This is a genomic window from Mesorhizobium sp. M0621 (genome assembly GCF_040320745.1).
Lineage (GTDB): Bacteria > Pseudomonadota > Alphaproteobacteria > Rhizobiales > Rhizobiaceae > Mesorhizobium.
Window position 1 is genome coordinate 1 of sequence record NZ_JAMYQF010000006.1, and the last position, 110,764, is coordinate 110,764.

Sequence of the window (110,764 nt, forward strand, 5' to 3'; positions counted from 1 at the left end):
CATATTAGGGGGGGGGCAGTCCATCAACCGTCCCCCCCCACTCCGTCGCGCTACGCTCGACACCTCTCCCCCGATCGACGGGGGAGAGGAAAGGCGCGAACTTATACAGGCTGGCTCCCTTCCTCTCCCTCCGGAGGGGGGAGAGGTGGCGCCGCGAAGCGGCGACGGAGTGGGGGAAGCCCTTCACGAAACGCGCAGCCGCCGAAACCCGGCCAAAACTTGGCGAGCGAGAAAACTCAGACAAGAAATCATGATCCCGAACCGCAGGACCGCGTTAGCGAAAAGTAGCGACCGGTCGCGGACAAACCGTTCCGTTTGTTCGGAGATCGTGCTCGGACAAGAAATCAGGCAATGACCAAGAAACCGGAAAAACCAGGATCCGCCAGCATTCGCGTGCTGAAGACGCGGATCAAGAAGAAGAGCGGCCTGAAGGAATCGTCGCGCCGCTGGCTGCAGCGCCACATCAACGATCCCTATGTCCAGCGCTCCAAGGCTGACGGCTATCGCTCTCGCGCGGCCTACAAGCTGATCGAGATCGACGACAAGCATCATCTCCTGAAACCCGGCATGAAGGTGATCGATCTCGGTGCTGCCCCCGGCGGCTGGTGCCAGGTCGCGGCCGCGCGCACGAAATCGACGGCCGACAAGCCGCATGTCATCGGCATCGATTATCTGGAAATGGACGCCGTTCCCGGCGCACCGGTGCTGTTGATGGATTTCCTCGATCCGCTGGCGCCGCAAAGGCTGGCCGAGGCGCTCGGAGGCGACCCTGATATCGTGCTGTCCGACATGGCAGCACCCACCACTGGCCACAAGCGGACCGACCACATCCGCACCATGCATCTGTGCGAGGTGGCGGCCGATTTCGCGCTGTCGGTGCTGAAGCCGGGCGGGCATTTCCTCGCCAAGACCTTCCAGGGCGGCGCCGAAAACGAGCTGCTCTCCATGCTCAAGAAGAACTTCCGCTCGGTGCATCATGTGAAGCCGCCGGCGTCGCGCGATGAATCGGTGGAGCTTTATCTCTTGGCCAAGGACTTCAAGGGGCGAGAGCCGCCGTCGGGCGGATCGGAACGTCCAGAGGGCGAGCCCGAAACCTAAGCCGCGTCAGTTGCCCGGCGGGCTCACCGTTCCCAGCGTCTTGGGCGTCGTCAGCCGGCCATGGCCGGAGACGGCGTTGCCGGCATCGGGCGCCAGCCGCATGAACGACAGGGACGCGGCGGCGGAGATCGCCGCGACGACGAAAAACGCGGTGTGGAAATCCGCCAGCGTCAGCGACCGGTCGTGCAGGCTCGTCGATACTTCCAGGATGCCGCCGGCCACCGCCACGCCAAGCGCGATAGACAGCTGCTGGAAGACGGCCGCAATCGGCGTCGCCTTGCTGGTGTCTTCAGCCGAAACCTCGGCATAGGCGAGCGCATTGACGCCGGTGAAGAACATTGAGCGGATGAAGCCGCCGACGAGCAGCATGGCCAGCATCAGCAGATAGGGTGTGTCGGGTGTGAACAGGCCGTTGATGGCAATCGACGCCGCGGCGACCAGCGAACCGATAACCAGCACGCGGCGGAAACCAGCGACGCGGAAGATCAGCGCGGTGACGAATTTCATGCCGATGGCGCCGATCGCCGAGACGAAGGTGATCATGCCGGACTGGAACGGCGTCAGCCCAAAGCCGATCTGGAACATCAGCGGCAGCAGGAACGGCACCGCACCAATGCCGATGCGAAACAGTCCGCCGCCAAGCACCGAGGAACGGAACACCTGGTTGCGGAAAAGTTCGAGCGCCAGCAGCGGGTTTTTGGCGTGGCGCGCATGCAGCAGATAGAGCGCGCCCGACACGAGGCCAACCGCTACGGTGATGACACCGACGATTGGCGGCAGATAGGGCAAGCTGACCACGGACAGGCCGAACACCACGCCGGATGCCGCCAGCCCGCTCAGCACGAAGCCGATGAAATCAAGTGGCGGGGTCTGCGCGGGTTCGGTCTCCGGCAGGAAACGCGTCGCCAGCCAGATGCCGGCCACGCCGATCGGCACATTGATCAGGAAAATCCAGTGCCAGGTGAAGTAGGTGGTGATGAAGCCGCCGACGGGCGGCCCGACCAGCGGCCCGACCAGTGCCGGAACGGTCAGCCAGGACATTGCCGCGACGAGCTCGCTCTTGGGTGTCGCGCGCACCAGCACCAGCCGCCCAACCGGCGTCATCATGGCGCCTCCGATGCCTTGCAGGAAGCGCGACACCACGAAAGCCGGCAAAGAACCGGAAAGGGCGCAGGCGATCGAGCCGATAATGAAGACCGCGATCGCGGCACGAAAGACAGTCTTGGCGCCAAAGCGGTCGGCCATCCAGCCACTGATCGGAATGAAGATCGCCAGCGAAACCAGATAGGCGGTCAGCGCCAGCTTCAGCGCGATCGGGCTGGTGTGGATGTCGATTGCGATCGCCGGCAGCGATGTGGCGATGACGGTCGAATCCATGTTTTCCATGAAAAGGGCGACCGCCAGTATGAGCGGGATGGTGCGGTTCACAAAACGCGTCCGACTTGATGCTTTTATGGTTGACCGGAGGCAAGCCAATATGCGGAGCGGTTATCATGGGCTGGCTCGGATGTCGTGTTAATTTGCTGTCACTTTTGTGCGACTGCGGGGAGACTGGCAGTTTGCTCGGGCTGCCGCCGTGCCTAAAATCGGAACAGCCGAGACGGCCAAGGTCCTCTCGCGGTGTCTACAGGCGCTGGCCAAGCAGCGAGGAATAGCTTGCGAATGGCGGTGCGCTGCGCTATTGTAGTGGATATAACTACTATATGGATTTTGCCATGGAAGAAGCCGTTTCGGCAGCTGATGCCAACCGCAGATTTTCTCTCATCCTGCGCGGTGTTCGCGAAGGACAAAGCTATATTGTGACTAGTCATGGGCGACCCGTCGCGCGGATAGTGCCCGCGGATCGACAGCAGGGTGTGGCTTCCCGCTCGCGCGCAGCGTTGTTGTCGCGCCTCGAACGCCAGCCTGTTACGGATGTCGGGCGCTGGACCCGGGACGAGCTCTACGAGGACGAGCGGTGAAGGTCGCGCTTGATACCAATGTCCTTGCCTATGCGGAAGGAGTCAACGGTGCCGAGAAGCGCGATATTGTTCTCGAACTGCTGCGCAACCTACCGCAAGAGGCTGCCGTTATTCCTGTTCAGGTTCTTGGTGAGCTGTATAACGTTCTCGTCCGCAAGGCCGGAAGAGCGCCTGTGGAAGCCCGGGATGCCCTTTTGGGCTGGCGCGACGCGTTTCCAGTTGCCGCGACCGTTCAAGATGTAATGATGATGGCGGCTGATCTGGCGACGGACCACCACTTCAGCATTTGGGACGCGGTCATTCTGTCCACAGCTTCGCAAACCGGTTGTCGGATGCTCCTTTCGGAAGACCTGCAAGACGGCTTCACATGGGGTGGGGTAACTGTCGTCAGCCCTTTCGCATCGCCGCGTCACGCATTGCTCAATGCTCTCTTGGGGGGGTCTTCGGGATAGAACGCGATACACCGAGACGAGCGGCTTTTCATCGGCGCCGGGACGTGGTACCAGCCAGCGCCAATCCTGAAAGGGAAGAAACGAGTCGGCGCTGTCCATTCCGGTCCAGCGCTTTTTTGTATTCCGAGGACTGGCCATGGCAAAAATCATCGAAACGTCCACCGGCGCATTGGCGCTGACCTTTGACGACGTGCTGCTGCAGCCCGGTCATTCCGAGGTCATGCCCGGCGAAACCGACGTCCGCACCCGCATCGCCGGCGACATCGACCTCAATGTACCGATCCTGTCGGCGGCTATGGACACCGTCACCGAGGCGCGGCTTGCCATCGCCATGGCCCAGGCCGGCGGCATTGGCGTTATCCACCGCAATTTCTCGCCGGCCGAACAGGCCGAGCAGGTGCGTCAGGTCAAGAAATTCGAATCCGGCATGGTGGTCAATCCCGTCACCATCGGCCCCGACGCGACGCTCGCCGACGCGCTGGGCCTGATGCGCAGCTATTCGATCTCGGGCATTCCGGTGGTCGAGAATGGCGGTACCGGTGGACACAAGGTCGGGCGGCTGATCGGCATCCTGACCAATCGCGACGTGCGCTTCGCGTCCGATCCGGCGCAGAAGGTCCATGAACTGATGACCCGTGACAACCTGATCACGGTCAAGGAGAACGTCGACCAGGACGAGGCCAAGCGGCTTCTCCATCAGCACAGGATCGAAAAGCTGGTCGTCGTCGACAGGCAGGGCAACTGCGTCGGGCTGATCACCGTCAAGGACATCGAGAAGTCGCAGCTCAACCCGCACGCCACCAAGGACGTGCAGGGCCGCTTGCGCGCCGCCGCCGCCACCAGCGTTGGCGATGACGGTTTCGAACGCGCCGAGCGCCTCATCGATGCCGGCGTCGACCTTCTGGTGATCGACACCGCGCATGGTCACTCGCAGCGCGTGCTGGACGCCGTGACGCGCGCCAAGAAGCTCTCCAACTCGGTTCGCATCCTGGCCGGCAACGTCGCCACCGCCGCGGGCACGCAGGCGCTGATCGACGCCGGTGCCGACGCCGTCAAGGTCGGTATCGGTCCCGGTTCCATCTGCACCACCCGCATCGTGGCCGGCGTCGGCGTGCCGCAGCTTTCGGCGATCATGTCGGCGGTCGAAACGGCGTACAAATCCGGCGTCTCGGTGATCGCCGACGGCGGCATCAAATATTCCGGCGATCTCGCCAAGGCGCTTGCCGCCGGCGCAAGTGCCGCAATGATCGGCTCGCTGCTGGCTGGAACCGACGAAAGCCCGGGCGAGGTCTATCTGCACCAGGGCCGCTCTTTCAAAGCGTATCGCGGCATGGGCTCGGTCGGCGCGATGGCCCGTGGCTCCGCCGATCGCTACTTCCAGGCCGAGGTGCGCGACACGCTGAAACTGGTCCCGGAAGGCATCGAAGGGCAGGTTCCCTACAAAGGACCTGTGTCCGGCGTGCTGCACCAGCTTGCGGGCGGCTTGAAAGCCGCTATGGGTTATGTTGGTGGCCGCGACCTTGCCGATTTCCGCGAGCGCGCCACTTTTGTGCGCATATCCAATGCCGGACTTCGTGAAAGCCACGCCCATGACGTCACGATTACCCGCGAAAGCCCGAATTATCCCGGCGGAGCCTGACCAGTACGGGATCGGGCGGAACCTGACCGCAACGATCCTGCGGCTGTCACGCCATGCCGCGGCCTTGTGTTTCCTGTCGGCGGCGCTATTCATCGCCATGACGGCGATGGAATTCTTCTATTTCCGCCAGTTGAGTGGCGGCTTGCCGTCACTCGACATGCGCGTTTTTGGCTTCACGCCCGACGAAGGCATGGCCTGGCTGACGGCGCTCGGTCGGCGCGGCGGCGAGATCATTCTCGTCTGGCACTATCTGACCTTCGATCTCCTGTTCCCGGCGCTGCTGTCGGTGACGCTGGTGAGCCTGATCCTGGCGACGGGCCGGCGATTGAAGAACTTCCGCGTGCTGCCGAGCCAACTACAATCGATCTTCGCGCTGGTCCTGGTGCTGCCCTACACACTTGCCGACTACGCCCAGAACATCGCGGTGGCGCGGCTTCTTTCGGATTTCCTGTCGGCCAACCCGGACTCGCTGTCCTTGGCCTCGGCGCTGACCGTCACCAAATTCGCGCTTTTCGCCGTCCCGGTGATCGTCATTGCCGCCTTCTGGCTGGCAGGCCAGAAACGCCAGGCTTGATGCCGCGCGGAAAGCCCAACCGGGCAGGGGCACTTCCATGAGCCAGACAACGATCTTCTGGCCTGTTCTGGCCCACGTGCTGCTGATCTACATCGTCTACGCCGCCCTGGGTCGTCGCAGATACGGCGCAATCAGGTCAGGCGAAGCCAAGGCCGGTCAGTTCAAGGTGCGCTCGACCGAACCAGCGTCCAGCGTCACCGTTGCCGCCAATCTCACCAACCAGTTCGAATTGCCGGTACTGTTTTATGTACTGTGCCTGACACTGCACCTGACCAACGGCGTCAACTACCTGACCCTGGCACTGATGTGGATTTTTGTCGCGTCGCGCTATTTCCATGCCTGGATTCACCTGACCAGCAACCATCTGCTGCTGCGCAGCCGCTCTTTCTTCGTCGGCGCGGTGATTCTTTTGCTCGGATGGATCTGGTTCGCGCTGCATCTGCTCGGAGCGGTGTGAGCAGAGCAGTTCTCCCTTCTCCCCTTGTTGTGGGAAAGGGAAGTCCGCTCGCCTAGAGGTCGAACACCGCAATCTTGCGCTTGTCGAACTTGATGCCGATCTCGCCGCGCACCAGCTTGAGCGCTGCCTCGCCGAACACGGCGCGCCGCCAGCCCTGCAGGGCCTGTACGTCGGCATCCTCGCCCTCGGCCGCGATACGGTCGATGTCGTCGCTGGAGGCCAGCACCTTCGAGGCGACGCCTTCCTTTTCGGCGACGATCCGCAGCAGCACCTTCAACAGCTCCGCCGCCGCGTTGGAGCCCTCGGGCGGCTGGAAACTCTTTGGCAGTTTCGGCATCTGATCCTTGGGCAAGGCAAGCGCGGTGTTGACCGCGCCAAGCAGCGCCGTTGCCGTCGACGAGCGTTCCCAGCCCTTCGGTGTCGTGCGCAGCTTGCCAAGGGCTGCCGCGTCGCGCGGCGCCTGCTGCGCCACCTCGTAGATCGCGTCGTCCTTGAGCACACGGCCGCGCGGCACGTCGCGTTCGCGCGCCTCGCGCTCGCGCCACGCCGCCACGCTCTGCACGATCGCAAGTTCCTGCGGCTTGCGCAGCCGCATCTTCAGCCGCTTCCAGGCGTCCTCGGGATGCGGGTCATAGGTCTCGCGCGAGGTCAGGACCTCCATCTCCTCGTTGAGCCAATGAGCACGGTTTTCCCGTATCAGCTCGGCGCTGAGGTGCTGATAGACCTCGATCAGATGGGTGACGTCGGCCAGCGCGTAGTCGAGCTGCTTGTCGGAAAGCGGCCGGTGGCGCCAATCGGTGAAGCGCGATGACTTGTCGAGCCGCGCCCCGGTGATGCGCTGCACGAGCTGATCGTAGGAAACGCTGTCGCCGAAACCGCAGACCATCGCCGCCACTTGGGTGTCGAACACCGGGTGCGGAACCAGATCGCCGAGATGGACGATGATTTCTATGTCCTGCCGCGCGGCGTGGAAGACCTTAACCACCGCCTCATTGGCCATCAGCTTGAAGAACGGCCTCAGGTCGATGTCTGGCGACAGCGGATCGATCAGCGCCGTCACGCCGGGTGCGGCCATTTGGATCAGGCACAGGATCGGCCAAAAGGTCGTTTCCCGGATGAATTCGGTGTCGACGGTGACGAACGCCGACTTTTCGAAAGCGGCGAGAACGGTCTCGAGTTCTTTCTGGGTGGTGATGACGTGCATCAAATCGCTTTTGGCAGGAGTAAGGTCTTCCTAGATTTCAGCCGGCGGGGCTTTCGTCAAGCTTTGGCACCATCGTCATGATTCCTCCGGCCCGTCGGAATCGCTGTTTCTTCTGGTCAGCCGTGCGAAAACCGTCGACGTGCGCAACAGCGCGGTGAAGCGGCTGCGCCTGCCTGCCGGCACGCCGGACCGGGCCTGCATCCGGTAGAGGATGACCGCGATGAAGATCGCATAGACCACCGCGCTGAATACAAACAGGGCGCCCGGTCCGAAATATTGCATCGCCGTCGAGGCGGCGAACGGGCCGCCAATGGCGCCGAAGGAGTAGAATAGCATCAAGGCCGCGTTGATCAGCACGAACTCGCCGGTATCGGCGCGGTCGTTGGAGTGCGCCGCCGACAGCGAATAGAGCGGCATGGCGAAACAGCCGAAGATGAAGACGAGGACGAAGTTGAGCGCCGGATTGCTGCCGGCGATGAACACCAGCGCCAGTGCTGAAAACATCGCGCAGCAGGTCGTCATCAACAGCACCCGGCGCCGGTCCCAGCGGTCGGAGAGGTAACCAAGCGGATACTGGATGATGGCGCCGCCGAAGATGCCGACGCTGACGAAGGTGACGACATCGGCGACCGACATGCCGATCTGCTCGGCATAAACCGGCGACAACGTGCGAAAGGCGCTGTTGGTGACGCCGACGGCGATGCAGCCGAAGCAGCCCAGCGGCGAAATCCGCCAGACGCGCGCCAGGTCGAGCTTGACCTCTTCGGGTGGTGTCGGGTTGGAGCGGTCGCCCAGCGAGACCGGCACCAGCGACAAGGTGATCATCATCGACATGATGGCGAAGATGGCGAAACCGCCGGCGCCGAAGATCGGGATCAGGAACTGGGCGCCGGTCACCGAACCAATATCAACCATCCGGTAGATCGCCAGCACGCGCGCACGGTCGCGATTGCCGACGCCGGAATTCAGCCAGCTTTCGACGGTCGTGAACAGCCCGGCGAAACAGAAACCGCCGGCAAAGCGCACCGCGCACCACACCACCGGATCGATGACCAGCACCAGGAGCAAGGTGCCGACCGAGGCGATCGCCGCCAGCGCCGAAAACGCCCTGATATGGCCAACCGCCTTCATGATGCGGGTGATGGCCAGGCAACCGAGCAGGAAGCCGGCGAAATAGAAAGTGCCCATCAGGCCGATGTAGGAAGCCGAAAACCCTTCCTCCGCGCCGCGCAGCGCGATCAGCGTGCTTTGCAGCCCGTTGCCGCCAAGCAGGATGCCGGCGGCGAGAAGGAGCGGGATCAGCGGGCGGATGGAGGACATTAAGAGGCAATCACGTGTCAGTGATCCCTTCTTGAACCATCGCTTCCACCAACGCCAGCGGCAATCCTGGTGGCATAGTTCGAATTCGGCCTAGGCCGGGAACGGGTAGGCCGTTCAATCCGTGCTGGAATTCTGCAGCTTCAGCGACGCCGCATGTGCAACGAACGCTTCAACACTCTCCTTTGAATAGCCAAGGAGAGCACCCTCCAGTCTCGCCAGATCATTCGATGTGAAGACGTCAAAGGCTTCTCCGCTGCGACACATGCGAGCGATCAGCAGGCTGAGCTTGCCGCGCCATTCCTCTGTCGGCAGGCAGTAGCAGCGTTCTTCCACGGACGTTTTGGGATCAACCTGGGAGAACTTCAGAATTCGGCCTTCGTCGACAAACGGCTTGAAATGCGCGTCCCCAACATCTTCTGTGTCCATACCCGGTTCTGCCGCGAACAAGGCCATTGGCTTGTCGCTCCGAAGCATCAATTCCAACTCGCGGCCATTATGTGGCCCGATGCCCTTTGGGAGAGTGCGTTTCGGCATAAAGCATCTCCAAATCGTTTGATGACTGCATCGTCGCAAGAAACACTTCTGGCGGCAATGCATGAAGGCCGGCAGAGACTTGAACCCTGAAGGTCGAACCAAGAGGCAACCAAAGCCGCTTGCCTTGACAAAGGCGGCCTCTCATGCGCTTTTCGCGCAAATTTTCCGGCCGGGCTGTAATGCTTCGGCCCGCAACCCAGCACCCCGGACTTTACCAATGACAATGCACCGTTACCGCAGCCATACCTGTGCCCAGTTGAGGAAGAGCGACGTCGGCTCGACCGTTCGCCTGTCGGGCTGGGTGCATCGCGTGCGCGATCATGGCGGCCTGCTCTTCATCGACCTGCGCGACAATTATGGCCTGACCCAGATCGTCGCCGATCCGGATTCGCCGGCCTTCAAGGTCGCCGAGACCTTGCGCGGCGAGTGGGTCATCCGCGTCGACGGCGAGGTCAAGGCGCGCTTGCCCGAGACCGCGAACGCCAATTTGCCGACCGGTGAGATCGAGATTTTCGCCCGCGAGATCGAAGTGCTGTCGGCGGCCAAGGAATTGCCGCTGCCGGTGTTCGGCGAGCCTGACTATCCCGAGGATATCCGGCTGAAATACCGTTTCCTCGACCTGCGCCGCGAGACGCTGCACAAGAACATCATCGCGCGGACAAAAATCATCGCCGAAATGCGCAGGCGCATGGGCGAGGTTGGTTTCACCGAATTCTCGACGCCGATCCTGACCGCCTCGTCGCCGGAAGGCGCGCGCGACTTCCTGGTGCCGTCGCGCATCCATCCCGGCACCTTCTACGCGCTGCCGCAGGCGCCGCAGCAGTACAAGCAGCTGATCATGGTGTCGGGCTTCGACCGCTATTTCCAGATCGCGCCCTGCTTCCGCGACGAGGATCCGCGCGCCGACCGTCTGCCCGGCGAATTCTACCAGCTCGACCTCGAAATGAGCTTCGTCGAGCAGGACGACGTGCTGTCGACCATGGAACCGGTCATGCGCGGGGTCTTCGAGACCTTCGCCAATGGCAAGCCGGTGACGCAGAACTTCCAGCGCATTCCCTACGACGTCGCCATGCGCAAATACGGCACCGACAAGCCAGACCTGCGCAACCCGATCGAAATGCAGACCGTCTCCGACCATTTTCGCGACTCCGGCTTCAAGGTGTTCGCCAACATCCTGGCCAACGATGCGAGGGCCGAGGTGTGGGGCATTCCGGCGAAGACCGGCGGCAGCCGCGCCTTCTGCGACCGCATGAATTCCTGGGCGCAAGGCGAGGGCCAGCCGGGGCTGGGCTACATCTTCTGGCGCAAGGAGGGCGACAAGCTCGAAGGCGCCGGCCCGCTCGCCAAGAACATCGGCGAGGAGCGCACCGAGGCGATCCGCCTTCAGCTCGGCCTTGCCGATGGCGACGCTGCCTTCTTCGTTGCCGGCGATCCGAACAAGTTTGTTTCCTTTGCAGGTGCGGCGCGCACCCGCGCCGGCGAGGAGCTGAACCTTGTCGACCGCGAACGCTTCGAACTGTGCTGGATCGTCGATTTCCCGTTCTTCGAATGGAACGAGGAAGAGAAGAAGATCGACTTCGCCCACAACCCGTTCTCGATGCCGCAAGGTGGCATCGATGCGCTGAATGGCGAGGACCTGCTCGGCATCAAGGCGTTCCAGTACGACATGGTCTGCAATGGCTTTGAGATCGCTTCCGGCGGTATCCGCAACCATCTGCCCGAAACCATGGTCAAGGCGTTCGAGACGGTCGGGCTCGATCGCGCCACGGTCGAGGAGCGCTTTGGCGGCCTCTACCGCGCCTTCCAGTACGGCGCGCCGCCGCATGGCGGCATGGCTGCCGGTATCGACCGTGTCGTCATGCTGCTTGTCGGGGCGAAGAACCTGCGCGAGGTGACCATGTTCCCGATGAACCAGCAGGCCTATGATTTGTTGATGAGCGCGCCTTCGGAAGCGAGCCCGCAGCAGCTTCGCGAACTGTCGCTGCGCGTTGCTGCGCCGAAGAAGGACGCCTGATCGCGCTTCGGGCGATACTTTAAAAAACCGCCCGAACCGATTCTTTCGATTCGCTAATCCCCATAAAAAACCCGGCATCGCAGCCGGGTTTTTCGCATCTTGAGGTCGCTTCGATCAGTCTTCGTTGGCCTTGACGGTGACGCCGAGCGTCTTCGGCAGGTCGAGCGGATTGGACATGGCGCCCGCCATGATCAGCGCGAACGGCACCGATGCCGGCGGTTCGGCCGAGATCTCGAGGCTCTTCGGATCGTCGAGATATTTGCCGACCGCGGCTGTGACCTGCGCCGTCAGTTCCGGGTTGTTGAGCTGCGCCATGCCGAACGGCACGATCGCCTTGGCCTGGTTGGCAATGTCCTTGCCGGACATGCCTTGCTGCTTGCCGACATAGTCCAGCACCTTGTTGGTCAGCGAATCGTCGTCGAAACGGATCGAGGCGCCGTTGAACGAAAGCTGCTGCAACAGGCCGAGCATCGCCATGCCTTGCGCCGAATTGTCGGCGCCTTCAGGTTGTGCCGCCATTTTCTTCTGCATTTCCTGCAGCGACTTGACGAAATCCATCGTATAGCCGCCGAGATCGAAGGTCATTCCGAACGTGCCGGCATTCTCTACGGAGATGTCGTATTTCGACAGTTCCATCTTGCCGTCCGTGGGCTGCCAGGTGCCGGCCATCTCGAGATTGCCCGCGATGTTCTGGTAGCCGAGTGCGTTGATCACTTCCTTGGACTTGGGATCGTCGACCAGCGTCAGGTCGGCGTTGAACTTTTCCGTGGTGGCGGTGAATTCCATCGCCTTGCCGTCCGCCGGCGGCGTGATCTCGATGGCAAGCCCGTCCATCGAAAAGGCGGTCTTGTCGGCGACCTTGACGGTCATGTTCGAGAGTTCGGCAGACTTGTACATCATCAGCGAGCCCAAGGGGCTGGTCGCGCCGTCGGCCGGAACGGACATGTCGTGGATGACGAACGGGCTGAGATCGAGGGTGACGCCGTCCTTGCTGTGCTGGAAGGCAGCGGTCGACACGGTGGCGATGTCATAGCCGCCATTGGCCTCGGTGACGCCTTCGAGTTTGACGTCGCCGATGGGGAGCGCTTCCTTTTCCGCCGCCGGTTTGACGGCAACGCCCTGCAGCACCATGCTGGTGTTGTCACCGGTCACGCCGGTCCAGGTGATGTCGACGCCCTGGGCGGAAAGTGCCGCCTTCAGCCGGTCGGCAACCGCCGCATCCTGGGCGAGGGCCGCGTTCAGCGGCAGTGTGAGCAAAAAGGTCGAAAAGGCAAATTTCTGGAGAGTTGAGCGTTTGATTGTCATCGCAGATCCCTGAGAGTGTTCTGAAATTGTTTTTTCAATTCTTTGCGCCATCACCATTCAGTGAGGAACTGGACCGGAAAAAGGCGTATCCCGGCACAATGGTCGAAAATCACGGCGAAAGGCAAACCCGATGCCACCGTCTACGTGCGAACCGGCTAATTTATCATGAAGAGCCGGTGGGCGATATCATCGCGCTTGGCCTTAGAACCCGCATGTAACAGGCTGATGTTGGTCGATATCCCTTGGCGTACGGTTTCGTGTTGCAGAAGGGCCGGCATAGCCGTCTGCCTCTTGCCGCGAATCACCCGCTCGGCTAGTCCCAGCCCATGGGAAAAAGGCTTTTGCCGCCTGAAAATGGCGGTGGCGATCATATCGAGCCGGTCGATCTGAAGAAGGCGCTGGAAGAGCGCTATCTTGCCTATGCGCTGTCGACCATCATGCACCGGGCGCTGCCCGACGTGCGCGACGGACTGAAGCCGGTCCATCGCCGTATCATGCACGCGATGCGCCTGCTGCGCCTCAACCCCGATCAGGGCTTTGCCAAATGCGCCCGCATCGTCGGCGAGGTGATGGGCAAGTTCCACCCGCATGGCGACCAGTCGATCTATGACGCGCTGGTGCGGTTGGCGCAGGATTTTTCGATGCGCTACCCCCTGGTCGACGGGCAGGGCAATTTCGGCAACATCGACGGTGATAACGCCGCCGCCATGCGATACACCGAAGCGCGCATGACCGATGTGGCGACCGAACTGTTGTCCGGCATCACCGAGGACGCCGTCGACTTTCGGCCGACATACAATGAAGAAGACGAAGAGCCGGTGGTTTTGCCCGGCGCCTTCCCGAACCTGCTGGCCAATGGCTCGTCCGGCATCGCGGTCGGCATGGCGACATCGATCCCGCCCCACAATGCGGCCGAGCTTTGCGACGCGGCACTTCACCTGATCGAGCATCGCGATGCGCCGGTGGCGAAGCTGATGGATTTCGTCCAGGGCCCGGATTTCCCGACCGGCGGCATCATCGTCGACAGCCGCGCCTCGATCCTCGAAGCCTATGAAACCGGCAGGGGCGGCTTTCGCGTCCGCTCGAAATGGATCCAGGAGGACCAGGGCAGGGGCACCTGGAGTATCGTCGTCACCGAAATCCCTTACGGCGTGCAGAAGGCGCGGCTGATCGAAAAGATCGCCGAGCTGCTGATGGCGCGCAAGCTGCCGCTGCTCGAGGATATCAGGGACGAAAGCGCGGAAGACATTCGCGTCGTGCTGGTGCCGAAGAGCCGTTCGGTCGACCCCGGCATCCTGATGGAATCGCTGTTCAAGCTCACCGAACTCGAAAGCCGCTTCCCGCTCAACATGAATGTGCTGTCGCGCGGTAAGGTGCCCAATGTGCTGTCGCTGAAGGGCGTGCTGCAGGAATGGCTCGAGCATCGCCGCGACGTTTTGGTCCGCCGCTCGAAACACCGCCTCGGCGAGATCGAAAGACGGCTGGAGATACTCGCCGGCTACCTGATCGCCTACCTCAACATCGACGAGGTGATCAGGATCATCCGCGAGGAGGATGAGCCAAAGCAGGTCATGATGGCCCGTTGGTCGCTCACCGACACCCAGGCCGAAGCCATCCTCAATATGCGGCTGCGCGCTCTGCGCAAGCTGGAAGAATTCGAGATCCGCAAGGAATTCGACGGGTTGAGCGCCGAGAAGAAGCAGATCGAGGCACTGCTTGCTTCAAACGAGAAGCAGTGGGCGACGATCAAGTGGGAAGTCACCAACATCCGCGACAAGTTCGGCCCGGAGACCGAGCTCGGCAAACGCCGCACCCAGTTCGCCGATGCGCCCGAGCATGATCTGACCGACATTGCGCACGCCATGATCGAGCGCGAACCGGTCACTGTGGTCGTCTCGGAAAAGGGCTGGCTGCGGGCGATGAAGGGGCATCTGGCCGATCTCTCGACGCTGACCTTCAAGGAGGGCGACAGCCTCAAGCTCGCCTTCCATGCCCAGACCACCGACAAGGTGCTGGTCTTCACCACCGGCGGCAAATTCTACACCATCGGCGCCGACCGGCTGCCCGGCGGCCGCGGCCATGGCGAGCCGATCCGCATCATTGTCGACATGGACAATGATCAGGACATCGTCACCGCCTTCGTTCACGACCCGAAACGCAAGCTGCTGTTGGCCTCGCATGACGCCAATGGTTTTATCGTGCCCGAGGAGGAAGTCGTCGCCAACACTCGCAAGGGCAAGCAGGTGATGAACGTCAAGGCGCCGGACGAGGCCCAGCGCTGCATCCCGGTCACGGGTGATCATCTCGCCATCGTCGGCGAGAACCGCAAGATGTTGGTGTTCGCGCTCTCCGAGATTCCGGAGATGGGCCGCGGCAAGGGCGTACGCCTGCAGAAATACAAGGACGGCGGCCTTCTCGATCTCAAGCCGTTCACGCTGGAGAGCGGCCTCTCCTGGCAGGATTCAGCCGACCGCACCTTCACACGGTCGCGCGAGGAACTGGCCGAATGGATCGGCGCGCGTGCGTCAGCTGGACGGATGGTGCCGAAGGGATTCCCGAGGACGGGGAAATTTGGATGACGCTGCTAATCTCCCCCCTCGAGGGGGAGATGGCCGGCAGGCCAGAGGGGGTCGCCGCGCATGAAGCGCCAGCCTCCTCTTCTGTTCACAATTGGGCCGGCGTCAGGTCGTCCCGACCCCCTCTGTCGCCTTTGGCGACATCTCCCCCTCGAGGGGGGAGATACCCAACCATTTGGACTATCGTCACGATTGCTGCACTATGTCAGTGCATAAGCGGGAAGGGTGTTTGGAAGAGGCAGGCGATTGAAGGAATCAAAGATCCAGAAACCGGAACGACAGCAGCGCTTGTTCGGCCTGTCGACGCCGCTGCGGGCCGCCGTCATTCCGCCGTTGTCGGCGGCGCGCTGGCTGCTGGTGCTGATCGTCGCCGCCGGCGTCTATTTCTTCCACGGCTTCCTGTTTCCTGTGCTGGCGGCGCTCGTCATCGCCTTCGCCAGCTGGCCGCTCTACCGCCGCCTGCTTGTCGCGGTCGGCGGCAACCGCACCATCGCCGCGACCTTTGCCATCCTCTTCATCCTCGCCTTCCTGGTGATACCGATCGCCTTCGCCGGCACCTATGCGATCAACGAGGTCCGCGAGTGGGTCGCGTGGGCGATCGAGACCAACCGGCATGGCGCGGTCACGCCGCACTGGATCGCCACCATGCCTGTCGTGGGCGAGTGGCTGAACGAGCAGTGGACGACCAATTTCGGCCATCCCGGCGGCATTGGTGAACTGATCCAACTGGTCAGCGGCGCCAACATCGGCAGCATCTATCGCGGCGTGCTGGCCGCCGGAGGCAGCGCCTTCGGCCTGCTGTTGACGCTGCTGTTCATGATGATCGCGCTGTTCTTCGCCTATCGCGACGGCGAACACTTTGCCGCCCAGGTCGACCGTCTCGGCGAGCGCATCCTGCCGACCAGGTGGGAGCGGATTTCGCGCGTCGTGCCGGCGACGATCTCTTCGACCGTGACCGGCATGACCGTCATCGCCATCGGCGAAGGCCTGGTGCTGGGCATTGCCTACTGGCTGGCCGGCGTGCCGTCGCCGGTAACGCTCGGCGCCCTAACCGGCGTTATGGCGCTGATCCCCGGCGGCGCGCCGCTGTCTTTCACGCTGGTCTCGATTTATCTCGCCGCCAGCGGATCGCCGATGGCCGGTCTGGCGCTGTTCCTGTGGGGCGCGGTCGAGCTGTTCATCGTCGACAAGACATTGCGCCCAAAGCTGGTCGGCGGGCCGATAAAACTGCCCTTCCTGCCGACGTTTTTCGGCCTGATCGGCGGCGTCAAGACCATGGGGTTTCTCGGCCTGTTTATCGGCCCGGTGCTGATGGCCCTGCTGGTCGCGATCTGGCGCGAATGGCTGCGGGAGGTGGAACTGGCCGACGAAATAGCTCCGGGCTCGCCGGCCGAAATCGAAGCTGGCCCACAGATCGAGGCGCTGCCGGAACCTGACTTGGCCAAGAAGAAGGCCAGCGCCTGATCTCGAAAGCCGGCTTGCGCTACACCGGATGATGCACCGCAAGGTCGCTACGGCGCTTGCGTCCCTCGTGCAACTGCCACAGGGAATGGGCGATCAGCGTCACGATCAGGATCCCGCCGCCGATCAAGCTGTTGCGCGTCGGCGTTTCGTCGAAGATCATCCACACCCAGACCGGCGCCAGCACCGTTTCGAGCAGGTAGAACATCGCCACTTCAGGCCCTGATATGTATTTCGGCCCGTTGGCGAGGCAGAAGAACGCTATCGGCATGATGACGGCGCCATTGAGGATGATCCACCATGGCGCGTTCACATGGAAGCCTTCGCCTGTCACCATGAAGGCTGCCAGCCCAAGCGGCAGAAGGACGCCGACGAGCGAGGTGAATCCCATGTCCTTGCCGCTGCCGCGCGAGATGGTGATGGCCACGGCGATGAAGAAGGCCGAGCACAGCGCCATGAAATCGCCGAACAACTTTCCGGTGCCAACGGAACCACCGACGATGATCAGCACGCCGAGGATCATGATCAGCATTGCGGCTATCGTCACTAGCCGCGGCCTCTCCCGCAGGAATATCCAGGACAGCAACCCCGCGAACACGGTGTTGAAGGCCAGAATGAATACCAGATCGGCGGTCGAGGTGTGATAGACAGCGGTGACGAAGGTGATCCCGGTCAGCCCATAGCAGGTCGCCACGATCAGGCCGGACCAGCCGGGGATGAGTGGCGGGGCGTTCCGGCTCAGAGCGCGCCAGACCGACCAGATGACCATCGCCGCGACGAATGTGGTGCCGGTGCGCAGCAGCATGATCGTCCAAGCGCCACCGTCGGCGAGGCGGATCAGAGGTATGTCGACAGTCAGCGTCAGCCCGCCAATGGCGGTTATCAAAAGACCCTTCTGGTGATCATGGTGAGAGAACATGGAGGAACTTTCGCAATGAAGAGCAGGCTGGCGGCCGGCCGGCGCAATGGCGCACCCTCTCCAGCCGACCGGCTGAAAGACCAGCATCTCCTGCCTTGAAACAGTTTAAGAGCGGATCGTGGAAAACTCAGCGTAAAACCGCTTCGTTGGTGTAGCGCTCCCAGCCTTTTGGGCCGAGATGCTCCTGCGGCATGAAGCGCATCTTATAATTCATCTTGCGCGAGCCGTTGACCCAGTAGCCGAGGTAGACATGGGGCAGGCCCATCGCCCTGGCGCGGGCGATGTGATCGAGGATCATGAACGTGCCGAGCGAGCGCTCCTCGAAATCGGGATTGAAGTAGGAATAGACCATCGACAGGCCATCGGCCATCTTGTCGGTGAGCGCCACCGCGATCAGCTCGCCCTGGCCCTTGCCGGTGATGAAGGTGTCGGGCCCGCGCCGCCGATACTCGATCACCTTGGTGTCGACATGGGTATCCTCGACCATCATGGCATAGTCGAGCACGGTCATGTCGGACATGCCGCCACGGCGGTGGCGGGCATCGAGGTAGCTGCGGAATAGGGAATATTGCTCGGTCGAGGGCTCTGCGTTGTGCATGTAGCCAACGAGATCGGAATTGTGGTGCAGCACGCGTTTCATGTTGCGGCTGGCGACAAATTCCTGGGCGAGGATGCGTACCGAAACACAGGCACGGCAGGTTTCGCATGCCGGCCTGTAGGCGATGTTCTGCGAGCGCCGGAAGCCGCCTTGCGTCAAGAGGTCGTTCATCTCCGCGGCCTTGTCGCCGACCAGATGCGTGAACACCTTGCGCTCGAACTGGCCGTCGAGATAGGGGCACGGCGATGGCGCGGTCAGGAAGAATTGCGGCGACTGGGTCGGATGCTGCGTCATCGAGCCTTGGAAACACTCCTTCGAATCGCTCTACCTTTGGCGCGGACGGCGAAAAATTCAACAGGATTGTGAGGACGTGGTCGACTCGAGGCCTTCACATTTGCGCTTGATCGATTGCGACTGCTCTTCGGAGGCCGTTTCAGCGGTCGGTGCGGCTGACGACCGTGCCGAGCAAAAGATCGTGCAAGGTGCGCTTGCGGTCGGAAAACAGCGTCACCAGCAGCACCAGCGGCGACAGGATGACGTTGCCGGCCCAGAACAGCACCGAATGGACGACGGCGGTAAGGCCGTCGATCGGCCTGCCGTCGAGCCGGTCGAGCCGGATGCCCATCATCTTCATGCCCGTGGTGGCCTGGTCGGTGCTGCCAAGCGTGTTCCAGATGTAGAGGATGGCGACGGCCGGGACCAGGACGCCGAACAGCATCCAGCCAAGGCCGAGGGTCAAAAGGCCGAGGAAAAACACCAGGATGGCAAACGGAATGGTGAGCAGCGCGACGAAGACATAGTCGATCACGAAGGCCAGGATGCGCCGCGTGCGCACGCCGTCATAGGCCCTGACATCGTCGAGCCTGCTGGTGATGATTTCGCCGTCGAGAACGCGGGCGTTCATGTCATTTCCTCATAACAGGGGCCCGGCATAGGGTGCGGGCAACTCATCAGTGAAATGGTGAGAGCTTGTGGCGGAATCAAGATCGGGCTTTTCGCGACGCGCAAGCTCGAACGATGTGGGACGCGATCTGAGTCGGTTGAATTTGCGGCGCGAATGGCATTAGCTTGCTGCGGCGCAACAAAGCGCTCACGGGCGGGGACGGGGCAATATGGATTACGACATGCTGGTCATCGGCAGCGGCCCCTCCGGCCGCCGTGCCGCGGTGCAGTCGGCCAAGCTCGGCAAATCGGTTCTGGTGGTCGACCGCGGCAGGCGCCTCGGCGGCGTCTCCGTGCATACCGGCACCATTCCGTCGAAAACGCTGCGCGAGACCGTGCTTAACCTGTCAGGCTGGCGCGAGCGCGGCTTCTACGGCCGCGGCTACCGGGTCAAGCAGGATATCTCGGTCGGCGATCTGGTCGAGCGCCTGCACAAGACGCTCGACCACGAGGTCGAGGTGCTGCAGCACCAGTTCATGCGCAACACGGTCAAGAGCGCCCGCGCCGCGGTGAAATTTCTCGGCCCCAACAAGGTCAGCCTGACATCAGACACCGGCGATTACAGCGAGGTCGGTTTTGCCAACGCACTGATCGCGGTTGGCACAAGGCCACACCGGCCGAGCGAAATACCTTTCGACAAGGCCCGCGTCTTCGACAGCGACGAGATGCTGGAACTGGATCGTTTGCCGCGCACACTGACCGTGATCGGCGCCGGCGTCATCGGCGTCGAATATGCGACGATCTTTTCCGCGCTCGACGTGCCGGTGACCTTGGTCGAGCCGCGCAACTCCATCCTCGATTTCGTCGACCGCGAGATCGTCGACGATTTCATCCACCAGATGCGCGATCGCGGCATGACCATCCGGCTTGGCAGCGCAGTCAAGGAAATCCGCTCCAAGCCGGACGCTGCCGAGGTCGAACTGGCCGATGGCCGCACCATCCGTTCCGAAGTCGTGCTCTACGCCGCCGGTCGCACCGGCAATGTCGGCAGCCTGGGCCTGGATGTCGTCGGCATCGATGCCGACGCCAGAGGCCGCATCAAGGTCGATCCGCAATCCTTCCAGACCAGCGTGCCCAACATCTACGCCGCCGGCGACGTCATCGGTTTCCCTAGTCTGGCCTCGACTTCCATGGAGCAGGGCAGGGTGGCGGCCTGCCATGCGTTCGGCGTGCCCTTGCCGCCGCCACCGGAAACATTTCCCTATGGCATCTATGCGGTGCCGGAAATCTCGACCGTCGGCCAGTCCGAGGAACAGGTGCGCGAGAGTGGTGCCGCCTATGAAGTCGGCGTGGCGCGTTTTCGTGAAACCTCGCGCGGCCACATCATGGGCGTCAATACAGGCTTCCTGAAGCTGTTGTTCTCGATCGAAACGCGCCGCCTGCTCGGCGCGCATATCGTCGGCGAGGGCGCTACCGAGCTCATTCACATCGGCCAGGCGGTGATCAATCTCGGCGGCACGGTCGACTTCTTCGTCAACAACACCTTCAATTATCCGACGCTCGCCGAAGCCTACAAGATCGCCGGGCTGGATGCCTGGAACCGGATGGGAAGAGGGTAGGCAGGCTGGTGAGGCAGTCAGCCTGCCTTCGCTACCGCCGCCGATCCCGACAGCCATTGCCGGACGATCACCGCGTCGGCGCTGCCGAATTCGTGACCCGATGGAACAATCCGGGCATCGATCTCGGCGCCGTGCTTGCTGAGCAGCGTGACGAGTGCCGGCGCGAAGGGCGCGTAGGTGAGATCCGCCGCGCCGGCGATCATCAGTACCCGTACCTTTGACAAATCCGTCACCGGCACATCGTCGAGCACCGGCATCGGTCGCAGCAGTGCGGCGCGTTCGACTAGGCCGGGATGCAGCAGCATCAGGCTCGAAACCAGATTGGCGCCGTTCGAATAGCCAAGGAAATTCGTACGGGAAAGATCGAGGTGGTGGCGCGCGGCCACGTCGGTGACGAAGCCCGCAAAGGCATCGGTTTCAATGCGGATGCTCTGCTGTTCGAAGCACGTCGGCGTGATGCGCGAGAACCAGCGGAAACCATCCTCCTGGACAATGCGGCCGCGCACCGCGATCAGCATGGCGCGCGGCGCTATCTCTCGTGCCAGCGGCACCAATGTCGTCTCGTCGACACCAGACCCATGCAGCAGGAAGAAGCATTCGCCAGTTGAATCCGCCGGGCAGTAAAGGCGATAGGGGAAGGCGAGATCACGCTGTAACGCACCATCTTGTGAGGTCTCTTCGGTCATGCCTCATCCTTTTGATTTCATGATGACTTCGGTCAGTTTGCCGGCTTCAAAACGTAATATTTTCAAGCTCCGCGAAAGTTGATTGAACCGGGCGCACTACAGTCCGTTTCTTCGCCGATAACATTCCTTCGGGAGGAATCGAAGCGGTGCGCCGGGGGTCGCATTGCCGGTATGAACAACCAGCTTTGAGGCCTTTTTGTCGATGACCACCCAGATTTCCCCAGACCGCGGCACGCGTGTCCCGGATCGCGAAATGCGTGTCCCAGACCGCGATGCGCGTGTCTCGGAGCGCGACACCCGTATCGATGTGATCCGCGCTCTCGCTCTGCTGACCATCTTTATCGACCATGTGCCGGGTACCGCTTTCGAGTATCTGACCTACAAGAATTTCGGCTTTTCGGATGCGGCGGAGGTCTTCGTGCTGATCTCCGGCATCTCGGTCGCGCTCGCTTACGGGAAGAAATTCCAGCCTGGAAACCGGCTGCTGGCAACATTGAAGATGTGGCGCCGCGCCGGTGTGCTCTACGCCGCCCACATCGTCACCACCATGGTGGTGATGGCGATCTTCTGCGCCGCGGCGGTGTTCGCCAGGCGACCGGAGCTTTTGACGATGATCAACATCGAGCCGTTGATCAAGAATGCGCCGCAAGTGCTGATCGGCATCGTGACGCTTGGCCACCAGCTCGGCTACAACAACATCCTGCCGGTCTATACGGTGCTGCTCTTGCTGACGCCGCTTTTCCTGCTCTTCGTCAGCTATCGGCCGGTCTTGGCACTGGTTGCATCCGGCGCGCTGTGGCTGGTCGCGGGAATTTACCAGATTGCTCCGCCCAACTACCCCGAGCCCGGCTTCTGGTTCCTCAACCCGCTGTCATGGCAGTTCCTTTTCAACATCGGCCTGGCAGGCACGCTGCATGTGCGTCGCGGTGGCACCATCCCGGTCAGTCGCTGGCTGGTCGGTGCCGCCTTGGCTTACACCGCTGTGGCGCTGGTCTGGGTGCACAGCCCGCTCTGGGGGCATATCTCCTGGTTTGGCCTGTCTCCGGTGCTGACCGGCTTCGACAAGACGTTCCTGTCACTGCCGAGGCTGCTGCATATATTGGCGGTGAGCTACCTGATCGTGGCATTCCCGGCCATCTCGAACCTGTTCCGCGCCGGGCGCGATCATCCGCTTGCCATACTGGGCAAAAGATCGCTGCCGGTTTTTATTGCCGGCACGGTGCTCGCAATGGCGGCGCAGGTGCTGAAGCTGATCAATCCCGGCGGGTTTGCCTATGACAGCCTGCTGATATCAGCCGGCATCGCCATGCAGTTCGCGCTCGCCTACTATCTCGAATGGCTTTCAGGCCTTGGCTGGTCCGGGAAAAGCAGGCCGGCGCGCAACGCGGCACCGCCCATCCATGCGTCGTTCGGCATGTCGTCGATGGCGCCAAGAATGGGGCGCTGACGGGTCTGGCGTTTCAGGCGGGCGAGGGGCCTGATGAAGCTCGCACCACGAGTTCGACCGGCAGCGATTGCCGGCTGGTGGGCGAGCCGTCATTTTCAAGGATTGCCTTGACGGCAAGGCGGCCCATCTCGGCGATCGGCTGGACGATTGTTGTCAACGGCGGCTTGGAAACCGCTCCTTCCGGGACGCCGTCGAAGCCGACGATCGAAACGTCGCCCGGCACCGTGATGTCATGCTGTCGCAGCCAATCCAGCGCATGAAGCGCGATCCTGTCCGACATCGCCAGGATGGCGGTCGGTGTCTCGGCGCCGGCGAAAATATGATCGAGGCCGGCCCATACGCTCTTCTCGTCATTGGTCGTTTCGTAGATCGGAACCTTCGAGATGTCGATGTCGACTCGGGCGAGTTCAGCGAAGTAGCCGCGCAGGCGGTCGCGCGTTCCGGAATAGAGGGCCTTCTCCATCTGCTCTCGCGTGGTCGGGCCGAAGCCTGCGTCCGCGCAGGGCAGGGCAAGCACGGCAAAGCGACGATGCCCAAGCTCGGTCAGATGGCGGGCCGCGAGGCCTGCCCCGGCGATGTTGTCGACACCGATCGCCGCGACGGCCTCATCGTCGTCGTCTGAATCAAGATCGAGCGCCACAAAGGGAAGTTTGCGGTCACGCGCCAGTTCGACCAGCTTTGAGCCGCCATCGACGCAGAAGACGATGAAGCCATCGACGAGCGCACTCTGGATGTTCCAGGCGAGCTGTTCGCTGTTGGCGGCGGAGACCAGCGAGATCCCCGCGCCGGTCGCGTCGCAGGCCTGCGAGATGCTGGCCATCATCACCCGGGCGAAAGGGTCCTCGAAGAAATAGGATAATGGTTCGGCGGTGGCGACACCGATGGCGTTGACCTTGCCGGCGCGCAGCAGCCGGCCCTTGGGGTCGGGTCCGCCATATCCCATTGCCTCGGCTGCCGCCTTGACCCGTTCGCGGACCTCCTCGCGCACGATCTCGGGGCGGGCGAACACGTTGGACGCGGTGCCGTGCGACACGCCCGCCGCTTTGGCAATGTCCGCCAGCCGGACCGGTCTTGTCTTTGCAGAGGTCAATGGCGCCATTTTCGTCTCCTGAATTCCCCCATCTAGCACTTTCGTTGGATCGGTTCAAATTTTGGCTTGATCAAGGGCTTGGTGAGGTGTATTGTTTGAATCGATCCAAAGGAAATAATGGCTTTGAAGGTTGGATCGATTCAAGACAAGGGGGAGATGGTCGTGCATCCCGTCAACTTTCTGTTCGAAGACATCTATCGCAACGACTGGAGCATCAGCTCGAATGCCGCGGCCCTGAAGCGTCGTGGCAAGGCCAGCCCATGGGTTCGCGAGCTGCGGTTCCTCGTGGAGCGCAAGCGGAGCTGATCGACGCCGCTTTTTCGTGGCGGCGGATTGGATCGATTCAAGTTTTGAAAGGAGTGCACATCATGCATCCCATGAGCTATCTGTTCGAAGACATCTACCGCAACTACTGGGGCATCGCACCGGCGTCGGAGCGGCCGGAGGCGCGTCGGTTGGCGAGGCTGCGGCGGCACAATCGCGAGTTGCTCATCCAGCCCGAACGCCGGCAGGACTGACTGCTCCGCAAACGAGGTTTGATGGGCGCAGACCTGGTATCGGGGCGTGCGCCCAGAGGCGTCAGGAACGCGCGCGCACCAGTGCCGAGGCAGCGATCGCCAGCCAGCCGGCGATGAGCAAGGTGCCGCCGATCGGCGCCGACAGCGGGAATAGCCGCGAGCCGAGGAAGTCGCGGGCCAACAGGTCGCCGCAGAACAACAGAAGCCCAGCCAGCAGGACCAGGCTGCCGATGTGCAGCATCCGGTTCGCGCCAAGCAATCCGGCGGCAAGGAAGACCGGCGCATGCATGAGCAGGAAGGAAGCGGCGGTGCCGGTGAAGGCGCCGCCCAGATGCGCCGCCGCGGCCGACAGCGCCACGCCCGCAGCGCCACAGAGGCCGCCGGCCAGGACGAGGATACGGCCGATGTTGCCGGAAAATTGCTCGGCTGTGCTCATGTCCATGGCTCCGTGATATCAGAGAGATACGCCCAACCCGGTCAGGGTTTGCCGGCGTTGACGAGCATGTCCTGCTCGCGGCGTGACTGCGCCAGCCAGTTATACACCGCGCCGCCCGCCATCAAGACTGATGTGCCCAGAAACACCGAGCGCATGCCGAAATGGCCACCGGCAAAGCCGCCCAGCAAGGGGCCTGCGACCTGCCCGATGTATTGGGCGGAGATCGACAGCCCGAGCACATTGCCGCCGACCCCATCGGGAACATTATGGCGGATCACGCTGGTGATGCAGGGCAACAGCCCGCCCAGCGCCAGGCCCATCAGGAAGCGCAGGCCGATGAGTTGCCAGCTCTGCGTGACGAAGGCCTGCGGGATCAGCAGCAGCGCCGAGACGGCGAGCGCGCCGATGACGACGTTCCAGTGACCGATGCGGTCGGCGAGCTTGCCGAGGCGCGAAGCCGACAGGATGGCGCCAAGCGCAGCCGCCGACATGACGACGCCTGAGATCAGCGTCACGCGGCTCTGGTCTTCGATCAACTGCTGCACATAGACGGTGATGATCGGCTCGATCGACATGGTGGCGAAACTCAACAGCATGCCGGTCGCCAGCATGGCGATAACAGGACGCTTGTCCTGTATTTGCGCCCAGCCGCCTTTCGGCTTCTCTCTCGCAGCCGCGTCTGCTGGTTTCGGCCGGGGATTTTCCTTGATCAGAAACGTGGTCGCCAGGAACGCCAGGAAGATGACGCCACCGGACAAAAGGAAGGTAGCGCGGATGCCGATCAGCGGGGGCAGGGCGCCGCCAACCAGCGGGCCGACCAGAGCCCCACCCGTGATACCGGCCGACAGCAGGCCCAGTGCCCAGCCGGAACGCTCCTTGGGCGTTTGCATGGCGACGAGGATGGTCGATCCCGAAGAATAGCCGCCGGCAAAGCCGATCAGCAGCCGCAGCAGCACCAACTGCCAGACCGTTTGCACCATGCCCGTCAGGGACATGCATATGGCCATGCCGAAGCTGGCGCGAACCAGCATCACCTTGCGGCCGTAGCGGTCGCCGAGACGTCCCCAGAGCGGCGCCACCAGCGCCGCCGCGAAGAAGGTCGCGCCGTAGGCGATTCCCGACCACTGCACGATCGCCGCGTGGCCCTCGGCGCCGAGCTGTTCGATATAGAGCGGCAGGAACGGCAGCAGCAGCGTCATGGCGACAAGCGTCGAGAACGAACCGGCAAAACACACGAACAGATTGCGCCGCCAGTGGATGTTGTAGGTGCTGTCGGTCGCCGGGGGCGTGTTCTGCGGCATGTCATATGTCCTGTCCGAGCAATGCGGAACTGCGGGTTGCTGCGGATACCAATTTGGGATACCAAGATGGTACCCGTCATGGACGCAAGCTCAGCCGCTGTCAATGCAACCCTCTCAAACGTGAACGGGAACCGCGACCGGCAAGCCGATCGCCGGCAAATGGTCCGAAGCCGGTCCGAAAATGGAAACGACAATGTCGCAGATGCAGAGCGTCGAAAAACAGCTTCGGCAGATGATCCTGGGCCTTGAGATCGGTCCTGGCGAGAAGCTGACCGAGCGCTGGATCGAAAGCCGCTTCGGCGCGTCGCGAACCCCGATCAGGGCAGCACTTCTACGGCTCGAGACCGAGGGCCTGGTCGGCAGGGACGGACGTGGCTGGACGGTGTCGCCCATCAACCTGGCCGAACTCGAGCAGATCGCCGTCTACAGGGAGGCGGTCGAGGTTGCGGCACTTCGCCTGACATGCGGCTTGGCGGACCGGAGCGCCGTCGATGTCATCGAGGCGATGCTCGACTCCTGCGACAAGGACACGCCGCGCGAGGAATGGCATCGTGTCGGCATGGATTTTCACATCGAATTGGCGCGTCTGTCGGGCAACGAATTCCTGTTCCGGGCGGTCCGAGATGCCATGACACGCCTGTCGCGGGCGCGCTGGCTGGAGGTTCGCGACGAAGCGGCCCTCAGCCGCGCCTGGGCCGAACATCGCGCCATTCTGGCGTCGGCACGCCTCGGCGATGCCGATGAAGCCGCCCGCCTGCTTTCGACCCACATCGTCGGCAGCCGCGACCGGCTGGTGACGTCGCTGGCCAACGATCGGCGCGGTCTTCGTGCCAGAGGCTTTGCCGTCGTCGCCGCTTAAGGCGTGGGGTAGGGGACGCAAAAAGCGGCGTCTGGACCTATGCGCACTTTCGGCCTCGCTTCACAGACGCCGATGGCGTAAGGAGCGGCGATGGAAAACAACCGATTTGAAACACCTGTGACTGTGAAGTCAGTCGCGGCGGGAAGCACTCAGCTCTTGCGGACGGCGCGTGAGGCTTCCGACTACCTCCTCAACAGCTGGCCCGGCAAGCGCAGCCCCAAGCATCGCGCGGCCCTGCAGGCTTGCCATGACGCGCTGGCCGGCGACAAGCCGGCGATGAACGCCAGGCGCGCCTTCATCGCGGCAGCGCGTGAAGTGGACGTCTTCGTCAGCGACAAGGCGCCGGCCTGACACAAGCCGGCCATCTGGGCGGCTATCCGGATTGAGGCATGGCCCGCATTTGCGGGCCTTTTGCCGTCACTTTGCCTTTTCGGTTTCGCCTTCGGTCTCGTCCTCGGGCTTCGAACGTTCCCTCGCCGCAACCTTGGCTGCCAGCTTCTCGGCCTTCTTGGCCGCTTTCTGGCGGTCGCGTTCCTTGCGTTCCTGATCGTAATTTGGTGGTCGCGCCATATCGGCTCCTTTTTCACTGCTGGACCGGTTCGTCGTTTCACGGAAACGCAGAATCGCTCCATCTCTTTGTTTGACGCAATCCCATAGGGAAAGCGCTACGCGCTTTTCCCGGGAAAAGCGCTTCACGCTTTTCCCGGAATTGCTTTTAGCGGCTCTGACCCTGCCTAGGAGCATTAGCCGTCAAACACAACAGCTGAAGCGATAGTGCCCGGCGGTTTGCATCGATGACGGTCCAGGCTTGCAAGATGCGCGGCACAATGGTGTAGGGAGAACCGGGCGCCAACCCATTGGGAACTGCCCGTTTTGTTTTTATCAAGTGACTGATGGCCACAATCGCACGAACGACGGCAAAGGTTTACTACTATGCGCGAAACCTCGCGCGCGATGTCGTGCCGCAGGCGCTGTTTCGCCGGCAGCTGGCCGACCGGCTCAAGAAGGCCAGGCTCTCGGATGAGGCGGTGCGGCGGCGGCTGAATTACTACAACAAGCTGCAGGAAGCGTTTACGCCCAGCCCGGCCGCGGTGCGTATCGACAAGCTGCCTTCCACGCCGACCATGTACTATTACGATCTGAGGGAGTTTGCCCGCTATTTCGACCCGGCATTGCTCGTCGACGTCAAATTCGGCGATGTCATCAAGGTGCCGAAGGTGCCGACGCTCGTCAAGGATCGGCCGATCCGCGCCGATGACAGCAATGCGGTCATCATGAAATTCAACAAGTTTCGGCACTTCCACATGCCGGCCGACGCAACTGCATTCGCCGACAAGCGCCCGGCCGTGGTCTGGCGCGGCGATCTCAACAATCCCAAACGGACAAGATTTATCGACGCCGTGCGTGACCTGCCGTTTTGCGATGCCGGCTCGCACAAGCCGAACGCGCCGGCCGAATACGCCAAGCCCTTTCTCAGCGTCAGCCAGCAGCAGCGTTACCGCTACATCGTCTCCATCGAAGGCAACGACGTTGCGACGAACCTCAAATGGATCCTGAATTCGAACTCGCTCTGCCTGATGCCGCCGCCGACATACGAGACATGGTTTGCGGAAAAGCAGCTCGAGGCCGGTGTCCACTACGTGCCGCTGGATCCGGATTTCGCCGATGTCGCAGACAAGGTGCGCTATTTCGAACAGCACCCGGCCGAGGCCCAACGCATTATCGCCGCGGCCAATGCCTATTGCCGCCAATTCTCCAACGAACAGGACGAGCAGGCGATCTCGCTGCTCGTGATCTACAAATATTTTGTCCTCAGCGGCCAGATCGAGCCCGATCCCGAGGTCTGGCGTTTTATCGAGGGTTAGAGTGTCGCGGGCTTTGGCGCCCGCTCGTCAGATGCCGCGGCGGTCAAGAACCAGATCGGCGGGGCCGAAGCGGTCCTTTGCCGTCAGCTGCTGGTGCCAGTAGGGATAGAGCAAAGGCGGCCGGCTGACCGCGTCGAGGCGACCGCGTTCGTCGCCGGTGAGCACCAGGCTTGCCGCAGCGATGTTGTCTTGGAACTGCGTTTCGGTCCTGCCGCCGATCACCAGCGAGCTGACGGCCGGCCGGCTGAGCAGCCAGGCCAGTGCCACCTGCGCTGCCGACACACCGCGCTGCGTGCCGATCTCGACAAGCACGTCGACGATCCGCCACAGCCGGTCCTCGTCGCGGATCGGCGGTTCGGACCAGCCGGCGAGCTGGCGGGCGGTGGGGCTGTCGCGGCGGTATTTGCCGGACAGCAATCCGCCGGCAAGTGGGCTCCAGACCATAACGCCCAGCCCCTGGTCGACGGAAATCGGCAGCAATTCATACTCTGCCTCGCGCGCTTCCAGCGTGTAGTGGATCTGCTGGGTGACGAAGCGCGGCTGGTGATGGCTGTCGCTGATGCCGAGCGCCTTCATCACCTGCCAGCCGGAATAGTTGGAACAGCCGACATAGCGGATCTTGCCCTGGGCAACCAGCGTGTCGAGCGCGGCGATGGTTTCCTCCAGCGGCGTCACGCCATCCCATTCGTGCAGGAAATAGATGTCGATCACGTCGGTTTTGAGCCGCTTCAGGCTCTTCTCGCATTCGCGGATCAGATGATGGCGCGATAGGCCCTCATCGTTGGGACCTTGGCCGATCCGCATCCGTGCCTTGGACGCGATCAGCACGTCGCCCTTGCGCTTGCCGCCAAGTGCTTCGCCGATGATCTCTTCCGAAATGCCGTTCGAATAGACATTGGCGGTGTCGATGACGTTGATGCCGGCATCGATGCAGAGGTCGATCATCCGGCGCGCCTCGTCGAGGTCGGTCTTGCCGACCGCCGAAAACGCGCCGGCGCCGCCGAAAGTCATGGTGCCCATGGTCAGGGTCGAAACCTTCAAGCCGGAACGGCCGAGAGTGCGGTATTCCATGTCAGATCCTCGCGATTGCATTGGGAAAGGGGCTGGGGAGGGGTGCCCCGAATGTGACTGCTATTTGTAGGACAATTTGAGCCGCTTGTCGCCATGCCACGACGACGGATCGATCATGCCTCACGGGATTTGCAGCGGCGGCGTCACGTTCCAGGCTGCAATAAAACCGTCACTGGCGGGCTATATTGAAGTCGGCTCAGGTGTTGCCGTTCCGGGACGTAAGCCGGGAGTTTCGGGGCGCCGGACGTGCATCGACAGAGCTTGCAAGCGGAGCAGCTGAAATGACCGAGCTAAAACAGAATTCTCCTGCCAGGGACTGGCTGGAAGCCGAGCTCGCCGACACGCTCGACGAGGACTATGAGCTCGAAATGTCGGAGCCGGCGCTGTCGATGGAGATCGCCAAGATCTACAAGAATGCGCATCCGCCTTCGATCGATCGCATGCAATATTTTCGCGACCTGATCACCTTGCAGTCCGAACTGATCAAGCTGCAGTCCTGGGTCGCCTACCACAAGAAGAAGCTGGTGGTGATCTTCGAGGGGCGCGATTCGGCCGGCAAGGGCGGCGTCATCAAGCGCATCACGCAGCGGCTCAATCCGCGCATCTGCCGTGTAGTGGCACTGCCGGCGCCGACCGAGCGCGAGAAGTCGCAATGGTATTTCCAGCGCTATGTCCCGCATCTGCCGGCCGGCGGCGAAATCGTGCTGTTCGACCGCTCCTGGTACAACCGCTCGGGCGTCGAACGAGTGATGGGCTTTGCCCAGCCCGATCAGGTCGAAGAATTCTTCCGCGACGTGCCGGAGTTCGAGCGCATGCTGGTCCGCTCGGGCATCACCGTGGTCAAATACTGGTTCTCGATCACCGATGAGGAACAGCAGATGCGCTTCCTGATGCGCATCCACGATCCGATGAAGCAATGGAAACTGTCGCCGATGGACCTGCAGTCGCGCGTGCGCTGGGAGCAGTACACCAAGGCCAAGGAAGAGACCTTCGCCCGCACCAACATCCCGGAGGCGCCCTGGTTCATCGTCGAGGGCAATGACAAGAAGCGGGCGCGGCTGAACTGCATCGGCCATCTGCTTAAGCAGATGCCGTATGAGGAAGTGCCGCACGAGGAGATCACGCTGCCGGAGCGCGTCTTCAATCCCGAATACGAACGCCAGGTGCTGCCGCGCGAACTCTACGTGCCGGAAAAGTATTGAAGATTCTTCCTTCTCCCCGTCACTATACGGGGAGAAGGTGCCGGCAGGCGGATGAGGGGCGGCGCTGATTTAGACAGTTGAACTCGGTAAAGTCGCTGAACGGGCGAAGCTTATTCTGCGCCCATATTGCCATCGGTGGCATTCTCGGCAACACAATATTCAACATTCGACCGGCCGCGCCGCCCCTCATTGCCCTGCCGGGCATTTCTCCCCGTATAGTGACGGGGAGAAAGAGCTGTAACTACTTCCGCTTGATGGTGACGTGCGTGGCGAGCGGCGTCGCAACCTGCTCGCTGCAGACATAGCCGAGCTTGACCATGTCGAGGCCGGCAAAAAGGTTCTCGCCCGTACCGAGCAGCACCGGCGCGATCGCCAGATGCATCTCGTCGATCAGCTTCTCCTGGAGATATTGCTGGATTGTGGCGACGCCGCCGCCCACCCGCACGTCCTTGTCATCAGCCGCTGCTTTTGCCTGTTCAAGCGCCGAATGGATGCCGTCGGTGATGAAATAAAAGGTCGTGCCGCCCTCCATGACGATCGGTTCGCGCTTGTGATGGGTCAACACGAAAACCGGCACATGATAGGGCGGGTTATCGCCCCACCAGCCCTTCCAGCTGTCATCGGGCCATTCGCCGCGGATCGGCCCGAACATGTTGCGGCCGAGGATCCAGGCGCCGACATTTTCGAAACTGCGCGCCGCGAACGCCTCGTTGATATCGGTGGTGCCGCCATCTTGTCCGAGCACCATCTCACGGAAAGTGCGGGTGTCGACAAACCACTTGTGCAAGGATTCCCCACCGACGCCGAGCGGATTTTGCAGATCCTGATCCGGACCGGCGCCATAGCCGTCGAGCGACAGGGTGAAAGCATTGACGCGAAGTTTGGGCATGCGAGCCTCCTCAAATAACCAGTTGTATTTTGCAATCAGTTTCTTGTAGCAAACTGATTGCGAATTGCAAGTGGTATTTCTAGGGCGACGATCGGACTGTCGGCTCTGAAGACAAGCCAGCGGCCTCGCTGGCGAGAACCGGTCGCTGCTGCCGCGCTAGTTACACGCGGTAGTTACATGTGCAGACAAGAATCCGATGCGCAAAAAATACTCCTTCTGGATGCGATTGCGTATGACGAGATAAATCTCACACTTCCCCTTGCGCCGCGAAACAGGATGCCGCCGCAGCCTGTCTGCTGGCCACAATTATTGGCGCCGCGATGCTTCGAGCATACGTTCGACAGCAAGACGTAGTGGCGGCAGGCTGTCGGTCACTACAGCCCATACTATCGTACCGGAGGTCTTGTGATATTCGTGACGCAAAATGTTGCCTATCCCACGAACTTGTTTCCATGGAATCTCGGGGGCAAGGGCTGCCAAATCCTCCGGAATGTGCCGGGCAGCTTCGGAAATGATTTCGATCCCGCGCTCGATGCCATGTCGAAGCAGCCAGTCGCTATTGAAGTCATCCAGAGTCTTGCCTGCGGTGGCAGCGCCGATGCCGTCCAAGGCTTCTATGATTTCGGCTAGAATCGGTTCGATCCGGCGCACTGCCATCAGAATATTCGCACGGCAGATCGTTCGATATCGGCCTTCAACATGGGATTGAGGCTGTCGCGGGTGGTGATATCGATCTCCGCTGCCATCTTCTCTTCAAGAAATTGCTTGATGCCGGCCAGATCGATCAGCGAAAAGCGCCTTGCAGGATCATAATCGATGAAGAGGTCGAGATCGCTGTCAGGCCCTGCGTCGCCCCGCAAAGTCGATCCGAAGAGATAAAGCGAAGTCGCGCCCATGCCTTTGATGGCATCTGCATTTCTCTGCAACCGCTCTATGACCTCATTCCTGCTCATGAATTCATTCTAGCGGATTGCGTTAAAATTCCAAACGACCTAGCGGCCTATCCCTTCAGCAGCTCCGCCACTTCGGGCGCGAAATAGGTCAAAATGCCGTCGCAGCCGGCGCGCTTGAAGGCGAGCAGGCTTTCCAGCATCGCCTTTTCGCCATCGATCCAGCCATTGGCGCCCGCCGCCTTGATCATCGAATATTCGCCGGACACCTGGTAGGCGAAGGTCGGCATCTGGAATTCGTCCTTCAGCCGCCGGATGATGTCGAGATAGGGCAGGCCGGGCTTGACCATCAGCATGTCGGCGCCTTCCGCGATGTCCTGTTCGGCCTCGCGCACCGCTTCGTCGGAATTGGCGTGGTCGATATAGTAGGTCTTCTTGTCGCCCTTGAGCAGGCCGGCGGTGCCCACCGCCTCGCGATAGGGGCCGTAGAAGGCCGACGCGAATTTGGTCGCGTAGGACATGATCGCCACGTCCTGAAAACCGTTGGCGTCGAGCGCGTCGCGGATGGCGCCGATGCGGCCGTCCATCATGTCGGACGGCGCAATGATGTCGGCGCCAGCCGCCGCCTGGATGACGGCCGCGGCGGTCACCTGTTCCACGGTCTCGTCGTTGACGATGATGCCATCGCGCAGGATGCCGTCATGACCATGGCTGGTGAACGGGTCGAGCGCGGCGTCGGTGATGATGCCGATCTCCGGCACCGCGTCCTTGATCGCACGGGTGGCGCGGTTGATGACATTGTCGGGGTCGAGAATGTGCGAGCCGGTCTGGTCGCGCAGCGAGATGTCGACATTGGGGAAGGTGGCAAGTGCGGGAATGCCGAGTTTTGCCGCGCGCTCGGCCTCCTTGACGGCGAGATCGATCGACAGGCGGAAGACCCCCGGCATGGCGGCGATCGGCTCGCGCACTTGTCTGCCGTCGACGACGAAGATCGGCCAGATCAAATCGTCGACCGAGAGCCTGTTCTCCTGCACGAGACGGCGCGACCAGTCTGCCTTGCGCATGCGGCGCAAGCGGCGGCTGCCGGTGACGTCGTCGACGCTGCGTGCGCCGGCTGGCTTTGCGGGGGTGAATTTGTTCATCGCCAAAACTCTCGTTCGGCGGCTTTTTACCACGAGCCCCCGCCGCTGACCAATGCGACACGTTTGTGCCAGCGATCCGGCCGGGGCCTACTTCGGTTGGCCATTGCCCGACAGGATCTGCGCCGCGCCACGTATGGCAATGCGAAAAGCCTCGTCGAAGCCGACGCCGCGCACTTCCCACTGATAGGTCTTACCGGCCATCGCCAGCCGCCAGTCGGCGATCCAGCCCAACTCCTTGTCGCTCCAAACGAGGCTGCCGGAAAGCGCCTGATCGGCGCCGGCCTTTTTCGCGATTGTGTCCAGCTTGGTCACCTCGGCGTTGCGAAGCGCCTGATCGTCCAGCCCGGCCTGCGACAGCAGTGCTGCCGTTGGAAAAGTCACCTGCATGGCCAGTGGCAGGGCGGCATTGCTGAACGATTCGCGCATCAGCACGTCGCGCTCGTCATCGGCATCGAGCGCGAAATGGCTTGTACCGCGCTCGGTCGCCAAAAACACCGCCAGCCGTGGCCGCTCGGTCAGCCACGGCCTGCTGCCGAGCGAAGCCAGCACCGGGTCGATGTCAGCTGGCTTGTACTGGCAATAGAGATTGTGAGGCCGATCATACGTGCCCTGGTCGTCATGGTTAGGAATGCCTTCCATGCGGTCCCGATAGCTGAAGCCGGCGACGAAGCTGCCGGCCTTGTCCCGCAGTGCCGCCATCTCCGGTTTTGCCGGCAGACGTTGATCGCCGGAAACCCGGACCAGAACCGCGTCGAGACAGCGCTTGAAGCCGGCCTGGCGGTTTTTCTCGTATTTGCCGTTGACGATGGTCTGAGATTTGTAGAGGTCTTCCAAAGTCGTCGCCACGGCAGGGTCAGCAGCCAGGCAGATGCCGATCAGCCCAATTGCCACCAGCGCAACGCGCGAAAATCGGGTCATAGGCAATCGTCCCGTTCGAAGACCCACCAGAGCTGTGCTGCAACGACGCCGTCCAGTTTTCCAGCATTGCAGCTCGATTTTTAGCACTGGTTCTTGGCCCGGGCCAGAGGTTGCACTGGTATGCTCGCCATTGACGCACCCATGCGCCACGCTTTAGCACTTCAATCCCGGCGGCGCGGGGGAGGGATTCTTTCACGATGGATTTTGGCGGAGGCGACGAGATCCGCTTCGAACATCTGGGCCGGGCCGGCGTCGTCACCTTGACGCGGCCTCAGGCGCTCAATGCCCTGACGCATCGCATGATCAGGGCGCTCGACGCTGCCCTTTCCGCCTGGGAGACCGACCAAGGCGTCGATGTGGTCGTCGTCAAGGCCGAGGGCAGGGCCTTTTCGGCCGGCGGCGATATCCTGCATGTCTATGAGACCGGCCGGGCGGGAAAACCGCCGGTCGAGTTCTTCGCCGACGAATACCGGCTCAACGCCCGCGTCAACAGCTCCAGGAAACCCTATGTCGCCCTGATCGACGGCATCGTCATGGGCGGCGGCGTCGGCATTTCCTTCCACGGCTCGCACCGGGTGATGACCGAAAATGCCCAGTTCGCCATGCCGGAGGTCGGCATCGGCTTTTTCCCCGATGTCGGCGCCAGCCACCTGCTGCCCGATCTCGGCGGTTCCTTCGGCATGTATCTGGCGCTGACCGGCAATCGCATCCGCTATGGCGATGCGCTGTGGTCTGGGCTGGCCACCCACACCATCAAGGCAGAGGACCAGAGCGGCTTCCTCGAACGGCTGACACTGACCGGCGATCCGGAATCGGTGCTGCGTGGCTGCTTCGTCCAGGCAAGGCGAGAGACCGACAGGCAGACGCTGGAGGCGATATCGAGCCATTTTTCGCAACCGTCCCTGAAACACATCATCGACAGCCTGGAGCGTGCGGCGGGCGCCGACGAGTTCGCGGCAAAGACGCTGGCGACGATCCGGACCCGCTCGCCGACCAGCCTGCGCGTCGCCTGGCGCCAGATCAGCGCCGGGCTGACCCTGTCGATGGAAGCATGCATGAAGATGGAGTTCCGCATTCTCAACCGGATGCTTCTCGGCCATGATTTCTACGAAGGCATCCGCGCCGCCATCATCGACAAGGGCTCGAAGCCGCAATGGCGTCCGGCGAGCCTCGATGCGGTCAGCGAGGCCGATGTCGACGCCTATTTCGCTCCGTTGGGCGAAAGGGAGCTCTTGATATGAGCGAGGTGACCTCGAGACGCGTCGTGCTGCAGCCCTCCGGGGTGGAGGTGATCTTCGCCTGGTTCCAGCGCGTCATATCGGGCTACTGCCTGCTGTTCGGCATTCTCTACTGGATCAAGCTGATCGGCTTCTATCCGGGACCGCTGTGGCGTTTCGACCTTATGCCCGTGCACTGGCAGGTGGCCGCGGTGGTGCTGGCCGTGTTCTTTCCCTTCGCCGCCGCCGGCCTGTGGATGCTGGCGTCCTGGGGCCCGGTGATCTGGTTCATTTGCGCGGCCACCGAGACCGTGATGTATGCCGGCTTTCCCGAGCTTTTCGGCCACCGAATGCTCATCGTCATCTCGCATGCGGCGGTGGCGGTGCTCTACATCGTCTTCCGCGTCGTCATCTACCTGCAAAAGCGCCCGGTTCGCCACTAAGCCCTTGAGCACATTGGCGACCTGGCGGCTGCCTGAACTCAGCCCCGAAATCGTTGCCGAAATCTTTAGGTTAATTGTCCTTGCTCGGGTGACCGTTCGTTAAGCCTCTTTCGAAACCTGTTACCGGTAAGCTCTTGTTAGCCCTAGCGTTTAAGTCGAATTTTATGAGTATTCGATAGTGTCGCGATCAAGGTGAAAAACAAAAAATCACCAGGGCGACAAACGAGAGGCAAAGACAATGATCAATTCGCGTCCGGCGGCGAAGACCGCCAACGTATCCGACGATCGCCGCGAGGCTATCCGTTCCCTGTACATGGAATCGCTGCAGCTTGTTGAGCGGCTGCACCGCCGCCTGCTTGATGTCATCAAGGACGAGTTCGACCGCAACGGCCGTTCCGACATCAATGCCATCCAGGCGCTGCTGCTGTTCAACATCGGCAATTCCGAGCTGACCGCCGGCGAGCTGCGCTCGCGTGGCTACTATCTCGGCTCGAACGTTTCCTACAATCTGAAGAAGCTGGTCGATCTCGGCTTCATCAACCACCAGCGCTCGCGCATCGACCGCCGTTCGGTCCGCGTCTCGCTGACCCCGAAGGGCAACGAGGTCGCGGAAGTTGTTGCCGGTCTCTACGAGCGCCATGTCGGATCGATCGAGCAGGTCGGCGGCATCAACACCGACGAGTTCAAGCAGATGAACCGCGCTTTGCAGCGGCTCGACCGCTTCTGGAACGACACCATCGCGTACCGGATGTAAGACATCCGCCGCATCAGATCCGGCCCGCGCCACAGAAGCGCGGCCGCACTATCGACCTTCAGTCAGGGCCGGTGCCGAAAAGCATCGGTCCGTTTCTTTTCGGAATGCCGGCCGGTCGGATTTGAGAGCAAGGCCACGTTGCCGCCATATTCCAATGGAACCGAGAGTGGCAGTGATGCTGTGGTGAAGACCATGCGTTCACCGGCAACCCGTATCGCGCCTCGTGCGTCGTCACACCAAGATGATACGGACCATGGTTGGCTAATTGTTAAGATTGCCAATTTTAGAGTGCGGGCGAGATCGCCCGGTGATCAACGCAGCAAGTGATCGAACTGCTACAAATGTCTGGAACGTCCATGAAAACCAGCCGCCGCTTTTTCCTTTCCGGTGCCTCCGCGCTCGCAGCCGCTGTTGTCGCCGGCGGCGCCAATGCGCAGGATGTGATCGGTGATATCCTGAAATCGTCGGCGCGCGGCAATTGGGATGACCAGTTCGACGCCCGCGCCAGCGAAGGCGGCAAGGTGGCATCGACGCTGCCGATCTTCAGCCCGCAGACCGTCGCCTTCACGGAACAGGCGGTGTCGCAATATCAGAACATCGCCGGGCAGGGTGGCTGGGTAGAGGTTCCCGCGACCAAGAAACTGCAGCTCGGCGTCGATGATCCCGATGTCGTGCCGTTGCGCAAGCGGTTGATGGTCTCTGGCGACCTGTCGCAGAGCGCCGGCGTTTCGACGGCTTTCGATTCCTACGTCGACTCGGCGGTCAAGCGCTTCCAGTTGCGTCACGGCCTGCCGGCTGACGGCGCGATGGGCAAATACACCTACGCGGCGATGAATGTCTCGGCGCAGATCCGGCTTGGCCAGTTGCAGACCAATCTGCAGCGGCTGCGCGAGAAGGCCGGCACGCTGGGCAGCCGCTACGTGCTCGTCGACATCCCGGCGGCGCAGATCGAAGCGGTCGAAAACGACCGCGTCGTGCTTCGCCATACCGCCATCGTCGGCAAGATCGATCGCCAGACGCCGATCGTCAATTCCAAGATCAACGAGATCATCGTCAATCCGTACTGGAACGCGCCGGTCTCGATCGTACGCAAGGACATCATTCCGCTGATGCGGAAGAATCCCGATTATCTGAAGGACAGCCATATCCGCCTGTTCGCGCCGGATGGCAGCGAAGTCGATCCGTTGAACGTGGACTGGTCGACCGACGACGCGGAGAAGTACCGGTTCCGCCAGGATCCGGGTTCGGAAAACGCCATGGCCTCGGTCAAGATCAATTTCCCGAGCCCCGACGGGGTCTACATGCATGACACCCCGCAGCAGAGCCTGTTCGGCAAGATGATGCGCTTCGATTCCTCGGGCTGCGTGCGCGTCCAGAACGTGCGCGACCTCGTCACCTGGATCCTGCGCGACACGCCCGGCTGGGACCGCCAGCATTTCGAGGCGGCGATCAAGACCGGCCAAAACACGCCGATCCAGGTCACCAACCCGGTGCCGGTCCACTTCCTTTATCTCTCGGCTTGGTCGACTGGTCCGGGCGTCGTGCAGTTCCGCGACGACGTCTACGCGCTCGACGGCGCCAACGAGCTGCAGATCACGTCTTCGCTTTAAACTGCTGATTTTTTTATAAAAAAGGCCGCCGATCAGGGCGGCCTTTTCGTTGCTCGGGTTCCCACTGCGTTTTTCGCGGGGAGGCGCGGCTGGACGGATCGGCCGGCTTTGCGCATGGTCGGCGGGAAAGTCTGGAACCGGACCATGGAAGTCGCCGTCTTCATTCTGGTTGTACTCGTCTTCGTCGCGCTTTCCGGCGCGTTGGTCCGCCTGGTGCGGGTGCCGTTGCCGGTGCTGCAAATTGCGATCGGTGCCGCACTCGCCTGGCCGGTGCGCGGCATCCATGTCGAGATCGATCCGGAACTGTTCCTGCTGGTGTTCATTCCGCCGCTGCTGTTCGGCGATGCCTATGGTGCGCCGAAGCGTGAATTGATGGCGCTGCGCGGACCGATCCTCGACCTTGCCATCGGGCTCGTCTTCTTCACCATCGTCGGCTTCGGCTACGCCTTGCACTGGCTGGTGCCGAGCATTCCACTGGTCGTTGCTTTCGCGCTCGCCGCGGTGCTGTCGCCGACCGATGCGGTGGCCGTGTCCTCGATCGTCGACAAGAATGTCGTTCCGGCGCGGCTGATGCACATTCTGGAAGGCGAGTCGCTGCTCAACGATGCGTCGGGCCTCGTGATGTTCCGCTTTGCCGTGGCAGCAGTGCTGACCGGCAGCTTTTCCTTTGCCGCGGCATCGCTGAGTTTCCTCTATGCCGTGGCTGTCGGCATCCTGATCGGCGTGGCGGCGTTGTTCGTCGCCGCCAAGCTGCTGCAATTGCTCAACCGCATCGGCGGCGTGCCGGCCGAGGCGCAGGTGCTGGTGATGATCCTGCTGCCCTTCATCGCCTATCTCGGCGCCGAGCACGTCGGGGCGTCCGGCATCCTGGCGGCGGTCACCGCCGGGCTGCTCACCGGCGGGTCCGGCGTGTTCCGCTTCCTCGGCGTCTCGGCGCGCATGCAGACGATGTCGCTTTGGACGACGCTTTCCTTCGTTTTCAACGGCGCTCTCTTCATCGTGCTCGGGCTGCAGCTTCCCGACATCATCCGCCACGTGCCGCCGGAACTCATGAGCCTGCATCCGATCATCCAGCCGATCGCGACAGTCATCGCGCTGACACTGTGCCTGATCGTCTTGCGCTTCCTGTGGATCTGGGTCGGCGACATCGCGGCCGGCATCGCGGCGCGCCTGGGCAAGCGCAAGGTGGAGCCGTTCGGGATGCGCGTGCGGCTCGCCGGTTCGGTGGCCGGCGTGCGCGGCGCGATCACGCTGGCCGGCCTCCTGTCACTGCCGCTCGCCCTGCCGGACGGCTCGCCGTTTCCGGCGCGCGATCTGGTCATCTTCCTCGCCGCCGGCGTCATCATCTGCTCGCTGGTCTTCGCCAGTCTCGCTCTGCCGACGATCGCCAGGGGGCTGGTCGAACCGGGCGAGGATGTTGGTGCCGCGGAGGAACGCCTGGCGCGTGTCGGCGCCGCCAAGGCGGCAATCGCGCGCATCGAGAGCATTGCCGGGGCGGAGGATGAGGGCGGCGAGGTGCCCGGCGCCAGGCTTGCCGCCGCCGAGAACATCGTCGCAGGGTACCGGCGGCGCATCGCCGCCTCCGATGAAGCCGATGAGGCCCGCGCCGAGGCCCGCGAATCCGGAAGGCTGGAGCTGGAACTGCGGCTCGCCGGCATCGAGGCCGAGCGCGCAGCCGTGCGTGACATGTTTCGCAGCGGCGAGATCAACGACCATGCGTCGCAGGCGCTATTTATCGAGATCACGCTCACCGAGGCCCTGCTGAAAGGCCGCAAGGCGAGGAAATAGCCTCTTGTTGCCTCGCTGGCGCAAACCGGCCAGCAAATTTCGCGCCGCAAACATGGCGGGGGGAAAACAACTGTGTTAATGGCGCCGCGTGCATGTCGCCCAAAAGTGTACAGCGGTTTTGGGGCAACGACATGCATAAGCAAATTGCCCCCGAACCCCGAGGATTTCAGGCCATGGCAACAGCAGCGGCAGTGTCGAACAAATTCGAATCTTTCTTCGAAACCACGCTGGCCGATGCCGATCCGGAGATTTTCGGCGCCATCCGCAACGAACTCGGTCGCCAGCGCCACGAGATCGAGCTGATCGCCTCGGAAAACATTGTTTCCCGCGCTGTACTTGAGGCGCAGGGCTCGATCATGACCAACAAATATGCCGAGGGCTATCCAGGCAAGCGCTATTATGGCGGCTGCCAGTTCGTCGACGTGGCCGAGGAACTGGCGATCGAGCGGGCCAAGAAGCTGTTCGGCTGCAACTTCGCCAACGTCCAGCCGAATTCCGGCAGTCAGATGAACCAGGCCGTCTTCCTGGCGCTCTTGCAGCCCGGTGACACTTTCATGGGCCTCGACCTCAATTCGGGCGGGCATCTGACCCACGGTTCGCCCGTCAACATGAGCGGCAAGTGGTTCAAGGTCGTGTCGTATGGCGTGCGCAAGGACGACCATCTGCTCGACATGGACGCCATAGAGAAGACCGCGCATGAGACCAAGCCGAAGCTGATCCTGGCCGGCGGCACTGCCTATTCGCGCGTCTGGGACTGGAAGCGCTTTCGCGAGATCGCCGATGCGGTCGGCGCCTATCTCATGGTCGACATGGCGCACATTGCTGGCCTGGTCGCCGGTGGCGTGCATCCTTCGCCACTGCCGCACGCGCATGTCGTGACGACCACCACGCATAAATCGCTGCGCGGCCCGCGCGGCGGGATGATCCTGTGCAATGACGAGGACATCGCCAAGAAGATGAACTCGGCGGTGTTCCCCGGCCTGCAGGGCGGCCCGCTGATGCATGTCATCGCCGCCAAGGCGGTCGCCTTCGGCGAAGCGCTCAAGCCGAGCTTCAAGGTCTATGCCGAGAGCGTCGCCGCCAACGCCAAGGCGCTCGCCTCCAGTCTCAAGGAGACCGGTCTCGATATCGTCTCCGGCGGCACCGACAACCATCTGATGCTGGTCGACCTGCGGCCCAAGAACGCCACCGGCAAGCGCGCCGAGGCAGCGCTGGGCCGCGCCAACATCACCTGCAACAAGAACGGCATCCCGTTCGATCCGGAAAAGCCTTTCGTCACCTCCGGCGTGCGTCTCGGCACCCCTGCCGGCACCACCCGCGGCTTCGGCCAGGCCGAGTTCCGAGAGATCGGCAAGCTGATCGCCGAAGTGCTGGATGGTCTCAAGGTCGCCAATTCCGACGAGGGCAATGCGGCTGTCGAAGCGGCGGTCAAGGCCAAGGTCGTGGCGCTGACCGATCGTTTCCCGCTCTATCCCTATCTCGGTTGACCTGACGCGAGGCGTCATCTCTTATCGGCCAGCGGCGCGCCCGCCCATGGTTGGGTGGCGCGCCAAACGGGAGATCCGATGATGCGCAATTTCCGCCTCGCCACCCTTGGGGTCCATGGTTGGCTGGTCGTTTTCGTGACAATGCCCGGCAGTGCCTTCGCGCAGACCCAGCCCGCTCCAAACATACCTGCTACCGGCACCTTCGGCAGATGGGCCACTATCGTCGACGTCCTGGACACGGGCCAGGATGCGCGCAAGACCTGCGTCGCCTCGACCGCTTTCGTCGACAGCGGCGGCTATCCGGGTACGTTGACGCTTTCGATCTCGAATGGTGACGCTTTGCCGCCCGATGCTTACCCGGCGGTGACGATCGCTATCGGCAACAAGGATCTTCCGACCGGCAAGAAGATCGCGGCAAAATTCGGCGATGCCGCCGGTCAGGTTGCCGCAACCGTCTATTCCGACGATTCCGTCGCCGGCCGTCTTGCCTGGATGGTCGAGAACAAGCCAAAGACCAGCCTGGCGTTGCTGCGCACCATGCGCCGTGCGACCACGCTCGACGTGGTCTTCGGCAAACAGCCGGTCGCGACCATCTCGATGGACGGTTTCTCCAAGGCCTACCGCAGCCTTGGCGTGTCCTGCGGCTTCGCGACAGCCGACGTCGCACCTTGAAGCTGCTGTCTGGCAGGCATTACGCAGGCATTCGAGGGAAGCATCGAATGGATATCGTCTGGAAAGGCGTGGTAGGCGGATTGATGACGGCGCTGATCGTCTGGGCGTCCAAGCGTGGAAACGTCTTGCCCGGGATCCTGCCGCTGGCGCCGACCTTTGCCGTCATCGCGTTGCTCGCCGTGGGCGCCAGGGGCGAACCGGGCGGCTTTCGCGATGCCTGCCTCGCCGGCGTCAAGACCATTCCTGCCTATCTCGCTTTCCTTGGCGCCTGCTGGCTGTTCATCGATCGTGTCGACTACCGGCTGCGGCATCGCTATCTGGTTGGTTGCTGCGCTGGCAATCTTCCTCGCGCCTCGCTATCTCTGATGCGGCAGGCCGTCGAAGAGACGGAACTGCTTCAATCCGGCCTGGAAAGGCTCTAAGCCTTTCGCTTCACCAGATTCGCCAACCAAAGGCTTCTCCATGCGCTGTCCCTATTGCCAGTCAGAAGATACGCAGGTGAAGGATTCGCGCCCCGCCGAGGATGGCGCGGCGATCCGCAGGCGGCGCGTCTGCCCCGATTGCGGCGGCCGCTTCACCACCTTCGAGCGCGTGCAGTTGCGCGACCTCGTGGTGGTCAAGAAATCGGGCCGCAAAGTGCCGTTCGACCGCGACAAGCTGCTGCGCTCGGTGGAGATCGCCGTGCGCAAGCGCAATGTCGATCCCGAGCGCATCGACCGCGCGGTGACCGGCATCGTGCGCCAGCTCGAAAGCTCCGGCGAGACGGAGGTTGCTTCGGGGGAAGTCGGCCGGCTGGTCATGGAAGCGCTGAAGTCGCTCGACGATGTCGCCTACGTCCGCTTCGCCTCGGTCTATCGCAATTTTCGCGAGGCCAAGGATTTCCACGAATTGCTGGGCGAACTCAAGGGGGACGAACTCAAGGGGGATGAAATCAAGGGGGACGAAATCAAGGGCGAAGAGGACGTCAGCTGAGCATGACTGCAAGCGAACAGGCCGCCCTTGATCGCCGCTTCATGGCGGCGGCACTCAGACTGTCGCGAAAAAATGCCGGGCGCACCGCGACCAACCCGTCTGTCGGCACGCTGATCGTACGCGATGACGGCAATGGCCCGATGATCGTCGGCACCGGCGTCACCGCTGTCGGCGGCCGCCCGCATGCCGAGACCGAGGCCCTGGCCGAGGCCGGCAAGCTCGCGCGTGGTGCTACCGCTTACGTCACCCTCGAGCCCTGCGCCCACCATGGCCGCACGCCGCCTTGCGCCAATGCGCTGGTCAATGCCGGTGTCGCGCGCGTCGTCGGCGCCGCCAGCGATCCCGATCCGCGGGTGTCCGGCAAGGGCTACACAATCCTGCGTGCCGCCGGTGTCGAGGTGGTCGAGAAGGTGTTGGCGGCGGAAGCCGCCGAGCAGATGGTCGGCTATCTGATTCGATCGTTGAGAAAACGCCCCGAAGTGATTCTCAAGCTTGCGCTTTCCAGCGACGGCAAGATCGGCAGGGAAGGCGAGGGGCAGGTGTCGATCACCGGCGATATCGCGCGTCGCGAAGTCTATCTGATGCGGGCCGAGGCGGACGGCATACTGGTCGGTATCGGTACAGCCCTTGAGGATGATCCGGCCCTGACGGTGCGCTTGCCGGGGCTGGAGAACCGCTCGCCGGTGCGCATCGTGCTCGACCGCCAGATCAGGTTGCCGGAGGCCTCGAAACTGGTGTCGGGCGTGGACCGGGTACCGCTCTATGTCGCCGCTTGCCTGGAGGCCGATCCGCTGCGGCGGGCAGCACTCGAACGCGCAGGCGTGCGCTTCATCGGCACTGAAACACATGAGGGCGGCATCGCTCTGCCGGAACTGCTCGAGGATCTGGCCGCGCTCGGCATGGCAAGCGTGCTGGTCGAGGGCGGCGCCAAGGTGGCGAGCGCGTTCCTCGCCGATGGGCTGGTCGACCGCATCGTCTTGTTCCAGGGGCCGGAAGCGATCGGCGATGACGGCATTGCATCGCCGATCGACGCTGACCATATCCCGGCAGGTTTTCGCAAGTTGCGTGAGATGCGTTTCGGCGAGGACAGCTACGCCGAGTGGATAAGAGACCTTTAGGATCAACACCGATGTTTACCGGAATTGTCACCGATGTCGGCACTGTCGCTTCCGTCAAGCCGCTGAGGGAAGGGGTGGGGTTGCGTATCGACACCGCCTATGACCCTGAGACCATCGCTATCGGCGCCTCGATCTCCTGCGGCGGCGTCTGCCTGACGGTCACGGGCTTGCCCGACAGCGGCTCGAACGCGCGCTGGTTCGAGGTCGAGGCCTGGGAAGAGGCGCTCAGGCTGACGACGGCGATGGGTTGGAAATCGGGTACGCGGATCAATCTGGAACGGGCGCTGAAAATCGGCGACGAACTCGGCGGCCACATCGTTTCGGGCCATGTCGACGGCATGGCCGAGATCATCGAGCGCAAGGATGAGGGCGACGCTGTGCGCTTTACGCTGGAGGCGCCTCGCGACCTAGCGAAGTTCATTGCGCCCAAGGGCTCGGTAGCGCTCGACGGCACCTCGCTCACCGTCAACAAGGTGGAAGGCACGCGCTTCGACGTGCTTTTGATCCACCATTCGCTGACCGTGACCACCTGGGGCGAGCGCAAGGTCGGTGACCGCGTCAATCTCGAGATCGACACCATGGCCCGCTACGCGGCGCGGCTGGTGGAGGCGGCGAAAGAGGGGCTTTGATGACTAAGGACAGAGTGAATTCCCCGCCGGACGAAGCGCTGATGCGTGAGGCGCAGGCCGACATGAACGCCGAGGAGCACGAGTGGCTCGATCTGTCTCCCAACGACAGCAGATTCTTCATTGAGGCCTTGATCAATCCGCGATCGGCGAACGATCGACTGCGCGATACGGTGCGTCGCTACCGTGAGCCTACAGGCGTCTGAGCACTGGAAACCCGATAGGTTCTGCGGACCTTCGGCGTCGCGGGCAATCTTCTGCTTGCGATCAATCCGGCTTCGGCCTAAGTCACCGGCGATCCCCGGAGACTTTTATGGCTGGCACATCCCAACACGGCAAAGCGTTTATCCGTCCGAAGAAGAAGGCACGCGTTCTGATCATCGAAGCGCGCTTTCACGACGGCCTTGCCGACGCGCTGCTCGATGGCGCAACAAGCGCGCTCGATGAAGCGGGCGCGACTTACGACGTCGTCACCGTTCCAGGTTCGCTCGAAATTCCCGCGGTGATTACCTTCGCGCTGGACGGCGCGACGGAAGGTGGCACGAATTATGACGGCTTTGTTGCGCTCGGCTCCATCATTCGCGGCGACACATATCATTTCGACATTGTCGCCAATGAATCCAGCCGCGCGCTCATGGACCTGAGCGTGCAGGACTCGGTCTGCATCGGCAACGGCATCCTCACCACCGAGAACGACGCACAGGCGTGGACACGGGCCAAGCGCTCGGAGGGCGACAAGGGTGGTTTCGCGGCGCGTGCGGCGCTGACCATGATCGCCCTCAAAGAACAACTGGGAGCGCGATCGTGAGCGAACCCGCTTCGCCCGGCCAGCCCGCGGTGCGCCACGCCAACAAGCGCGGTGCTGCCCGTCTGGCCGCCGTACAGGCGCTTTATCAGATGGATGTCGCCGGCAGCGGCGTCTTCGAGATCACCGCCGAATACGAGGCGTTTCGCCTTGGCAAGGAAGTCGACGGTGCGCTCTACCGCGAGGCCGATGCGCAATGGTTTCGCGCCATCTTGGCGGGTGTCGTCGAGAACCAGAAGACCATCGATCCCATCATCCGCCAGGCGCTGACCGAGGACTGGCCGCTGTCGCGGCTCGATTCGACGCTGCGCGCCATCCTGCGCGCTGGCGTCTACGAGCTGATGAAGCGCGAGGATGTTCCCGTCGCCGTCATCGTCTCCGAATATGTCGACATCGCCAAGGCCTTCTACGAGGAAGACGAGCCGAAGCTGGTCAATGCCGTGCTCGACCGTGTGTCACGCCGGGTGCGTGGCGAGGGGCGCGGCAAGGACGCATCATGACGGCAATTGCCGTTGAGGCAGGCAAGGAGGCGCGTCGCACCGCGCTGATCCTCGCCGCTTCGCAGGCGATCATCGGCTCGGCCGCCCCCATCGCCATCTCCATGGGGGCGCTGGCCGGGCAATATCTGCTTGGCCCCGACAAATCATTGGCGACGGCGCCGATCACCGGCTTCAACATTGGCGTGGCGCTCGGCGCGCTGCCCGCAGCGGCCATCATCCGCGGCATGGGCCAGCGCGGCGGCTTCATGACTGGCACGATCGTCACGGCGCTTGGCGGTCTCGTCGCCACGCTTGCGCTTTATCAGGGCAGCTTCTGGCTGTTTGCCTTTGGCTTGCTCACGATCGGTGTCGGTGGTGCCTTCGTCCAGCAGTTCCGCTTCGCCGCCGCCGACAATGCGCCGCCGGAATTCAAGGCGCGCGCCATTTCCTTCGTGCTGGCCGGCGGCATCGTCACCGCCATTCTCGGACCGCAAATCGTCATCTTCACCCGCGAATTGTTGGCGCCTGTGATGTTTGCCGGTTCGTTCATCTCTATCCTGCCGCTGGCCGCGGTCGGCGCCATCATCCTGTCGTTCCTGCGGCTGCCGGCGAAAGCATCCGGTAAGGTGGAGATCACCGACAGCGACGCCAGGCCATTGGCCGAAATCGTCACGCAGCCGCGTTTCGTCGCCGCGCTTTTCTGCGCGGTCGGCAGCTACGCGCTGATGAGCTTCGTCATGACCGGCGCACCGCTGGCCATGGTCGGCTGCGGACTGTCGGAGACCGATGCGACGCTCGGCATCTCCTGGCACGTCATGGCGATGTTCGCGCCGAGTTTCTTCACCGGCTCGCTGATCCATCGCTTCGGTGCCGAGCGCATCGTGGCGACCGGCCTGATCCTGCTCATCGGCTGCGCCATTGTCGCTTTGTCGGGCCTGGCGCTGTGGCAATTCTGGGCGTCGCTGATCCTGCTCGGCCTTGGCTGGAATTTCGGCTTCATCGGCGCAACGGCGATGGTGGCCGCAACCTACCGGTCGTCGGAAAAGGGCAAGGTGCAAGGCTTCCATGACTTCGTCCTGTTCGGCTCCGTCGCCTGCGCCTCGCTGATGTCGGGCATGGTCTACAACGCCTGGGGTTGGGAGATGCTGAACTGGATGATCTTCCCGGTCACCGTTCTGTGCTTCGTGGCACTCGGCACGCTCAAGCTGACAGGCTTGCGCAGAGCCAGCGCTTGACCGCAAATTGCCAAGCGACCTGACACGATGCTGTCAGGATGACTTCGGTCTAAGCCCCGGCTGCCGAATAAAATTATTGCGCTGATCTCCATTCTTATGAAACCGTATGCCCCGACGAAGCGTTTGAGCCATGCTCATATGCGGCCACCGCATTTCGGTTCATAGCAAGGGGTTTTCACGATGTTTTCAGTCAAGGTTCTGGCCGGCGCGGCGTTGGCGCTCGGCGTAACAGTGGCTTCCGCCAGTGCCCAGGTGGTTGTCTCTTCGAAGATCGACACCGAGGGCGGCGTGCTCGGCAACATCGTCCAACTGGTTCTCAACGCCAATAACATCAAGACCACGGATCGCATCCAGCTCGGCGGCACGCCTGTGGTGCGCAAGGCGATCACCGCCGGTGAGATCGATATCTATCCCGAATATACCGGCAACGCCGCCTTCTTCTTCGAGAAGGCCGACGACCCGGTCTGGAAGGATGCCGCCAAGGCCTATGAGACGGCCAAGAAGCTCGACTACGACGCCAACAAGATCGTCTGGCTGTCGCCGTCGCCCGCCAACAACACCTGGGCGATCGCGTTGCGCAAGGAGGTTGCCGAGACCAACAAGCTCGCCACGCTTTCCGACTTCGGTAAATATGTCGCGGGTGGCGGCCAGGTGGTGCTGGCGGCGTCCGCCGAGTTCGTCAATTCGGCGGCAGCACTTCCGGCGTTCCAGACCACCTATGGCTTCACATTGAAGCCGGACCAGTTGATCACCCTCTCGGGCGGCGACACCGCAGCGACCATCGCCGCCGCCGCCAACCAGACCAATGGCGCCAACGCGGCCATGGTCTACGGCACCGATGGTGGCATTGCGCCGTCCGGCCTTGTCGTGCTCGACGATGACAAGGGCGTACAGCCGGTCTACCAGCCGGCGCCGATCATCCGAGAAGCGGTGTTGAAGGAACATCCCGAGATAGAGACGCTGCTGAAGCCTGTCTTCGCCAAGCTCGACCTCGTCACGCTGCAGGAGCTGAACGGCCGCGTGCAGGTCGGCGGCGAGCCGGTCAAGGGTGTCGCCGAGGATTTCCTGAAGAAGAACGGGTTTTTGAAGTAGCCGGCGCACCGAAAGGTGACGTTGGTGCGAGGCGCCCCCCTCTGGCCTGCCGGCCATCTCCCCCTCAAGGGGGGAGATCGGATGTCGCGCCGGCTTTCGCCAATCTCCGAGGCCGGAGAAAGAAGCGGGACGCAGGGGCTGCCAATCTCCCCCCTTGAGGGGGAGATGGCCGGCAGGCCAGAGGGGGGCGCCTCGCACGGAACTCTCCACCCCGCAACGGCATTCCGCTCGGGGCACATCGCACTGCATGGCCACGCGCCATGACTATCCGCTTCGACAAGCTCGGCGTGGTCATTGCCGCGATATCAGCCTACGCGGCTTTTGCCGCGCCCTTTGCCACGTTCCGCGCCAACCGCATCGTCCCCGGCCAGGCGCGCTCGATTCTCGAGGCACTGCCGCCGACGACCGGGGCGCTGCTGCTTGCCATCATCGTCGCCGCGGCACTTGTCGCGCTGTTCAAGACGCCGCTTGTGCTGCGCCTTGCCGCCAGCGTGGTGGCGCTTGCCGCGCTCGCGCTGCTGATCGGCGTCGGCGGTACTTTTCTCACCCCGGCGGGCAATACCTTTGCGAGAATTTCGCCGGCTTCCGGTTTCTGGATCCTCATTTTTGCTTTCACGCTTTTGCTCGCCGATGTGCTGACCCGGCTGAACCTGTCGCCATTGGCACGGGTTGGCGTGCTCGTGGTCGCGGCTTTGGCGATCGGGCTGCTGTTGATTTCGGGAAGCTGGGACAATCTGTCGATCCTCAAGGAATACGCCAACCGTGCCGACAGTTTCTGGGCCGAAGGCTCCAAGCACGTGACGCTGGCGCTCGGTTCGCTGGCTGCCGCGGCGATCGTCGGTCTGCCGCTCGGCATTCTCTGCCATCGCGTCGAAAAGCTGCGCGACGGCGTGCTCAACGTGCTCAACATCATCCAGACCATTCCCTCGATCGCGCTGTTCGGCCTGCTGATCGCGCCGCTCGGCTGGGTTGCCACGTATGTGCCGGGAGCTGCCGCGCTCGGCATTCGCGGCATCGGCACGGCGCCGGCTTTCGTCGCGCTGTTCCTCTATTCGCTGCTGCCGGTTGTGGCCAACACCGTGGTCGGTCTCGCCGGCGTGCCGCGGGCCGCCAACGACGCGGCGCGCGGCATGGGCATGACCGACCGACAGCGCCTGTTCGGCGTCGAGTTTCCGCTGGCCTTTCCTGTCATCCTCACCGGCATCCGCATCGTTCTGGTGCAGAACATCGGCCTCGCCACCATTGCCGCGCTTATCGGGGGCGGCGGTTTTGGCGTGTTCGTCTTCCAGGGCGTCGGCCAGACGGCGATGGACCTTGTGTTGCTCGGCGCCGTGCCGACGGTCGCTCTCGCCTTTGCCGCCGCCATCATCCTCGACGCGGTGATCGAAATGACTGCCACCAAGCGCAGGGTTGAAACGGCATGATCGAGATCGAAGGCATTACCAAGCGCTATGACACGACAACGGTGGTCGACGACGTTTCGATGGTCATCGAGCCACGCACCATCGCCGTCATCGTCGGCACCTCCGGTTCCGGCAAGACGACGCTGCTGCGCATGATCAACCGGCTGGTCGAGCCGACCTCGGGCATCATCAAGCTCGATGGCGCCGACAATCGTTCGCTGCCTGGCTACGAACTGCGCCGCAGCATCGGCTACGCCATCCAGGGCCACGGCCTGTTTCCGCATCGCACGGTGGCGCAGAACATCGCCACCGTGCCGGTGCTGCTCGGCTGGGACAAGGCCCGCATCAAGGCCCGCGTCGACGAACTGATGACACTCTATCAGCTCGATCCCGAATCCTTCGGGCCGCGCTACCCGCACGAACTGTCCGGCGGCCAGCAGCAGCGCGTCGGCGTTGCCCGCGCGCTAGCCGCCGAGCCCAACGTGCTGTTGATGGACGAGCCGTTCGGCGCGCTCGACCCGATCATCCGCACCAAGGCGCAGGAGGATCTGCTGGCGATCCAGAAGCGCTTCGGCACCACCATCATCCTCGTCACCCACGACATGGAAGAGGCCGTGCACATGGGCGACAAGATCGCGGTCATGGATGCCGGCAAGCTTGTGCAATACGCCAAGCCCGCCGAGATCCTGGCGAGGCCGGCAAGCGCCTTTGTCGAGACCCTGGTCGGCGCCAGCGAGCGGCCATTCCGGTTGCTGTCGCTCGGCCGCGTCCGCGATGCCGTTGAGAAGGGCACCGCCGAAGGCGAAGCGATCCCCGGCGACGCCAGCCAGCGCGATGCGCTGGCTGAATTGTTGTGGTCGGGCCGGCCGGCGCTGCCGGTCACAGGCGCCGACGGCAAGCCGCTTGGCCGTGTCACGGTCGACGGTCTGGTGAAACGCGCGGCGAGGCCGGCATGAAGGCCTGGCTTCCATCACTGCTCAGGCTTGCCTTGGTGGTGCTGCTCGTTGCCTTCGTCACCAATCCCGGCTGGTTCGAGCCGCTGCTGAAGCCGCTGACAGAGAACAATGCGCCGGTGATCTACAACCAGGGCAGCCTGCTGACGCTGACATTGCTGCATTTGCGCACTGTCCTGATCGCCACCGTGGCCGCGACCATCGTCGCTGTGGCGCTTGCCATCCTGGTCACAAGGCCGGCCGGCGCCGAATTCCTGCCGCTGTCGCGCAGCCTGGTCAACATCGGCCAGACCTTTCCACCGGTGGCGGTGCTGGCACTCGCCGTGCCGGCGGTCGGCTTCGGTGAGAAGCCGACGCTGATCGCCCTGTTTCTCTACGGCCTGCTGCCGATTTTCGAGAATGCGCTGACCGGCCTGACGACGCTGCCGGCCAATGTGGTCGAGGCGGCGCGCGGTGCCGGCATGACCGGTTGGCAACGGCTCACCAAAGTCGAACTGCCGCTCAGCGCCCCGATCATTCTCGGCGGCATCAGGCTGTCGGTTGTGATCAGCCTTGCCACCGCCACCATCGGCTCGACGGTGGCCGCCAGGACGCTCGGCGAAGTGATCATCGCCGGGCTGTTGTCCAACAATCTTGCCTTTATCCTGCAGGGCGGCCTGATCGTGGCGGCCCTTGCCGTGCTGATCTATGACGGTCTGTCGGCGATCGAGCGCTACACGGCACGACGCATGGGCCGGGAGGCAGAGTAGTCGGTTCAGATTTCATCTTCGCCAATGTCCGCCATCCTTAGAAGATGGCGCAAAAGGCCAGTCTTGAGCGGCTTATTGCCGTGTATCGGAATCGAGAGACGTACAACGCTTCCCTGCTTTCCGTAGATATGATGGCTTCCGGCGACGCGCAGAAGCTCCCAACCACGTCGCTCAACTGTCCGCGAGAGTTCCTTGCCGGAGATGGACTTCAAACTGCGACTTCCACGATCCTGCCGGGTTCCGAAGTCAACGACGACGGAAGGTCGACTGAAAGACAGCCCTCGATGGCTTCGCGTAGATTTGCCAACAGCTCGTCCAGGGTTTCTCCCTGCGTTGCGCAGCCTGGAATGGCGGGGACTTCGGCCCAGAATCCACCTTCTTCGGCTTCGTGGACAATAGCTTTGAATTTCATCGATCAACTCCTGTCTTGGTCCAGAAGATATGCTCGCGATGAACATTTGCAAAGCAGGGGTCGTGCGGCCTACCCGGCAGCGTGGGTTTGGATCAGCCCGAGTGTCCGTCCTTATCTCCGGCAACCAGCCGAAAATCGTCCTCATTCAATCGATCTAATTCAACAATGACGCCGATAGAAATGCCGCCGCTCTCCACTTTTGGGCGAAAGCCGGGCAAAAACCGAACAATATCTTGACGTTCGCAGCCCTGTTTCGCATACACCGCTGCGAAGAGGCGGATTCCGTGCTCGGAATCCGGTCTTTGTCTCAACGGCCCAGGGAGGGGTTCTTTTGGGCCATCAATCGAGGAAAATCCGGCAATGACAATTATTTCCGCCGTCATCGCCTGCGGCCTGCTTTCAATCCTTTACGCCATCTGGGCGACACGTTCGGTCCTTGCGGCCGATCAGGGCAATGCACGCATGCAGGAAATCTCCGCGGCCATCCGCGAGGGCGCACAAGCCTATCTGGCGCGTCAGTACACCACCATCGCCATCGTTGGCGTCGTCGTCCTCCTGCTCGCCTGGTGGTTGCTGTCCATCACCGCCGCGGTCGGCTTCCTGATCGGTGCCGTGCTTTCGGGCGCCGCCGGCTTCATCGGCATGCATGTCTCCGTTCGAGCCAACGTTCGCACGGCGCAGGCCGCATCAAACAGCCTCGCCGCCGGCCTCGACATCGCGTTCAAGTCGGGCGCTATCACCGGCATGCTGGTTGCTGGCCTGGCCTTGCTCGGCGTGTCGATCTACTACCTTGTCCTGACCCAATTCTTGGGCCTTCAGCCCAATGACCGCATCGTCATCGACTCGCTGGTCTCGCTCGGCTTCGGCGCATCGCTGATCTCGATCTTCGCCCGTCTCGGCGGCGGCATCTTCACCAAGGGCGCGGATGTCGGCGGCGATCTCGTCGGCAAGGTCGAAGCCGGTATCCCGGAAGATGATCCGCGCAACCCTGCCACCATCGCCGACAATGTCGGCGACAATGTCGGCGACTGCGCCGGCATGGCCGCCGACCTGTTCGAAACCTATGCGGTGACGGTCGTCGCCACCATGGTTCTCGCCGCCATCTTCTTCGGCGGCACCGCCGTTCTCGGTGCGGCGATGCTCTATCCGCTCGCCATCTGCGGCGCCTGCATCCTGACCTCGATCGTCGGCACCTTCTTCGTCAAGCTCGGCTCGAACGGCTCGATCATGGGCGCGCTCTACAAAGGCCTGATCGTCACCGGCCTGTTGTCCATCGTCGGCCTCGGCGTCGCGACTTCGGTCACGTTGGGCTGGGGTGAGATCGGCACGGTCGCCGGCATGGTCATCACCGGCAAGAACCTGTTCATCTGCGGCCTGATCGGCCTCGTGGTGACCGGTCTCATCGTCGTGATCACCGAGTATTACACCGGCACCAACAAGCGCCCGGTGAACTCCATCGCCCAGGCGTCGGTCACCGGTCACGGCACAAACGTCATCCAGGGCCTTGCGGTCTCGCTGGAATCGACGGCACTTCCGGCGATCGTCATCGTCGGCGGCATCATCTCGACCTATCAGCTCGCCGGCCTCTTCGGCACGGCGATCGCCGTCACGACGATGCTCGGCCTTGCCGGCATGATCGTTGCGCTCGACGCCTTCGGCCCGGTCACCGACAATGCCGGCGGCATTGCCGAAATGGCCGGCCTGCCCAAGGAAGTGCGCCACTCCACCGACGCGCTCGACGCGGTCGGCAACACCACCAAGGCGGTGACCAAGGGCTATGCCATCGGTTCGGCCGGTCTCGGCGCACTGGTGCTGTTTGCCGCTTACTCGAACGACCTGAAGTTCTTTGCCGCCAATGGCGACAAATATCCCTACTTCCAAGGCATGGGCGAGATCTCCTTCGATCTCTCCAACCCCTATGTCGTCGCCGGCCTGATCTTCGGTGGCCTGATCCCCTATCTCTTCGGCGGCATCGCCATGACGGCCGTCGGCCGTGCGGCGGGCGCCATCGTCGAGGAGGTGCGCAAGCAGTTCCGCGAGGATCCGGGCATCATGGCCGGCACCTCCAAGCCGAACTACGCCCGCGCGGTCGACCTTCTGACCAAGGCGGCAATTCGCGAGATGATCATCCCGTCGCTGCTGCCGGTGCTGGCGCCGCTCGTCGTCTATTTCGGCGTGCTGCTGATCTCGGGCTCGAAGGCGTCCGCCTTTGCGGCGCTGGGCGCTTCGCTGCTCGGCGTCATCGTCAACGGCCTGTTCGTCGCCATCTCGATGACCTCTGGCGGTGGCGCCTGGGACAACGCCAAGAAGTCCTTCGAAGACGGCTTTGTCGACAAGGACGGCGTCAAGCATCGCAAGGGTTCCGAAGCGCACAAGGCTTCGGTGACCGGCGACACGGTAGGCGACCCCTACAAGGACACCGCTGGTCCGGCGGTCAACCCGGCGATCAAGATCACCAACATCGTGGCGCTCCTGCTGCTGGCCGTGCTCGCGCACGGCTGATCGAGGAGCATTGCTGGAAACAAAACCCGCGGGAGCGATCCCGCGGGTTTTTTGTTGAATGATAACGACGTCGTTCCTTCAGCGCTTCTCTTGCCGGCCCCCCGATTTTGTGAGCAAGCGTACGACGGCCTCGCCTTGAACGCGGCCATAACAAAAACCCGCAGGATCGCTCCCGCGGGTTTTTGGTCGCCTGAGATGTTGCTGCTTTCCCGGAGGGAACTCAGAGTCAGAAGATCAGGGAGTGCCGCCGCCGGGAATGCCAGGGGCCAGCTTGCTGGCGCCGTTGATGATCTGGCTGAGGAAGTTCTGGTCCTTGCCGCCGGTCGGTGTGGTGCGCGAGACGAAGTCGAACATCTTGCCGTCCTTCAAGCCGTAGTTGGCGATCTGGGTGACACGACTGTCAGCGCCGAAATAGACCGCCAGCACATGCTGGTCGATGAGCCTCGGCTTGTCGAATGCGACGTAGCGCTTGCGCGTCTGCGAAATGTAGTAGAACGCCTCATTGTCGAAGGTCGCCGTCGTCGACGGCGTGCCGAGCGCCAGCAGCACCTGCTCGCGGCTGGAGCCGACGGGCACCGAATCGATTGCCTGCTGGTCGATGACATACCCTTGCGTCAGCGTCTCGCTCGGGCTGAGGTCACCGATGATCTTGTTGGTGTGGCACGCGGACAGCGCCGAAACAATCACCAGCATTGAAATCGCGCCAGCGGGCCTGGACGAGAAGGTCTTGAAATTCAGCGCGCGCAACAACAACTCCATTAGCTGGCCGCAACTTGCGCTGGGCCGCGAAACCGGTAAACCAGCTTGCTTGCCGATGCAACAAGGCCACTTCAACAAACGGTCCCCAGGAGACCATCCCCAATGTTCCAGCGCTTTTTTGGCCGCGAACGCCACGCCAACCGCGCTATCACCGAGGCGCTTTACGCACAAATCGTGGCGGCGGCGCGGCAGACTGTGTTTTATTCCCATTGGAATGTGCCGGACACGCCGCTCGGCCGTTTCGAGATGGTGTCGCTGCACATGTTCCTTTTCCAGCACCGGTTGCGCGGTGAGGGCGGCGTGGCGCAAGAGGTCGCCCAGGTGCTGATCGACGAGTTCTTCCTCGACGTCGACCATTCGCTGCGGGAATTGGGCGTTGGTGACGTTGGTGTGCCCAAACGCATGAAAAAGCTGGCAAAGATGTTTTATGGCCGAACCGCCGCTTATGACGATGCCCTGGAAAGAAATGACCATGACGGGCTCACCGCGGCCCTTGCCCGCAATGTCAGGCCCGACGCCGGCGCCTGGCCGGAAGCATCGCTGCTAGCCGCGTATGTCACCGACGCTTGCAGTCAGCTGGCCGCGCAACCATCCGAATCGATTGTCGCCGGCACGCTGGCGTTTCCCGTCGCCAAGGGAGGTTGAACAATGAAGCACGTTGACCCGCAAAGCCCGGTATCGTTCCGCGCAAACGTCACTCGCCTGCCGCAGAAGGGTCTGCCGGTGGTTATCGAGGCCGATGCCGCACAGCGTGCGGCGCTGGCCGAGGAGCACGGGCTGATTTCGGTCGAAGCCTATCGCGCCGAACTCCTGGTGGCGTCATGGAAGCGCAATGGCGTGAAGATCAGCGGTCGCGTCGAAGCCGATATCACCCAGGCCTGCATCGTCACGCTCGATCCTGTCGAGGCGCATATCGACGAACCGGTCGAAGCGCTGTTGCTGCCCGAGGACTCCAAGCTTGGACGGCAGGGTTTCGATGGCGGCGGCGAGATCCTGCTCGACGCGGAAGGCCCTGACAGTCCCGAAACATTTTCCGGTGACACGATCGATGTCGGGGCACTTGCCGAACAGTACTTCGGACTGGCCATCGACCCTTATCCGCGCAAGCAGGGCGCCTCGCTGAATGCCGGCGGCGAGGCCGAAGCGGCGGAGAATGAATTTCAGCAAAAACTGCGATCCTTGCTGGGAAAATCCTGAGAACCTCGCCCGCGACGGAAAAGTCGGTTGTGCGGCAGCCCAAAACCGTTATTTTCGCCGAACCTTCGCGGTCGCTAAAGCGACCTGCCGCCTAACAGTGAGATAAATACCGAGTGATCAGGATTTCCATCGATGCCATGGGCGGCGATCACGGGCCAGCCGTGGTCATTCCGGCGCTCATGACGGTCGCGACCCGCCGTCCCGACATCCGCTTCGTCATCTACGGGCGTGAGGAGGTTGTGCGCCCGGAACTCGCCAAGTTTCCCAAGCTCGCCGAGGTCAGCGAGTTCTTCCATTGCGAAATCGCGGTCAGGATGGACGACAAGCCGAGCCAGGCGCTGCGCCACGGCCGCTGGAAGTCGTCGATGTGGAAGGCCGTCGAAGCGGTCAAGACTGGCGCTGCGGACGCCTGCATTTCCGCCGGCAACACCGGCGCGCTGATGGCGATGTCGAAATTCTGCCTGCGCACCATGGCAACCATCGAGCGCCCGGCGATCGCGGCCCTGTGGCCGACATTGCGCGGCGAAAGCGTGGTGCTGGACGTCGGTGCCACCATCGGCGCCGATGCGCACCAGCTGATCGACTTTGCCATTCTGGGCACCGGCATGGCGCGCTCGGTCTTCGGCGTCGCCCGGCCTAGCGTCGGGCTGCTCAATGTCGGGGTTGAGGAGATCAAGGGCCAGGAAGAGGTCAAGGAAGCCGGGCGCATGCTGCGCGAAGCCAACATGGCCTCGATGAACTATCACGGTTTCGTCGAAGGCGACGACATCGGCAAGGGGGTGGTCGACGTCGTCGTCACCGAAGGCTTTGCCGGCAACATCGCGCTGAAGACGGCGGAAGGCACGGTGCGCCAGATCGGTGGCTATCTGCGCGCGGCAATGAGCCGGACGCTGATGGCCAGGATCGGCTATATCTTCGCCAAGGGCGCTTTCGATCGCCTGCGCGAAAAGATGGATGTCGGTCGCTCCAATGGCGGTGTCTTCCTGGGACTGAACGGCATCGTGGTGAAAAGCCATGGTGGGGCTGATTCGGACGGCTTCGCCGCGGCGATCGAGCTTGGCTATGATATGGTGCGCAACAATCTGCTCGACCGCATCGAGGCCGACCTCGACCTGTTCCATGCGCGCAACCCGCATGCCCAGGCAAACAGGAAATCCGACGTCGTTACCGACGCAAAGGAATAGGAAAGAACTTTGATCAGATCAGTCGTGCGCGGCATGGGCGCCGCGCTGCCCCGCCGAATCATGAAGAATGCCGATTTCGAAGGCATGGTCGAGACATCCGACGAGTGGATCGCCCAGCGCACCGGCATTCGCCAGCGCCATATTGCTGGTGATGACGAGACGACGGCTTCGCTGGGGGAGGCGGCGGCGCGCGCCGCGCTTGCCAATGCGGGTCTCACGCCCGCCGACCTCGATCTGATCGTACTGGCGACCTCGACGCCCAACAACACATTCCCGGCCACCGCCGTCGAGATCCAGAACCGGCTCGGCATGCATCACGGTTTTGCCTTCGACCTGCAGGCGGTTTGCTCCGGCTTCGTCTACGCCGTGGCCACCGCCGACCTCTACATCCGCGGCGGCCTGGCCAAGCGGGTCCTGGTCATCGGCTCGGAAACATTCTCGCGCATCCTCGACTGGAGCGACCGCTCGACCTGCGTGCTGTTCGGCGACGGCGCCGGCGCCTTGATCCTGGAAGCAGGCGAGGGCGTGGGCACGATCGCCGACAATGGCGTTCTGGCGGCCAGCCTGCGCTCCGACGGGGCGCACAAGGACAAGCTTTTCGTCGACGGCGGGCCGTCGACCACGGGCACGGTCGGCCATCTCCGGATGGAGGGCCGCGAAGTCTTCAAGCATGCGGTGGGCATGATCACCGACGTCATCGAGGCGACGTTCTCGCAAGCTGGTATATCAGCCGATGATCTCGACTGGTTCGTGCCGCACCAGGCCAATAAACGAATTATTGACGCTTCCGCCAAGAAGCTCGGGATAGCCGAACAAAAGGTGGTGGTTACGGTCGATTTGCACGGTAACACCTCGGCTGCTTCCGTGCCGTTGGCGCTTTCGGTAGCCGTCGCCGACGGCCGCATCAAGAAGGGCGATCTCGTGCTTCTGGAAGCCATGGGTGGCGGCTTCACCTGGGGTGCAGTCCTGGTTCGCTGGTAAGTGCCAAACGGTCCGGTTTCGGTCCTTGACCTTGCCGGATCAATTACTTAGGCTCTGCCGTTGTTGTGCCGAATTTTGTGTTTTGAACTGATGGGACGGTCGGATGGGGGGAAAGACACTTACGCGCGCCGACCTTGCCGAGGCAGTTTACCGGAAGGTCGGCCTGTCGCGCACTGAATCGGCCGAACTCGTCGAAGCGGTGCTGGACGAAATCTGCGAAGCGATCGTTCGTGGCGAGACGGTGAAGCTGTCGTCCTTCGCGACATTCCACGTCCGCTCCAAGAATGAGCGTATCGGCCGCAATCCCAAGACCGGCGAAGAAGTGCCGATCCTGCCGCGCCGGGTGATGACCTTCAAGTCGTCGAACGTGCTGAAGAGCCGTATCTTGCGCTCCCACCAAAGCGGCAAGGCCAAAAGCGGCAAGTAGCCACAATGCGTGGTTGAAAACCGCCGCCGCCATGACGCCGGGCTTGAATATTGCTTCATAAACCGCTGAAATAAGACCCGATTCGGCAGGATAAGCCGGATCATCGTCCAGCGTGAGGATTCGCCCATGGACAAGAGCCCCGACGCCTTTCGTACCATCAGCGAGGTCGCCGAAGATCTCGATCTGCCGCAGCATGTGCTGCGTTTCTGGGAAACGCGTTTCACCCAGATCAAGCCGATGAAGCGCGGCGGCGGCCGTCGTTACTACCGGCCGCAGGATGTCGAACTGATCAAGGGCATCCGCCACATGCTCTACGACCAGGGTTACACCATCAAGGGCGTGCAGAAGCTGTTGCGCGAGAACGGCAATCATTTCCTGGTCGCCATCGGCAGTGGCGACATGGCCGCGGTCGAGGCGATCTCGCAGCGAAAGCAGGCCGATCAAGTGCCGTTGACGCCCGCGGCCCAGCCGCGCGGCATGGACGACGAACTGGTTGGCCAGCCGCGCGTCAAACCCAGCCGCCGCTTTTTCGGTCTGGGCAAGGGCGACGAGGACGGTCCGGTGCAGCCGGACGCGTCGAAACTCTCGCGCGACAATCGCGCGCTGTTGCAAGAGGCGCTGTTCGATCTCCTGGAATGCAAGCGTCTGCTTGACCAGGTGCGCTGACCGAAGCGACATCGATATTTCGAAAACCGGAACCCGTCTTCCGGTGAGGCGTTACGCTTCCTTCTGCAAATGAAGGAAACGCATCATGGCATTTTCGACCCTCTCGGATACTGATCTCGACAGGCAGGTCGCGGCTCTTACCAAGGAATTGGCCAGCTTGAAGAGGGCCGTGGCCAGGCGAGGCGGCGCCTACTACGAAGACAGTCGCGATGCCGCGCTCGACACCTATTCCGACCTTGCCGAGCGTCTGCGCGATGCCATGCCGGCAATCCGCAGACAGGGCAGGGTGATCGAGAAGTCGGCCCGCGACCATCCGGCGGCGACCGCCGCGGTTGGCCTTGTGGTGCTCGGTCTCGTTATCAGTCTGCTGTTCAGCCGGCGCTGAGGAAAAGCTTTCGTCGGTTGCGTCGAATCCTGACGCTGTCGTTCGACGAACTTGGCGCACCCCGATTGTGTCGAGCCTCACCGCAGTACCAAAAGGAGACCAGCCTTGAACAAGAAGCCAAGGCCGGTCTTCTTGTTGGCAGTTCGCTATGCCTAGATCTTCTTCACGTGGTCGTGGTGGTGGTGGTGGTGGTAATGATGGCGGTGATGAACGGGGTGGTAATGGCGATGATGGTGACGATGATGTCTTGCCATCGGGGCCGCATCCGCGCTCGTCGCGCCGATCACCGGCACCGTGAAAGCAAGTGCAACTGCAAGCCCGAGGGCCGAGAGGAGGGACTTCTTCATGGATCGTTTCCTTTTTAGCAGGTCATCGGGTCGGTGATCCGATTGCTGCGAATGGGATTACGCTCCTGAATTTTTTCGTCAGTATTTCCCGATTGTAGAATTTTGTTTCGGGACTGTTTCTGCGGAATCCGGGCAGTCGCCATCATCATCGCCAGGGCCGAAACGCCGCGCCTTTCCGGCTGTTTGCCTACATCGGCGGGACCACGCCATTGTTTCCCACCACGACGCGGCTGGTGCTCAGCGTACCGTCCGCCTCGCGCTGAGCGGTCACGAAGACCGTAGCGCCCGGCTTGAGGTCGGTCGGTGTGGCGGGCGCGAAGGTCACGACAGGCGTGGTGTCGGGGATCGAAATCTTCTTCGTCTGCCCATTGTCATAGGTCAGCGTGACGGCTCGACCGCTTATGTCGGTGACGTCGGCGACGGTGCCGTTGGTCATCCGGCTGTTTGGCTGCAGGTCCCAGGGACGATCACCCTCGCCAGTGCCTTTCAAGGCGGCCGGGAAGACCACCACCTCCAGGGCGCCACTGCCGCCATCCGCTTTCGAGACCGAGGCGATGCCGAGGAAATCGCCCTGCTTGATGTCCTTCACGGATGCGCTGGCGACGCCTGATATCTTCCAGTCCGCATTAAGCTTGATCGCATCGGTGTCACCCTGGCGGGTTTTCACGGTGAGCAACGTGGGCTCGAAGCTGACCACGGTGCCGCGCACGCGCAGCGTGTCGGCCGCCTGAGCGCCGCCCACAGTGGCAATGGAAAGGGTGGAAATCGTGCCGAGCACGAGCATGAGTGTCTTCAAGTTCATCGCAGAGATCCTTCCGAGAACGGGCTGGCTGGAACCAGATGGTTTTCACGCCAGCGCATCAGAACTACGAACAGGTGGGCCGAAACCACCGAGCAAAAAGGTGCTCGGGTGTTCAAAAGAACTTGATGCGGCCGATGTGTGCGAGACAGCCGCACGTGCCTGTGGTTCACGATCCCGTGACGGTCAGATTGGCTCTTGGCAAATCGCCGGCGAGCGGGCATCTTCCCGATCGTCTCAGGCAACACTCCACATTTGATCAAACTCTTTCAGTCATGGAGTTGCCAATGCCCCATAATGCAAAAAACGAAGCCCCCTCCGAACCGGCAGCCAACGGAAGCGGGCCTGATTACAGCACCCTCAGAGCGATGCGGGAGACCCGCGGCTACAGTCTGGAAAAGCTTTCCCTGACATGCGGTCTGGCGGTCGACGAGATTGAGGATATCGAGAACGGCCGGATAACGGACCCGTCGAAAGTGCGTCGTATTGTGTCCGCGCTTCGACTTCCCCAGGAGGCCCTGATCACCCCGGCTGGGCCGACGCCGGCGGCGCAAGGTCGATCCCTCGCATAAATCCGCACCAGGCATGCCCGACAACCCGCCAAGACACCCTTGGCGGGTTTGTCTTTGGTGGTGCCGCAGCCTCTCTGCCTCGGCCTGGGGCTTGCCGATTTGTGTGTCGCGCGTGTTTATACGCGCGGCGGCCAGAATCTGCTGAAATCACTTTGCCGTCCATCAAGTTTGAATCATGGGTTTGACGATGAGCCTGGAATCCGTTCGTGCCTTCTTCGCCGCTCACGCACCCGACATCGATGTCATCGTCACGGAAGCGAGCTCGGCGACGGTGACCCTGGCGGCTGAGGCGCATGGCGTTCTGCCGGCACAGATCGCCAAGACGATCAGCCTGCGAGTCGGCGACCGCACCATGCTGGTGGTGACCAGCGGCATCGCCCGGCTGGACAACCGCAAGTTCAAGGACCAGTTCGGCGGCAAGCCGCGCATGCTCGACGCCGCGGAGGTGGTCGAGGCGACGAGCCACCCGGTCGGCGGCGTCTGCCCATTCGGCCTGCCGGCACCGCTGCCGGTCTTCTGCGACATATCGCTGCGCGAATTCGACGAGGTCGTGCCCGCGGCTGGCGCCACCAACGCCGCGGTGCGGATCGCGCCACAGCGCTTGGTTGAGATCACCGACGCTGAGTGGGTCGATGTGTGCCAAGGGTAGAGGTGCGGCCATCCCGGAGTTCAAGCAAGACGGGGGGCACGTTCCGGGATCTTGCCCCGATCCGAGATTTGGCCGGTCTGACCGGGGCGTCTGGAAAGGCGGACTTCGGGGGCAAGTCCTTGCTTTAAATGGTCGGAGTGGCCGGATTCGAACCGACGACCCCTTGACCCCCAGTCAAGTGCGCTACCGGGCTGCGCTACACTCCGGACCGCGGAAAGCCCTATATTCTCAAGGGTTCCGGCGCAAGAGCAAAAAGGCATGCTAAGAACATAACGGAACCGAAGAGCAGCGAAACGCAGGCAACGGCACATTTTTCCCCACGGAAAGTCCCACGGGTGTTCGTGAGTCGTTCTGTGGATAACTCAGCGGAGCCAATCCGCTCCGACAATGTGCCGGACGGTAGCGTTGGGAGTTAATGCTAGTGTCTCCGCGCTGTAATGCACATAGCCTGCTGGCCGTTAGCGGAAACGGAGAACGAACTGCTCGGCGGGTAAATCGAAGGCGGCCTTTTCATGTTTGATGCGCTCGATGGGCCAGTCCCACCAACGAATTTTCAGCATGGCCGCGATAGTGTCCTCGGAGAAACGATATTTGATAACCCGCGCCGGGTTGCCGGCTACTATCGCGTAGGGTGGCACATCCTTCGTGACCACGCTGCATGCCGCAACAACGGCGCCATCGCCAATAGTGACGCCCGACATGATTGTCGCCCGCGCCCCCACCCAGACGTCGTTCCCGATGACAATCGGACCTTTAGTCCGAAGATACTCCATCGACGTCTTGGTTCCGAGGATCTGGTCCTGCAAACCGAAGTTTGACGCGGTCTCTGTTGGATGATTGGCCTGGCAGATGAATATAACTTCCCGCGCGAAGGCACAAAATGCGCCTATGGTCACCGGCGATTCGTCAGAGGGGAAGAGGAAAGACTTGCTAGGAAGGTCATGCGTGTATCGCCCCAGCTTTACACACGGAGGCACGGGTTTTGCCCAGAGGAGACCTCTCTCCCGTAGCCATTCGGTTAACTTCGACATGCATGCCCCCCGTTTAGTGGTCCGTCCGGCAAGTGAATAGCGTTTGAAGAAGCACCTGGATAGACCACGTTGCCAGAGGCGAGCGGACAAGCGGCATCCGGAAGAACACCTGTGGCGAAACGACTTCGATCGGCTGATCAGGGCAGACCGCTACCTTCTGACAGAGGCAGGACTGAAGATCGCAATGCGGCGCGCCGTGCCGAAGGCCAGCGTGAAGAACTTCACTTCCGCGATACCTAGCCTACCGCCGCCACTCACGTGCTGCGTAAGAGCAACCTGAAGGTCATCCAGCAGCTCCTCGGTTGCGAGGACATCAAGACGAGGGTGCGGATGAGCGCCGCAAGGCAGGCCGCAACAGCCGCTGATGGCGGTATTCCAGCGCGATGGCGCCCCAGATCAGGCCGAGCAGCAGGTAGACGTGGCGCCAGTGGTCGATGTCGATGAAGGTGCCGAGCCCGATATTGCCGATGAAGGCGACATAGGCGCACAGGAGATAGGGCTGCCACGGCCGGTCGCGCAGCAGGATGCGGAAGCCGGCTGCTATCGTCCAGGCAACGAGCGCGAGGAACGACACGAAGCCGAGCCAGCCATAGTCCATCAGCATCTTCAGCCAGATGTCGTGGGTGTCTTCTCCAAAAATCGTGCCGAACACCAGCGGGCCGATGCCGAACGGATGCTCCATAGCCATCTGGAAGCCGATCGCGTAGCGGGCGAAGCGTCCCAGGCGGGCTGTGTCGTAGCTTTGTTCGAGATGGGCGCGGTTGGAGAACATCTCCGACACGCCGGGCAGCTGCAGGATGACGATCATGGCGACGACCAGCAGCGCCAGCGCGGCGATCGTCATCACCACCACGCGCAGCCGGAACATGCCGCTGGCGCTCTGTAGGAACAGGCAGCCGGTGAGCAGGACAGCCGAGACGGCGAACATGCCCCAGGCGCCGCGCGAGAAGGAGAAGAAGATACCGGCCGTGATGATCAGCAACGGCACCGCCAGCAGCGGCATGCGCGAGACAGGTCCGGTCAACAGCAGATAGAGCAGATAGATGCCGGGCAGCACCAGGAACGGGCCGAACACGTTCGGGTCCTGGAAAGCGCCGGCGGCACGGTCGTATTTGGTGAACATCTCCGCACCGGGAAAGGCGTGGAAATAGCCGGCTATGCCGAGTAGCGAGGTTATCACCGCCGACACGACATAGGCGACGAAGATCAGCCGGTAGAGGCTGGGTTGCACCGCGGTCACCGAGGCGAAGAACACCGCGGTGAAAGCGAGAAACAGCGAGACGGCGAGATAGAGCGGCGTGTTGGCGAGATCCGACATCTGTGTCATCGCCATCATGCCGCCGATGTTCATCGTCACCAGCAGCACCAGGAGCGGCATTGCCGCGCGCGACACCCTGAGGCCGAAGAGAGCCCAGATGGCGATCAGCCCCGCCATGTAGAGCTCGTAAGGCGCCGGTTCGCTGATGACGAAGCCGGACAGGAATATGCCGAGGAAGACCGCGCATGAGGAAATCAGCGCGATCAGCTTGGCGTTGACCGCCGCGCGCGGCACATCATGGCTGATCGCGCTCAATAGGCGTTTTCCGTGTTGAGCAGCCTGATCGGCGTCAGGAACAGGATCCGCAAGTCGAACAGCAGCGACCAGTTCTCGATGTAATAGAGGTCGTACTCCGTCCGCATGCGGATCTTCTCGTTGGTGTCCATCTCGCCGCGCCAGCCATTGATCTGCGCCCAGCCGGTGACGCCGGGCTTGACCTTGTGGCGCGCGAAATAGCCGTCGACCACTTCATTGTAGAGCAGGTTGTGCGACTGCGCGGCGATGGCATGCGGACGCGGGCCGACCAGCGACAGCGAACCCAGCAGCGAGTTGAAGAACTGCGGCAGCTCGTCGATCGAGGTCTTGCGGATGAAGCGGCCGACGCGGGTGACACGCGGATCGTTCTTGGTCACCGTCTGCTTGGCGGTAGGATCGGCCTTGTCCGTATACATCGAACGGAACTTGTAGACCTCGATGATCTCGTTGTTGAAACCGTGCCGCTTCTGGTGAAACAGCACCGGCCCCTTGCTGTCGAGCTTGATGGCGATGGCGGTCGCCAGCATCACCGGCGAGAACACGACGATGCCGATGAGGCTGAAGATGATATCGAAGGCGCGCTTGGCGACCGAATCCCAGTCGTTGATCGGCTTGTCGAAGATATCGAGCATCGGCACCGAGCCGATGTAGGAATAGGCGCGCGGGCGAAACTGCAGCGCGTTGGAATGCGCCGACAGCCGGATGTCGACCGGCAGCACCCACAGTTTCTTCAGCAACTGCAACACGCGCGATTCGGCGGTCAGCGGCAGCGATACGATCAGCATGTCGATGCGGGCGATGCGGGCGAACTCGATCAGTTCCGAAATGGTGCCGAGTTTCGGATAGCCGGCGACGATGGGCGGCGAGCGCTTGTCGCCGCGATCGTCGAAGATGCCGCAGATGCGGATGTCGTTGTAAGGTTGCTTCTCGACCGAGCGGATCAGGACTTCCGCCGCCTTGCCGCCGCCGACGATGACAGCGCGCCGCTCCATGCGGCCGTCGCGCGCCCAGGTACGGATCAGCTTCGACATCACCAGCCTGAGGCTGAAGATGAGAACAAAACCGACGACGAACCAGGTGCCGAACAGAAGCCGCGAATAGTCTTGCGACATCTTCATGACGAACGCGGTCAACGCCATCAGCGCGAAGGCACCAGCCCAGGCCAGCAGCACGCGGCCGAAATTGGCGATGGGCCGCATCAGGGCGACGATCTGGTAGCAGTCGGTGACGTCGAGCAGCACCACGGCAAGGAACGACGCGGCGGCGATCGTCAGCGGATACTGCCAGGCGAGATAGTTGAAGAACCCGACATAGTGGAAATAGACGGCGAGCCCGGACAGCAGCAGCAAGCCGAATTCGACCATGCGCAGGACACCGCTGACCATGATCGGCGACATTGTATCGCGCCGGTACTGCGTGGCGACCTGGCGGGCGACATCGTTCATGCCGCTTGGCGTGTCGCCATCGGCCGGGCCGTCGAATTTACGCACCGCCTCTGCTGAAAAGCGGCGCGCGGGGTCGATCTCGTTCATGGGGCTTTCCGCAAGCTTCCCTGCGGTGAATAGCAAAAGAGAGCTAAGAAACCCTTGAAACAACCCATGGCTTTGAAAAGGCTTGACCTTGCGCCCTATTTGTCGAGCGCGGCGAAGTAGGCCTTCTCGATGTCGGCGGCCATCACATCGGCGCCGAAGCGCGCCTTGAGGTTGGCGCCATCGGGCATCAGGTCGCTATAGGCAGCGGGGTCGGCCAGCGCCTGGCTCATCTTGTCGGCAAGCTCGACCGGGTTGGGCCGGATCAGGGCAGGGGAACCGATGCCGAAGATCTCCGGAATGCCGCCGACCGCAGTGGCGATCATCGGCTTTCCCGAGGCAAGCGTTTCCAGGACGATATAGGGCATGGCTTCGGCGCGCGAGGGAACGATGACGAGCGCCGCCAGCGCAAACGCCTCCCTGGCCGGCATCGGCGGCAGGAAGCGAACATGGCGCTCAAGCCCGAGGCGTTTCACTTGAGCGTGGTAACGCGGCAGGTCGTCGCCGTCGCCGACCATCACCGCCGTCAGCGCGCGGCCGAACTGGGAGCCGGCCAGCGCCAGTGCATCGATAAAGATGTCCGGACCCTTCAGGTCGCGCATCATGCCGATATAGAGCAGATCGGCTGCGTCGGGCTCGGCGATCACCGGCTCGAATTCGGTGGCGCGCAGGCCGTTATAGACCAGGGTGTTGGGAATGGGCGGTTCACCGACCTTCCTGCGATAGGTTTGCCGTTCATAGTCGGAGACAAACAGCAGATAGTCGGTGAAGCGGGCCATGAAGCGCTCGAGCGCGAAGAACAGCTTTCCGGTGGTTGTGTTCTCGTCATAGTGGAGAGAGCCACCATGCGGCGAATAAAGGCGGGCTACGCGAGACCTTGATACCCGCAACAATGAGCCGAACAGACGGGCATAGGCGCCACCCTTGGCGCCGTGCCCGTGCAACACGTCCGGCCGCAATTCCTTGATGATCCTGTAGATGCGCCTGGCCGAGGCAAGATCGCCCGGCCCGACATGGCGCTGCATCGGCGTGCGGTGGATGCCGAGCGCCAGCATGTCCTTCATCTGCTCGAACAGACGTTCCTCGAACGCGCCGCCCGTGGTCGAATCGCAAACGATGCCGACGGAATGCCCGGCGGCGACCTGCGCCTCGGTCAGGTCGCGCACATGCCGGAAAATTCCCCCGACGGGTGAGCGAAAGCAATGGACGATCCTGAGTGTGTCCGCCACGTGTCTGTCAGAACAGGCGTTCGCGGACGTAGACGGTATCGCCGGGCAGCAGCGGGTCGGAGGTGACCACGCGGCCGGTCATCACCTTGCCGTTGATGTCGCGAGTGATGTCGACGCTTTCCTGGTTGGCGCGCGGCGTGAAACCGCCGGCGATGGCGATTGCCTTCTGCACCGTCAGGCCGGGGACATAGGAATATTGGCCGGCAGCACCCACTTCGCCCATGACGAAGATCGGCCGGTAGCGGTCGATCTCGACCGAAACGTCGGGATCGCGCAGATAGCCTTGCCGCAATTTGTCGGCGATTTGCTTTTCCATCTGCTGTGCGGTGTGGCCGCGTGCCGGTATGGCGCCGACGAGCGGGAAGGAGAGGTAGCCGGATTGGTCGACGCTGTAGGTGTTGGTCAGCCCGTCCTGCTCGAACACGGTGACGCGGACGCGGTCGCCGGCGCCAAGACGATAGGGCTGATCGAGCACCTCATGGAAGGCTGCCGGCGTCGGCCGATAGCTGGAACAGCCGGCGAGCATCGACACGGCAAGCAGCGCGCGAAACAGGGAAGCAGTGCTTTTCATGACCGGACAGGTACCTTCGACTGGTCGCTACAACGTCGCAGCAACTCTAGGGATCGAGGTCCGTTATCATCCTGTTAGGGTTAATGGCCGGTAAAGGGAGCGGCCGACACATGGCGCATCGGCAAGAGTTTTATGATTTTTGACGGTTTTGTTTATCGCTCGCCAGTAAACCCTAATGGAAACTTACCGCGATCTTAACGGCTGAGTTACCATAGTTGTTTACGGTGTGTCCTGACCCACTATCGGAGTAGGGATGCATGTCCGTTCAGTCCGCGGCCGCAGATGTCGACGTCGATCTCAGGCAGCTCTTCGCCAGCCTGGCGAGGAACTGGCTGCGCATTCTCCTCGTCGCGCTGTTGGTGACCGGGGCGGCTTTCGCCTTTGCCTCGCTGGCAACCCGGCACTACAAGGCTGAGACGCAGGTGGAGATCGCTCCGCGTGAATCCGTGTATACGCGGCCGGCCAGCAACAACAATGATACCGACAAGCCTATTCTCGACGAACAAGGCGTCGCCACCCAGGTCCAGATAATTTCCTCCACCGAAATCCTCAAGCAGGTCGCGCAAAAGCTTGGTCTGGAAAAATTGCCCGAGTTCGACGACGCGATCGACATGTCGCCGTTGAGCCGCGCTTTGGTCCTCGTTGGCTTGAAAAGCGATCCAATGGAGATTCCGGCGGAAGAACGCGTGCTCAAGAAAATGCACGAGAAGCTTAACGTCTATGGTGTCGAGAAGACCCGCATCATTGCCATTGAGTTCTCATCGGAAGATCCCAAGCTCGCGGCCGCTGTACCAGACGCCATTGCTGCCGCCTATATAGCGGGGCAAGGGGCGGCCAAGCTCGAATCGAACAACGCCGCCGCCGACTTTCTGGCGCCGGAGATCGCTGACCTGTCGAAGCAGGTCAAGGATGCCGAGGCCAAGGTCGCCGCCTACCGCTCACACTCCGATCTTCTGATGGGTGGCAACAATTCGGTGCTGGCCACCCAGCAGCTTTCGGAACTGTCCAGCGAACTGTCGAAAGTGCGCGCTAACCGCGCCGCCGCGGAGGCGACAGCTGACGGTGTGCGCAGGGCGCTGCAGAATGGCGGTTCGCTGGATGCCGTGCCGGAGGTTTTGTCATCGGACCTGATCCAGCGCTTGCGCGAGCGACAAGTCGAATTGCGCTCCAACATCGCCGATCTGTCGACGACATTGCTTGGCAATCATCCGCGTATTCGCGCGCTGAAATCGCAACTGACCAATCTCGACGCGCAGATCCGCAGCGAGGCCCAGAAGATCATGAAAGGCCTGTTGATGCAGGCCGAGACGGCAAAGGCCCGCGAGAACCAGCTTGTTGCCGACGTCAACACGTTGAAGGCTGCGTCGGCGCAGGCCGGGGAACAGCAGGTCGATCTCGATGCGCTGCAGCGCGACGCCACTGCCAAACGGCAGCAGCTCGAACTCTATCTGACCAACTACCGCGAAGCGGCCTCGCGCCAGGATCGCAATTATTTGCCGGTCGACGCCCGGATCGCCTCGAAGGCTTCGGTTCCCTCCGAGGCCTATTTCCCGAAGGTCGGGTCGATCGTTGGCGCCGCATTTGCCGCATCGCTGCTGATCATGGCCATCGTGACACTTCTGCGGGAGCTGTTTTCCGGCCGCGCGATGCGGCCGGCCGCTGGCTCCCGCTTCGAGCGGATCGATGAGGTCGCGATGCCTGATGTGGCGCAGGCCCCTGATTTTGTCGCGAAGCCGGTTGTCCGCCGGGAGCCCGCCATTCTCCAGGATCCCTTCGCTCATCAGGAGATGGCGGAACGTTCGGCTGAAGCGGAGGCCGAGCCCTACACGGCCGCGATGCCCTATAGGGCCGAGGCGCCTGATATGGTCGCAATGGCCGAGGCAGCGGCAGCCGAGCAGACGGCTGTCGCGCCCGAACCGGCGCGTCCGAGCCTAGGCGAGATCGACATCGAGAAGGCTGCCGAAAAGCTGATCGCCAGCGGTGCGGCGCGCGCCATATTCGTCTCGCCGGAGGGCGACGAGGCGGCCGCATCCGCGGTCCTGGTGGCACGCGAGGTCGCCGACGCCGGCCTGCGCGTCCTTTTGCTGGACCTCACTGCTTCGGGGGCGGCCTCGCGGCCGATGCTGGACAGCGGCCTTTTCTCCGGCATCACCAACCTGCTCGCCTCGGAAGCGCAGTTCAGCGACGTCATCCACGCCGATCTCTACTCGGACTGTCACGTTATCCCCGTCGGCACCGCCGATCCGGTCCGTGCCATGCGCGCCGCCGACCGGCTGCCGATCATCATGCAGTCGCTGACAACAGCCTATGATCTGGTCGTGGTCGAATGCGGACCGGCCGACGCGCAAGGCATCAGCCGGCTGACCGGCGATGCCACCGAGGTCTTTCTCTCCATGCTGGAGCCGGACGACGAAGTAACACAGGCCGCGGTCAAGTTGATCGAAAGCGGCTATCCCGACCTGACGCTGGTGACGCCGCTCGGCCACGAACCGCCCGGCAATCCGGTGCCGGGACGGCGCACTGCCGCCGCCTGAGAGAGCCGTAGATCGCTTGGCGCGGACTTGTACGGAGGTCCGTCTGATTTCTATCCCAGTTCCAGGGTCGTTATGCCGAACAACCGCTGCAGCCCAAGCTTCGGGGGCGGGCCCTTGTACATGCGCGTGGTGGTGAAGGTCGGCGCAAAGCCGGCCGCCTCAAGCGCCGCAATGAACTCCAGTTTGGTGGCTGGAACGTCGATGCTGAGGTCGCCGCCCTTGCAGGCAGCCGCCAGTCCGTCCAGCAAGTGCAGAGCGATTTCCACGTCGTCGGCAAACAGCGGGCCGATCTTGAAGCCGGAGCGGCACTGCCGCGCCACGGCGTAGCCGCGGGTGCCGCGTGAACTGATCGCCGCCAGCCCGTGATGCGGCGTCTGCAGCCAGCGCTGCAGGAAGGCCCGCCGGGGTGCTGGAAAACAATGTGAGTCATAGATGTCGGGCACGAGTTGCGTTGTTATCATGCGCAACCCATCGGCCCTTACCGCCGGGCTTGCCATGTGGCCGGTGTAGCGGATGGTCTCGTAGGTCGGACTGAAGCCCCTGCGCTGGTAATTCGCCTGCTGCTCGGCGACGCCGTCGAGGCCAACGGTCCTGCCTGCAAGCCTTTTTATGCCGGCGTTCCACACCGCCTTGCCGTAGCCTTCGCCGCGCATGTCCGGCCGGCAGATGTAGAGGCCGATGAAACCGAACTCGCTTCCATAGGCCACTGCCGAGATTGCCGCGACCATTTGCTTGCCGGCAAACGCGCCGATGAAGCCTTCAGGGTCCGCAGCCTGGAACATTGCCGCGTCTTCAAGGCCAGGATTCCAGCCTTCTGCAGCGGCCCAGTCGATAAGAACCGTCAACTCCTGCAGCGACAGCGTGCGGATGGTCGGCTTCATTGTGCTCACTCCGCGGCGACTGCTCCGGGCGAGAAGGATTTCAGCATGCCACGATAGTGCTTGGCCAGTGGGCTCGCATAGGCACCGCGCTTCGATGTCGACAGGCCGAGCGAGATCAGCGCCTCGGCCTGCTTGAGTGCTGCGCCGACGCCATCGATGACCGGCAGTTGGAACTCCGCTTGCAGTCGGTGTGCAAGGTCGGCCATACCGGCGCAGCCGAGCACGATGGCCTCGGCGCGATCCTCCTCGATGGCTCGGGCGATTTCGTCGCGCAGTTTTCCGACCGCGCCGGATGCGGGGTCCTCCAGGGCAAGCACGGGGATGTCCGCAGCGCGCACGCGGACGCGTCCCGCCATGCCGTAGCGATGCACCAGCCCCTCGACAGGCACAAGCGAGCGTTCGGTGGTTGTCACCACGGTGAAGCGCTGGGCAATGAAAGCAGCGATGGAAAGCGCCGCCTCGCAAATGCCGATGACAGGGATACCGGCCATGGCACGTGCGGCATCCAGGCCAGTGTCGTCGAAACAGGCAATGATGGCCGCCTGCGCGCCGCTACGCTCGCCGGCGGCGATCTCCATCAGCAGGCCCGGCACGGCCAGGGCCTCGTCATAATAGCCTTCGATCGATACCGGTCCCATGGACGAGGTGACGGCAACCACTTCCGTCCAGGCGCCGGCGACGGCGCGTGCGGCGGCCGCGATCGTCTCGGTCATGCTCGCCGTCGTGTTTGGGTTCACCACCAGTATCTGCACGGTCACGCTCTCGCTCGGCGGCGGCCGACATAAAGGATGGCGCCCAACGTTGCCAGGATCACCAGGAACGAGAACACCGTGGTCACCGTGCCCAGCGCGTAGAGGACAGGCGTCGTGACATTGGTGGTCATGCCGTAGATCTCGAGAGGCAGCGTGTTGAAGGTGCCTGAGGTCATCAGCGTACGCGCGAACTCGTCGTAGGACAGCGTGAAGCCGAACAGGCCGACGCCGATCAAGCTCGGCGCGATCATCGGCAGCACGACATGGGCGAAGGTCTGCCAGGAGGTGGCGCCGAGGTCGCGTGCGGCCTCCTCATAGGCCGGCGAGAAGCGGTTGAAGATGGCAAACATGATCAATACCCCGAACGGCAACGTCCAGGTCAGGTGCGCGCCGAAGGCGGACGTGTACCAGGCCGGGCGAAAACCGATCTGCTGGAAGACCACGCCGATGCCCAGTGAAATGATGATCGAGGGCACGACGAGGCTGGCGACCGCCAGGTAGAACAGCGCGGTGGCGCCGCGAAATTTCCGGCGGAAGGCGAGTCCCGCCAGCAGTGACACCACGACGGTGACGATCATCACCATGACGCCCAGCACCAGCGAGCGCTTGAAGCTACCGCCGAAATCGCCGACTGCCTGGCGCTCGAACAGATTGGCGAACCAGTGCAGCGACACGCCGTTGAGCGGGAAGGTGAGGCCGCCGGTCTCGCCCTGGAAGGACAGGATCAGGATCGCCGACAGCGGGCCGTAGAGGAACAGCACGAACAGCGTGAAGAAGGCTGCCAGCACGTAGAATTCGAAGCTGCGTTTTTCGTGGTTCACGTCAGAGTTCCTTGCGGATGTCGACGATGCGCAGGATGCCGGCGACCATCAAAAGCACCAGCACCAAAAGCACCACCGCATTGGCCGCAGCGGCCGGATATTGCAGCAGCGACATCTGGTTCTTCATCATCAGCGCGACGGAAGCGCTCTGGCCGCCCGACATCACCTGCACGGTGGAGAAATCGGCCATGACGAGCGTGACGACGAAGATGGTGCCGATCGCCATGCCAGGCTTGGCCAGCGGGATGATGACGTTCCACAGCACCTGCCAGCCGGAGGCGCCCGCGTCGCGCGCGGCCTCGACCAGCGAGCGGTCGATGCGCATCAGCGTGTTGAAGATCGGCGTCACCATGAACAGCGTGTAGAGATGCACCATGGCGAGCACGACCGCGAATTCCGAATAGAGCAGCCATTCGATCGGTTTCGGCACCAGCCCCAGATGCACCAGCGTCGAGTTGATCAGCCCGTTGCGGCCGAGCACCGGAATCCACGAGATCATGCGGATGATGTTGGAGGTCAGGAACGGCACGGTGCAGACTAGGAACAGCACCATCTGCATGGCCGTGGTGCGGATGTGGAAGGCGAGGAAATAGGCGACCCAGAAGCCGATAAACAAGGTCAGCGCCCAGACGATGGCGGCGAATTTGATGGTGTTGAGATAGGTCTTCCAGGTAACCCACGAGCCCAGAACGTCGGAATAGTTGGTGGTCAGGAAATCCGGATACATGGCGGCGAAGTCGTAATCCCAGAAGGACACGACGACGATCATGATGATGGGCAGGAGCAGGAATGCGCCGAGGATCAGCGCCAGTGGCGCCGATTGGAGATAGGGCGTAACGGCACTGATGGAGAAGCGGCGTTGTCGAGCTTGTTTCGTGGCGGCGATTACGGGGCGTTCGAGAGCCGCAGTCATCTGGAATACCTTTGGGGTGATGTGGCTAGCGGACGATCTGTCAGGCTGAGATCCTTCACGCCCCCCTCTGTCCTGCCGGACATCTCCCCCACGAGGGGGGAGATTGAACTCTCAATGCGGTTTTCGCCAACCATCGGTGCAGCAAGAAGAGCGCTGACAACGGAACTGCCAATCTCCCCCCAAGTGGGGGAGATGTCCGGCAGGACAGAGGGGGGCGCGAAGGAATGAGGCATGTCCAGTTGACGTGCTGCCTTCTCTTACGCCGCGATGAACTCGTTCCAGCGCTTCACCATGTAGCGGTCCTCGTCCATGACCGAGTTCCAGCAGGCGACCTTGCCCATGCGCTCCTCGAACGAGCCGCCGTCGCGCACGGCGCCGGCCTTCTCCATGACCGTGCCGTCCGGTGCCTTGATGTCGCCCTTGGCCGGCTTGCCTTCGATCCAGTAGCCCCATTCGTCCTCGGACATGAACTTCTTGGCGGAGACCATGTTGGCCGAATAGTAGCCCTGGCGGTTGAGATAGCCGCCGACCCAGCCCGACGTGTACCAGTTGATGTACTCGTAAGCAGCGTCGAGCTCGGCGCCCTTGAGGTGGGCGGCAAGACCGAGGCCGCCACCCCATGAGCGGTAGCCTTCCTTGAGCGGCTGGAAGCGGCAGGCGATGCCCTTGGAGCGCACGGCGGCGACGGCTGGTGACCACATCGACTGGATGACGACTTCGCCCGACGCCATCAAATTGACGCTCTCGTCGAAGGACTTCCAGAAGGCGCGGAACTGGCCGGCCTGCTTGGCCTTGATCAGGAAGTCGATCGTCTTGTCGATCTCCTCCTTGGTCATGTTGCCTTTGTCGGCATATTTGATGTTGCCCGTGGCTTCCATGATCATCGCCGCATCCATGATGCCGATGGAGGGGATGTTGAGGATTGCGGTCTTGCCCTTGAAGGCCGGGTCCATGATGTCGGCCCAGGTGGTGATGTCGCGGCCGACGAGGTCGGGGCGGATGCCCAGCGTGTCGGCGTTGTAGATGGTCGGAACCATGGTGAACCAGTTGGTCGGCGCCTTGGCGAAGGTCTTTGAGTCCTGCGCCTCGACATAGCCGACTGTGTGCGGCGCCGTGCCCTGCGCGATGACGCTGTCGGGCGTCAGCTTGCCAGTTTTGAACAGCGGCACCAGTTCGTCGTAATATTTCAGCTTGCTGACATCCATCGGCTGCAGCACGCCGCTCGGGAACACCTTCTTGCAGATCCAGTATTCGATGTCGGCGATGTCGTAGCTGTCGGGCTGGGTCACTGCGCGCTGGGCGGCCGCGTCGGAATCGGTCGCCGTCATCTCCAGCGTGATGCCGAGGTCGGCCTTGCACTTGTCGGCGATGGCGTTGAGGTTCGACACGCCGGTCCCGAACTGGCGCAGCGTGATGTTGGACTGTGCCCAGATGGTCGGAAAGCCTGTTATGGCACCAGAGCCGGCGGCAAGGCCGACGGCAGCGGCACCCGTCTTGAGCAGCGAGCGGCGCGAAATGCCCGCCTTGGTTTGCGTAATGTTTGTCATACCTATTCCCCTGTCTTGTTTTGCTTGGTTGACGTCATGAATGAAGGCGGCCGAGGACGATGGCGTCCTCGCAATCCCAGGCCAGCGGTACGGCGTCGCCAATGGCGACGGGTCTGGCGAAGAAGTCGGAATCGTCGATAATCACGGTGAAATCGTCGATGCCGGCGCCGGTGACCGACAGCTTCACCGTGGCGCCGCGATACTCGATGTTGGAGACGATGCCGGTGAAGCCGAGGCCGGGCGAGGGCGGCTCGCCGATGCGCACATGGTCGGTGCGGATGGCGATGTCGATCGGCGCTCCCACGTCCTGTGGCTGGCCGCTGGCGGCAAGCGAGGCGCCGCCATTGACGTCGAAGACGACCATGGCGTTGCGTTCGCCGGTGACCCGGCCGGAGATGACATTGTGGTCGCCCATGAAGCGCGCGACGAAAGCGGTGGCCGGCCGCTCGAACACGTCGCGCGGCGGGGCCGCCTGTTCGATGCGGCCGTCATTCATCACCACGATCAGGTCGGCGAGCGCCATCGCCTCCTCCTGGCTGTGGGTGACGTGGACGAACGTGATGCCAAGTGACGTCTGCAGCTTCTTCAACTCGGCCCGCATGCGGATCTTCAGGAACGGGTCGAGCGCCGACAGCGGCTCGTCGAGCAACAGCGCCTCGGGATCGGTGATCAGTGCGCGGGCGAGTGCTACGCGCTGCTGCTGGCCGCCGGAAAGCTGTGCGGGCCGGCGCGTCGCATAGGCCTCCATCTGCATCAGCTTCAGCATGTCTAGCGCCTTGGCACGGCGTTTTTCCTTGTCGACGCCCTTCATCTTCAGGCTGAAGGCAACATTGTCGATCAGGTCGAGATGCGGGAACAGCGCATAGGACTGGAACATCATCGCCGTGCCGCGCTTGGCCGGCGGCAAGTCCGTCACCACCACATTGCCGAGGCGGACATCGCCGCTGGAAATGCTCTCATGGCCGGCGATCATGCGCAGCGTCGAGGTCTTGCCACAGCCGGAAGGACCGAGCAGGCAGCAATAGGTTCCCGCCGGGATCTTCAGGCTGATGTCCTCGACGGCGGTCGTCGTTCCATAGAGTTTCGAAACGGACACAATGTCGATTTCGGCGGCTTTGGACATCAGGCATCCTCGTTTGGTCGCATTAACCAATGCATCATGCGTGCCAATCGCCATGCTGCGGGCCAAGCACTTGAATCGTCGGGGAAATCAGGATTTCTGGTGACGCCTATCAAACGAGCCGTTTTGTGCATTGCACAAATTATGGGCGATTGTCTGCGATCTCTACACAAATCGTATGCAATCTTTTTTGCCTTCGTGTCCACTTTGCCTCTCGTGCTGGCGTCGGGAGTCGCGTTAGAAGGGGACGGAAAGAATTGCCGCCATGAACATCGCCGACCAGATCTATTCCGCCACCGACAGCGCCACGCAGGATCGTGCCCAGGCGATCCGCGACCAGTTGCGCGACGCCATCGTCGACCGCCGGCTGGCGCCGGGCACCAAATTGTCGGAAGGCGAGGTCGGCACGCTGTTCGACGTCTCCCGTACCGTGGCACGCGCGGCCCTGCAGATGCTGTCCTTCGAAGGGCTGGTGCGCACCGAGCGCAACCGTGGCGCCTTCGTTGCCAACCCGTCGCCAGAGGAAGCGCGCCAGGTGTTCGCCTCGCGCCGGCTGATCGAACCAGGCATTGCCATCGCCGCCTGCGGGCGCGTCACCGCCGCCGACATCGCCGCATTCAAGGCGCAGCTCGACGAGGAGGGCCGCTTCATCGCCGAGCGCGGGCCCAATGCGCGGCGTTCCGAAATCAAGGCGTCGGGCGATTTCCATTTGCTGCTCGCCGCCGTCGCCGGCAATGCCATCCTGCAGCGCTTCATGGAGGAGCTGGTGGCGCGCTCGTCATTGGTCATCGCCCTTTACGGGCGGTCTGGCATATCGGCCTGTGGGCACAGCGAACACACGGAAATTGTCGGCGCGCTGGGGAGCGGCGATTGTGGGCTGGCGAGCCGGCTGATGCTGCACCACATCGATCATATCGAGGCCGATCTGGATTTACGCGTCAGGGCCGGCCCGGCGCTGAGGGAAGCCCTCAATTTCTGAGAGCTAGCTTTCGTCCTCGGCGGGCACCGCTTGTCCGGCCGCCTTGCGGCGCAGCATCTTGGTCAGCTTCCAGATCGTCGGGCTGTTCTTGATGAAGGCTTTCAGCCGCGCGCCATGCCGAAGCATCAGCGCCAGCGCGCGTCCCTTAACCGTCAAGGGGATCAGCACCTCGAAATGCCGGGTTTCGATATCGCACCACAGCCGCTTGTAAGGCTCGTCGCCGACGGAGAAGTCATAGACCTCGAAACCGGTCGCGCAGGCTTCCTGGATGTTGTCGAAGAACAGGAAATCGCCAGGACTGGTGTGGCCAAGATCGTCCTCGGCAATCGCGCCGAACTCGCAGATCAGGCGCCTGCCTGAACGGCTAGACCCGGTGATAGCGCGTAGCTTGCCGGCAACCTCGAGACCGTGCAGCACGAAAGACGGCTCGTCCTCGGCAAGCGCCTGCATGAACAATGCACGGAAGAAGCCGCGCACCTGCTCATCGCCGAAGACGTTGGTGATGCCCATCTTGCGGAAGCGGAATTCCTTCATCTCGAAAAAGGCGTCGAGCAGCCTGTTCACCTCGTCGGTCGTACGCGCCTCGATGCGCCGGTGGCTGCCGACGTTTTCGAACTTCCGGATCTGAGAACGGTGCTTCTTGCGTTTGCGTTTGCCGCTGGCGCGAGAAAGCAGCGCATCGAAGCCGCCGGCAAGGTCGACGGCCAGCGACAGATTGGGGCTGGCAAAATGGTCGAGCGAGGCGAGCGGATTGGCGACGCCATCGAGATCGGGCAGCAACCGCTCGAACGCGACGAGATCGATGTCGGGACGTGCCTTGGCAATGGCTGCCAGCATCGATCGGACGGCCGGGATATCCGCCCTGGTCAGCCAGTCCGGGTCCGCGGCGACGAAGTTGCCATTGGCGTGGCGGCCTCCCATGAAGCGGGCAACGCGGAACGGGCCATTGGCGGTGACCTCCAGGCCCAGCGAAAAAACCGGCCTGCCTTCGGCGCTCAGCGTAGCGACGAGCAGATCCGGCCTGACCTGTGCGACCCAGTTCAGAACCCAGGCAGCACTCTGCGCCGGCGCAAACAGCGCCGAGCGGCAGAACTCGGCATAGGCCGTGAGCCCTTCCGCCGACACCACTGAAAACGACAGGCCGGCATGGTCCCGTGGCAAGGCGCGCGACGACGCCTCGGTCACCGCAAGCCGATTGCCGTCAAATGACGCAGTTGCGTCAACCATACCTCAATCCTTAGGGCGTATTGATCGCGATTTGGGGGTTCGCGTAGGCGCATTCCGTGCTTGGATCAGCCTAGGCGCAAAAGGTGAATGAATGATCGACGGCGGGGAGGCAATCCGGAAACTGGCGCTGAACGTCGCCCGCTATACCGGCCTTGCACCGCTGGCCAAGCCGTTCATCGGCGGCATTGGCGCCATCCTGATGCTGCACCGCGTTACCGCGACGCCGGAAAAGCCGCACAGCGTCAACCGGCATCTGAACATCGCGCCTGGCTTCCTCGATGCCGTGATCGCCGACATGAGGGCGAGCGGCTATGCCTTTGTCTCCATGGACGAAGCCGTCGAGCGCATCAAGGCAGGCGGCAAGGGCGGCCAGTTCGCCACCATCACCGCCGACGATGCCTATCGCGACAACATGACCGAGGCTTTGCCGGTACTGGAGAAGCACGGCGCGCCGATCACCATCTATGTCGCGCCCGGGCTGATCAACGGCACCGCCGATTTGTGGTGGGATGTGGTCGAGGACATCGTCAACGCGCGCGACAGCCTCACTCTGACGCGACCGAACGGTCCGCTGACGATCGATTGCTCGACACCTGCGAAGAAACTGCAGGCCAATGCACGCCTGCACGCCTATCTCACCTCCGAAGTCCGCGAGGAGGATATGCAAGCGGTGCTGCGCGACCTGGCTCGCTCAAATGGCATCGACGCCGACGGCCCACGCCTGCGGACTTTGATGAACTGGGACGAAATCCGAGGCATCGCCGCGCATCCGCTGGTGACGATCGGCGCCCATACGATCAGTCATAGCAATCTGAAGCGGCTCTCCGAAGCCGATGCGCGGCACGAGACCGGCGCCGTGCGCGGCATGTTGCAGGCCGAACTGGGCGAAACGACCAGTCATTTCGCTTACCCCTATGGCTATGCAAGTGCTGTCGGCTGCCGCGAAGTCGGCTTTGCCCGCGACGCCGGCTACACCTCCGCAGTGACGACGCGCCACGGTGTGCTGCGCGCCGAGCATGCCGGGTTCCTGCATGCCTTGCCGCGCATTTCAGTCAATGGCCGCTACCAGAGCCTCGCCCACATCCGTACCATGCTGTCGGGCGTGACGACGCCGCTCGCCAACGCCGGCAAGATGCTCGTTACGATTTGATGGCAGCGGGGCCGGGTTCCCCTTAGCGCTTGGCCCGCGGCTCCAGCATCAACCACTTGATGATGCCCATCGCCGGCAGCACCCAGAGCAGGCCGCTGAGCAGGAAGAACAGGAAATGCACCCACGGGCCCGACTCCGACAGCTGGGCGACCGCGAAGATCGATGCGACCAGCGCATAGATGATGACCAGCGCGATCAGCAGGAACATTCCGATCAGCTTTTTCAGGCGCAGGGGCATGGTTGGTCTCCTGGTCGAGGATGCCGGCAACTCGGACAGGGGACCACCGGGCAAACTCAGAGTGTTGGCCTCGCATAGGCCTTGGCGCGAAGCTGTGCAACCGATGAGACGCGGCGCGACGGCGTGCCGCGCTGCATGGCCTTGCCAGCGCGAGTGCGATGGTCCACCAATCCGCCAAACCAACCTGCCGGGACAAGACCATGGCTGCCATATCAGCTGCCGCACCATTTGTGGCCCGCGACCGCGACCTGCGCAACCGGGCGCTGTTGCGCGGCTGGCTCTATGTGGTGGTGCTGGTGCTGTTTGCGCTGGTGTTGGTCGGCGGCGCCACCAGACTTACCGAGTCCGGCCTGTCGATCACGCAGTGGAAGCCGATCCATGGCGTGATCCCACCGCTCAACGATGCCGAGTGGCAAGAGGAATTCCAGCTCTATCAGCAGATCCCGCAATATGCCGAGCTCAACAAGGGCATGAGCATCGCGGCGTTCAAGTCGATCTTTTGGTGGGAATGGGCGCACCGCATCCTGGCGCGTAGCGTCGGCTTGGTCTTTGCCTTGCCGTTGCTGTTCTTCTGGGCGACACGCCGCATCGAGCGCGGTCTGGGGCCGAAACTCGTGGGCATCCTTTTGCTCGGCGGCCTGCAGGGCGCCATAGGCTGGTGGATGGTGGCCTCCGGCCTGGTCGATCGGGTCTCCGTCAGTCAGTACCGGCTGGCGACCCACCTGACACTCGCCGCACTGATCTTCACCGCGACCATGGTCGTGGCGCGCGGGCTGGCTCCGCATTCCGAACCCGCCGCCGATCGGTCGACGCAGAGGCTGGCCGGTTTCATCGTGCTTCTGGCGCTGGTCCAGATCTATCTTGGCGGCCTGGTCGCTGGGCTCGATGCGGGCCTGAGCTACAACACCTGGCCGCTGATGGACGGCAAGATCATCCCGGGCGATCTCTTGCTGCTCGAGCCGGCGTGGCGCAACTTCTTCGAAAGCCCGAAGACGGTGCAGTTCGTCCACCGGCTCGGCGCCTATATGGTGTTCATCGTGGCCTTGTGGCACATGATCGCCACGCGCCGGCGGCTGCCAGGCTCAACGCACGCTCGCCGTGCGACGCTGCTGTTTCTGCTGGTGCTGGTGCAGGCCTCGATCGGCATCGGCACGCTGCTGATGCATGTGCCGCTGCATATGGCGCTAGCCCATCAGGGTTTTGCACTCATCGTGCTGGGCTTTGCCGCGGCGCATTGGCGCGGCACCAAGGGCGCCTATCCCTTGCCGCACGAAATCGCGCTCAGGAGCTGATCCCTAGAGCAATTCCAGGGAAAGTGTGAAACGGTTTTCCCGGGAACGCGCATAGCGCTTTCCCTTAGGGAATTGCGTCACAACAAAAAGATAGATCGGCCAGTCACATCCAGAATTCGTTTGAAGATGTCGTCTTCTCGCCGTCGAATTCCGCCTGACGCAACGCGGCGGCTGATGGCGCGGATTGGCCCTGGTCGGGCTTGGCAGCCTTGTCGGCGGCCTTGAGTGCATCAAGTCTGGCTTGGGCCACGGCGATATCCTGCTGCACTTGCGCGGCCTTGACCTGATCCGTGATCGCCTTGGCCTGATCTTCCAGATCCTGGATCTGCTTCTCGAGCGCGGCCTCCTGGGCTGCATTGCTCGACGAGCTGGACGAGGAATACTGGGTTACCTGGGAGGACCCCGAAATCGCGCTGACCATGACAAATCCCAGAATGGATCCGGGACCAGTCAGTAGCCCATCGTGGTGAACAGGCGGTTACCACCGCGCCGTCGCCCCGTGCGATCAGAAGCTTGCCCGCACCGCCCGGATCGCCTCGGCGATCGACAATTCGCGATTCTCCTCCACGGCGTTGTCGTCCTCGTGATGCCAGGATGCGGATAGGCAGCCATAGGCGATGGCGTGATCCAGAATGGCTGGCGGCGTCTGGCCCAGCGTTTTGGCAAAGATCTCGGCCATGTGCGCGATCCGCTCCGGGTCAAGGCAGAGATCGTCCCGGTCGAGAGGGTTGTAGAACATGTTCGCGGCGTCGAAGCCGGGATCGCCCAGAACGCCCTTCGGATCAATCGCCAGCCAGCCGCGCGGTCCGTGCAGGATGTTTTCATGATGCAGGTCACCATGCAGTGGCCTGACGTCATGTGGATTGGCCAGCAACCGATCGGCAATGGCGGCGGCTTCGACATAGAGGCTGTCATGGCCCGAGTTGCGGTCGGTTGCGGCTTTCCTGAACAGGCTTGAAAAACGCTCCCCGAGCGGCTGAAGCTCGGACGGGAAGGGGTCTTTCCCAGGCGAAAACAGTTGCGCCATCACGTCCGCCGCAATTGCGGTCGCGGCAAAGTCGCCCTGTTCGTCGAGCACCTGCTCCAACAAGGTTTCACCAGCATATTCGAGCAGCATGCTGTGGCCGTCGCGGCCAAGCAGGCGCACCGCGCCTTCGCCGCGCCGCCAGGCGAGGAAATGCTCGCCGCGCAGCTCGTCGGCGACATCGTCGAAAGGCTTGAGCGCCTTGACGATTGCCGGCGAGCCATCTTCGCGCAAAACCTTCCAGATGCGGCTTGAAAAGGTCTCGGCAATGAGTTCGGACGCGCTGACCTTCCAGCGCGCCGGAAAGGCTGGTGCGTCCATCAGAGGCCGAGCATCAAGTCCATGTTCTGGACGGCGGCACCCGAGGCGCCCTTGCCGAGATTGTCATAGACCGCCAGCAGCAGGGCTTGCGCCCGTTTGTCGTTGGCGAAGACGTACACTTTCATCCGGTTGGTGCCGTTGTAGATCTCCGGATCGATCTCCGGCATACGCTCCGAATGCGCGTAGGGCGCCACCTCGACCACGCCGCCTTCGATGGCGGCGAAATGGTCGGCAATCGCCGCATGCAGCTCCGCACCCGTCGGCACATGGTCGAGACCGCCAAGCTGCAATGGCACGACCGTGATCATGCCTTGCGCGAAATTGCCGACCGCCGGCTGCATGATCGGATCATGCGACAGCTTGGCATAGGCCCTCAGTTCCGGCACGTGCTTGTGCTGCAAGGTGAGGCCGTAGGGGAGGAATTCCGAGGCGTCCTCGCCCTTGGCGACGTAGTCCTCGATCATCGGTCGTCCGCCGCCCGAATAGCCCGAAATGCCGTTGACAGTGATCGGGAAATCGGCTGGCAGCAGGCCGGCGGTGACCAGCGGCCGCAGCGTCGCGATCGGTCCCTGCGGCCAGCAGCCGGGGTTGGCGACGCGCTTTGCCGAGGCAATTGTCTTCGCCTGCGTCTTGTCCATCTCGGCGAAACCATACGCCCAGCCTTCCGCCACGCGATGCGCGGTCGACGCATCGATGACCTTGGTGGTGTCGTTGGCGATCAGCGAGACACTTTCCTTCGCCGCATCGTCCGGCAGGCACAGGATCGCGACATCGGCGGCATTGAGGAACTCGGCACGTGCCGCCGTTTCCTTGCGGCGCTCGGCGGGAACCGAGATGATTTCCAGGTCGCCGCGCTCGGCAAGCAGCGCCCGGATCTGCAGACCGGTGGTGCCGTGTTCGCCGTCGATGAAGATTTTCGGTTTCATGGATTGATTAATTTCCCTGATATTTCAAGATTATATGCCCTGACCTTGATTCACCGCGGCGCCGTTGTGGTTGCCGTTGCTGTTCAGCTCTTCAAGCCGTGCCTTTCGCTCCGCCAGCAGGCCAAGATATTGCATGGCGACCATCGAACCGGCGATCGCCGTTATATCGGCGTGATCATAGGCCGGCGCAACCTCTACGACATCGGCACCGACAATATCGATCTGGTTGAGCTGGCGCAGCGTCGACAGGATTTTTGCCGACGACGGTCCGCCGGCAACCGGCGTGCCGGTTCCCGGCGCATAGGCCGGATCGAGGCAGTCGATGTCGAAGGTGAGATAGGTCTTCTTGCCGCCGGTGCGGTCGACGATGGCGTAGGCGATATCGGACGCCCGCATCTCCTCGATTTCGTGGCCATAGAGGATCTTGATGCCGAACGTGTCCGGCGCATGGGTGCGGATGCCGATCTGGATCGAACGGTCGGGATCGATGATGCCTTCCTTGACGGCGCGGCCGACGAAGGAGCCGTGGTCGATGCGCTTGCCGTCGTCCGGCCAGGTATCCTGATGCGCGTCGAACTGCACCAGGGCGAGTGGGCCATGGATGGCGGCATGCGCCTTGAGCAATGGCCAAGTGACGAAATGGTCGCCGCCCAGTGTCAGCAGGAAGGCGCCTGATTTGAGGATCTTCGCCGCTTCGCGCTCGATGGTGCCGGGCGTCTTCTGATGGTTGCCGCTATCGAGCAGGCAATCGCCATAATCGACGACCGCCAGATGCTCGAACAGATCGCGGGAAAAAGGGTATTGCGGGTCGTTGTCGAGGATCGCCGAGGCGCGGCGAATCGCCTGCGGCCCGAAACGAGCGCCGGGCCGGTTGGTGACGGCGGCGTCGAAGGGAATGCCCCACACCACCGCATCCGCCCCCTTCACGTCCTTCGTGTATTTGCGCCGCATGAACGACAGCGCGCCGGAGTAGGTCGGCTCGAACGCGGCGCCCGTTTTGGAACGGGCGGTGAAGGCGTTGTCGATGTTGTTGTTCGCCATTACGGATCCTCGTTTTTCGTCGGGGTGCAACAACTACAGAACCGGCACGGAAGATGCCAGTCACAGCTTGGGGAGACAAAACGGCGCCGCCCGAGTGCCACGGCAAGACAGGATTTGTATCATCATGACGCAGACGGCGTTTCTCAATCCTCCCCGAGACGCGGTGTCGACCCACACCGGCACGATCGCCGGCGAACGCTTCCTGGTCCTCGATTCGTGGCGCGGCATCTGCGCGCTTCTGGTGGCGCTGTTTCACTTCCCGACCGGTTCGACGGTTTCGCAAAGCGCCTTCATCGGTTCGTCCTATCTTTTCGTGGATTTCTTCTTTGTGCTTTCCGGTTTCGTCATCGCCAGCAGCTATGGCAATCGGCTGAGCCAGCCGGAAGAAGTTGCTCGCTTCGCGCTGGTCCGATTTGGCCGCATCTACCCGCTGCATCTGCTGATGCTGGCGGCCTTTGCCAGCTTCGAGCTGCTGCGGCTGATGCTGCCGCAACTGCATGGCACCGGGGCTGCGCCTTTTACCGGTGGTTTCGACCCTGGGAGTCTGTTTGCCAATCTTCTCCTGCTGCAGGGTGTCGGCTTCGAGGATCAATTGACCTGGAATGCGCCAAGCTGGAGCATTTCGGCGGAGTCCTTCGCCTATCTGCTGTTTGCAGGCGTGGTCTTCGTCGCCGGCGCGCGCGCCTGGATATGGTTCGTCGCCGCCGCCGTCACCGCGCCGCTGTTCCTGGTCGGCTTCTCGACCCATCATATGGATGTGTCCTTCGATTTCGGCTTCGTCCGCTGCCTGTATGGTTTCTCGCTCGGCGCCTTGCTGGCTTGGTTTCAGCATGATTCCATTGCAGGGGCGCGACAGGTCCTCGCCAGGACCGGCCCGCGGATGGACTGGACACTTGCCGAGATCGTCATGGTGGCCGTCATCGTGCTTTTTGTCTCGCTGGCCGGTGGCAATGATTTCGGCATCGCGGCACCCCTGGTGTTCGCGCTGGCGCTGTTTCTGTTCGCCCATGAGGGCGGCTGGATCAGCGCCTTGCTGAGAGCCCCGTTCATGCTGACGCTCGGCGCGCTATCCTACTCGATCTACATGGTCCACATCTTCGTCCAGGCGCGCATGATCAATGTCGCGGGGCTCGTCGAGCGCAAGCTCGGCCTCGGCCTGATCGGCGACTTCATGCTGCGCGGCCAGCCTGCCACAGGCTTCGGCGCTGGCTGGACAGGCGCTGCGGCGATCGTCGTCATGCTCGCCGCCACCATTGCCGCCTCCTGGATCACCTGGCGCCTCATTGAGATGCCGGCGATGGCGTGGTTCCGCCGGCTCTCGAAACGCATCTGACGCATTCCGCTAGCCGGCTTCGTTCACCTGGATGTCACGGGCATCGCCTATCCGGGTTTCGATCCGGCAAGGAGCGATTCTCGATGCGGACCCTCTGGCTGAGCCTTCTGTTTTCCGCTGCACTAGCGGCGGCCTCTGGCCACGCCTTGGCTGGCGAAACCCGCGCCAGACAGATTCTCGATCGCTTCGAGCATGCCAACCAGTGGCGCGACCACATCATGGTGGCCGCGCATCGCGCCGGCAGCATGCAGGCCGGCAAGACGCTCTATGCGGAAAATTCGATTGCCGCCGTCGAAGGCTCGATCGCCATGGGTGCCGAGATCGTCGAGGTCGACATCAGGCGCTCGAAGGACGGCGAGTTCGTTGTCATGCATGACAGCTGGCTCGACCGCACCACGACCTGCAAGGGCGAGGTGGTCAAGCGCACGCTGGCCGAACTGAAGACCTGCCGGCTGGTGGTCGAGGGCACAGACGTCGTCACCGATGAGACGGTGTCGACGCTGCGCGAGATGCTGCTGGCGACCAGGGGCAGGATCCTCATCAACCTCGACAACAAGCTCGACGTCGGAGATCTCGCAGGCATGATTGCGGTCGCTCGCGATCTCGGCATGGCCGAACAGGTCATCGTCAAGGAGAACCTGTGGAACCAGAGCAGGATCACCACGGTCAAGGCCGCCATGGATGCCATCGGCGGCGGCTTCCAGTTTATGCCGATTGTTGCAGACGACGCGGTGCATGATGCCGGTTTCGCTGAGACTGTCGACCATGCCTTGTCGCCGCGCGCGATCGAGCTGATCAACTGGCGGGCAGGCGCCGAGACGCTGACCGAGACCGGCGGACCGCTGTTCAGCACGCGCATGCGCGCGGCCGCGGTGCGGGGCAACTGGCACATCTGGGCCGACACCTACGCCATAGTCAACAAGCCGGGCGGCTTCCTTGCCGGCGGCCGCGGCGATGAACTGGCGGTCCAGGCCAGCCTGCCGCGCGAAGCCTGGGGTTTTTGGGCCGATCGCGGCGCCACCATCATCCAGACCGACGAGCCGAAGGCGGCCATCGACTGGCTGACGGCGAACGGTTTTCGTGTTCCTTATGCCGACGAGGCGCGGCCGGTTGAGCCGGCGAATACGGCGAGTATCAATTAGAGCGGCGGCTGACGCTGCCAATCTCCCCCCTCGTGGGGGAGATGCCCGGCAGGGTAGAGGGGGGCGCTGTCCCGCCAGCCTGTCGGTCAATTGAAATTGCTTTGGAGTCAGCTATCAGGGTGGGGTCTGACATGAGGTAAGCGATCCTTCGCGCCCCCCTCTGGCCTGCCGGCCATCTCCCCCACGAGGGGGGAGATTGGCTAGCCTTCAAGCAGCCATCGCTATGCCATCCAATTCGCTGATCACGTCGTCCGAAAGCACCAGTTCGCCAGCAGCGAGGTTTTCCCTGAGATGCCCGACCGAAGATGTCCCGGGGATCAGCAGGATATTGGGCGCGCGGCGCAGCAGCCAGGCGAGCGCGACCTGCATCGGCGTGGCGCCGAGGCGCTTCGCCACATCGGACAGCGTCGAAGACTGCAGCGGGTTGAAGCCGCCGAGCGGAAAGAACGGTACATAGGCGATGCCCTCGCGGGCGAGGTCGTCGATCAGGGCGTCGTCGCCGCGATGCGCCAGATTGTACTGGTTCTGCACACAGACGATCTCGGCGATCCGGCGTCCTTGCGCGATCTGCGCAGCCGTCACGTTGCTCAGTCCGATATGCCTGACTAGGCCCTTTCGTTGAAGCTCGGCCAGCACGGTGAGCGGCGCTTCGATCGACCCTTCGGCGGGGCCATGGGTGTCGAACATGACGCGCAAATTGACCACATCGAGCACTTCGAGCCCGAGATTGCTTAGATTGTCGTGCACAGCCTGGGCCAGCGCTTCGGGAGAAAAGGCCGGCAGCCATGAACCATCCGCGCCGCGGCGGGCACCGATCTTGGTGACGATGACGAGATCGTCGGGGTAGGGTGCCAGCGCCTCACGGATCAGCCGGTTGGTGACGTGCGGACCATAGAAGTCGCTGGTGTCGATGTGGTCGACGCCTTGTGCAACCGCTTCGCGCAGCACGGCCAATGCCGCGTCATGGTCTTTCGGCGGCCCGAACACGCCGGGTCCGGCGAGCTGCATGGCGCCGTAGCCGAGCCGCTTCACGGTATGGCTGCCAAGGGTGAAGGTGCCGGCCTGTTGAATATCAGACATGATTGATCTCCTTTGAGGAGGCAGAGATAGTCGCTGCTCAATCCTGTGATAATCGGGTACAATCCACACAGGCTGTACGGAATTGCGAACAATGATGGACCTCAGTGATCTGAACGCTTTCGTGGCGGTGGCGCGCGCCGGCGGCTTCCGCGATGGCGCGCGTGCCAGCGGCGGCAGCGCGTCGGGCTTGAGCGAGGCAGTGCGTCGCCTCGAGACACAGCTCGGGGTCAGGCTGTTCAACCGAACGACGCGCAGCGTTGTCCCGACCGAGGCCGGCCTCAGCCTGCTGGAACGGCTCGGCCCGGCGCTGTCGGAGGTGGAGGCGGCGCTGGACGTGGTGAATGGCTTTCGCGACAGGCCGGCGGGCTCGTTGCGGCTCAACGTGCCGGTGAGTGCGGCGCGGCTGATATTGCCTGACATCGTCCCGAGTTTTCTCGCCGCTTATCCCGGTATCCGGCTGGAGGTGATCGCCGACGAGAACTTTGTCGACGTGCTGGCGGCCGGCTGCGACGCCGGCATCCGCTACGACGAGCGCCTGGAGCAGGACATGATCGCGGTGCCGATCGGACCGCGTGTGCAACATTTCGCCACCGCCGCCAGCCCTGCCTATCTGGATCGCCATGGACGGCCGGAACACCCGAGCGACCTGCTTGGACATTCCTGCGTGCGCGGCCGCTTTGCCAGCGGTGCGATGCTGCCATGGGAATTCGAGCGCGACGGCGAGGTGGTGCGGGTCGATCCGACGGGGCCATTGATCGTGCGGATCGGCGGGGCGACCGATCTTGCCGTCGACGCGGCCATTGCCGGCACCGGCATCATCGGCCTCTTCGAGGGCTGGCTTCGCCCTTACTTCGAAAGCGGCGCCCTTGAGCCGGTGCTCGAGCCGTGGTGGCAGAGTTTTTCCGGACCGTTTCTCTACTACCCCGGCCGGCGCCTGGTGCCGGCCCCGCTGCGCGCGTTCATCGATTTCATCAGGGCCGGCAAGTCCTGAAGTCCATCGCGAGCATGAGTTGCGTCGGCGCCATCACTCCACCCGGCGCTCCGCGCCGACCTCCCCATTGAGGGGAGGTAGGGCGCCGCGCTCTTTTACCTCCCCTCGATGGGGAGGTCGCGCCGCAGGCGCGGGTGGGGTGACTGCCGAGACGTAAACAAAGAGCCCCAAAGCAAAAGGCCGCCCGGAGGCGGCCTTTTCGATCTTGTTGGGCCCTCGGCGTAGCGCTTCGAGAACTGGCCCCAAGCGCTTCTTAGCGCTTGGAAAACTGGAAGCTGCGACGGGCCTTCGCCTTGCCGTACTTCTTGCGCTCGACGACGCGGCTGTCGCGGGTCAGGAAGCCGCCCTTCTTGAGCACGGCGCGCAGCGTCGGCTCATAGTAGGTCAGCGCCTTGGAGATGCCGTGGCGCACGGCGCCGGCCTGGCCGGAAAGGCCGCCGCCGACGACAGTGGCGACGATGTCGTACTGGCCCGAACGGTTGGAAGCGATGATCGGCTGGTTGAGGATCATCTGCAGGACCGGGCGCGCGAAATAGGTCGCGAATTCCTTGTCGTTGACGATGATCTTGCCCGAGCCGGGCTTCACCCAGACACGCGCAATAGCGTTCTTGCGCTTGCCGGTGGCATAGGCGCGGCCCGACTTGTCGAGCTTCTGGACGTGGACGGGGGCCGCCGGCTGCGTGTTGGTGTTGCCGGTGGCGGCGCCCAGTTCTGCGAGCGAGGAAAGCTCAGCCATCTTATGCGACCTTCTTGTTCTTGGAATTCAGCTTGGCCACGTCGAGAACCTGGGGCTGCTGGGCGACATGCGGATGCTCGGCGCCTGCATAGACGCGCAGGTTTTTCATCTGGCGACGGCCGAGCGGGCCACGCGGCACCATGCGCTCAACGGCCTTCTCGACGACACGCTCGGGGAAACGGCCCTCGAGCAGCTGGCGCGCGGTGCGCTCCTTGATGCCGCCGGGGTGGCCGGTGTGCCAGTAATAGACCTTGTCGGTGAACTTCTTGCCGGTGAACACCACCTTGTCGGCATTGATGACGATGACATTGTCGCCGTCGTCGACATGCGGGGTGAAGGTCGGCTTGTGCTTGCCGCGAAGATGATTGGCGATGACAGTGGCCAGACGACCGACGACGAGACCTTCGGCGTTGATCAGGATCCACTTCTTCACCACATCCGCAGGCTTCTGCGAAAAGGTTGTCATGTTTTCTGCTTTCGGTTCGGACCTTCACGAGGGAAGGCGTTTCTTGTTGCTTGAATTGGCGAAAAGCGCTTGCCCGCCGCCAATAACAAAACGGCGGCCTTTGCGGGCCGCTGCTTCGTGAAGGGCTTATAGGGGAGGGCGAGGGTGGCGTCAAGGCGCACGAGAAGGCTGATAGCAGGTAAAGCAAAGTAAAAACAATGCCTTAAGTAAAAGGTATTATTTTACCACACTGATCTGCGGGCGCTTGCCTGGGGCGGCCTTAGTGCTTTGCCTCGATTTCCCTGCGCGCGGCGCTGGAAAGGAACGCTGATCGCGTAATGCCGCGCTCGCGGGCGGCGGCGTCGATCGCCCGCAAAACACCGCGCTCGAAAGTGACGTTCGCCCTGACGACGGCGCTGTCATTGTCGATGAGCGGCACAGAGACCAGATAGCCACCTTCGGCAAGTGCGTTGCGTATGTCGGGGAGGGCGACAATTGCTTCGTGGCTGGACGGTTCGGGAACAGGCATGTCCTCCGCCCACAATTGCAAGGCTTCAACTGCGTTGGGCATGATGTCCTCCGCTGCGTCGGCGGCGGAAAAGCAGCCGGGAATGTCCGGAAAGCGGATGCCAAACGCGCTGTCGGGATCTTTGTCGACCAAGGCGAAATAGTTCTTCATCACAGCCTCCAGGACGCGTCAGCCTATCTTGATCCAACCAGCTTGCTTGGCGATCGCGCGAGCAGTGCCGGTCGGCAGATCCTTCTCGGGATGCGGGACAATCAACACGATCTCGCCTTTGCGGAATTTGTGGTGCGAGCCGCGCACGGAAATCAGTTCGAACCCATCCTCCTTGAGGCGCTTTACGATCCTGCGGCTGTCACGTTCGAGCAAAAATCACCTATGCGCATATATATACACATCAAAGGAAAATTCAATCGTCAGGATCGTTTCGGCGGGATCGAATAGGTGCCGGTGGCGTGCGCCACCGTGTGTCCGTCCGGGCCGGCGACGATGTCGATGTCGAATACCATCAGGCTCTTTCCCAGCTTCAGGATGCGGCAATGGCCGTCGATCGGTCCAGCCTCGGCCTTGCGGACGAAGTTGATGTTGAGATTGGTGGTGACCGAGAGCGCATCCGGTCCGGCATGCGACAGCACGCAGACATAACCGCCGATGTCGGCCAACGTGAACAGCGAAGGACCGGACACCGTGCCGCCGGGGCGCAGATGCCGCTCGCCGGCATTGAGCCGCACAACACAGCCGCCCGGGGACACGTCGACCGCCTCGTAATATCTAAACTGCTCGTTGAGTTGCGGATAGACGGTCTCCATCAGCGCGTTGATTTGTTGTGCGGTCAGGACCGGCGTGAGATTGGAATGGGCGGGCATGTCGGCCTCTCGTTTTGTGCATGCCTGTATGAGCGCAGCGCGGCATTTCTGGCAACCTTCGTCCCTTGGCGCAAGCGATCGGTGTTGGACGAAACCCGATCCGGTATTAGATACTCTGACAGCCCCGAGCGGAATCGCGGAGACCCTATCCATGGCCGAAATCCTTGCCATCAAGCCTGCTGCCGTTGACGGTCCGGTTGCCGCAAGGCTGGACAAGGGCGTGCTGCGCCTGACGCTCGCCAATCCACCCGCCAACGCGCTGTCGCTGGCAGTGATGGCGGCGCTGACGGCGGAACTCGAGCGCGCCAGGGCCGACAAGGCCGTTCGCGTCATCGTTTTGTCGGCGTCCGGCAAGGTGTTCTGCGCCGGCCATGATCTCAAGGAAATGACCGCGCGGCGCGCCGATGCCGATCATGGCAAGGCCTTCTTCGAAGAGACCTTCGCGGCTTGTGCCGCGCTGATGCAGGCGATCGTGCGTCATCCGCTGCCCGTGATTGCCGAAGTTGACGGCCTCGCCACCGCCGCAGGGCTGCAACTGGTCGCCAGTTGCGATCTGGCGATTGCCTCGCATGAGGCGACCTTCTGCACGCCGGGCGTCAACATCGGCCTGTTCTGCTCGACGCCGATGGTGGCGCTGTCGCGCAACGTCTCGCGCAAGCATGCGATGGAGATGCTGTTGACCGGCGAGACGATCGATGCGGCGACCGCCAAGGAATTCGGCCTGGTCAACCGCGTCGTGCCGCGCGAATATCTGAATCAGATTGTCACCAAATACGCGCAAACCATTGCTTCCAAATCATCTTTGGTGGTCAAGACCGGCAAGGAAGCCTTTTACGCGCAGGCCGAAATGGGACTGGCGGACGCCTATGCCTACACCGGCCGCGTCATGGTTGAGAACATGCTTGCGCGCGACGCCGAGGAAGGCATCGGCGCCTTCATCAGCAAGCGCAAGCCGGAGTGGGCGGACGAATAGGAGCAGCACCATGGAACCCCGCATCTCCATCATCACCATCGCCACCGACGATCTCGACCGCGCCGTGCGCTTCTATGAAGCGATGGGGCTGACCCGTCACGCCGGCATCACCGAGGGTGTCGCCTTCTTCCAGATGGGCGGCGTCATTCTCGGCCTGTTTCCGCGCGCCAGCGCCGAGGAGGATTCGGGTGTTGCCTTTTCCGGCGCACCGTCCGCTGTCTATCTCGCCTACAACACCCGTTCCGAAACGGAGGTCGATGAAGTCCTCGCCAGGGCCGAGAAAGCCGGCGGCCGCATCGTCAAGCCGGCCGGGCGCGCCTTCTGGGGCGGCTGGTATGGCTATTTCGCCGACGCCGACGGGCATGTCTGGGAAGTGGCGCACAATCCGGCCTTTCCGATCGCGGAAGACGGCACGATCTCGCTGCCCGATTGATGGCCTACCGCAAGCAGCTGACGCGGCTCAAGGCACCCTATCTCAAGCGTATTCTGCTCGACCCCGCGCGGGTCGAGGATTGGGAAAAATACCCCTGGAACCTGCCGCTGTTTCGCGGCCACGACTTCGAACTCGAATTCACCACGCCGATCACCATTATCGTCGGCGAGAACGGCACCGGCAAATCGACGCTGCTCGAGGCGATCGGCGCGCTGGCCGGCTATGACGAAGCCGGCGGCGGCAAGGGCTACCGGCCGGTCGACCATTCCAGCGCCATCGACAAGAGTGGTGCTGCGCTAGCAGACACATTCCGGGGCCACTGGCTGCCGAAAGTCACCGCCGGCTGGTTCTTTCGCGCTGAATCCTTCTATTCTGTGGCTCGCTATCTCGATCAGGCGGCGCTGGAAGACCCGTTCAGGCCACCACCACCGGATTTCCTGTCCTGGTCGCATGGCGAGGGGTTCATCCGCTTTTTCGAGGAGCGCTGCCGCAGGCAAGGCATCTACATCCTCGACGAGCCCGAGAGCGCGCTGTCTCCGTCGCGCCAGATCGAGCTGCTCAAGATGCTGCGGCGCATGGACCGGTCGGGCACCGCGCAGGTGATCATGGCGACGCATTCGCCATTGCTGATGGCCTGTCCCGGCGCGCAACTGTTCCGCATCAGCCGGTTTGGGCTGGAACCCGCCGACTTTCGTGATACCGACCACTTCCGCATGCTGCGCGATTTCAGCAATGACCCCGATGGTTTTCTCGACGAGGCGTTGTATGAGGACGGGCATGAACCACGATAACTACGACAACACCTACATCGCCGGCATCCTCAACTCGGTGAAGACTATCGCCATGGTCGGCGCATCCGCCAATGATGTGCGGCCAAGCTATTTCGTGCTGAAATATCTGCTGGCCAAGGGGTTTTCGGTGTTTCCGATCAATCCCGGCCAGGCCGGCAAGGAGATACTCGGCCGGATGACTTATGCCAGGCTCGCCGATATTCCGGAGCCGATCGACATGGTCGACATTTTTCGCGCGCCGGCGGCAGTGCCCGGCATCGTCGACGAGGTGTTGCGGCTCGATCCCCTGCCGAAAGTGATCTGGATGCAGCTTGGCGTGCGCCATGACGAGGCAGCCGCCCGCGCCGAGGCCGCCGGCATCAAGGTGGTGATGAACCGCTGCCCCAAGATCGAATATGGCAAACTGTCCGGCGAGATCGGCTGGACTGGCGTCAACTCCGGCGTGCTGTCGTCGAAGAAGCCGCTGATGCGCTCCGGATTCCAGAGTTTCGGCGTGCGCCAGAAGTAGGCGAGGGGCAACAGCGCAAAATTATTCCGGCAAACGCCGTATTTTCCTGCCGCTTGATAGAAGGTCCTGCACGGAAGGGTATTTTCTTCTTTGCATTCGCGGCCGGGCTTCGCCAAGAATGCCCGGCGAATTTCAGAAGGTTTTTTCAGGGAGGTTTTCAGTGACCCGCACGCCAGGTTTCAATACGCTCGCTGTCCACGCCGGCGCCAAGCCCGACCCGGCGACCGGCGCGCGCGCCACGCCGATCTACCAGACGACCTCCTTCGTCTTCGACGACGCCGACCATGCCGCCTCACTGTTCGGACTGAAGGCTTTCGGCAACATCTACACCCGCATCATGAATCCGACGCAGGCGGTGCTGGAAGAGCGCATGGCGGCACTCGAAGGCGGCACGGCGGCTCTTGCGGTCGCCTCCGGTCACGCCGCGCAGGTGATCGTGTTCCACAATCTGATGCAGCCTGGCGACAATTTCGTTGCGGCCAACAAGCTCTATGGCGGTTCGATCAACCAGTTCGGCCATGCCTTCAAGAATTATGGCTGGGAGGTGCGCTGGGCCGATACCAACGACATCTCGACCTTCGAAAGCCAGATCGACGACAGGACCAAGGCGATCTTCATCGAGAGCCTCGCCAATCCGGGCGGCACCTTCGTCGATATCGAGAAGATCGGCGACATCGCGCGCAAGCACGGCCTGCCGCTCATCGTCGACAACACGCTGGCCTCGCCCTACCTGATCCGGCCGATCGAGCATGGCGCCGACATCGTCGTCCATTCGCTGACCAAGTTCATCGGCGGCCACGGCAATTCGATCGGCGGCGCCGTCGTCGATGGCGGCACCTTCGACTGGTCGAAGTCGGGCAAGTACCCGATGCTGTCTGAGTCGCGCCCCGAATATGGCGGTCTAATCCTGCATGAAACCTTCGGCAATTTCGCTTTCGCCATTGCCGCGCGTGTGCTCGGCCTGCGCGATCTCGGCCCGGCGATCTCGCCGTTCAACGCGTTCCTCATCCTGACCGGCCTGGAAACCCTGCCGCTGCGCATGCAGCGCCACTGCGACAACGCCGTGACGGTTGCTGCCTGGCTGTCCAACCACCCCAAGGTTGCCTCGGTGAACTATCCCGGCCTGCCCAGCGACAAGAACAACGCCCTGCAGAAGAAATACTCACCACTTGGCGCCGGCGCCGTGTTCACCTTCGCTCTCAAGGGCGGCTATGACGCCGGCGTCAAATTCGTCGAGGCGCTCGAACTGTTCTCGCACCTCGCCAATGTCGGCGACACCAAGTCGCTGGTCATCCATCCGGCGTCGACCACGCACCGCCAGCTTTCCGACGAGCAGAAGGTCAAGGCCGGCGCGGGACCGGACACGGTGCGGCTGTCGATCGGCATCGAGGACGTCAACGACATCGTCGCCGACCTCGAACAGGCGCTCGGCAAGGTCTGAGCGCATTACCCTCCCGCTGCGCGGGGAGGGCATAGTGATATCGAAAAGAGGCCATCCTTGTCGCGGTCGACGCCGGCATAAAATCAAGCATTTGGTGTCAGCAGACCGTGCGCGCGGTCTGAAATAAAGGAAATTGAACGCTGCACCAGTGCCGCCCGCAGCACTTGAAACCATGCCCGGGTCTTCCATGTAATACGCAATAGCGCACAACTTTCCGAATGAGGAAGCGCCGGCAGATGAGTCTGCTCCACACCAGCAATTCAACAGAGCATCGCCGTGCCGGCCATCGTTGGCCGGCAGCGTTAACAACAGAGCGTTTTCCTCTTCGTTGTCAGACGAAGGGAGATACACAATGGCAAAGGTCGTTTGCGTCCTCTATGACGATCCGGTCGACGGTTATCCGACAAAATATGCGCGGGACGGCCTGCCAAAGCTCGACCGCTATCCCGGCGGCCAGACACTTCCCACGCCGAAGGCCATCGACTTTGAACCGGGGATCCTGCTCGGCAGCGTGTCCGGCGAACTCGGTCTCCGGAAATTTCTCGAAAGCGCGGGCCACAGCCTGGTGGTGACCTCGGACAAGGACGGTCCCGCCAGCGTTTTTGAACGCGAACTCGTTGACGCCGAAATCGTGATCTCGCAGCCGTTCTGGCCGGCATATCTGACCGAAGAACGAATAGCCAAGGCAAGCAGACTGAAGCTTGCGATCACCGCCGGCATCGGATCCGATCATGTCGATCTTCAGGCCGCCATGGACCGCGGCATAACGGTCGCCGAGGTGACTTACTGCAATTCGATCAGCGTGTCCGAGCATGTGGTCATGATGATCCTGGGGCTCGTGCGCAACTACATCCCGTCCTACCAGTGGGTCGTGAAAGGCGGCTGGAATATCGCCGACTGCGTCGCACGCTCCTACGATATCGAGGGAATGCAGATCGGAACCGTCGGTGCCGGCCGGATCGGCAGCGCGGTGTTGCGCCGGCTGAAGCCGTTCGACGTCAAGTTGCACTACACCGATCGCCACCGCCTGCCTGAGGCGGTCGAGAAAGAGCTTGGCGTCACCTTCCACAAGGACCCCGCATCCATGGTCGGCGTCTGCGACGTGGTGACGATCAATGCGCCTCTGCATCCGGAGACGGAAAACCTCTTTGACGAGACGATGATTGCCAGGATGAAACGTGGCGCCTATCTGGTGAACACGGCGCGCGGCAAGATCTGCAATCGTGACGCCATCGCCCGCGCGCTGGAGAGTGGCCAACTCGCCGGCTATGCCGGTGACGTCTGGTTCCCGCAGCCGGCTCCCAAGGACCATCCGTGGCGATCGATGCCGCATCACGGCATGACGCCGCACATCTCAGGATCGTCGCTCTCCGCCCAGGCGCGCTACGCCGCGGGCACCCGCGAAATTCTGGAATGCTGGTTCGAAGGCCGGCCGATCCGTGAGGAATATCTGATCGTCGATGGCGGCAAGCTCTCCGGCGCTGGTGCTCATTCCTACAGCGCTGGCGACGCCACCCGCGGTTCGGAAGAGGCGGCACGCTTCACGCGGCGAATATGATCTACATACGACACAGTGAGGTGCGTTCCCAACGCCATAGATTTCTAGCTGGAGCCTCCGGAAATCGATCCGATTTTCGGGGTTGTGCGCTTGACGACCTTCCTCACAAAGGGAGAGGGTAAGCCCGCTACAGCGGAGCCTTTCATGAGCGCAGCGACTTTCCTTTCCCTCGACGCCAACAGCGTCGAGGCCGAGCCTGGCTCGCCTGCGCCGGATCGCCTGATTTCAGGTGATCCGAAATTCCTCACCTGGAACGTCGAGGAGCGGGAAGGCGGCCTCTACGCCGGCATCTGGGAATCGACCCCGGGCAAATGGCGCATCGTCTATGACGAATGGGAATTCTGCCACATCCTGTCCGGTGTTTCGGTGATCGCGGAGGATGGCGGGCAGGCGCGCACCGTCAAGACCGGCGACAGTTTTGTGCTGAGGCCCGGCTTCAAGGGCAGCTGGGAAGTGCTTGAAACGACTCGCAAGGAGTATGTGATCAAGCTGTAGGCATCGAGAACGGATCAGACGACGCGATCCCGCAGCCCCAGGCCCGCGATTGTCAGAAGCCGACGGCGAGCGTTTCCAGCCCATGGAAGTGGTAAGTGTCGCGGAAGCGCGCCTCTTCAGCAAGATGGAGCTTTGGGTGCCGTTCGAACAAGGTTTTCAGCGACACCTGCAATTCGAGCCGGGCCAGCGGCGCACCGATGCAGAAATGAATGCCGGCGCCGAAGGATGTGTTCTTCTGGTCCGCACGATCGGGCCGGAAGGCTTGCGGTTCGGCAAAGGCGCGCGGGTCATGGTTGGCCATGCCGAGCAGTAGCCCGATCGTCTGGCCCGGTTGCACGACGATGCCGGGCGAGACTTCGATCTCCTGATAGGCGTAGCGCGTGAACATATGCAGCGGTGCGTCGATGCGCAGGCATTCCTCGACCGTTGCCGCGGTCGCTTCGGGTGAACTGAAGAAGCGGTTGACATCGCCGCCTTGCGCCAGGATCGAGCGGACGGCATTGCCGGTCTGATGCACGGTCGCTTCATGGCCGGCATTGAGCAGCAGGATCGCCGAGGATACCATCTCGTCCTCCGACAGTTTTTGGCCGCCCTCTTGCGCCGAGATCAGCAGCGACAGCAGGTCGTCGCCGGGGTTCTTGCGTCGCTCGGTGACGTAACCGCGCAGGAAATCGGCAAATTCGCCTGCGGCGCGGTTGGCCGTCTCCTCGGTTTCGCGCGTGCGGCCATGCATGTACATGGCAACCATCTGGTGCGACCAGCCGAGCAGTTGCGGCCCCATCTCGACCGGCACGCCAAGCATTTCGGCAATGATGGTGATCGGCAGCGGCGCCGCAAAGGCCGGCAACAGGTCGACGGTCTTGCCCGGTTCGAAACGGTCGATCAGCTCGTTGGCGAGCGCTTCGACACGCGGTCGCAGCCGTTCGACCTGGCGCGAGACGAAGGCACGATTGACCAGCGTTCGGAGTCGCGTGTGCACCGGCGGCTCCAGCTCCAGCATCGAATTGGCTTCGATGCCGTCGAAAGCGCTGAGATGGCTGCGGTCTTGACCAATGCCGCGACTGTCCGGAATGCCGGCCGGGTTCTGGCGGCCGAAGCGCCGGTCGCGCAGCAGCCGGTTGACGTCGTCAAAGCCGCCAAAGCACCAGAAGCCGAATTCTTCCCAGAAGAACGCGTTCGATGTGCCGTGCAGAAAGGCATAGGCCCCGTACGGGTTCTGAAAAAAGGCCGACTCGTGCGGGTCAAGCCGCAGACGTCGAGTGGCTGGATCAAAGGCCAGGGCGGGTGGCGTCAATTTGCTCATGCCAGACCAATAGCGCGGCTTGCCAGCCGGGTTCCAGACCGTATGTTGGCGCCGAACAGCCCAATGCGTTGAGCCAGCCGGACCGGCTGCGGAAAGACTGAACTGATGAATATCATCGTTGTCGGCGCGGGTATTGCCGGTCTCTCCACCGCGTGGTCGCTGGTCAAGGCAGGTCACAGCGTTTCGATCGTCGAGCAGGGACCGATCCCCAACCCGCTGGCCGCGTCGGGTGACCACCATCGCATCATCCGCCGCGCCTACCGGGCCGGAACCGGCTATGGCCGGCTGATCACCGAGGCCTATCAGGCCTGGGACGAGATGTGGGCCGATCTCGGCGAAAGCCATCTCGATGCGCGCGGATTTGTCTGCGTTTCGCGCGAGCCCGGCGATGAGGCCGAGGAATACCGTGAGGGCCTGGAAGAAGGCAATTTTCCTTTCGAATTGCTGGAGCCGGACGCGGCCGTGAAACGCTGGCCGTTCCTCGAAGCCGGTTCGTTCCGCTACGCCTATTTTTCGACCGAAGGCGGCGCGCTGCATTGCCGCAAGATCGCCTCCAGCCTGGCAAAGTGGCTGCGCGACGACGGCGCCAATGTCTACGAACACAGCAGGGTCACCGCGATCGACGCCGACGCCGGCCATATCGTGCTCGAAAGTGGCGAGACGATGCAGGCCGACCGCATCGTCGTCGCTGCCGGTGCCTGGGTGTTGAAACTGTTCCCGGAGCTGGACGGCGAATTGAAGACCTATCGAACCGCACTCGCCTATGTAGAACCGCCGGCCGACCTCGAGGCCGCCTGGCAGGCTTCACCGGTTGTCCTCGATATCGGCGGCGCGGTCGACGGCTATGTGATCCCGCCCTCGGGCGGCGCCGGCATGAAATTCGGTTCCGGGCTGCACAGGGTGCCGACCAGCGATGCCGATTGGAACCGTGAGCCGGTGGCGGGCGAGGGCGAGGCGATCCGTAACCTGTTCTCGCCGCCGATCGCCCGGATCGAGGAATACAGGGTGACCGAGGTCGTCACCTGCGCTTACACTTTCACCGCCGACGAGAAATTCTTCGCCCATGAGCGAGGAAAATGCCTGATCGTCTCGGCCTGCTCCGGCCATGGCTACAAGTTCGGTGCGGCGGTTGGCCGGCGCGTTGCCGCCGCCGTTGGCAATGGCGATATCGCCGGCTTGAAGGCATGGCTGCGGGCGGAGGTGGCCTGAACGCTTTCGGGGCCTAATCCTGGCAATGCCTGGGAATATGCACGCGCCGCCAGCCTGAAGACCCTTCACGGACCAGCACGCGGCGCGCCACGGTCCGGTAGGAGGCGGGGACATCGATGATGCGCCTTTGCTCCGGCTGCACCAGCACTTCCTCGGCGATGCTGTCGTACTGTGCCGGGATGACGACACGGCGCGTGCGTTCGGGCTGGATCACCACGGTTTCGGCGACGCGCTCATAGCGCGCCTTGTGCCAGATCTTGCACAGCACCTTGCGGCCATGGATGACGCGCCATTCCCAGGAATAGCCGCCGCCATCGACCCGGACCGTATGATAGACGGTGCGGGTGATCGCGGGCACGACCTCATAGGTCACTTGTGCCGGAACCGTCATCACCACGCGTTCGCGCGTACCGTAGATGGGCGGAGTGTAGTCAACCTGCTGGCCGGGCGGGCTGACCAGCACGTCTTCATAAACCGTGTCGTAGACGGCCGAAGTGCGGACAGGTTCATAGCATTCGACGGCCCGGCCGCCGGCCGCTGTCTGCGAAATCGTGCCGAGCATGGTCAGCCCGGCAATGGTGAAGCATGCGGTTTTCCCAGACATGACACTCCCCTGTGAACGGCACAATGACGGTTCAACGTTGGATTGTAGGGGAAGAGACGTCGGGGGAAAGTGGATTTGCCGTATTTCGTTAAGCGATGCGGTTAAGAAATTGCTACGGTGGTGACGCCACAGCCGAACGATCACGGCAGGTCGATGAATCCCGTGAAATGTAACCTTGATTCGACTTACCCAGATGGCTAGGACGGGTCGGCCTTGCACAAGGATGAGCCGGCATCCTATTTACAGAATAACGATCCAGAACCGATTCTGCCCGATCTGCCAGCATTCCGGCGCCGGAATCCCACCGCGAGATAAGAGATAGCGAATGAAGAACCCCGTCGAAACCTACATGAACCTCGTTCCGATGGTGGTCGAACAGACCAATCGCGGCGAGCGGGCCTACGACATTTTCTCGCGCCTCCTCAAGGAGCGCATCATTTTCATCACCGGTCCGGTCGAGGACGGCATGGCGACGCTGGTCTGCGCGCAGCTTTTGTTCCTGGAAGCCGAGAATCCGAAGAAGGAAATCAATCTCTACATCAACTCGCCGGGCGGCGTCGTCACCTCGGGCATGGCGATCTACGACACCATGCAGTTCATCAAGCCGGCCGTGTCGACGCTCTGCATCGGCCAGGCGGCCTCGATGGGCTCGCTGCTTCTGACCGCCGGCCACAAGGACATGCGCTTTGCCACGCCGAACGCCCGCATCATGGTTCACCAGCCTTCCGGCGGCTTCCAGGGCCAGGCATCCGACATCGAGCGCCATGCCCTGGATATCATCAAGCTGAAGCGTCGCCTCAACGAGGTCTACGTCAAGCACACCGGCAAGAGCTACGACGAGATCGAGAAGACGCTCGACCGCGACCATTTCATGACGGCCGACGAAGCCAAGGATTTCGGCCTCATCGACAAGGTCATTTCGTCGCGCGAAGCGGCAGAAAGCGCTGTGGCATAAAGGCCAGTTGGCAGTTGGATGGCACCATCACGCGCTTTTGGCGCGTCTTGCGGCATTTCGGCCACAATTGGCTGTTCCCTCGGGGGACAGGATTGCCTACGTTAAGGCTATGTTGAGTTTCGGCGGCTTAGCTTTATGCGGGGTTGTCGCGAATCATTGCCACGTTTTCTGATTTGTGTTTCGTACGGAATGCGTTGCAGGAGCCGGGACACACTGGCGGCGGCGGATTCCCGCGATAGATAGAGTATGCGCCCTTTCAGCCAGACCATCGGCGGGCGGCCATGAAAGGACATGAAAATGAGCAAGGTCGGCAACAACAGCGGCGATTCCAAGAACACGCTTTACTGCTCGTTTTGCGGCAAAAGCCAGCACGAAGTGCGCAAGCTGATCGCCGGTCCGACGGTCTTCATCTGCGACGAGTGCGTCGAACTCTGCATGGACATCATCCGCGAGGAGAACAAGACCTCGATGGTGAAGTCGCGCGAAGGCGTGCCGACACCGCAGGAAATCCTCAAGGTTCTCGACGACTATGTCATCGGCCAGCCCTACGCCAAGCGCGTGCTGTCGGTGGCGGTCCACAACCACTACAAGCGCCTCGCGCATGCCGGCAAGAACAACGATGTCGAGTTGGCGAAGTCCAACATCCTGCTGATCGGCCCGACCGGTTGCGGCAAGACGCTGCTTGCGCAGACCCTGGCCCGCATCATCGACGTGCCCTTCACCATGGCTGACGCGACGACGCTGACCGAAGCCGGTTATGTCGGCGAGGACGTCGAAAACATCATCCTGAAGCTCTTGCAATCGGCCGACTACAACGTCGAGCGTGCCCAGCGCGGCATCGTCTACATCGACGAAATCGACAAGATTTCGCGCAAGTCTGACAACCCCTCGATCACCCGCGACGTATCGGGCGAGGGCGTGCAGCAGGCACTCTTGAAGATCATGGAAGGCACCGTTGCTTCCGTGCCGCCGCAGGGCGGCCGCAAGCATCCACAGCAGGAGTTCCTGCAGGTCGACACCGCCAACATCCTGTTCATCTGCGGCGGCGCCTTTGCCGGGCTGGACAAGATCATCTCGGATCGCGGCCGCAAGACCTCGATCGGCTTCGGCGCCGTCGTCGCTTCACCCGAGGATCGCCGCACCGGCGATGTCTTCCGCCTGGTCGAGCCCGAAGATCTGTTGAAGTTCGGTCTCATCCCCGAGTTTGTCGGCCGTCTGCCGGTTCTGGCGACGCTGGAAGATCTCGACGAGCCGGCGCTGATCCAGATCCTGACCGAGCCGAAGAACGCGCTGGTCAAGCAGTATCAGCGGCTGTTCGAGATGGAGAATGTCGACCTGACCTTCCACGAGAACGCGCTGTCGGCGATCGCCAAGCGCGCCATCGAGCGCAAGACCGGCGCCCGTGGCCTGCGTTCGATCATGGAGGCGATCCTGCTCGACACGATGTTCGAGCTTCCCGCACTCGAAGGCGTGCGCGAAGTGGTGATTTCGGAAGAAGTGGTGACCGGCAGCGCCCGGCCGCTCTACATCTACTCCGAGCAGAAGGAAAAGAAGGGCAATGTCAGCGCCTGACATGAGCCCGCAGCGAAATTCTGAAACGGCGCCGCAAGGCGCCGTTTTGCTGTCGCACAGCGGTTTTGCGCGGCGTACGGGCTGGGCGTCGCAAATGTGTCACTCGCGGACGGGTTGAAAGTGTGGATTTGGACATGCCCCTTGATCTTTGGGGGTCGTGCATCCAACTAACTGGAGAAGGCCGAGGTGCCCGATTTCTGTGCTTGTAAAACTCCCGTCACAAACGGTGGTAGGCGGAACGATCCCCGGTCGTTAATATAAGATTCGCGGTTGGCTGATTGGCGGCCGCGACATGAAAGGTTAGACAATGGCCAAAATATCCAAGGCACCCAGCGACGGCGTCTTCGCAGTTCTCCCACTGCGCGACATCGTGGTGTTCCCGCATATGATCGTTCCGCTCTTCGTTGGGCGTGAGAAGTCGATCAAGGCGCTGGAAGAGGTGATGGGTCAGGAAAAGCAGATCCTGCTTGCCACCCAGATGAATGCCGCAGACGACGATCCTGAGCCCGATGCCATCTTCGACATCGGCACGCTCGCCAATGTGCTGCAATTGCTGAAGCTGCCCGACGGCACCGTCAAGGTTCTGGTCGAGGGTGCCTCGCGCGCGAAAATCGTCTCGTTCACCGACCGTCCCGACTTCCACGAGGCCCGTGCCGCAGCGCTGATCGAGCCGGAGGAGGAAGAGGTCGAGGTCGAGGCGTTGGCGCGGTCGGTCGTCACCGACTTCGAGAACTACGTCAAGCTGAACAAGAAGATCTCGCCCGAAGTGGTGGGTGCGGCTAGCCAGATCGACGACTATTCCAAGCTCGCCGATACGGTCGCTTCGCATCTCGCCATCAAGATTCCTGAAAAGCAGGAAATGCTGGCCACGCTCTCGGTCAAGGAGCGGCTGGAAAAGGCGATGGGCTTCATGGAAGCCGAAATCTCCGTCCTGCAGGTGGAGAAGCGCATCCGTTCGCGCGTCAAGCGCCAGATGGAGAAGACGCAGCGCGAATACTACCTCAACGAGCAGATGAAGGCGATCCAGAAGGAGCTCGGCGAAGGCGAGGACGGCCGCGACGAAGCTGCCGAGATCGAGGCGCGCATCAAGAAGACCAAGCTCTCCAAGGAGGCCCGCGAAAAGGCGGAAGCCGAGTTGAAGAAGCTCAGGACGATGTCGCCGATGTCGGCTGAATCGACCGTCGTGCGCAACTATCTCGACTGGATCCTGTCGATTCCGTGGGGCAAGAACTCCAAGGTCAAGCAGGACCTGGCCTTCGCGCAGAACGTGCTCGACACCGATCATTTCGGCCTCGACAAGGTCAAGGACCGCATCGTCGAGTACCTTGCCGTGCAAAGCCGCCAGAAGAAGCTGAAGGGGCCGATCCTGTGCCTCGTCGGCCCCCCCGGCGTCGGCAAGACCTCGCTCGGCAAGTCGATCGCCAAGGCGACCGGTCGCGAATTCATCCGCATGGCGCTGGGCGGCGTGCGCGACGAAGCCGAGATCCGTGGCCATCGCCGCACCTATATCGGCTCGATGCCCGGCAAGGTCATCCAGTCGATGAAGAAGGCGAAGAAGTCCAATCCGCTCTTCCTGCTCGACGAGATCGACAAGATGGGCCAGGACTTCCGTGGCGATCCGTCATCGGCGCTGCTCGAGGTGCTCGATCCCGAGCAGAACTCGACGTTCATGGACCATTACCTCGAAGTCGAATACGACCTGTCGAGCGTGATGTTCGTAACGACGGCGAACACGCTGAACATCCCTGCGCCGTTGATGGATCGCATGGAGATCATCCGTATCGCCGGCTACACCGAGGACGAGAAGATCGAAATCGCCAAGCGGCACCTGATGCCGAAGGTGATCCGCGATCACGCCCTGCAGCCGAAGGAGTTCTCCGTCGGCGAGGACGCGATCCGCGCCATCATCCAGACCTATACCCGTGAAGCGGGCGTCAGGAGCCTGGAGCGCGAGCTGATGAAGCTCGGGCGCAAGGCGGTGACCGAGATCCTGAAGACGAAGAAGAAGACGGTGAACATCACGGCGGCGAACCTCGCCGACTACCTCGGTGTTCCGCGCTTCCGCTTCGGCCAGGTCGAGGCTGACGATCAAGTCGGTGTCGTTACCGGGCTCGCCTGGACGGAAGTCGGCGGCGAGTTGCTCACGATTGAAGGTGTCATGATGCCCGGCAAGGGCCGCATGACGGTGACCGGCAATCTGCGCGACGTGATGAAGGAATCGATATCGGCGGCGGCTTCCTATGTCCGCTCCCGTGCCATCGATTTCGGCGTCGAGCCGCCGCTGTTCGACAAGCGCGACATCCACGTGCACGTGCCGGAAGGTGCGACGCCCAAGGACGGACCGTCGGCCGGTGTGGCGATGGCGACCGCGATCGTCTCCGTTCTGACCGGCATTCCGGTCAAGGCGGATGTGGCGATGACCGGCGAGATCACGCTGCGCGGCAGGGTTCTGCCGATCGGCGGCCTGAAGGAGAAGCTGCTTGCCGCTTTGCGCGGCGGCATCAAGAAGGTGCTGATCCCGGAAGACAACGCCAAGGACCTGGCGGAGATTCCGGACAACGTGAAGAACGGGATGGAGATCATTCCGGTCGCACGGGTCGGTGAGGTGTTGCGCCACGCGCTGGTGCGTATGCCGGAGCCGATCGAATGGGTCGAACCGGTCAATCCTCCGGCCACGACCGACACCACGGACGATGCCGGAAAGACGCTTGCGCATTAGAGTGTCGCGCGTCCACCTGGACGCGCAAACGACGCCCTAACACCTGGACTTGCGCATGGTCCCTTCCGGAAACCGACTGCGGTTTTCGGGGCCATGCGTTGGTTTTCGCCAAGGTTGCAGTGCACAAACGGAGAGCCGGGCCTAGCGCCCGGCTTTTTCATGTGAAAAACCCAGCATTTCCGGGCTTTTTCCGCTTTTTTCCTGCCTTTTCGACTTGGTTGCGGCAACGCTTCTTTCTAAAGTCCGTTTCCTGCCGGATGAGTCGATAGTTCCGGTGTTCTCATGGAAGGGAATTTTTATGAACAAGAACGAACTGGTGTCCGCTGTCGCCGACGCCGCGAGCATTTCGAAGGGTGACGCGCAGTCGGCGGTCGATGCGGTATTTTCCGTGATCAGCGGCGAACTGAAGAAGGGCGGCGATGTCCGGCTTGTCGGCTTTGGCAATTTCACCGTGTCAAAGCGTGCGGCTTCGACCGGCCGCAACCCGCAGACCGGCGCCGAAGTCCAGATCCCGGCGCGCACCGTGCCGAAGTTCTCGGCCGGCAAGGGCCTCAAGGACGCAGTCAACTAAGCGCCTTTTTTCTTTTCAGAGACCAGAAAAGCCGGGCTTGCCCGGCTTTTCATTTTTGTGCCCGACGCCGATGCGAGTGGCGCCGGATTATGCGGTCGGCGCCTCGGGGCGCATGAGGCCTTCCTTCTTGAGATCGGCCCAAAGCGCTGTGGGCAGTTTCGCATCGAGCAGCGAGCGGTTGCTCTCGACTTCGCTCGGCCGCTGGCCACCGGGGATCACCGAGACGACCGACGGGTGCAGCAGCGGGAATTGCAGGGCGGCCTCGATCAGCCGCACGCCATGGCGCTTGCAGACGCTTTCGATACCGGCGACCCGATCGAGGATGTCCTTCGGCGCTTCGGAATAATTGTAATACGCGCCCGGCTTCGGCCCCGTTGCGAGGATGCCGGAGTTGTAGGGCCCGCCGAGAACGATGCCGATGCCGCGTGCCTGGCAGAGAGGCAGGAAGGACGTCAGCGCCTCCTGTTCCAGCAGCGTATAGCGCCCGGCAAGCAGGAACAGGTCGAAGTCGCCGCGCTCGGCCAGCGTCTGCGCAACCTGCCACTCATTGATGCCGCCACCGAACGCCTTGATAACGCCCTGGTCGCGGAGCGAGAGCAAGCCGTAGTAGCCCGAGCGCATGAACTCCTCGATGCGCCGGTCGGACGCCTCCTTGCTGCCATGGGTGAAGATGTCGACATCATGCACGAACAGGATGTCGATGCGGTCGACGCCGAGGCGCTCCAGCGAAGCTTCGAACGAGCGCATGACGCCGTCATAGCTGTAGTCGTACACCTCGCGGCGCGATGGCGTGTCGAAGAACTTGCCGATGCCGGTGCGCTCTTCCGGTGGGCAGGCGCGCATGATGCGGCCGACCTTGCTCGACAGCACATAGTCGTCGCGCTTCTTGCCGCGCAGGAAAGGGTTGAGCCGCGTTTCAGACAGGCCAAGTCCGTAGAGCGGCGCGGTGTCGTAGTAGCGGCAGCCGGTCGCCCAAGCGGCCTCCAGCGTGGCATTGGCATCCTCGTCCGAGACGGCACGATAAAGATTGCCGAGCGGCGCCGTGCCGAAGCCGAGTTCGGTGAAACTGATGCCGCCATTGCCGATGCGGTCGAAATGCCGTGTCTTCATGTGCTGCCGTTTGCCTCGCTTGATTTGTCTGACATGACACTATCATGCCTGCGGCTTGGCAAAAGCATAGCTGCGCGTTGGACACGCATTTTCGCGGTTGCTAGCATGAACGAAATCAAGCTGTTCGTGGCAGCAAGAGCGGCAAATCCCAGGGTGTTTTCGATGGCAGGTTTGCGGTGAGCGACAAGAGCAAAGGCCTGTTCGAGACCGCCCTTGACGAACTCGGCGGCGTGCTGGCGCGCGTCGACGAGCACCGGATCGATGCTGCCTGCAAGATGCTGGCCGGCGCCCGACAGATCGTCGTCTATGGCTGTGGCCGCGAGGCCTTGCAGGTCAAGGGCTTTGCCATGCGGCTCTACCATCTTGGCCTGCCGGTCGCCGTGGTCGGCGACATGACCACGCCGCCTCTGGGGTCGGGCGATGTTTTCCTGGTCAGTTCCGGGCCGGGAGAAACCTCGACCGTGCTGACCTTGATGCAGATCGCTCAGGGTGCCGGCGCGACCAATCTGCTGCTGACCGCTCAGGCTGAAAGCAGTGCTGCAAAGCGCGCCGATTTCACGCTGCTCATTCCCGCGCAGACCATGGCCAACGATCAGGGGGCGCAGAAGACATCGGTCCTGCCGATGGGCTCGGTGTTCGAGGGCGCGCTGTTCCTGCTGTTCGAGGTGATGGTGCTGAAGCTCAAGGCCCTGACCGGCCAGTCGCCGGACGCGATGCGTGCCCGCCATACCAACATGGAATAGATCATGCGCTACGAACTGATGCTGCCACACCAGATCCGCAGGGCGATCGCCGAGAACTGGCCGGTCGCCTTGCCGCTCGGCGTGCTCGAATACCATGGCGAGCACATGGCCGTCGGCATGGACACGCTGGCCGTCATCAAGACGCTGGAACTGCTCGAAAAGGAGAAGGATGTCGTCATCCTGCCGCCCTTCTACTACGGTGCTGCCAGCTACGCTGTGGCGCCGCCAGAAGGCAGAGGCTCGGTGCAGGTCGGTGGCAATGCGCTGGCGCCGTTCGGCGAGGAGCTGTTCTACAGCCTGCTGCGCATCGGCTTTCGCAACATCCACGCCATCATCCACCACCAGACCGAGAACTTTGCTGCCGGCATGCCGACCGATCTGGCGTTCAAGACCGCCGGCCGCCAGGCGATCTTCCGCTTCCTCGAGAAGGAACGTGGCGAAGGCTGGTGGGGGTCCGAGGCGATGGCCGGCTACTATGCCGAGCACGCCGAGGGCGGCAATTTCTTCAACTGAGTGCAGGTGCATCCGCTGATGTCGGTTGACATGAACGGCAAGTACCCGTTCGATCATGCCGGCATTGGCGAGACGTCGCTGATGCTGGCGCTATGCCCGGAGGCCGTCGATGCCGCTCACTTTGATGACAATACCGGCTGGTATACGGCGAGTGCCAAGGACGCTTCAGCGGAGCTCGGAGAAAAGGGCGTGGCCATGATCATGGATCACCTCAGGGCGATCCTGAGGGCCTAGCTACGAG

General features: G+C 62.5%; 117 protein-coding genes, 1 tRNA gene and 1 pseudogene. 67 read left to right on the top strand and 52 right to left on the bottom strand.

Annotated features, from left to right (window positions below; translation table 11 throughout):
- Positions 1–351 precede the first annotated feature (351 nt).
- Positions 352–1,098: an RlmE family RNA methyltransferase gene (locus NKI38_RS05940; RefSeq protein ID WP_352655584.1), complete on the top strand. Its 747-nt coding sequence runs from the start codon at positions 352–354 to the stop codon at positions 1,096–1,098.
- Between the two features lie 6 nt (positions 1,099–1,104).
- Here the strand turns inward: NKI38_RS05940 and NKI38_RS05945 are convergent, their stop codons facing one another.
- A complete protein-coding gene (locus NKI38_RS05945; protein WP_352655586.1) occupies positions 1,105–2,526 on the bottom strand; it encodes an MFS transporter in 1,422 nt (473 codons plus the stop codon).
- Between the two features lie 287 nt (positions 2,527–2,813).
- Between NKI38_RS05945 and NKI38_RS05950 the strand changes: the two genes are divergently transcribed.
- The 5 genes from NKI38_RS05950 (at position 2,814) to NKI38_RS05970 (ending at position 6,181) form a co-directional block, all read left to right on the top strand.
- Entirely contained in the window at positions 2,814–3,059 is a 246-nt protein-coding gene (locus tag NKI38_RS05950) for a type II toxin-antitoxin system Phd/YefM family antitoxin (RefSeq protein WP_352655588.1), read from the top strand.
- Positions 3,056–3,511 carry a PIN domain-containing protein gene (locus tag NKI38_RS05955; RefSeq protein ID WP_352655590.1) on the top strand — a complete coding sequence of 152 codons (456 nt, stop codon included), beginning with the start codon at positions 3,056–3,058 and terminating at the stop codon, positions 3,509–3,511. Before NKI38_RS05950 ends, NKI38_RS05955 begins: the two co-directional genes overlap by 4 nt.
- Before the next feature lie 136 nt (positions 3,512–3,647).
- Entirely contained in the window at positions 3,648–5,150 is a 1,503-nt protein-coding gene (gene guaB, locus NKI38_RS05960; protein WP_352635625.1) for an IMP dehydrogenase, read from the top strand.
- On the top strand, positions 5,101–5,724 hold the full coding sequence (locus NKI38_RS05965) for a hypothetical protein (RefSeq protein WP_352655592.1): 624 nt from the start codon (positions 5,101–5,103) through the stop codon (positions 5,722–5,724). The genes guaB and NKI38_RS05965 overlap by 50 nt, the downstream gene beginning before the upstream one ends.
- 37 nt (positions 5,725–5,761) lie before the next feature.
- Positions 5,762–6,181: an MAPEG family protein gene (locus tag NKI38_RS05970; protein ID WP_352655594.1), complete on the top strand. Its 420-nt coding sequence runs from the start codon at positions 5,762–5,764 to the stop codon at positions 6,179–6,181.
- 52 nt (positions 6,182–6,233) lie between these two features.
- Here the strand turns inward: NKI38_RS05970 and rnd are convergent, their stop codons facing one another.
- From rnd to NKI38_RS05985, 3 genes are all read right to left on the bottom strand, one after another.
- Positions 6,234–7,385 carry a ribonuclease D gene (gene rnd, locus NKI38_RS05975; RefSeq protein WP_352655596.1) on the bottom strand — a complete coding sequence of 384 codons (1,152 nt, stop codon included), beginning with the start codon at positions 7,383–7,385 and terminating at the stop codon, positions 6,234–6,236.
- 75 nt (positions 7,386–7,460) lie between these two features.
- A complete protein-coding gene (locus NKI38_RS05980; RefSeq protein ID WP_352655598.1) occupies positions 7,461–8,705 on the bottom strand; it encodes an MFS transporter in 1,245 nt (414 codons plus the stop codon).
- Between the two features lie 114 nt (positions 8,706–8,819).
- Positions 8,820–9,239 (bottom strand): hemin receptor, encoded by a 420-nt coding sequence (locus NKI38_RS05985; protein ID WP_352655600.1) that lies wholly within the window; start codon positions 9,237–9,239, stop codon positions 8,820–8,822.
- A 223-nt stretch (positions 9,240–9,462) separates the two neighbouring features.
- Here NKI38_RS05985 and aspS point away from each other — a divergent pair, with 223 nt between their 5' ends.
- Complete coding sequence (gene aspS / locus NKI38_RS05990; RefSeq protein WP_352655857.1) at positions 9,463–11,253, top strand: aspartate--tRNA ligase; 1,791 nt, start codon at positions 9,463–9,465, stop codon at positions 11,251–11,253.
- A 114-nt stretch (positions 11,254–11,367) separates the two neighbouring features.
- Here aspS and NKI38_RS05995 read toward each other — a convergent pair whose 3' ends face one another.
- The gene (locus tag NKI38_RS05995) at positions 11,368–12,558 is read right to left on the bottom strand and encodes an aq_1923 C-terminal domain (RefSeq protein WP_352655601.1); all 1,191 of its coding nucleotides are present in this window, start codon (positions 12,556–12,558) and stop codon (positions 11,368–11,370) included.
- Positions 12,559–12,884: 326 nt separating this feature from the next.
- On the opposite strand from NKI38_RS05995, the gene parC reads away from it, so the two are divergent.
- Positions 12,885–15,137 (top strand): DNA topoisomerase IV subunit A, encoded by a 2,253-nt coding sequence (parC, locus tag NKI38_RS06000; protein WP_352655603.1) that lies wholly within the window; start codon positions 12,885–12,887, stop codon positions 15,135–15,137.
- Between the two features lie 243 nt (positions 15,138–15,380).
- The gene (locus NKI38_RS06005; RefSeq protein WP_352655605.1) at positions 15,381–16,598 is read left to right on the top strand and encodes an AI-2E family transporter; all 1,218 of its coding nucleotides are present in this window, start codon (positions 15,381–15,383) and stop codon (positions 16,596–16,598) included.
- A 19-nt stretch (positions 16,599–16,617) separates the two neighbouring features.
- Here NKI38_RS06005 and NKI38_RS06010 read toward each other — a convergent pair whose 3' ends face one another.
- The 3 genes from NKI38_RS06010 to NKI38_RS06020 all read right to left on the bottom strand — a co-directional run bounded on the left by NKI38_RS06010 (position 16,618) and on the right by NKI38_RS06020 (position 19,016).
- Positions 16,618–17,514, bottom strand: a complete 897-nt coding sequence (locus tag NKI38_RS06010; RefSeq protein ID WP_352655607.1) for a DMT family transporter — start codon at positions 17,512–17,514, stop codon at positions 16,618–16,620.
- Positions 17,515–17,641: 127 nt separating this feature from the next.
- Positions 17,642–18,406, bottom strand: a complete 765-nt coding sequence (locus NKI38_RS06015) for an arginyltransferase (RefSeq protein WP_352635641.1) — start codon at positions 18,404–18,406, stop codon at positions 17,642–17,644.
- Between the two features lie 139 nt (positions 18,407–18,545).
- Complete coding sequence (locus NKI38_RS06020) at positions 18,546–19,016, bottom strand: RDD family protein (protein ID WP_352655609.1); 471 nt, start codon at positions 19,014–19,016, stop codon at positions 18,546–18,548.
- A 208-nt stretch (positions 19,017–19,224) separates the two neighbouring features.
- Between NKI38_RS06020 and sthA the strand changes: the two genes are divergently transcribed.
- The gene (gene sthA, locus NKI38_RS06025; protein ID WP_352655611.1) at positions 19,225–20,613 is read left to right on the top strand and encodes a Si-specific NAD(P)(+) transhydrogenase; all 1,389 of its coding nucleotides are present in this window, start codon (positions 19,225–19,227) and stop codon (positions 20,611–20,613) included.
- 17 nt (positions 20,614–20,630) lie between these two features.
- Here the strand turns inward: sthA and NKI38_RS06030 are convergent, their stop codons facing one another.
- On the bottom strand, positions 20,631–21,299 hold the full coding sequence (locus NKI38_RS06030) for an alpha/beta hydrolase (protein WP_352655612.1): 669 nt from the start codon (positions 21,297–21,299) through the stop codon (positions 20,631–20,633).
- A gap of 253 nt (positions 21,300–21,552) precedes the next feature.
- Between NKI38_RS06030 and NKI38_RS06035 the strand changes: the two genes are divergently transcribed.
- Positions 21,553–22,746, top strand: a complete 1,194-nt coding sequence (locus tag NKI38_RS06035) for an OpgC family protein (RefSeq protein WP_352655614.1) — start codon at positions 21,553–21,555, stop codon at positions 22,744–22,746.
- A 13-nt stretch (positions 22,747–22,759) separates the two neighbouring features.
- Here the strand turns inward: NKI38_RS06035 and NKI38_RS06040 are convergent, their stop codons facing one another.
- Entirely contained in the window at positions 22,760–23,845 is a 1,086-nt protein-coding gene (locus NKI38_RS06040) for a LacI family DNA-binding transcriptional regulator (protein ID WP_352655616.1), read from the bottom strand.
- A 108-nt stretch (positions 23,846–23,953) separates the two neighbouring features.
- Between NKI38_RS06040 and NKI38_RS06045 the strand changes: the two genes are divergently transcribed.
- Both NKI38_RS06045 and NKI38_RS06050 read left to right on the top strand, forming a co-directional pair.
- Entirely contained in the window at positions 23,954–24,142 is a 189-nt protein-coding gene (locus NKI38_RS06045) for a hypothetical protein (RefSeq protein ID WP_352655618.1), read from the top strand.
- 62 nt (positions 24,143–24,204) lie between these two features.
- Positions 24,205–24,354, top strand: a complete 150-nt coding sequence (locus tag NKI38_RS06050) for a hypothetical protein (RefSeq protein ID WP_352655620.1) — start codon at positions 24,205–24,207, stop codon at positions 24,352–24,354.
- A 61-nt stretch (positions 24,355–24,415) separates the two neighbouring features.
- Here NKI38_RS06050 and NKI38_RS06055 read toward each other — a convergent pair whose 3' ends face one another.
- Positions 24,416–24,790, bottom strand: coding sequence for a DUF423 domain-containing protein (locus NKI38_RS06055; protein WP_352655622.1), 375 nt, complete (start codon positions 24,788–24,790; stop codon positions 24,416–24,418).
- Between the two features lie 41 nt (positions 24,791–24,831).
- Entirely contained in the window at positions 24,832–26,091 is a 1,260-nt protein-coding gene (locus tag NKI38_RS06060; protein ID WP_352655624.1) for a multidrug efflux MFS transporter, read from the bottom strand.
- 193 nt (positions 26,092–26,284) lie between these two features.
- On the opposite strand from NKI38_RS06060, the gene NKI38_RS06065 reads away from it, so the two are divergent.
- Positions 26,285–26,950: a GntR family transcriptional regulator gene (locus tag NKI38_RS06065; protein WP_352655625.1), complete on the top strand. Its 666-nt coding sequence runs from the start codon at positions 26,285–26,287 to the stop codon at positions 26,948–26,950.
- Positions 26,951–27,067: 117 nt separating this feature from the next.
- The gene (locus NKI38_RS06070) at positions 27,068–27,301 is read left to right on the top strand and encodes a DUF982 domain-containing protein (protein WP_244506945.1); all 234 of its coding nucleotides are present in this window, start codon (positions 27,068–27,070) and stop codon (positions 27,299–27,301) included.
- A 66-nt stretch (positions 27,302–27,367) separates the two neighbouring features.
- On the opposite strand, the gene NKI38_RS06075 is transcribed toward NKI38_RS06070, so the two are convergent.
- Positions 27,368–27,646: a hypothetical protein gene (locus tag NKI38_RS06075; RefSeq protein WP_352655864.1), complete on the bottom strand. Its 279-nt coding sequence runs from the start codon at positions 27,644–27,646 to the stop codon at positions 27,368–27,370.
- Between the two features lie 197 nt (positions 27,647–27,843).
- On the opposite strand from NKI38_RS06075, the gene NKI38_RS06080 reads away from it, so the two are divergent.
- Positions 27,844–28,815 (top strand): glycosyl transferase family 90, encoded by a 972-nt coding sequence (locus NKI38_RS06080; protein ID WP_352655627.1) that lies wholly within the window; start codon positions 27,844–27,846, stop codon positions 28,813–28,815.
- A 27-nt stretch (positions 28,816–28,842) separates the two neighbouring features.
- On the opposite strand, the gene NKI38_RS06085 is transcribed toward NKI38_RS06080, so the two are convergent.
- Positions 28,843–29,886: an aldo/keto reductase gene (locus NKI38_RS06085; RefSeq protein ID WP_352655629.1), complete on the bottom strand. Its 1,044-nt coding sequence runs from the start codon at positions 29,884–29,886 to the stop codon at positions 28,843–28,845.
- Between the two features lie 281 nt (positions 29,887–30,167).
- On the opposite strand from NKI38_RS06085, the gene ppk2 reads away from it, so the two are divergent.
- On the top strand, positions 30,168–31,088 hold the full coding sequence (gene ppk2 / locus NKI38_RS06090) for a polyphosphate kinase 2 (RefSeq protein ID WP_352635667.1): 921 nt from the start codon (positions 30,168–30,170) through the stop codon (positions 31,086–31,088).
- A gap of 241 nt (positions 31,089–31,329) precedes the next feature.
- Here ppk2 and NKI38_RS06095 read toward each other — a convergent pair whose 3' ends face one another.
- From NKI38_RS06095 to NKI38_RS06115, 5 genes are all read right to left on the bottom strand, one after another.
- Positions 31,330–31,977 (bottom strand): dihydrofolate reductase family protein, encoded by a 648-nt coding sequence (locus NKI38_RS06095; protein WP_352655631.1) that lies wholly within the window; start codon positions 31,975–31,977, stop codon positions 31,330–31,332.
- A gap of 306 nt (positions 31,978–32,283) precedes the next feature.
- Positions 32,284–32,634: a HepT-like ribonuclease domain-containing protein gene (locus tag NKI38_RS06100; protein WP_352655633.1), complete on the bottom strand. Its 351-nt coding sequence runs from the start codon at positions 32,632–32,634 to the stop codon at positions 32,284–32,286.
- A complete protein-coding gene (locus NKI38_RS06105; protein ID WP_352655635.1) occupies positions 32,634–32,930 on the bottom strand; it encodes a nucleotidyltransferase family protein in 297 nt (98 codons plus the stop codon). The genes NKI38_RS06100 and NKI38_RS06105 overlap by 1 nt, the downstream gene beginning before the upstream one ends.
- A gap of 47 nt (positions 32,931–32,977) precedes the next feature.
- On the bottom strand, positions 32,978–34,009 hold the full coding sequence (gene hemB / locus NKI38_RS06110; RefSeq protein WP_352655636.1) for a porphobilinogen synthase: 1,032 nt from the start codon (positions 34,007–34,009) through the stop codon (positions 32,978–32,980).
- Between the two features lie 87 nt (positions 34,010–34,096).
- Positions 34,097–34,927, bottom strand: coding sequence for a DUF8605 domain-containing protein (locus NKI38_RS06115; RefSeq protein ID WP_352655638.1), 831 nt, complete (start codon positions 34,925–34,927; stop codon positions 34,097–34,099).
- Positions 34,928–35,124: 197 nt separating this feature from the next.
- Here NKI38_RS06115 and NKI38_RS06120 point away from each other — a divergent pair, with 197 nt between their 5' ends.
- The 19 genes from NKI38_RS06120 to NKI38_RS06210 all read left to right on the top strand — a co-directional run bounded on the left by NKI38_RS06120 (position 35,125) and on the right by NKI38_RS06210 (position 52,330).
- Positions 35,125–36,168, top strand: coding sequence for an enoyl-CoA hydratase/isomerase family protein (locus NKI38_RS06120; RefSeq protein ID WP_352655640.1), 1,044 nt, complete (start codon positions 35,125–35,127; stop codon positions 36,166–36,168).
- Positions 36,165–36,587, top strand: coding sequence for a DUF6163 family protein (locus tag NKI38_RS06125; protein WP_352655642.1), 423 nt, complete (start codon positions 36,165–36,167; stop codon positions 36,585–36,587). The genes NKI38_RS06120 and NKI38_RS06125 overlap by 4 nt, the downstream gene beginning before the upstream one ends.
- A 238-nt stretch (positions 36,588–36,825) precedes the next feature.
- Positions 36,826–37,341: a transcriptional regulator LdtR gene (gene ldtR, locus NKI38_RS06130; protein WP_008875359.1), complete on the top strand. Its 516-nt coding sequence runs from the start codon at positions 36,826–36,828 to the stop codon at positions 37,339–37,341.
- Positions 37,342–37,697: 356 nt separating this feature from the next.
- Positions 37,698–38,951, top strand: coding sequence for a L,D-transpeptidase family protein (locus NKI38_RS06135; protein WP_352655644.1), 1,254 nt, complete (start codon positions 37,698–37,700; stop codon positions 38,949–38,951).
- A gap of 144 nt (positions 38,952–39,095) precedes the next feature.
- Positions 39,096–40,739, top strand: coding sequence for a Na+/H+ antiporter (locus tag NKI38_RS06140; RefSeq protein ID WP_352655646.1), 1,644 nt, complete (start codon positions 39,096–39,098; stop codon positions 40,737–40,739).
- A gap of 173 nt (positions 40,740–40,912) precedes the next feature.
- Positions 40,913–42,226 (top strand): serine hydroxymethyltransferase, encoded by a 1,314-nt coding sequence (glyA, locus tag NKI38_RS06145; RefSeq protein ID WP_352635843.1) that lies wholly within the window; start codon positions 40,913–40,915, stop codon positions 42,224–42,226.
- Between the two features lie 81 nt (positions 42,227–42,307).
- The gene (locus NKI38_RS06150) at positions 42,308–42,898 is read left to right on the top strand and encodes a hypothetical protein (protein ID WP_352655858.1); all 591 of its coding nucleotides are present in this window, start codon (positions 42,308–42,310) and stop codon (positions 42,896–42,898) included.
- 47 nt (positions 42,899–42,945) lie between these two features.
- Positions 42,946–43,320 (top strand): GlpM family protein, encoded by a 375-nt coding sequence (locus NKI38_RS06155; RefSeq protein WP_352655648.1) that lies wholly within the window; start codon positions 42,946–42,948, stop codon positions 43,318–43,320.
- Between the two features lie 40 nt (positions 43,321–43,360).
- The gene (gene nrdR / locus NKI38_RS06160; RefSeq protein ID WP_352655650.1) at positions 43,361–43,870 is read left to right on the top strand and encodes a transcriptional regulator NrdR; all 510 of its coding nucleotides are present in this window, start codon (positions 43,361–43,363) and stop codon (positions 43,868–43,870) included.
- 2 nt (positions 43,871–43,872) lie between these two features.
- Positions 43,873–44,988 (top strand): bifunctional diaminohydroxyphosphoribosylaminopyrimidine deaminase/5-amino-6-(5-phosphoribosylamino)uracil reductase RibD, encoded by a 1,116-nt coding sequence (ribD, locus tag NKI38_RS06165; protein ID WP_352655652.1) that lies wholly within the window; start codon positions 43,873–43,875, stop codon positions 44,986–44,988.
- An 11-nt stretch (positions 44,989–44,999) separates the two neighbouring features.
- Positions 45,000–45,617 carry a riboflavin synthase gene (locus NKI38_RS06170; RefSeq protein ID WP_352635835.1) on the top strand — a complete coding sequence of 206 codons (618 nt, stop codon included), beginning with the start codon at positions 45,000–45,002 and terminating at the stop codon, positions 45,615–45,617.
- Complete coding sequence (locus NKI38_RS06175; protein ID WP_352655654.1) at positions 45,617–45,820, top strand: type II toxin -antitoxin system TacA 1-like antitoxin; 204 nt, start codon at positions 45,617–45,619, stop codon at positions 45,818–45,820. Before NKI38_RS06170 ends, NKI38_RS06175 begins: the two co-directional genes overlap by 1 nt.
- A gap of 107 nt (positions 45,821–45,927) precedes the next feature.
- Positions 45,928–46,422 (top strand): 6,7-dimethyl-8-ribityllumazine synthase, encoded by a 495-nt coding sequence (gene ribH / locus NKI38_RS06180; protein ID WP_352635832.1) that lies wholly within the window; start codon positions 45,928–45,930, stop codon positions 46,420–46,422.
- On the top strand, positions 46,419–46,919 hold the full coding sequence (gene nusB / locus NKI38_RS06185; protein ID WP_023798402.1) for a transcription antitermination factor NusB: 501 nt from the start codon (positions 46,419–46,421) through the stop codon (positions 46,917–46,919). The genes ribH and nusB overlap by 4 nt, the downstream gene beginning before the upstream one ends.
- Positions 46,916–48,133 (top strand): MFS transporter, encoded by a 1,218-nt coding sequence (locus NKI38_RS06190; RefSeq protein ID WP_352655656.1) that lies wholly within the window; start codon positions 46,916–46,918, stop codon positions 48,131–48,133. The genes nusB and NKI38_RS06190 overlap by 4 nt, the downstream gene beginning before the upstream one ends.
- Positions 48,134–48,313: 180 nt before the next feature.
- Positions 48,314–49,225 (top strand): glycine betaine ABC transporter substrate-binding protein OsmF, encoded by a 912-nt coding sequence (osmF, locus tag NKI38_RS06195; RefSeq protein ID WP_352655658.1) that lies wholly within the window; start codon positions 48,314–48,316, stop codon positions 49,223–49,225.
- A gap of 260 nt (positions 49,226–49,485) precedes the next feature.
- Positions 49,486–50,649: an ABC transporter permease gene (locus NKI38_RS06200; protein ID WP_352655660.1), complete on the top strand. Its 1,164-nt coding sequence runs from the start codon at positions 49,486–49,488 to the stop codon at positions 50,647–50,649.
- On the top strand, positions 50,646–51,584 hold the full coding sequence (locus NKI38_RS06205; protein ID WP_352655662.1) for an ABC transporter ATP-binding protein: 939 nt from the start codon (positions 50,646–50,648) through the stop codon (positions 51,582–51,584). Before NKI38_RS06200 ends, NKI38_RS06205 begins: the two co-directional genes overlap by 4 nt.
- Complete coding sequence (locus NKI38_RS06210; RefSeq protein ID WP_352629353.1) at positions 51,581–52,330, top strand: ABC transporter permease; 750 nt, start codon at positions 51,581–51,583, stop codon at positions 52,328–52,330. The genes NKI38_RS06205 and NKI38_RS06210 overlap by 4 nt, the downstream gene beginning before the upstream one ends.
- Before the next feature lie 5 nt (positions 52,331–52,335).
- On the opposite strand, the gene NKI38_RS06215 is transcribed toward NKI38_RS06210, so the two are convergent.
- From NKI38_RS06215 to NKI38_RS06225, 3 genes are all read right to left on the bottom strand, one after another.
- Positions 52,336–52,542 (bottom strand): type II toxin-antitoxin system HicA family toxin, encoded by a 207-nt coding sequence (locus tag NKI38_RS06215; RefSeq protein WP_352655664.1) that lies wholly within the window; start codon positions 52,540–52,542, stop codon positions 52,336–52,338.
- Positions 52,539–52,742: a type II toxin-antitoxin system HicB family antitoxin gene (locus tag NKI38_RS06220; RefSeq protein ID WP_023759892.1), complete on the bottom strand. Its 204-nt coding sequence runs from the start codon at positions 52,740–52,742 to the stop codon at positions 52,539–52,541. The genes NKI38_RS06215 and NKI38_RS06220 overlap by 4 nt, the downstream gene beginning before the upstream one ends.
- Before the next feature lie 92 nt (positions 52,743–52,834).
- A complete protein-coding gene (locus NKI38_RS06225; RefSeq protein ID WP_352655666.1) occupies positions 52,835–53,125 on the bottom strand; it encodes a hypothetical protein in 291 nt (96 codons plus the stop codon).
- Here NKI38_RS06225 and NKI38_RS06230 point away from each other — a divergent pair.
- Positions 53,103–55,244 (top strand): sodium-translocating pyrophosphatase, encoded by a 2,142-nt coding sequence (locus tag NKI38_RS06230; protein ID WP_352655668.1) that lies wholly within the window; start codon positions 53,103–53,105, stop codon positions 55,242–55,244. The genes NKI38_RS06225 and NKI38_RS06230 overlap by 23 nt on opposite strands.
- A gap of 234 nt (positions 55,245–55,478) precedes the next feature.
- Here the strand turns inward: NKI38_RS06230 and NKI38_RS06235 are convergent, their stop codons facing one another.
- Positions 55,479–55,991 (bottom strand): outer membrane protein assembly factor BamE, encoded by a 513-nt coding sequence (locus NKI38_RS06235; protein ID WP_352655670.1) that lies wholly within the window; start codon positions 55,989–55,991, stop codon positions 55,479–55,481.
- Positions 55,992–56,105: 114 nt separating this feature from the next.
- Between NKI38_RS06235 and NKI38_RS06240 the strand changes: the two genes are divergently transcribed.
- The 7 genes from NKI38_RS06240 to NKI38_RS06270 all read left to right on the top strand — a co-directional run bounded on the left by NKI38_RS06240 (position 56,106) and on the right by NKI38_RS06270 (position 60,843).
- Complete coding sequence (locus tag NKI38_RS06240; RefSeq protein WP_352655672.1) at positions 56,106–56,648, top strand: ubiquinol-cytochrome C chaperone family protein; 543 nt, start codon at positions 56,106–56,108, stop codon at positions 56,646–56,648.
- Positions 56,649–56,651: 3 nt separating this feature from the next.
- A complete protein-coding gene (locus NKI38_RS06245) occupies positions 56,652–57,200 on the top strand; it encodes a YceD family protein (protein WP_352655674.1) in 549 nt (182 codons plus the stop codon).
- A 113-nt stretch (positions 57,201–57,313) separates the two neighbouring features.
- On the top strand, positions 57,314–58,384 hold the full coding sequence (plsX, locus tag NKI38_RS06250) for a phosphate acyltransferase PlsX (protein WP_352629345.1): 1,071 nt from the start codon (positions 57,314–57,316) through the stop codon (positions 58,382–58,384).
- A 9-nt stretch (positions 58,385–58,393) separates the two neighbouring features.
- Positions 58,394–59,365: a beta-ketoacyl-ACP synthase III gene (locus tag NKI38_RS06255; RefSeq protein WP_352629342.1), complete on the top strand. Its 972-nt coding sequence runs from the start codon at positions 58,394–58,396 to the stop codon at positions 59,363–59,365.
- A gap of 103 nt (positions 59,366–59,468) precedes the next feature.
- Entirely contained in the window at positions 59,469–59,792 is a 324-nt protein-coding gene (locus tag NKI38_RS06260; RefSeq protein ID WP_013532231.1) for an integration host factor subunit alpha, read from the top strand.
- A 126-nt stretch (positions 59,793–59,918) separates the two neighbouring features.
- Entirely contained in the window at positions 59,919–60,458 is a 540-nt protein-coding gene (locus NKI38_RS06265; RefSeq protein WP_352629341.1) for a MerR family transcriptional regulator, read from the top strand.
- Between the two features lie 85 nt (positions 60,459–60,543).
- Positions 60,544–60,843, top strand: a complete 300-nt coding sequence (locus NKI38_RS06270) for a hypothetical protein (RefSeq protein ID WP_352655676.1) — start codon at positions 60,544–60,546, stop codon at positions 60,841–60,843.
- A 152-nt stretch (positions 60,844–60,995) separates the two neighbouring features.
- On the opposite strand, the gene NKI38_RS06275 is transcribed toward NKI38_RS06270, so the two are convergent.
- Positions 60,996–61,190: a hypothetical protein gene (locus NKI38_RS06275; RefSeq protein ID WP_352655678.1), complete on the bottom strand. Its 195-nt coding sequence runs from the start codon at positions 61,188–61,190 to the stop codon at positions 60,996–60,998.
- A 187-nt stretch (positions 61,191–61,377) separates the two neighbouring features.
- Positions 61,378–61,992 (bottom strand): hypothetical protein, encoded by a 615-nt coding sequence (locus NKI38_RS06280; RefSeq protein ID WP_352655680.1) that lies wholly within the window; start codon positions 61,990–61,992, stop codon positions 61,378–61,380.
- A gap of 284 nt (positions 61,993–62,276) precedes the next feature.
- Between NKI38_RS06280 and NKI38_RS06285 the strand changes: the two genes are divergently transcribed.
- Both NKI38_RS06285 and NKI38_RS06290 read left to right on the top strand, forming a co-directional pair.
- Entirely contained in the window at positions 62,277–62,561 is a 285-nt protein-coding gene (locus NKI38_RS06285) for a helix-turn-helix domain-containing protein (RefSeq protein WP_352629339.1), read from the top strand.
- Between the two features lie 187 nt (positions 62,562–62,748).
- On the top strand, positions 62,749–63,210 hold the full coding sequence (locus NKI38_RS06290) for a YbaK/EbsC family protein (RefSeq protein WP_352655681.1): 462 nt from the start codon (positions 62,749–62,751) through the stop codon (positions 63,208–63,210).
- Between the two features lie 129 nt (positions 63,211–63,339).
- Here NKI38_RS06290 and NKI38_RS06295 read toward each other — a convergent pair.
- From NKI38_RS06295 to NKI38_RS06320, 6 genes are all read right to left on the bottom strand, one after another.
- Positions 63,340–63,416, bottom strand: a tRNA-Pro gene (locus NKI38_RS06295).
- A gap of 252 nt (positions 63,417–63,668) precedes the next feature.
- Positions 63,669–64,106 (bottom strand): CatB-related O-acetyltransferase, encoded by a 438-nt coding sequence (locus NKI38_RS06300; RefSeq protein WP_352629335.1) that lies wholly within the window; start codon positions 64,104–64,106, stop codon positions 63,669–63,671.
- 448 nt (positions 64,107–64,554) lie between these two features.
- Positions 64,555–65,814 carry an O-antigen ligase family protein gene (locus NKI38_RS06305; protein WP_352655683.1) on the bottom strand — a complete coding sequence of 420 codons (1,260 nt, stop codon included), beginning with the start codon at positions 65,812–65,814 and terminating at the stop codon, positions 64,555–64,557.
- On the bottom strand, positions 65,811–67,346 hold the full coding sequence (locus tag NKI38_RS06310; RefSeq protein WP_352655685.1) for an undecaprenyl-phosphate glucose phosphotransferase: 1,536 nt from the start codon (positions 67,344–67,346) through the stop codon (positions 65,811–65,813). The genes NKI38_RS06305 and NKI38_RS06310 overlap by 4 nt, the downstream gene beginning before the upstream one ends.
- Positions 67,347–67,441: 95 nt before the next feature.
- Positions 67,442–68,572, bottom strand: a complete 1,131-nt coding sequence (locus NKI38_RS06315) for a glycosyltransferase family 4 protein (RefSeq protein WP_352655687.1) — start codon at positions 68,570–68,572, stop codon at positions 67,442–67,444.
- Positions 68,573–68,579: 7 nt separating this feature from the next.
- Entirely contained in the window at positions 68,580–69,143 is a 564-nt protein-coding gene (locus tag NKI38_RS06320; protein WP_352629329.1) for a polysaccharide biosynthesis/export family protein, read from the bottom strand.
- 257 nt (positions 69,144–69,400) lie between these two features.
- Between NKI38_RS06320 and NKI38_RS06325 the strand changes: the two genes are divergently transcribed.
- Positions 69,401–71,677, top strand: a complete 2,277-nt coding sequence (locus tag NKI38_RS06325) for a GumC family protein (protein WP_352655689.1) — start codon at positions 69,401–69,403, stop codon at positions 71,675–71,677.
- A 50-nt stretch (positions 71,678–71,727) separates the two neighbouring features.
- On the opposite strand, the gene NKI38_RS06330 is transcribed toward NKI38_RS06325, so the two are convergent.
- The 6 genes from NKI38_RS06330 to NKI38_RS06355 all read right to left on the bottom strand — a co-directional run bounded on the left by NKI38_RS06330 (position 71,728) and on the right by NKI38_RS06355 (position 77,714).
- A complete protein-coding gene (locus NKI38_RS06330; RefSeq protein WP_352655691.1) occupies positions 71,728–72,558 on the bottom strand; it encodes a GNAT family N-acetyltransferase in 831 nt (276 codons plus the stop codon).
- A gap of 5 nt (positions 72,559–72,563) precedes the next feature.
- Complete coding sequence (locus tag NKI38_RS06335; protein WP_352655860.1) at positions 72,564–73,310, bottom strand: aspartate/glutamate racemase family protein; 747 nt, start codon at positions 73,308–73,310, stop codon at positions 72,564–72,566.
- A 2-nt stretch (positions 73,311–73,312) separates the two neighbouring features.
- Positions 73,313–74,131, bottom strand: coding sequence for an ABC transporter permease (locus NKI38_RS06340; protein WP_352655693.1), 819 nt, complete (start codon positions 74,129–74,131; stop codon positions 73,313–73,315).
- 1 nt (position 74,132) lies between these two features.
- Positions 74,133–75,044 carry an ABC transporter permease gene (locus NKI38_RS06345; protein WP_352655695.1) on the bottom strand — a complete coding sequence of 304 codons (912 nt, stop codon included), beginning with the start codon at positions 75,042–75,044 and terminating at the stop codon, positions 74,133–74,135.
- 257 nt (positions 75,045–75,301) lie between these two features.
- Positions 75,302–76,591, bottom strand: a complete 1,290-nt coding sequence (locus NKI38_RS06350) for an ABC transporter substrate-binding protein (protein ID WP_352655697.1) — start codon at positions 76,589–76,591, stop codon at positions 75,302–75,304.
- 34 nt (positions 76,592–76,625) lie between these two features.
- Positions 76,626–77,714, bottom strand: coding sequence for an ABC transporter ATP-binding protein (locus NKI38_RS06355; protein ID WP_352655701.1), 1,089 nt, complete (start codon positions 77,712–77,714; stop codon positions 76,626–76,628).
- 262 nt (positions 77,715–77,976) lie between these two features.
- Here NKI38_RS06355 and NKI38_RS06360 point away from each other — a divergent pair, with 262 nt between their 5' ends.
- On the top strand, positions 77,977–78,690 hold the full coding sequence (locus NKI38_RS06360) for a GntR family transcriptional regulator (RefSeq protein ID WP_352655703.1): 714 nt from the start codon (positions 77,977–77,979) through the stop codon (positions 78,688–78,690).
- Positions 78,691–78,693: 3 nt separating this feature from the next.
- Here NKI38_RS06360 and NKI38_RS06365 read toward each other — a convergent pair whose 3' ends face one another.
- The gene (locus tag NKI38_RS06365; protein WP_352655705.1) at positions 78,694–79,917 is read right to left on the bottom strand and encodes a GNAT family N-acetyltransferase; all 1,224 of its coding nucleotides are present in this window, start codon (positions 79,915–79,917) and stop codon (positions 78,694–78,696) included.
- Between the two features lie 91 nt (positions 79,918–80,008).
- Between NKI38_RS06365 and NKI38_RS06370 the strand changes: the two genes are divergently transcribed.
- On the top strand, positions 80,009–81,067 hold the full coding sequence (locus NKI38_RS06370; RefSeq protein ID WP_352655707.1) for a polysaccharide deacetylase family protein: 1,059 nt from the start codon (positions 80,009–80,011) through the stop codon (positions 81,065–81,067).
- A gap of 22 nt (positions 81,068–81,089) precedes the next feature.
- Here the strand turns inward: NKI38_RS06370 and NKI38_RS06375 are convergent, their stop codons facing one another.
- The gene (locus NKI38_RS06375; RefSeq protein ID WP_023759866.1) at positions 81,090–81,305 is read right to left on the bottom strand and encodes a DUF2842 domain-containing protein; all 216 of its coding nucleotides are present in this window, start codon (positions 81,303–81,305) and stop codon (positions 81,090–81,092) included.
- A 200-nt stretch (positions 81,306–81,505) separates the two neighbouring features.
- Here NKI38_RS06375 and NKI38_RS06380 point away from each other — a divergent pair, with 200 nt between their 5' ends.
- Positions 81,506–82,597 (top strand): COX15/CtaA family protein, encoded by a 1,092-nt coding sequence (locus NKI38_RS06380; protein WP_352655709.1) that lies wholly within the window; start codon positions 81,506–81,508, stop codon positions 82,595–82,597.
- 103 nt (positions 82,598–82,700) lie between these two features.
- On the opposite strand, the gene NKI38_RS06385 is transcribed toward NKI38_RS06380, so the two are convergent.
- The 4 genes from NKI38_RS06385 to speB form a co-directional block, all read right to left on the bottom strand.
- On the bottom strand, positions 82,701–83,018 hold the full coding sequence (locus NKI38_RS06385) for a hypothetical protein (protein ID WP_352655711.1): 318 nt from the start codon (positions 83,016–83,018) through the stop codon (positions 82,701–82,703).
- 84 nt (positions 83,019–83,102) lie between these two features.
- The gene (locus NKI38_RS06390) at positions 83,103–83,945 is read right to left on the bottom strand and encodes an aminoglycoside phosphotransferase family protein (protein ID WP_352655862.1); all 843 of its coding nucleotides are present in this window, start codon (positions 83,943–83,945) and stop codon (positions 83,103–83,105) included.
- Positions 83,942–84,868, bottom strand: a complete 927-nt coding sequence (gene argC / locus NKI38_RS06395) for an N-acetyl-gamma-glutamyl-phosphate reductase (RefSeq protein WP_352605275.1) — start codon at positions 84,866–84,868, stop codon at positions 83,942–83,944. Before argC ends, NKI38_RS06390 begins: the two co-directional genes overlap by 4 nt.
- Positions 84,869–84,898: 30 nt before the next feature.
- Complete coding sequence (gene speB, locus NKI38_RS06400) at positions 84,899–85,909, bottom strand: agmatinase (RefSeq protein WP_352655713.1); 1,011 nt, start codon at positions 85,907–85,909, stop codon at positions 84,899–84,901.
- A 124-nt stretch (positions 85,910–86,033) separates the two neighbouring features.
- Here speB and NKI38_RS06405 point away from each other — a divergent pair, with 124 nt between their 5' ends.
- A complete protein-coding gene (locus NKI38_RS06405; RefSeq protein WP_352655715.1) occupies positions 86,034–87,242 on the top strand; it encodes an acyltransferase family protein in 1,209 nt (402 codons plus the stop codon).
- A gap of 83 nt (positions 87,243–87,325) precedes the next feature.
- The gene (locus tag NKI38_RS06410) at positions 87,326–88,384 is read left to right on the top strand and encodes a glycerophosphodiester phosphodiesterase family protein (RefSeq protein ID WP_352655717.1); all 1,059 of its coding nucleotides are present in this window, start codon (positions 87,326–87,328) and stop codon (positions 88,382–88,384) included.
- Between the two features lie 207 nt (positions 88,385–88,591).
- Here NKI38_RS06410 and NKI38_RS06415 read toward each other — a convergent pair whose 3' ends face one another.
- Positions 88,592–89,464, bottom strand: a complete 873-nt coding sequence (locus NKI38_RS06415) for an aldo/keto reductase family oxidoreductase (RefSeq protein ID WP_352655719.1) — start codon at positions 89,462–89,464, stop codon at positions 88,592–88,594.
- Between the two features lie 91 nt (positions 89,465–89,555).
- On the opposite strand from NKI38_RS06415, the gene NKI38_RS06420 reads away from it, so the two are divergent.
- Positions 89,556–90,455: a LysR family transcriptional regulator gene (locus tag NKI38_RS06420; RefSeq protein WP_352655721.1), complete on the top strand. Its 900-nt coding sequence runs from the start codon at positions 89,556–89,558 to the stop codon at positions 90,453–90,455.
- Positions 90,456–90,708: 253 nt separating this feature from the next.
- On the opposite strand, the gene rpsI is transcribed toward NKI38_RS06420, so the two are convergent.
- The 5 genes from rpsI to NKI38_RS06445 form a co-directional block, all read right to left on the bottom strand.
- Complete coding sequence (gene rpsI / locus NKI38_RS06425; protein ID WP_352629292.1) at positions 90,709–91,191, bottom strand: 30S ribosomal protein S9; 483 nt, start codon at positions 91,189–91,191, stop codon at positions 90,709–90,711.
- 1 nt (position 91,192) lies between these two features.
- Entirely contained in the window at positions 91,193–91,657 is a 465-nt protein-coding gene (gene rplM, locus NKI38_RS06430; protein ID WP_352655722.1) for a 50S ribosomal protein L13, read from the bottom strand.
- Positions 91,658–91,916: 259 nt separating this feature from the next.
- Positions 91,917–92,315, bottom strand: a complete 399-nt coding sequence (locus tag NKI38_RS06435) for a type II toxin-antitoxin system HicB family antitoxin (RefSeq protein ID WP_352655724.1) — start codon at positions 92,313–92,315, stop codon at positions 91,917–91,919.
- 18 nt (positions 92,316–92,333) lie between these two features.
- Positions 92,334–92,528 carry a type II toxin-antitoxin system HicA family toxin gene (locus NKI38_RS06440; protein ID WP_352655726.1) on the bottom strand — a complete coding sequence of 65 codons (195 nt, stop codon included), beginning with the start codon at positions 92,526–92,528 and terminating at the stop codon, positions 92,334–92,336.
- A 47-nt stretch (positions 92,529–92,575) separates the two neighbouring features.
- Positions 92,576–93,025 (bottom strand): PaaI family thioesterase, encoded by a 450-nt coding sequence (locus tag NKI38_RS06445; RefSeq protein WP_352655728.1) that lies wholly within the window; start codon positions 93,023–93,025, stop codon positions 92,576–92,578.
- A gap of 151 nt (positions 93,026–93,176) precedes the next feature.
- Between NKI38_RS06445 and NKI38_RS06450 the strand changes: the two genes are divergently transcribed.
- The 7 genes from NKI38_RS06450 (at position 93,177) to NKI38_RS06480 (ending at position 99,224) form a co-directional block, all read left to right on the top strand.
- Positions 93,177–93,998 carry an enoyl-CoA hydratase gene (locus tag NKI38_RS06450; RefSeq protein WP_352655730.1) on the top strand — a complete coding sequence of 274 codons (822 nt, stop codon included), beginning with the start codon at positions 93,177–93,179 and terminating at the stop codon, positions 93,996–93,998.
- 10 nt (positions 93,999–94,008) lie between these two features.
- Complete coding sequence (locus tag NKI38_RS06455; RefSeq protein WP_352655732.1) at positions 94,009–94,431, top strand: VOC family protein; 423 nt, start codon at positions 94,009–94,011, stop codon at positions 94,429–94,431.
- Positions 94,431–95,222, top strand: a complete 792-nt coding sequence (locus tag NKI38_RS06460; RefSeq protein WP_352655734.1) for an AAA family ATPase — start codon at positions 94,431–94,433, stop codon at positions 95,220–95,222. Before NKI38_RS06455 ends, NKI38_RS06460 begins: the two co-directional genes overlap by 1 nt.
- Positions 95,209–95,730: a CoA-binding protein gene (locus NKI38_RS06465; RefSeq protein ID WP_352655735.1), complete on the top strand. Its 522-nt coding sequence runs from the start codon at positions 95,209–95,211 to the stop codon at positions 95,728–95,730. Before NKI38_RS06460 ends, NKI38_RS06465 begins: the two co-directional genes overlap by 14 nt.
- Before the next feature lie 160 nt (positions 95,731–95,890).
- Positions 95,891–97,171, top strand: coding sequence for an O-acetylhomoserine aminocarboxypropyltransferase (locus NKI38_RS06470; RefSeq protein WP_352655737.1), 1,281 nt, complete (start codon positions 95,891–95,893; stop codon positions 97,169–97,171).
- Positions 97,172–97,523: 352 nt separating this feature from the next.
- Positions 97,524–98,729: an NAD-dependent formate dehydrogenase gene (locus tag NKI38_RS06475; protein ID WP_352655739.1), complete on the top strand. Its 1,206-nt coding sequence runs from the start codon at positions 97,524–97,526 to the stop codon at positions 98,727–98,729.
- A gap of 144 nt (positions 98,730–98,873) precedes the next feature.
- Positions 98,874–99,224 (top strand): cupin domain-containing protein, encoded by a 351-nt coding sequence (locus NKI38_RS06480; RefSeq protein WP_352629273.1) that lies wholly within the window; start codon positions 98,874–98,876, stop codon positions 99,222–99,224.
- A 52-nt stretch (positions 99,225–99,276) separates the two neighbouring features.
- Here the strand turns inward: NKI38_RS06480 and NKI38_RS06485 are convergent, their stop codons facing one another.
- Positions 99,277–100,527: a cytochrome P450 gene (locus tag NKI38_RS06485; protein WP_352655741.1), complete on the bottom strand. Its 1,251-nt coding sequence runs from the start codon at positions 100,525–100,527 to the stop codon at positions 99,277–99,279.
- A 105-nt stretch (positions 100,528–100,632) separates the two neighbouring features.
- On the opposite strand from NKI38_RS06485, the gene NKI38_RS06490 reads away from it, so the two are divergent.
- On the top strand, positions 100,633–101,736 hold the full coding sequence (locus NKI38_RS06490; protein ID WP_352655743.1) for an NAD(P)/FAD-dependent oxidoreductase: 1,104 nt from the start codon (positions 100,633–100,635) through the stop codon (positions 101,734–101,736).
- 13 nt (positions 101,737–101,749) lie between these two features.
- Here the strand turns inward: NKI38_RS06490 and NKI38_RS06495 are convergent, their stop codons facing one another.
- Complete coding sequence (locus NKI38_RS06495) at positions 101,750–102,340, bottom strand: hypothetical protein (RefSeq protein ID WP_352655744.1); 591 nt, start codon at positions 102,338–102,340, stop codon at positions 101,750–101,752.
- Between the two features lie 325 nt (positions 102,341–102,665).
- Between NKI38_RS06495 and NKI38_RS06500 the strand changes: the two genes are divergently transcribed.
- The 4 genes from NKI38_RS06500 to NKI38_RS06515 all read left to right on the top strand — a co-directional run bounded on the left by NKI38_RS06500 (position 102,666) and on the right by NKI38_RS06515 (position 108,157).
- Positions 102,666–103,295 carry an ATP-dependent Clp protease proteolytic subunit gene (locus NKI38_RS06500; protein ID WP_352629263.1) on the top strand — a complete coding sequence of 210 codons (630 nt, stop codon included), beginning with the start codon at positions 102,666–102,668 and terminating at the stop codon, positions 103,293–103,295.
- Between the two features lie 297 nt (positions 103,296–103,592).
- Positions 103,593–104,867 (top strand): ATP-dependent Clp protease ATP-binding subunit ClpX, encoded by a 1,275-nt coding sequence (clpX, locus tag NKI38_RS06505; RefSeq protein ID WP_013532190.1) that lies wholly within the window; start codon positions 103,593–103,595, stop codon positions 104,865–104,867.
- Between the two features lie 307 nt (positions 104,868–105,174).
- Positions 105,175–107,586, top strand: a complete 2,412-nt coding sequence (gene lon / locus NKI38_RS06510) for an endopeptidase La (protein WP_352655745.1) — start codon at positions 105,175–105,177, stop codon at positions 107,584–107,586.
- A gap of 298 nt (positions 107,587–107,884) precedes the next feature.
- Positions 107,885–108,157 carry an HU family DNA-binding protein gene (locus tag NKI38_RS06515; RefSeq protein ID WP_027143628.1) on the top strand — a complete coding sequence of 91 codons (273 nt, stop codon included), beginning with the start codon at positions 107,885–107,887 and terminating at the stop codon, positions 108,155–108,157.
- A gap of 87 nt (positions 108,158–108,244) precedes the next feature.
- Here the strand turns inward: NKI38_RS06515 and NKI38_RS06520 are convergent, their stop codons facing one another.
- Positions 108,245–109,267, bottom strand: coding sequence for an aldo/keto reductase (locus NKI38_RS06520; RefSeq protein ID WP_352655747.1), 1,023 nt, complete (start codon positions 109,265–109,267; stop codon positions 108,245–108,247).
- 176 nt (positions 109,268–109,443) lie between these two features.
- Here NKI38_RS06520 and NKI38_RS06525 point away from each other — a divergent pair, with 176 nt between their 5' ends.
- A complete protein-coding gene (locus NKI38_RS06525) occupies positions 109,444–110,010 on the top strand; it encodes an SIS domain-containing protein (RefSeq protein WP_352655749.1) in 567 nt (188 codons plus the stop codon).
- Positions 110,011–110,013: 3 nt separating this feature from the next.
- Positions 110,014–110,757, top strand: a pseudogene (locus NKI38_RS06530) (creatininase family protein).
- Positions 110,758–110,764 lie beyond the last annotated feature (7 nt).

What these genes read in the sequence shown, in the direction of transcription:
- NKI38_RS06015 (WP_352635641.1), bottom strand. Translation starts at nt 18,406, where the DNA reads ATGACGCAGCATCCGACCCAGTCGCCGCAATTCTTCCTGACCGCGCCA.
- aspS (WP_352655857.1), top strand. Translation starts at nt 9,463, where the DNA reads ATGCACCGTTACCGCAGCCATACCTGTGCCCAGTTGAGGAAGAGCGAC.
- NKI38_RS05940 (WP_352655584.1), top strand. Translation starts at nt 352, where the DNA reads ATGACCAAGAAACCGGAAAAACCAGGATCCGCCAGCATTCGCGTGCTG.
- NKI38_RS06320 (WP_352629329.1), bottom strand. Translation starts at nt 69,143, where the DNA reads ATGAAAAGCACTGCTTCCCTGTTTCGCGCGCTGCTTGCCGTGTCGATG.
- ppk2 (WP_352635667.1), top strand. Translation starts at nt 30,168, where the DNA reads ATGACCGAGCTAAAACAGAATTCTCCTGCCAGGGACTGGCTGGAAGCC.
- NKI38_RS06125 (WP_352655642.1), top strand. Translation starts at nt 36,165, where the DNA reads ATGAGCGAGGTGACCTCGAGACGCGTCGTGCTGCAGCCCTCCGGGGTG.
- NKI38_RS05995 (WP_352655601.1), bottom strand. Translation starts at nt 12,558, where the DNA reads ATGACAATCAAACGCTCAACTCTCCAGAAATTTGCCTTTTCGACCTTT.
- NKI38_RS06245 (WP_352655674.1), top strand. Translation starts at nt 56,652, where the DNA reads ATGAAGCACGTTGACCCGCAAAGCCCGGTATCGTTCCGCGCAAACGTC.
- NKI38_RS06170 (WP_352635835.1), top strand. Translation starts at nt 45,000, where the DNA reads ATGTTTACCGGAATTGTCACCGATGTCGGCACTGTCGCTTCCGTCAAG.
- NKI38_RS06515 (WP_027143628.1), top strand. Translation starts at nt 107,885, where the DNA reads ATGAACAAGAACGAACTGGTGTCCGCTGTCGCCGACGCCGCGAGCATT.
- NKI38_RS06445 (WP_352655728.1), bottom strand. Translation starts at nt 93,025, where the DNA reads ATGCCCGCCCATTCCAATCTCACGCCGGTCCTGACCGCACAACAAATC.
- NKI38_RS06480 (WP_352629273.1), top strand. Translation starts at nt 98,874, where the DNA reads ATGAGCGCAGCGACTTTCCTTTCCCTCGACGCCAACAGCGTCGAGGCC.
- NKI38_RS06375 (WP_023759866.1), bottom strand. Translation starts at nt 81,305, where the DNA reads ATGCCCCTGCGCCTGAAAAAGCTGATCGGAATGTTCCTGCTGATCGCG.
- NKI38_RS06265 (WP_352629341.1), top strand. Translation starts at nt 59,919, where the DNA reads ATGGACAAGAGCCCCGACGCCTTTCGTACCATCAGCGAGGTCGCCGAA.
- NKI38_RS06050 (WP_352655620.1), top strand. Translation starts at nt 24,205, where the DNA reads ATGCATCCCATGAGCTATCTGTTCGAAGACATCTACCGCAACTACTGG.
- NKI38_RS06040 (WP_352655616.1), bottom strand. Translation starts at nt 23,845, where the DNA reads ATGGCGCCATTGACCTCTGCAAAGACAAGACCGGTCCGGCTGGCGGAC.
- NKI38_RS06365 (WP_352655705.1), bottom strand. Translation starts at nt 79,917, where the DNA reads ATGGTTGACGCAACTGCGTCATTTGACGGCAATCGGCTTGCGGTGACC.
- clpX (WP_013532190.1), top strand. Translation starts at nt 103,593, where the DNA reads ATGAGCAAGGTCGGCAACAACAGCGGCGATTCCAAGAACACGCTTTAC.
- NKI38_RS06270 (WP_352655676.1), top strand. Translation starts at nt 60,544, where the DNA reads ATGGCATTTTCGACCCTCTCGGATACTGATCTCGACAGGCAGGTCGCG.
- guaB (WP_352635625.1), top strand. Translation starts at nt 3,648, where the DNA reads ATGGCAAAAATCATCGAAACGTCCACCGGCGCATTGGCGCTGACCTTT.
- NKI38_RS06495 (WP_352655744.1), bottom strand. Translation starts at nt 102,340, where the DNA reads ATGTCTGGGAAAACCGCATGCTTCACCATTGCCGGGCTGACCATGCTC.
- NKI38_RS06460 (WP_352655734.1), top strand. Translation starts at nt 94,431, where the DNA reads ATGGCCTACCGCAAGCAGCTGACGCGGCTCAAGGCACCCTATCTCAAG.
- ribD (WP_352655652.1), top strand. Translation starts at nt 43,873, where the DNA reads ATGACTGCAAGCGAACAGGCCGCCCTTGATCGCCGCTTCATGGCGGCG.
- NKI38_RS06310 (WP_352655685.1), bottom strand. Translation starts at nt 67,346, where the DNA reads ATGAACGAGATCGACCCCGCGCGCCGCTTTTCAGCAGAGGCGGTGCGT.
- NKI38_RS06260 (WP_013532231.1), top strand. Translation starts at nt 59,469, where the DNA reads ATGGGGGGAAAGACACTTACGCGCGCCGACCTTGCCGAGGCAGTTTAC.
- NKI38_RS06490 (WP_352655743.1), top strand. Translation starts at nt 100,633, where the DNA reads ATGAATATCATCGTTGTCGGCGCGGGTATTGCCGGTCTCTCCACCGCG.
- NKI38_RS06360 (WP_352655703.1), top strand. Translation starts at nt 77,977, where the DNA reads ATGAACATCGCCGACCAGATCTATTCCGCCACCGACAGCGCCACGCAG.
- NKI38_RS06205 (WP_352655662.1), top strand. Translation starts at nt 50,646, where the DNA reads ATGATCGAGATCGAAGGCATTACCAAGCGCTATGACACGACAACGGTG.
- NKI38_RS06455 (WP_352655732.1), top strand. Translation starts at nt 94,009, where the DNA reads ATGGAACCCCGCATCTCCATCATCACCATCGCCACCGACGATCTCGAC.
- NKI38_RS06275 (WP_352655678.1), bottom strand. Translation starts at nt 61,190, where the DNA reads ATGAAGAAGTCCCTCCTCTCGGCCCTCGGGCTTGCAGTTGCACTTGCT.
- NKI38_RS06220 (WP_023759892.1), bottom strand. Translation starts at nt 52,742, where the DNA reads ATGAAATTCAAAGCTATTGTCCACGAAGCCGAAGAAGGTGGATTCTGG.
- NKI38_RS06370 (WP_352655707.1), top strand. Translation starts at nt 80,009, where the DNA reads ATGATCGACGGCGGGGAGGCAATCCGGAAACTGGCGCTGAACGTCGCC.
- NKI38_RS06085 (WP_352655629.1), bottom strand. Translation starts at nt 29,886, where the DNA reads ATGGAATACCGCACTCTCGGCCGTTCCGGCTTGAAGGTTTCGACCCTG.
- NKI38_RS06200 (WP_352655660.1), top strand. Translation starts at nt 49,486, where the DNA reads ATGACTATCCGCTTCGACAAGCTCGGCGTGGTCATTGCCGCGATATCA.
- NKI38_RS06095 (WP_352655631.1), bottom strand. Translation starts at nt 31,977, where the DNA reads ATGCCCAAACTTCGCGTCAATGCTTTCACCCTGTCGCTCGACGGCTAT.
- NKI38_RS06325 (WP_352655689.1), top strand. Translation starts at nt 69,401, where the DNA reads ATGTCCGTTCAGTCCGCGGCCGCAGATGTCGACGTCGATCTCAGGCAG.
- NKI38_RS06405 (WP_352655715.1), top strand. Translation starts at nt 86,034, where the DNA reads ATGACGCAGACGGCGTTTCTCAATCCTCCCCGAGACGCGGTGTCGACC.
- NKI38_RS06420 (WP_352655721.1), top strand. Translation starts at nt 89,556, where the DNA reads ATGATGGACCTCAGTGATCTGAACGCTTTCGTGGCGGTGGCGCGCGCC.
- osmF (WP_352655658.1), top strand. Translation starts at nt 48,314, where the DNA reads ATGTTTTCAGTCAAGGTTCTGGCCGGCGCGGCGTTGGCGCTCGGCGTA.
- NKI38_RS06100 (WP_352655633.1), bottom strand. Translation starts at nt 32,634, where the DNA reads ATGGCAGTGCGCCGGATCGAACCGATTCTAGCCGAAATCATAGAAGCC.
- sthA (WP_352655611.1), top strand. Translation starts at nt 19,225, where the DNA reads ATGGATTACGACATGCTGGTCATCGGCAGCGGCCCCTCCGGCCGCCGT.
- NKI38_RS06285 (WP_352629339.1), top strand. Translation starts at nt 62,277, where the DNA reads ATGCCCCATAATGCAAAAAACGAAGCCCCCTCCGAACCGGCAGCCAAC.
- NKI38_RS06385 (WP_352655711.1), bottom strand. Translation starts at nt 83,018, where the DNA reads ATGGTCAGCGCGATTTCGGGGTCCTCCCAGGTAACCCAGTATTCCTCG.
- NKI38_RS06355 (WP_352655701.1), bottom strand. Translation starts at nt 77,714, where the DNA reads ATGTCCAAAGCCGCCGAAATCGACATTGTGTCCGTTTCGAAACTCTAT.
- NKI38_RS06055 (WP_352655622.1), bottom strand. Translation starts at nt 24,790, where the DNA reads ATGAGCACAGCCGAGCAATTTTCCGGCAACATCGGCCGTATCCTCGTC.
- NKI38_RS05985 (WP_352655600.1), bottom strand. Translation starts at nt 9,239, where the DNA reads ATGCCGAAACGCACTCTCCCAAAGGGCATCGGGCCACATAATGGCCGC.
- NKI38_RS06020 (WP_352655609.1), bottom strand. Translation starts at nt 19,016, where the DNA reads ATGAACGCCCGCGTTCTCGACGGCGAAATCATCACCAGCAGGCTCGAC.
- rplM (WP_352655722.1), bottom strand. Translation starts at nt 91,657, where the DNA reads ATGACAACCTTTTCGCAGAAGCCTGCGGATGTGGTGAAGAAGTGGATC.
- NKI38_RS06500 (WP_352629263.1), top strand. Translation starts at nt 102,666, where the DNA reads ATGAAGAACCCCGTCGAAACCTACATGAACCTCGTTCCGATGGTGGTC.
- NKI38_RS06035 (WP_352655614.1), top strand. Translation starts at nt 21,553, where the DNA reads ATGCGTGTCCCAGACCGCGATGCGCGTGTCTCGGAGCGCGACACCCGT.
- NKI38_RS06350 (WP_352655697.1), bottom strand. Translation starts at nt 76,591, where the DNA reads ATGACAAACATTACGCAAACCAAGGCGGGCATTTCGCGCCGCTCGCTG.
- NKI38_RS06415 (WP_352655719.1), bottom strand. Translation starts at nt 89,464, where the DNA reads ATGTCTGATATTCAACAGGCCGGCACCTTCACCCTTGGCAGCCATACC.
- nrdR (WP_352655650.1), top strand. Translation starts at nt 43,361, where the DNA reads ATGCGCTGTCCCTATTGCCAGTCAGAAGATACGCAGGTGAAGGATTCG.
- NKI38_RS06450 (WP_352655730.1), top strand. Translation starts at nt 93,177, where the DNA reads ATGGCCGAAATCCTTGCCATCAAGCCTGCTGCCGTTGACGGTCCGGTT.
- NKI38_RS06485 (WP_352655741.1), bottom strand. Translation starts at nt 100,527, where the DNA reads ATGAGCAAATTGACGCCACCCGCCCTGGCCTTTGATCCAGCCACTCGA.
- rnd (WP_352655596.1), bottom strand. Translation starts at nt 7,385, where the DNA reads ATGCACGTCATCACCACCCAGAAAGAACTCGAGACCGTTCTCGCCGCT.
- ldtR (WP_008875359.1), top strand. Translation starts at nt 36,826, where the DNA reads ATGATCAATTCGCGTCCGGCGGCGAAGACCGCCAACGTATCCGACGAT.
- NKI38_RS06120 (WP_352655640.1), top strand. Translation starts at nt 35,125, where the DNA reads ATGGATTTTGGCGGAGGCGACGAGATCCGCTTCGAACATCTGGGCCGG.
- NKI38_RS06190 (WP_352655656.1), top strand. Translation starts at nt 46,916, where the DNA reads ATGACGGCAATTGCCGTTGAGGCAGGCAAGGAGGCGCGTCGCACCGCG.
- NKI38_RS05970 (WP_352655594.1), top strand. Translation starts at nt 5,762, where the DNA reads ATGAGCCAGACAACGATCTTCTGGCCTGTTCTGGCCCACGTGCTGCTG.
- NKI38_RS06060 (WP_352655624.1), bottom strand. Translation starts at nt 26,091, where the DNA reads ATGCCGCAGAACACGCCCCCGGCGACCGACAGCACCTACAACATCCAC.
- NKI38_RS06065 (WP_352655625.1), top strand. Translation starts at nt 26,285, where the DNA reads ATGTCGCAGATGCAGAGCGTCGAAAAACAGCTTCGGCAGATGATCCTG.
- speB (WP_352655713.1), bottom strand. Translation starts at nt 85,909, where the DNA reads ATGGCGAACAACAACATCGACAACGCCTTCACCGCCCGTTCCAAAACG.
- parC (WP_352655603.1), top strand. Translation starts at nt 12,885, where the DNA reads ATGGGAAAAAGGCTTTTGCCGCCTGAAAATGGCGGTGGCGATCATATC.
- NKI38_RS06240 (WP_352655672.1), top strand. Translation starts at nt 56,106, where the DNA reads ATGTTCCAGCGCTTTTTTGGCCGCGAACGCCACGCCAACCGCGCTATC.
- NKI38_RS06210 (WP_352629353.1), top strand. Translation starts at nt 51,581, where the DNA reads ATGAAGGCCTGGCTTCCATCACTGCTCAGGCTTGCCTTGGTGGTGCTG.
- NKI38_RS06150 (WP_352655858.1), top strand. Translation starts at nt 42,308, where the DNA reads ATGCGCAATTTCCGCCTCGCCACCCTTGGGGTCCATGGTTGGCTGGTC.
- NKI38_RS06030 (WP_352655612.1), bottom strand. Translation starts at nt 21,299, where the DNA reads ATGACCGAAGAGACCTCACAAGATGGTGCGTTACAGCGTGATCTCGCC.
- NKI38_RS06155 (WP_352655648.1), top strand. Translation starts at nt 42,946, where the DNA reads ATGGATATCGTCTGGAAAGGCGTGGTAGGCGGATTGATGACGGCGCTG.
- NKI38_RS06105 (WP_352655635.1), bottom strand. Translation starts at nt 32,930, where the DNA reads ATGAGCAGGAATGAGGTCATAGAGCGGTTGCAGAGAAATGCAGATGCC.
- NKI38_RS05980 (WP_352655598.1), bottom strand. Translation starts at nt 8,705, where the DNA reads ATGTCCTCCATCCGCCCGCTGATCCCGCTCCTTCTCGCCGCCGGCATC.
- NKI38_RS06465 (WP_352655735.1), top strand. Translation starts at nt 95,209, where the DNA reads ATGAACCACGATAACTACGACAACACCTACATCGCCGGCATCCTCAAC.
- NKI38_RS06010 (WP_352655607.1), bottom strand. Translation starts at nt 17,514, where the DNA reads ATGTTCTCTCACCATGATCACCAGAAGGGTCTTTTGATAACCGCCATT.
- NKI38_RS06410 (WP_352655717.1), top strand. Translation starts at nt 87,326, where the DNA reads ATGCGGACCCTCTGGCTGAGCCTTCTGTTTTCCGCTGCACTAGCGGCG.
- ribH (WP_352635832.1), top strand. Translation starts at nt 45,928, where the DNA reads ATGGCTGGCACATCCCAACACGGCAAAGCGTTTATCCGTCCGAAGAAG.
- NKI38_RS06080 (WP_352655627.1), top strand. Translation starts at nt 27,844, where the DNA reads ATGGCCACAATCGCACGAACGACGGCAAAGGTTTACTACTATGCGCGA.
- NKI38_RS05950 (WP_352655588.1), top strand. Translation starts at nt 2,814, where the DNA reads ATGGAAGAAGCCGTTTCGGCAGCTGATGCCAACCGCAGATTTTCTCTC.
- NKI38_RS06115 (WP_352655638.1), bottom strand. Translation starts at nt 34,927, where the DNA reads ATGACCCGATTTTCGCGCGTTGCGCTGGTGGCAATTGGGCTGATCGGC.
- argC (WP_352605275.1), bottom strand. Translation starts at nt 84,868, where the DNA reads ATGAAACCGAAAATCTTCATCGACGGCGAACACGGCACCACCGGTCTG.
- NKI38_RS06435 (WP_352655724.1), bottom strand. Translation starts at nt 92,315, where the DNA reads ATGAAGAACTATTTCGCCTTGGTCGACAAAGATCCCGACAGCGCGTTT.
- NKI38_RS06140 (WP_352655646.1), top strand. Translation starts at nt 39,096, where the DNA reads ATGGAAGTCGCCGTCTTCATTCTGGTTGTACTCGTCTTCGTCGCGCTT.
- rpsI (WP_352629292.1), bottom strand. Translation starts at nt 91,191, where the DNA reads ATGGCTGAGCTTTCCTCGCTCGCAGAACTGGGCGCCGCCACCGGCAAC.
- NKI38_RS05965 (WP_352655592.1), top strand. Translation starts at nt 5,101, where the DNA reads ATGACGTCACGATTACCCGCGAAAGCCCGAATTATCCCGGCGGAGCCT.
- NKI38_RS06380 (WP_352655709.1), top strand. Translation starts at nt 81,506, where the DNA reads ATGGCTGCCATATCAGCTGCCGCACCATTTGTGGCCCGCGACCGCGAC.
- NKI38_RS06330 (WP_352655691.1), bottom strand. Translation starts at nt 72,558, where the DNA reads ATGAAGCCGACCATCCGCACGCTGTCGCTGCAGGAGTTGACGGTTCTT.
- NKI38_RS06175 (WP_352655654.1), top strand. Translation starts at nt 45,617, where the DNA reads ATGACTAAGGACAGAGTGAATTCCCCGCCGGACGAAGCGCTGATGCGT.
- NKI38_RS06475 (WP_352655739.1), top strand. Translation starts at nt 97,524, where the DNA reads ATGGCAAAGGTCGTTTGCGTCCTCTATGACGATCCGGTCGACGGTTAT.
- NKI38_RS06045 (WP_352655618.1), top strand. Translation starts at nt 23,954, where the DNA reads ATGGCTTTGAAGGTTGGATCGATTCAAGACAAGGGGGAGATGGTCGTG.
- NKI38_RS06290 (WP_352655681.1), top strand. Translation starts at nt 62,749, where the DNA reads ATGAGCCTGGAATCCGTTCGTGCCTTCTTCGCCGCTCACGCACCCGAC.
- NKI38_RS06135 (WP_352655644.1), top strand. Translation starts at nt 37,698, where the DNA reads ATGAAAACCAGCCGCCGCTTTTTCCTTTCCGGTGCCTCCGCGCTCGCA.
- NKI38_RS06345 (WP_352655695.1), bottom strand. Translation starts at nt 75,044, where the DNA reads ATGACTGCGGCTCTCGAACGCCCCGTAATCGCCGCCACGAAACAAGCT.
- hemB (WP_352655636.1), bottom strand. Translation starts at nt 34,009, where the DNA reads ATGAACAAATTCACCCCCGCAAAGCCAGCCGGCGCACGCAGCGTCGAC.
- NKI38_RS06520 (WP_352655747.1), bottom strand. Translation starts at nt 109,267, where the DNA reads ATGAAGACACGGCATTTCGACCGCATCGGCAATGGCGGCATCAGTTTC.
- NKI38_RS06225 (WP_352655666.1), bottom strand. Translation starts at nt 53,125, where the DNA reads ATGACGGCGGAAATAATTGTCATTGCCGGATTTTCCTCGATTGATGGC.
- NKI38_RS06230 (WP_352655668.1), top strand. Translation starts at nt 53,103, where the DNA reads ATGACAATTATTTCCGCCGTCATCGCCTGCGGCCTGCTTTCAATCCTT.
- lon (WP_352655745.1), top strand. Translation starts at nt 105,175, where the DNA reads ATGGCCAAAATATCCAAGGCACCCAGCGACGGCGTCTTCGCAGTTCTC.
- NKI38_RS06280 (WP_352655680.1), bottom strand. Translation starts at nt 61,992, where the DNA reads ATGAACTTGAAGACACTCATGCTCGTGCTCGGCACGATTTCCACCCTT.
- glyA (WP_352635843.1), top strand. Translation starts at nt 40,913, where the DNA reads ATGGCAACAGCAGCGGCAGTGTCGAACAAATTCGAATCTTTCTTCGAA.